Here is a 107,400-nt window from a genome sequence, read left to right as displayed (position 1 = left end):
GCGCCGCGCCCCCGCCCGGGGGCCCCCCCCCCCCGGGGGGGGGCCCCCGCCCGGGGGCGGGGGGGGGGGCGCCCCCCGGCGGGGCGGCGGGCCCCGCGCCCCGGCCGCCGCCGTCTCTACTGCTGAGTAACCCCCGTGTTCCGGGCCGGGCCGCCTTCTGGCACCATGACCTCCACACATGCTGCGATGATCATGCGCCGCCCGCGGCAGGCCCTCCCGGAGAACGCGATGCACCCCTTCCTCGACCATCCAGGCCCACTCGCCTTCGCACACCGCGGCGGTGCCCTCGGCGCGCCGGAGAACTCGCTCGCCGCCTTCGAGCAGGCCGTCGCGCTCGGCTACCGCTACCTGGAGACGGACGTGCACGCCACCGCCGACGGCGTGCTGCTCGCCTTCCACGACCACCGGCTCGACCGGGTCACCGACCGTGGCGGTGCCATCGCCGAACTGCCCTGGAGCACCGTCCGCGAAGCGCGGATCGGCGGCACCGAGCCGATCCCGCTCCTGGAGGAGCTGCTGGCGGCCTTCCCCGAGGCGCGCTTCAACATCGACGTCAAGGCAGCGCCCGCCGTCCGGCCGCTGGTCGAGGCGATCCGCCGGACCGACTCCTGGGACCGCGTCTGCGTCGGCGGCTTCTCCGACACCCGCCTCGCCGCCGTCCGCGCCGCCGCGGGCCCGCGGCTGGCCACCTCGCTCGGGCCGCGCGAGGTGCTGCGCCTGCGGCTGCGTTCGCTCGCCGGTCCGCTCGTCCCCGGCCGCCGCCCGCCCGGGCCGGGCATCTGCGCCCAGGTGCCCGAGCGGCACCGGGGCGTCCGGGTGGTAGACCGCTCCTTCGTCCGCACCGCGCACCGGCTCGGCCTGCAGGTCCACGTCTGGACCGTGGACGACCCGGTACGGATCGGGGCTCTCCTTGACATGGGTGTGGATGGCATCATGGCGGACCGCATCGACGTCCTGCACGACGTGCTTGCCGAGCGCGGCCGCTGGACCGGCAGCGACCGTGGAACGACCACCGGAGAAGACTGATCATGATCACCGCTACCGACCCGGCCGACCAGTCGACCGCCGCCGATGCCGACGCCCGCGCGATGAGCCGGATGCGGTTCGGCTGGTACGTCAACGACTGGGCCAACGCCGCGTTCTCGGCCACCGTCCTCACGGTCTTCATCGGCCCGTACCTGACCACGGTGGCCAAGAACGCCGCGGACGCCCACGGCGACGTCCACCCGCTGGGGCTGTCCATCCGGGCCGGCTCGTACTTCCCGTACACCGTCTCGTTCTCGGTGCTGGTCTCGGTCGCCGTCATGCTGCTGACCGGTACCGTCGCCGACCGGACCGGGCGGCACAAGGAGCTGATGTGCGGCTTCGCCTACGTCGGCGCGCTGGCCACGATGGGGATGTTCTTCCTCGACGGCGACCGGTACCTGCTCGGCGGTGCGCTGCTGGTGGTCGCCAACATCGCCTACGCGGTGTCGGTGGCGCTGTCGTACGCCTTCCTGCCGGGGCTCGCGACCGCCGACGAGCGTGACACGGTCTCGTCCAAGGGGTGGGCGGTCGGCTACGCGGGCGGCGGGCTGCTGCTGATCGCCAACCTGGCGCTGTTCGAGGGGCACGACGCTCTCGGCGTCTCCTCCGGCACGGCGGTCCGGATCTGCCTCGCCTCGGCGGGGCTCTGGTGGGCGCTGTTCACCCTGGTGCCGCTGTTCCGGCTGCCGTCCCGTGCCGGGGCGACCCCGGTCGCCGCCCGCCGGCCCGCCGAGCCGGGCAAGCCCGCCGCCGGCAGCCTGCGCGAACTCGCCCGCACCCTGCGCGGTATGCGCCAGTATCCGCTGACCCTGCTCTTCCTGGCGGCCTTCCTCTGCTACAACGACGGCATCCAGACCGTCGTCTCCCAGGCCTCGCTGTTCGGCAGCGAGGAACTCGGCATGGGCCAGACGGCGCTGGTCGCCGCCGTCCTGCTGGTGCAGATCGTGGCGATCGGCGGCGCGCTGCTGCTCGGGCGCATCGCCCGCCGCTACGGCGCCAAGCGGACCGTCCTCGGCTCCCTGGTCGCCTGGGTGGCCACCCTCGCGCTCGGCTACCTGATGCCCGCCCACAAGCCGGTCTGGTTCTTCGGCCTGGCCGCCATGATCGGCCTGGTCCTGGGCGGCAGCCAGGCGCTCTCCCGCTCGCTCTTCTCGCACCTCATCCCGGCCGGCCGGGAGGCGGAGTACTTCAGCGTCTACAAGATCAGCGACCGGGGCACCAGCTGGATGGGCCCGCTGGTCTTCGGGCTCGCCTACCAGACCACCGGCAGCTACCGGTTGGCGATCATCTCGCTGCTGGTCTTCTTCGTCATCGGCTTCGCGGTCCTGGCCAAGGTCCCGGTCCGCCGCGCCATCGAGGCCGTCGGCAACCCCGTGCCCGAGCGCCTCTGACGCGCGCCCACGCCGACTGGCATTTCAGTCAGGGTGGGTCGCGCTCGGGCTCGGACCGCCGGGTAGGGTGTGGGCCTATGGCCGGCCGCAAAACATCAATCCTGGAAGCAGCCGCGCGGGTGATCGCCCGCCGCGGGGTCCGTGGTCTGCGGGTGGAGGAGCTCGCGGCCGAGGCCGGTGTTTCCACCGCGCTGATCTACTACCACTTCAAGGACCGGACCGGGATCCTGCGCCAGACGCTGGAGTTCATCAGCGACCGGGCCGAGCGGTACACCACCGAGCGTGCGGCCGGCGGCGAGGAGCTCGGCCCGCGTGCGGAGCTGGAGCAGACGCTGCTGCTGGAGCTCCAGGACACGCCCGAGGTGCGGGAGAACAGCACCGCCTGGGGTGAGCTGCGCGCCAGCGCGGTGTTCGAGTCGGAGCTGCGGGAGGACCTGGCCCGGGCGACCCTGATCTGGGTGCAGGAGATCGCCGACCTGCTCGGCCGGGTGGTACCGATGGCCTCGGCCACGGCTCTCGCCGCTGCGGCCGAGCGTCTGACCGCCCTGCTGGAGGGTCTCAGCATGCGCTGGCTCTGCGGCGGCATCCCGCTGGACCACGCGAGGACCCTGCTGGTCGAGGGCGTCGACGCCGAGCTGAAGCGCCTGCAGCGGTAGCGGCAAGCCGTCCTGACCTGCGGCGCACCGCGCCGAACCGAAGCGCCTGCGGCGATTTCCGAGCCGCAGGCGCTGCTTTGTGCCGTCTGCCGGTCCTGCCTTGTCCTGCCGATGGCAGCTCGCCTTCCATTTCTTGACTGATTTTTCAGTCAGTGCGAGAGTGAGCGCTGTGCCCGGGCGGCGAGCCGGCGGTGCCGGTGCCCATACTTGATCAGGAGACTCCCATGAGCGATCACAGCAGCCGCATGGTCGGTGACGGCATCCTCGGGGGTGCCGCGGCTTCCCGGCGCGGGCTGCTCGGCGCCGCGGAGCTCGGCGCGGTCGGGCCGGCGGTCGGTGCGCAGCTGTCCGGCGCGCGGCCGGCGGCCGCCGACGGCGGGTCGGCGCCGCGTCCCCGGGTGCCGATGGACGACGTCCCGCACGCCCGGACGTGGATGTCCTGGCCCTCCCGCAAGTCGGTCTGGGGGCGGCAGCTGCGCGGCGTCCAGGAGGACATCGCGCTGATCGCCCGCACCATCGCCCGCTACGAGCCGGTCGTGCTGTGCGCCCCGGACGACCACTCGGTGGCCGAGGCCCGCTCCCACTGCGGCGCGGACGTCACCGTGATCGGCTCGATCCCGACGGATGACCTGTGGATGCGCGACATCGCCCCGGTCTTCCGGCACGACGGCCGCGGCGGACTCGACGCGGTCGGTCTGAACTTCAACGGCTGGGGCAAGAAGCAGGTCCACGCCGACGACGCCTACGTGGCGGAGGGCGTCGCCCGGCTGAACGGCCAGCGGTTCGTCCGCGCCGACTTCGTCGGTGAGGGCGGCGCGATCGAGACGGACGGCGACGGCACGGTGATGGCGACCGAGAGCAGCCTGGTCAACAAGAACCGCAACCGGCGGATGAGCCGCGACGAGATCGAGGTGGCCGTCCTGGACGCCTACGGCGCGGACAGGATGATCTGGGTGCCCGGCATCAAGGGCAGGGACATCACCGACGACCACATCGACGTCACCTCGCGCTTCGTCCGCCCCGGCGTGGTGCTGGTCCAACTGCCGCCTAACGACCGCACCGACGAGTGGGCCCGGGACGCGCGCGAGCAGTTCGCGATCCTCAGCGGGGAGACCGACGCCCGTGGGCGGCGCCTGGAGGTCATCCGGGTCGAGGGGCCGGACACCGTCCGCTCCCGCAAGTCCGACTTCGTCGACTCCTACCTCAACTTCCATGTCGTCAACGGCGCTGTCATCACCGCCCAGTTCGGCGACGCGCACAAGGACGCGGCGGCCAGGGCGGCACTGGCGGCGGCCTTCCCCGGGCGCGAGGTCGTCCAACTCGACGTCGACCGGCTGATGGCGGGCGGCGGCGGCATCCACTGCTCGACGATGCACGAGCCGCTCGCCTAGCACGGCCCCGACTGGGCCCCGCCCATCGCCAACTGGCGTGACCCGTCGCGCTGTTCACCTCGCACGGCCAGGCGCAGTGCTCAACCCGCGCGTGCTGTCGTGCTGTTCACCTCGCACGATCCGTTCCTGGGCGCAGCCGCCTGCCGTCGCGCCGCGCCCCGGACCCCGCTTCACTGGAGAGTCCCGCATGTCCATTTCCGGCTTTTCCCGTCGTGCGGCGCTGCGTTCCCTCGCCGGCGCCGCTCTGCTCGGCCTCGGCGCCACCGCCTGCACCGGCACCGGCACCGACGACCCGGCCGATCCCGCAGACCCCGCCGCCTCCGGGTCGGCCGCCCCGTCCGGCGGCGCCTCCCAGAGCGCCGGGCGCAGGCTGGGCGCGGAGTGGGAGAAGCACGAGCGGACCTTCATGGCCTGGCCCGCCTCCGAGGACGTCTGGGGCGGCCAACTGGGTGCCGTCCGCAAGGACATCGCCGCCGTGGCGCGGGCGATCGGCGGGCGCGAGCCGGTGGTGCTGCTGGTGCGCCCCGGGCAGGAGGACTCCGCGAGGAACGCCTGCGGCTCGGCTGTCGAGATCCTCTCCACCCCGGTGGACGACCTGTGGGCCCGCGACACCGTGCCGGTCTTCGTCGAGCAGGGCGGCAAGGTCAAGGGCGTCGACTTCAACTTCAGCGGCTGGGGCGGAAAGCAGCAGCACGCCAGCGACGCCGGCATCGCCCGCGCGGTGCTGGCCGAGTACGGCTTGGAGCGGATCACCACCCCGATCGTCGCCGAGGGCGGCTCGTTCGAGAGCGACGGCCAGGGCACCCTGCTGATCACCGAGAGCTCGGTGGTCAACGGCAACCGCAACCCGGGCAGGAGCCGGGACCAGGTCGAGGCGGAGCTGAAGCAGGCCCTGGGCGTCACCAAGGTGATCTGGCTGGCCGGCGTGCGCGGCAAGGACATCACCGACGCGCACGTGGACTGCCTGGCCCGGTTCGCCGCCCCCGGCGTCGTCTTCCTGGACCGGGCCTTCCCCGGCACGCCGCCCGACGTCTGGTCCCGCTCGGCCGACCAGGCCCGCGCCGTGCTCGCGGACGCCACCGACGCGGCCGGAAAGAAGCCGAAGGTCGTCGAGATCACCCAGCCCGATCCGGACCGGATCACCGGCCGTGGCGACGCGTTCGTCTCCTCGTACCTGAACTTCTACGTGGGCAACAAGGGCGTCTACCTGCCGCTGTTCGGCGACCCGGAGGCCGACGGGCAGGCCCAGCAGACCATGAAGGACCACTTTCCGGGCCGGGAGATCGTCCCGATCCAGATCGACACCATCGCCTCCGGTGGCGGCGGCATCCACTGCTCCACCCACGACCAGCCCGCCGCCTGACCCTCATCACGAGGAGGTTCATCCACGGGCAACTGACCCCCACCGAGCGCGACCGGCTGCTGATCTTCACGGCGGCCGAACTGGCCCGCCCGGCGCGCACGCGGCCTGCGGCTCAACGTGCCCGAGGCCCCGTGCGGGGGATCGCGGTCAGCGGCCGGTGGTGACGACCATGCGGAAGCGGGCCCGGCCACCGGCCATCTTGGCGACCGCGGCGGCGGTCTCCTCCAACGGGACCTCCTCGATCCAGGCGCGCACGCCGGACTGGGCGGCGAAGCGCAGGGTGTCCTGGATGTCGACGGCGGTGCCGGAGGAGTGGGCGTAGACCCTGCGGTCGCCGTTCAGCAACTGCAGCGGGCTGACCGTGAGCCGGTCGGGTGAGACACCGACGATGACGAGCTCGCCGCGTCGGGCCAGGCCGTCGATGGTGGCGGACATGGCATCGGAGTTGGTGATGGTGGCCAGGACCACCCTGGCTCCGCCGAGGGCTTGGAGGGCCTGGGCGACGTCGCCGGCGGTGCTGTCGATGTAGTGGTCGGCGCCGAGCTTGTGCGCGAGCGGCTCCTTCTCCTGCCCGCGCGCGATCGCGACGGTGCGAAAGCCCATGGCGTGGGCGAACTGGACACCCAGGTGGCCGAGCCCGCCGAGCCCGAGGATGGCGACCGTGTCGCCGGGGCGGGCGGCGGTGTGGCGCAGGGCGTTGAAGACGGTGATCCCGGCGCAAGCCAGCGGGGCGGCCTCGGCGGCGGTCAGCTCGTCCGGCACGGCGGCCAGCGCGACGGCGGGGACGATGACGGAGTCGGCGTAGCCGCCGGGGTAGGCGGCGCCGGGGATCTGCATCTGGGGGCAGTGGATGGCGTCGCCCGTGCGGCAGGCGTCGCACCGCCCGCAACTGCCGCCGTACCAGCCGACGGCGACCCGGTCGCCGACCTGCCAGCCCGCCACGCCGTCGCCGAGCGCGTCGATGCGGCCGGCGATCTCGTGCCCTGGGGTGACCGGGAAGGTGGTGCCGGGCAGCAGGCCGGCTGCGATCAGCAGGTCGGAGTGGCAGACGCCGCACGCCTCGACGGCGATGCGGACCGCTCCGGGCCCTGGCTCGCGAGCCGGGACCTCGACCAGTTCGGGCGGGGCGTCCGGGGCGGCGACCTGGACGGCGCGCAGCATGCCGCCGGGGGACGTGGGGGTGGTGGCAGTCATGGAGAGCCCTTCGCTCTGGGGCCGACGCGGAGCCGGGCCCGCATGCGGTGACCAATCCAGCTTGGTACGTCCGCCGCCGGTTGGCCACACCGTGCCGGCCCGACGGTGAACGCGGCAGGTCCTGCCGTGTGAGACCCTACGGGCGGGAGTCGCAGGGGTGTCGCACGCTGGGGGCGATAGGGGTCATGGGGGCGAAGTGGGATTCGCACGCTGAGCGCCTCCTCCGAGAGCCAGTGAGCCTGCCAGAACCAGAACCTTCCACAGTGCCCACGCACGCGCTGTTCAGCTGACGGCGAAGACCCGTCTGCCGACGGCGAAGACCGGCCCGACCGGGCTCGACAATCCCTACGGTCCAGTCTCATGACGACTGTTACCACGCGCACGATCGAATACCCGGCTGACGGCCTGACGATGATCGGGCACCTCGCGCTCCCCGCCGGTGTCGACCGCCGGCCCGCGGTCCTGATCGGACCCGAGGGGCCGGGCCTGAACGACTTCCAGCGCGGCCGGGCCGACGCCCTCGCTGAACTCGGGTACGTGGCGCTGGCCTTCGACCTCCACGGCGGGCGCTGGTTCACCGACCCGCAGGAGATGCTGGCGCGCGTGATGCCGCTGCTCGCCGACCCCGACCGGATGCGGGGCATCGGCCATGCGGCACTCGATGTGCTGCGTGCCGAACCGCGGACCGACCCCGACCGGATCGCCGCCATCGGCTACGGCACCGGGGGCGTGATCGCGCTCGAACTCGGGCGCGACGGCGTCGACCTGCGGGCGATCGGGACGGTCAACGCCCTGACCACGGGCCGCCCGGGCGAGGCTGCGCGCATTCGCTGCCCCGTGTGGGCCGGGGTCGGATCGGAGGACCCGATCATGCCCGCCGGGCAACGGGACGCCTTCGCCGCCGAGATGCAGGCCGCAGGCGTCGACTGGCGCCTGATGGTCTACGGCGGAGCCCTGCACGCCTTCCACCACCCGCCGGTCGACCAGGCCGTGGTCCCGGGCGTCGGCTACCACCCGCTGCACGCGCAGCGGGCCTGGCGCGACATCGTCGACCTGCTCGCCGAGTGCCTGCCCGTAACGACTGCCAAATCCGTTGCCAGACCACGGAATTAGGGACTGAAGCGCTGATGGGGCGCGGTGCGGGCGCGGCAGCGCCGGTCTGTCGCCGGCGCCCCCGGCGGGGTCGAAAATCTTGGTGAGGCGAGGGAACTCGTGCGGCGCTGCGGCCGACTACCTGGGCGGGCTCGCAGTGGCGGTCCCAGCGAATTCGGATCACCAGGAGAGTTCCATGCGTTCTCGCGTGTTGTGGGGCGCGGCCGCCGCGGTCGCCCTGCTCGCCACGGGCTGCGGCAGCAGCGCCAAGTCGGGCGACGCGGCGCCGACCGCCGGGGCGAACGCGCCCGCCGCGGCGGCCTATCCCGTCAAGGTGACGGACTGCGCGGGAGCGGAGACCGCGTTCGGCTCCGCCCCGAAGAAGATCGTCACGAGCAACGCCTCCAGCCTGGAGATGCTGCTGTGGCTCGGCGCGGGGGACCGGGTGATCGGCACCGGGTTCCCGCCCGGCGCGGGCGCCATGCCGGCCCAGTTCGCCGACCAGGCCGCCAAGGTGCCGGTCCTGGGGCAGATGGTGATCCCCAAGGAGAAGCTGCTCGGCTCCGGCGCCGACCTGTACGTCGACACCTTCGCCTCGGTGGGGTCGATGGGCGGCAGCATGGGGACGGCGCCCACCGAGCAGGAGTTCGCCGCCGCCGGGATCAAGCACGTCTACCTGCACTCCACGGCCTGCGCCGCCATGATGAAGGGACCGCAGCAGGACCTCTCCCAAGTCGAGGCCGACATCAGGAGCCTGGGCGCGATCACCGGCACCTCGGCCAAGGCGGACCAGCTGGTGGCGGGGATGGAGGAGAAGGTCGGCGCGGTGCGCAAGGCCCTCGCGGGCGTCGCGCCGGGCCAGGAGCCGTCGTACTTCTTCTTCGACTACGACGCCGGGACGAAGCAGCCGATCGCCGAGTGCGGCAAGCAGGTCGCCAACGCGGTGATCACCCTGGCCGGCGCCCGGAACGTCTTCGGCGACTGCGACGGGGACTTCAAGGCGGTCTCCTGGGAGGATGTGGTGGCCAGGAACCCCGACTGGATCCAACTCGGCGTGCGCAACCAGGGCAGCGACGCGGCGAACCAGAAGGCATTCGACGCGGCTGCCCAGTTCCTGAGGACCTTCCCGGCCACCAAGGGCCTCAAGGCCGTCCAGGAAGGCCACTTCGTGCGGATCGGCTCGGAGGTGACCACCATCGCCGGCGTCCGCGACGCCGACACCGTCCAGCAGATCGCCCACATCATCCACCCCGACCTGGTGAAGTCGTGACCCGGGAGGCTGCTGTCGCCCGCCGGTCCGTGCGCACGCTACGGGCCGGCCTGGTCGCCACCGTGCTGGCCGTCGCCCTGATCGCCGCGCTCACCGTCGCCGTGTCAGTGGGCGCGGTCGACATCCCGGTCGGCGAGGTGTGGACGGTGGTCGGCCACCGGCTGGCCGGCGACGCGCCGCAGCCGGGCACCCGCGACCTGATCGTCTGGCAACTACGCGCCCCGCGAGCCCTGTTGGCGGCCGTCGTCGGTGCCGGGCTCGGCCTGGTCGGCACCGCCGTCCAAGCCCTGGTACGCAACCCGCTCGCCGACCCCTACCTGCTCGGCATCTCCTCCGGTGCCTCGCTGGGCGCGGTTGCGATGATCGTGCTCGGCGCGGGGGTGGGCTCGGCCATCGGGTTCGGCGTCTCGGCGGCGGCCTTCGCCGGGGCGCTCGCGTCCTTCGCCCTGGTCTGGGCGCTCGCCCGGCGCGGCGGGGGCTTCGCGCCGATGCGCCTGGTGCTGGCGGGAGTCGGCATCGGGCAGTTCCTCTCCGGTTTGTGCAGCTTCCTGGTGCTCCAGGTCGGCGACGACCAGCAGACCCGTGGCGTGCTGTTCTGGCTGATGGGCAGCCTCGGCGGCGCCACCTGGAGCCAACTCCCCATCCCCGCCGCAACCGTGGCACTGGGGCTGCTCGTGCTCCAGGCCCGCGCCCGCCCCCTCAACGCGCTGCTGATGGGCGACGAGACGGCCGCCGGCCTCGGGGTGGACGTCACCCGGCTGCGGCGTGAACTGTTCGCGGTGACCAGCCTGCTCACCGGCGTGCTGGTGGCCGTCTCGGGGGCGATCGGCTTCGTCGGCCTGCTGGTGCCGCACGTCTGCCGCCTGCTGGTCGGCGGCGACCACCGCCGACTGCTGCCGCTCTCGGCGCTGGCCGGGGCCGTGCTGCTGGTTGCGGTGGACACCGTCGCCCGCACCGCGCTGTCCACCCAGGAGGTGCCGATCGGCGTGGTGACCGCACTGATCGGGGCACCCGTCCTGCTCTACCTGCTGGATCGACGCCTGGAGCACCGTTGAGAATCTCCGTCGAGGACCTGACCGTCACCCTGTCCGGGCGCGATGTGCTCTCCGGCGTCCAACTGCTGGCCGCCGACGGCGAGATCGCCGGACTGGTCGGCCCCAACGGCAGCGGCAAGTCCACCCTGCTGCGCACCGTCTACCGGCACCTGAGGCCGTCGGCGGGCCGGGTGCTGCTGGCCGACCGGGACGTGCGGTCGATGACGCCGGTCGAGGCGGCCCGGCACATCGCCGCGCTGCCCCAGGAACGCGGCGGTGACTTCGAGTTCACCGTCCGCGAGATCGTCGCGATGGGACGCGCGCCCTACCAGCGGGCCTTCGCGGGGGAGGGCGCCGCCGATCGCGAGGTCGTGGCCGAGGCGCTGGAGCAGGTGGGGCTCGGTGGGCAGGAGCGGCGCAGTTTCGCCGCGCTCTCCGGCGGTGAGCGCCAACGCGTGCTACTGGCAAGGGCGTTCGCCCAGCAGCCGGACGTCATGGTGCTGGACGAGCCGACCAACCATCTCGACGTGCGCCACCAGGTCGAGCTGCTCGCCCTGTTGCGGGCCCAGCGCCGCACGACGCTGATCTCGCTGCACGACCTGAACGCCGCGGCCTCGCTCTGCGACCGGCTGCACGTCCTGCACGAGGGCGCGGTGGTGGCCTCGGGCCCGCCGCGCGAGGTGCTCACCCCCGCACTGCTGGCGCAGGTGTTCGGAGTGCGGGCGGCGGTGGTGGAACACCCGCTCACCGGTGACCCGCTGATCGCCTTCGACCATCGCGCGGCCGTCGCGGAGGGCGTGCGGGCGTAGCTCGCTGAGCCGACCCGAGCCCGGTACCCGCCAGCAGGCGGGCACCGGGCTCCCGGCTGCTTACGCGGTCTTGAAGTGGCTGGGCCGGCCGTCCCGCAGGACGAGGTGGCCGAGCCGCTCGGCGTCGCTGCGGCGCATCAACTCCCAGCTGCTGTCGGCTCGGTGGACGACCACGGAGTGCCATGGCGTGGTCCAGGCGTCCTCGGCGTCGAGCAGGCGGATGCCGAACTTGGCGGCGCCGGGCCGCTGGGGGTGGATGGACAGCCGCACGGAGCGGGGGTGGTGTTCGGCGATGAGGTCGCCCCAGGCACGGCTGCGCTGGATGACGCCGTAGGCCCGCTGTCTGCAGTCGCGTTGCAGGGCCGATCTGCTGCCCTCGAACCCGACGGTGTCCTCGGTGAGGAACCGGGTGATGCCCCGGTAGAGGGCCGAGGTGGCGTCGTCGGACTTCACCTCGGCGCGCAACTCCTCGACGGCGGGCGCGAATCGTGCGTGGACGCGGGCGCGCTTCGCATCGTGCGGGAGGTCGCCGAGGACATCGCGCAGGTCGAACACCGAGAGGTGGTAGAGGCGTTCGCGCCGGATCATGGCGGCCAACTCGTCGGAGTAGGCGTCGATGTGGTGGTCGGGGACGTGGATCAGGTCGCCGAAGATGTGCCCGTCGGAGCAGATCACCATCCTCGCGCCGGGCGGGTACACCTCCCGGACGGCTGTGCAGAGGTCGTTGAGGAAGGTGAGGGAGAGGCGTTCGCCCTCGTCGGGGAGGTGGCCGAGGACCTTGGCGGGGCTGGGGGACTTGCAGGGGAAGCCGGGCAGGGCGAAGACGATCGGATCGCCGGTGGCGACGAAGTCGGCGAGCTGGCGCAGCTGTTCGGGGAACGCCTCGACGGGCGCCGACCCGTCGCGGTCGGCGGCGCGGCGGTGCGGCAGGAGCAGCTTCAGGATGGCGGCGCAGGTGCGGGCGATGGACGGCGCGGGTGGTGTTCTGGTGCCGACGGGCGGCATGCGGTCCTCCACGAGGGCATGACGGGATGGCGCCCCGGCGGTGTGGCGGTGCCGGGGCGTGGGGACGGAAGGGGGTCAGCGGCTCGGTTGCGCGGGAGGGTCAGCTGCGCTTGTCGTAGGTGACGGGCAGCTGGTTGACGCCGCGGGCCAGGACGGCCGGGATCCAGACGAGCTCGCTCAGGTCGCCGGCGGGCCGAAGGCCGGGCAGGCGGGTGAGCAATGTGCCGATGGCGACCTGGAGTTCGGCGCGTGCCAGGGCCGCGCCGGGGCAGAAGTGGATGCCGTGGCCGAAGGCGAGGTGGGAGTTCGGGGTGCGCTCCAGGTCGAGGGTGTCGGCGTCGGGGAACTGTCCGGGGTCGCGGTTGGCCGCGCACAGCGAGACGATCACGGAGTCGCCGGCCGGCACGCGGGTGCCGTGCAGGTCGCTGTCCGCGGCGAAGAAGCGCCAGGTGGTGAGTTCGAACGCGCTGTCGTAGCGCAGGAGTTCCTCGATCGCGCGGGGCATCAGCGCGGGTTCGTCGCGCAGCCGGGCGAGCTGGTCGGGGTGGCGGAGCAGGGTGATCAGCATGGTGGTGATCTGGTTGGTGACCGGTTCCTGGCCGGCGACCAGCAGCTGGAAGATCATGGAGTCCAGCTCCTCCTTGCTCAACTCACCACGCTCCTGGGCGACGACGAGGCGGCTGAGCAGGTCGTCCTCCCCATGCGCGCGTTTGTGGGCGACGACGTCGGCGATGTAGGTCTGCAAGCCGCGCAGTCGGGCCTCGTACCGGGGGCGGCCGGGGTCCTGCGGGCCGACGGGCTGCACGACCTTGCCCCAGTCCCGGTCGAAACGCACCGCCAGCTCGGGCGGCAGGCCGATGACCTCGGCGAGGACCTGGAACGGGAAGTGCGCGGCGAAGCCCTGGACGAGATCGGTGCCGCCCTCGTCCGGGAGCGCGTCGACCAGGGCGTCCGCCAGTTGCTGGAACCGTGGGCGCAACTCCTCGATGCGGCGCGGCGCGAAGGCGTCCAGGACCAGGCGGCGCATGTCGGTGTGCTTGGGCGGATCCTGGTGCAGTAGGTGGACTTGGAGCTGGGAGTGCTGAGGCTCGGGCATGATCGAGGCCAGGCTGCGCCAGTAGTCGTTGCCCAGGGCGTGGTTCTTGCCTAGGCGTGGATCGTTCAGCGTGTGATGGGCGGCGTCGTAGCCGGTGACCAGCCAGGCGGCGATGCCGCTGGGGAAGCGGACCCGGTGGACGGGACCGGCCTCGCGCAGTTCGCGGTAGAGGCCGTAGGGGTCACTCTTGTACGCCTGGCCATAGAGGGGAACGGGCTCGACGCGGGTGGCACCGGTGACGGGGCAGCGGGGTTCGGCGGTCGGGTCCTGCTCGGGCTGGTGCATGACGGTCTTCCTTCGGGGAGTTCAGGGGGTGATGGCCGGCCGGTGGTGGTCGAGCCACAGGACGCCGCCGGCGTCGGGGCCGCGGCGGGCCAGGGTGGCGGTCATCGCCTCGATGACCGGCGCCTGGGAGCGGCATTATGGCGAAACGACGCCCAGCCGGTGGCTCCGCACAAGGGAGTTGGCTTCCTTCGGGTGGTGTGTGGTCAGTTGGCCCGGGCGGGGGCGGCGGTCCGGCGGCGGCCGTGGCGGGCGAGCAGCAGCGCGGCCAGGGAGGCGGCGGCTGCGGCGAGTCCGAGCCCGGCCCGTGCACCGCTGGTGTCGGATCCGCCCAGGCCCCAGGCGGCGGTGGCCAGCGCGGGCCCGAGCGCGAAGCCGAGGCTGCGGGCGAGCTGGACGGCTGATCCGGCGGTAGCGATCCGGTCCGGTGGGACGGCGGTCATCACCAGCGACTGGACCGGCCCGCCGTACAGGCCCATGCCGACCCCGGCCAGCGCGAGCCGCCACGCGATGTCGGGCAGCGACCAGTCGGCGTCCAGCGGGACGAGCAGCAGGAGGCCGAGGGCGGTCAGCCCGGCCCCGGCGGCAGCGAGCGGGCGCGCGCCGAACCGGTCCGCGAGCCGCCCGCCGAGCGGCCCGGCCAGGCCCATGCCGAGCGGGAAGCAGAGCGTGGTCAGCCCGGTGGCGGTGGCGCTCACCGCGTCGTCCAACTGGAGGTGCAGGGTCAGCGCATAGCGCATCGCGGCGAAGCCCGCGGCCAGCGCGAGGACGGCGCCGTGAACCCCGTGCGTCCCGGACTCGCGCAGCACCGAAGCGACGGGCCGCCCACCGGGTCTTCTCAGCCACAGCGCGATCAGCGGCCCGGCAGCCACGGCGAGCAGGAGCCAGCCGGGAGAGCCGGGGGAGAGGGTCAGGGCCAGCAGGACGGCGGCGACGGCGCCGCCGACGAGGGCGGCGTCGCCGAGCGAGGCCCGGTCGGGCCGGCGCAGTCGGCCGCCGCGCGGTGCGCTGCGGTGGGCGATCAGCAGGGCAGCCAGGCAGACCGGGAGTTTGACGAGGAAGATGGCCCGCCAGCCGAGGTGGTCCAGGAGCAGCCCGCCCAGCGCGGGGCCGGTGACCGCGCCCAGCGGCCCGAGGGTGGCGGGCACGCTCATCGCCCGCCCGCGCAGCTGCGGCCGTACCGAGCGGGCGGCCAGCACCGGCATCAGCACGAACAGCATGGCCCCGAACGCGCCTTGGGCGAGCCGGGCGGCGATCAGCCAGGCCGCCCACGGCGCGGCGGCGGCCGCCGCGCTGCACAGGCCGAAGCCACTGACCGCCAGCAGTAGGGCGGACCGGGCCCCGACCTGGTCGAGCCACCGCCCGGCGGGCAACAGCAGGGCCACGACCGGGAGTTGGTAGCCGAGCGTGGCCCACTGCGCCGTCTCGGCTGAGATGCCGAAGCTGCGGGAGAGGTCGGGCAGCGCGAGGTTGACGATGTTCATATCGAGCATCGCCATGAAGGACAGCATCCCGGCGACCGCGACCAGACGCCAGTTGTCCTCGGGGGCAGCCCGGTCGGCCCCGGGGGTCGGTGTCATGACGCCGACCCCCGAAGCCGTCGCGTGCGGTGCCGGGAGTCCGGGCCGTGTTGCGGCATGGTCCGCCCCTTCGTCGTGACGGACGCCGTCGGGCGACGGTGTCCGTCACAGCAGTCGGCCGCGGGCCGCCGGAAGTTCCGAACGGATGACTGATTTTCCGCACGGGTCTTCCGCACGGACTTTCCGCACGGGTCTTCCGCACGGACTTCCGCACGGGTCTTCCGCACGGAGTTCGAACGGGCCGGGTTCAGCCGCCGAGCCGGGACCGGCCCTGCCCGCGCCGGACCGGCTGCCAGGTGCGCAGCCGCAGGCTGTTGGCCACCACCAGCACCGAGCTCGCCGACATGGCGAGCGCGGCGAGCATCGGGTTGAGCAGCCCGGCCGCCGCCAGCGGGATCAGCACGGCGTTGTAGCCGAATGCCCACACCAGGTTCGCGCGGATGGTGGCCAGGGTGCGCCGGGCCAGCCGGACCGCGACCACCAGCGACTCGATGTCGCCGCGCACCAGGGTCAGCCCGGCCGCGCCGATCGCGGCGTCCGTCCCCGAGCCCAGCGCGATGCCGAGGTCGGCCGAGGCGAGCGCGACCGCGTCGTTCACCCCGTCCCCCACCACCGCCACGCTCCGCCCGGCCGCGCGCAGTTGCGCGACCAGTTCGGCCTTGCGCTCGGGCGAGGCGCCCGCGTGAACCTCGCTGATGCCCAGCTCCTCGGCCACCGCCCGGGCCGCGCCCAGCTGGTCGCCGGTGGCCAGCACGGTCTCCAGACCCATCCCGCGCAGCCGGTGCACCACGCGGTAGCTGCCGGGCCGCAGAGTGTCCCCGACCACCAGGACCGCAGCCGCCCGCTCGTCCAGCTCGGCCACCACCGCCGTCTGCCCGGCCGTCTCGGCACGTGCCAGCGCGGCACGCAGCTCAGGTGGCAGGTCGATGCCGCCGGGCCGCACCACCCGGACCCGCACGCCCTCGACCGTCCCCTCGACCCCGAGCCCCGGCACGGCCCGGAACCCGGTCACCGCAGGCAACGACGCACCTGCGGCGGCGGTCAGCGCCCGCCCGATCGGATGCTCGGAGCGCTGCTCGACCGCGCCGGCCAGCCGCAGCACCTCGCCGACCTCGAACCCGTCGGCCGCCACACTCGCCACCAGCGTCATCCGACCGGCCGTCAGGGTGCCCGTCTTGTCCAGCACCACGGTGTCGATCCTGCGCAGGCTCTCCAGCACCTCCGGCCCGCGCACCAGCACGCCGAGCTCCGCACCCCGCCCGGTGGCGGCGAGCAGCGCGGTAGGCGTCGCCAGACCGAGCGCACAGGGGCAGGCCACCACCAGCACCGCGACCGCGGCCGTCAGCGCCTGCGCCGAGCCGGCCCCGCGCCCCAGCCAGAACCCGAGCACGCAGACCGCCAGGCCCAGCACGACGGGCACGAACACCCCGGCCACCGTGTCGGCCAGCCGCTGCGCCCGGGCCTTGCCGGCCTGGGCCTCGGTCACCAGGGCGGTGATCCGGGCGAGTTGGGTGTCGGCACCGACCTCGGTGGCCCGCACCAGCAGGGTGCCGCCGACGTTGAGCGTCCCGCCCGTGACCCGCTCGCCCGGGCCGACCTCCACCGGCACGCTCTCGCCGGTCAGCAGGCTCACGTCGAGCGCGGAGCCGCCATCGACCACCACCCCGTCGGTGGCGACCGTCTCGCCCGGCCGGACCACGAACTCCCGTCCCGGCAGCAGCTGTTCGATCGGGACCAGCCGCTCGACACCGTCCTCGCGCAGGCAGACCTCCTTCGCCCCGAGTTCGGCCAGCGCCCGCAACGCCGAGCCGGTGCGCACCCGCACCCTGCCCTCCAGGAACCTGCCGCACATCACGAACAGCGGCACCCCGACCGCCGCCTCCAGGTAGATGTGCGCGCCGCCCCCGGTGTCGGCGGTCAGTGAGAACGGCATCCGCATGCCGGGAGCACCTGCGCCGCCGAACAGCAGCGCGTAGGCGGACCAGCCGAAGGACGCGAGGACGCCGAGACTGACCAGGGTGTCCATGGTCGCCGTGGCGTGCCGCAGGCTGCGCCAGGCACGCTGGTGGAAGGTGGCCGAGCCGAGCGTCACCACGTAGCCCGCCAGCGCGAAGCACCCCCACTGCCAGCCGCGAAACTGCAGCACGGGCACCATCGACACCGCGATCACCGGTACGGCGAACAGCGCGAGCAGGAGCAGCAGCAGCGGGTCCAGGTCACCGTCCGCCTCCTCGGGGACTGCGGGCGCCGACGCCCGATCGGCGACCGGCTCAGCGGTGAAGCCCGCGCCCTCCACCGCCGCCACCAGCTCGGCGACGGGGACGTCCGCCGGGTGCAGCACCCGGGCCCGGCCGGTGGCCAGGTTGACCCCGGCCCGCACGCCGCCCAGGCGGGCCAGGTTCTTCTCCACCCGCGCGACACACGCCGCGCAGGTCATGCCGCCCACGGCCAGATCGGTCGTCAGGAGGCGGTCCGTGTCGTCCGTGTCGTCCGTGCCGAGGGGCCCTGCGGCGGGAAGGCTCATCGCGCGACCCCCTCGCCGACGGGCAGCCGCAGCCCGTCCATGTGCATGCCGGGAACGTCAGTGGTCGCCGGACCCCGGCCGGGGCCGGAGCCGGAGCCGGCCGGAGCCACCAGCCGCCCGGCCGCATACGAGGCGCCGAACAGCAGGACGAGCAGCAGGACGAAGCCGAGCAGGACCCGGCCGGGTCGCGCCGCGGCACGTCCACCCGGCACGGTTGTGGTCATCGAAGTCAATGCGATCTCCAGGTCACGGCCGCCGGCGCCGCTTGAGGAGGCACCGGAGGACAGCTTTCAGAACAGTGCGGACAGCTTTCAGAACAGTGGGGAAGACGGCCCGTCAGGCCGCCAGGGTCGGCCGGCTCCCCGGCCGGCCGGGGGCCTCGCGGACGGCGGCCCGCCGGGGGCACCAGCCGTCCTCGGACTCCGCCGAGCGCAGCAGCGCGACGAGCTGGTCCCGGGCCCGGGCGACCCGTGAGCGCACCGTGCCGACCGGGCACCCGGAGACCGCGGCGGCCTCCGCGTAGCTGAGCCCGACCACCTGGGTCAGGACGAAGGCATCCCGTTGCCGGGTCGGAACGAACGTCAGCAGGTCGGCCAGCACCACCTGCTCCTCGAACACCACCGCCGAGCACGGCTGGAGCTCCACGGCCTCCTCCCAGTCGGCCAGGGACGAGCAGCGCGGACGGGCGGCCGCACTGCGGTAGCGGTCCACGACCGTGCGCCGGGCTATCGACAGCAGCCAGGTGCGCGCCGAGGAGCGACCGGCGAACGCGGGCAGGCCGCGCAGCGCCCGCAGGAAGGTCTCCTGGGTCAGGTCGTCCGCGGAGTCGACGTCCGTGAGGTGCGCGACGAACCGCCACACATCGCGGTGGGTGGCCCGGACGAACCTCTCGACGTCCTCCGGACGGCCCTGACCGGCGGTCAGCGCCAGGGAGGTCAGCCGTTCGTCATCCACGGCGCACCTCCGGCGTGCGGGCTCCGGCAGCCGCGGACGGCGCTACCGACCCGTTCGCCCGGTGGGGGAGCATGGGCCCATGACATGTGCCGATTGCCGCGCCGCGATGTCCGCGCACCTCGACGGCGAACTCGCGCCCGGGCATGACGCGGGCCCGGCGTACTCCGCTCACCTGGTGCGGTGCGTCGACTGTGCCGACTGGCTGGCTGGCGCCCGTCGGCTGCGGGAACTGATGCCGGCTGCCACGGGGCCGTCTCCGCAGCAGACGCAGCGGCTCGTCGCCGCCGTGCTGGAGGCGGCGAGTCGTCAGGTGCGGGTGGGGAACGACGGTCGTTCTGTTGGGCATGAAGGGTCCTGAGAGCAGGAACGATGACGGCACCGCACCAGCGGAACCGTCGAGCGGTAGCGGCCCACCGCACCACCGGGCCGCCGCGCCTGGACGAGGCCAGCGCGCAGCGCGACGTGGCCCCCTGAGCTCAGGGCACGTCGTAGTCGAACAGCGGTGCCGACCTGGGCGGGGCACCGTGTTTCACGGGTGGTGTGGCGGCCAGGCCCGGCGTCTCGCTCAGCCGCTGTGGCCGCGAGCGCGGGGATGACCGGCCCGCGGGCACACCGCGCAGCGCCGTCTCACCGCACCGAGGGGCGCGGCCGACGCACGGGCGTGAGGTGTGGCGGGCGTTTCAGAAAGCCAGGGCGATATTGCGGGGCGGCCCGCGCCGCACCAGGGCGTGGGAGAGCACCGCCAGGCGGGGCAGCCGGGTGTGACGGGACCTCGGGCGGGCCGGAGCCGGCGGTTCCCACCCGCGCGGGGTGAGGGCGAGCAGCGCGAGCACCGGCAGGAACACCGCGGCCAGCGTGCGCAGCACCTCGAACAGGCCGGCGATCGCCGCCTCGCCCCGCCAGAGCAGCAGCGCGCAGGCGAGGGCGGCCAGGAGGTGGGCGGCCAGCATGCCGGCGGACAGGCCGTCAACCAGCGGCGCCGAGCCCATCCCGGCCATGCCGTGCACGGCGCCCGTACCCGGCATGCCGGTCATGCCGTTCATACTGGTCATGCCGGCCATGTCGCTCATCGGAGCGAGGGATCCCGAGCCCGTGGCCGACAGCGCGTCAGGATCCAGGCCGGCCGTCCTGGCCAGTTCGTCCGGGCTCATCCCGGCCGGGTTCACGCCACGGGGCGTGCAGAGCAACAGCTGCGCCCAGCCGGGAGCGGTACGGACCGCCTGGACCGGGCCGGTGCCCACGGACGCGGTGGCCTCGAACAGCACGTGCAGCGCGGCCTGGACGGCCACCATCCACCCGCTGACCATCGCCAGTCCGCGCCGACGCCCGGCCAGCAGCCAGGTACCGCCTGCCGTCCCGGCGAATGCTCCGACCAGCACCGGCACCGGGAGCCCGGCCGCGGACATGCTGACATGCGCGGTGGCGGCCAACGCCACGCACAGGGCGGCGAAGACCACGACGCGGAGCACGCGAAGCTGGGGGGTCGTCACAGTGCCCACCATCCTCGCACCCGCTTACGCCCGCTGTCCGACCGCCTCCCGGATTCGCCCCCAGTCGCCTGGGCGGCCAGGTGTCTGGGGCCCGGCCGGCGAACTGCCTAGCGCACCACGCGGTAGCGGAGGTAGACGACTTTCGAGCTGAAGGTGCAGGTCTCGACGAGCTCGAGATCCACCCGGCGCTCACGCCGGGGATAGAACGGAATGCCACCGCCAACCAGCACCGGGTAGACCATGGCCCGGTACTCGTCGATCAGATCCGACGCAGCCGCCTCGGCGGCGAGAGTCGCGCCGCCGATCGCGATGTCGCCCTCCCCCGGCTCGGCTCGCAACCGCTCGATCTCCTCCGCCAGGCCGCCGGAGGCCAGGCGGGCGTGGCCCTGCACCGCTGGCAGCGTGGTCGAGAACACCACCTTCGGGAGCGGCTTCCAGAGCGAGGTCCACTCGCGCATCGAGTCGTCGAGCGATGGATCCTGGTCGGCGGTTTCCCAGTACAGCATCGTCTCGTACAGCCGTCGTCCCAACAGGTGGACGCCGACCTCTCGAATCTCGTCGATCCAGAAGCGAAAGACCTCCTCGTCGGGCGCCGTCCAGTCGAAGTCGCCGCCCGGCCCGACGATGTAGCCGTCAAGTGAGACGTTCATCGAATAGGTCACGCTGCGCATCAGACGTCCTCCTCGGTAGCGGGTTCCACGGTACGACCGCCGGACGCCGCAGACTCATCTCGGCTCGCGGGTCATCCGCATTGACGACAGGACCCAGCCGCCCCGCCGTACAGGGGAAAGTGCAAGGGCGTGCGGCTCGCCTGGGCGTCGGCCCTCCTGGCATCTGATAGGCAATGTTCCGTTTGGTGTGCTCCTGCTCCCAGAGACGGCGACCGAATGGCCTCTCTGCGTTCGAAAGAAACCCCGCGCCACGACGGCGCCTGAAACGACGGTCGAGGGACACCATGGGTTGGACACTCACGCGTCGGGCGACAGCGTCAGCGGCTCTCGCCGGAGCGATCGCCATCGTCTCGACGGTGCTGCCGCCGGCCCTTGCCGGAACGCGGACCGGGGTTGCGCAGGCGTTCGCGACCACGGCGGGGAACCGGCCGAGTTCGCCGACGCCGCCTCCCCCTCACCTCCCCCGGGACTTTCGCGGGAAGGGCGAGTGGGTCGTCCGGGACCTGGGCATCACGGTCCCGTTCACCTGGGAGGGGAGAAACGGCGACAGCCAGATGATCGCGGGCGGCCCGCAGTACCCGATCTGGTTCACGAACCTGATCTACCACGGCACGCTCTACACGCTGACCTACAAATGGCCCGGCCTGACCGAACATCCGTGCTCGAAGATCCCGGGCTTCGACCTCGACCAGTTGAACCAGGCGTTCCAAGACGCACGGTTCGTCGGGCGGGAGATCCTCCAGCGGAGCCCGAACCGGCACGTGAACCACTGGAGGGTCGGCGTCGTCCTGCCGAAGCAGCCTCCGGGGAAGTTCCTGCGCTTCCCCATCGCACTGGGCGACATCTACGTCGATCAGGACGATCGGAGTACGTTCTGGCAGGTGCTGCAATTCGGCGTCCAGAACCTCTACGACCCTGAGTTGGACGAGTGGCTGGTGATGGACACGTTCGAGCAGAAGCCCGGTACGGTCACGCTTCCCGAACGCTGTTCCTGACTGTCCCCACCCCGGGGCGGTCCCGCCCCGCATTGTCCCCGAACGCCAGTGCCGGGCTGCGGCGTTGGCGGTCCCGGACATGGCCCGTGGCCACCCGCCCCGCCCAGACTTGACGCGACCCGGACCGAACGAGGGGAGCGCACCATGCCCGCACGCTGGATGGGAGCACGTCTGCTGAACGGCTCGGTCGCGCTGGCGACACTGGCCGGCGCCCTGGTGGCGACCGCCACCGCGCACGCCGACACGGCCGGCCTGCGCAGTGTGGTGCTGGTCGGCAACAGCCAGTCCGGCACCGTCTCCTTCCTGGACGCCCAGACCTTCGCCGTGCTCGGCACCTTCGACGTGATCCCGGACCTGCAGCAGCGGCTCGCCGAGATGGACCTGATCCAGCAGGCCGGCTACGCGGCCGTCAAGCAACAGGAGGGCGGCGACCGGTTCGTGGACGACGTCGCGCTGTCCCCTGACGGCCGCACCCTGTACGTGTCGCGCGGCAACCTGGACGACACCGCCGCCTTCGACCTGACGTCCCATCAGGAGCTGTGGCACACCCGGTTGGCCGGCTTCCACGCCGACCACGCCGCGCTGTCGCCGGACGGCACCCGCTGGGTGGTGTCCGCCACCACCGCCAACGAGGCCCAGGTGCTCGACACCGCCACCGGCGCGGTGGTCGGCAGCTTCCCGACCGGCACGTATCCGCACCAGAACGACTTCACGCCGGACGGCAAGTACATCTACAACTCCAGCATCGGCGTGATCATGTTCCCGCAGGCCCTGGAGTGGATGAAGGGCAGCTTCCAACTGACCAAGGTGGACGCCCGGACCCTGAACGTGGTGCAGACCTGGTCGTTCCCGCACGGGATCCGGCCCAACGTGCTGGCCGCCGACGGCACCACCTTCTACGCCCAGCAGTCCTACTTCAACGGCTTCATCAAGTACGACCTGAACAGCTCGAAGATCACCGCCACCGTGCCGATGCCGTTCAGCCCCGCCGGCCACGCCCTGAGCCCCGACGACTACCCGAAGAACTCCGCGCACCACGGCCTGGCGCTCTCCGGCGACCAGAGCCGGCTGTGCGACGTGGGCACCATCGACGACTACACCGCGCTGGTCGACACCGGCAATCTCGCCACGGTGGGCCGGGTCGACTACCCGGTCGGCAGTCTGCCGTACTGGGCGGTGAGCGCCGGGCCGGCCGACCGCTACTGCTTCGTCTCGCTCAGCCAGGCCGACCAGGTCTCGGTGGTGGACTACGCGAGTGGGCAGGAGCTGGCCCGGGTACCGGTGGGAGTGTTCCCGCAGCGCGAGCGGGCCGCGCAGCTGGCCGGGGACGCGCTGACCGCGCTGTCCCGGTAGGGCCGGCGGTAAAGCCAAAAGGGCGACGGGGCGGGGGGTGACGGGGCGATTGGGTGACGGGACCGGCCGGTCGGCGCTGCGACGGGTGGTCGAGGGGATGCGGGCCGATCCCGAGGTGCTGGCGGAGGTCGTCGCCGCCGCCCGGACCGCCTCGGACCCGGTGGCCGCGCTGCCCGAGCAAGAGGTCCGGCGCCACATCGCCGCGCTCCTCGGGGTGGTGTCCGCCGCGTTCGTCGACGGCTCCGGACTGTCCCGGGAGCACGCCGAGTCGGCCGCCCGGCTGGCCACCGACCGGGCGGTGCAGGGGGTTTCGCTGGACGCGCTGCTCGACGGCTTCCTGGCCGGGCGGACCGCCGCACTGCGGATCATCGCCGCCCGGCTGGCCGGGACCGACATACCGTCAACTGTGCTGTTCGAGGCGCTGATCGAACTCGACGCCTACGTCGGCGAGTTGCAGAACCAGCTGGTCACCGCCTACCGGGAGGCGGCGACCAACCTGGCCGGCAGCCGTTCCGCACGGCTGCTGGCCCTGCGCGCCGTGCTGGTGCACGGCGCGGTCGAGCAACTGGCGGCGGCCGGGCTCGCCGCGGACGGCGTGTACCACTGCGCGGTCGCCGAGTCGGGCGATCCGGTGCAGGTGCGCCGGGCCGCCGCCGAACTGACCCCGCGCGGCGGCGTGTCGGGGCTGGTGGAGGGTCACCTGTGCGTGGTGGCACCGCGCGGCTGGCGGGCGGGCGACCTGGCCGCGGACGCGCTGCTGGTGACCGCTCCCGCCGTCCCCGCCGGCCGGCTGCCCGTCGCCTACCGGCTCTGCCGGGCCGCGTTGGACGCCGGGCGGCGGCGCGGACGCACCGGCCGGGCCGGGCTCACCGAGCTGGCCGTCGCCGTCGCCGTGGACGCCGTGCCCGGCATGGGTGAGCTGCTGGGCGTCGAGCTGCTGGCCGCGCTGGACCCGGGGAACGCCACCCACCGCCTGCTCGCCGAGACCGCCGCGGTCCACCTCGACCACGGTGGCCGGCTCGCGTCGACCGCCCGGGCCCTCCACGTGCACCCGAACACCGTCAAGCACCGCCTGCGACGCTTCGCCGGGGCCACTGGCTGCGATCCCGCCGGCTTCGGGGCCGGCCCCGGCCGGTTCGCGGACGCCGTCCGCTGGCGCTGGGCGCTGGAACACTGGCTCGGCTGACGCACCACCACCGGACGCACCGGCAGCAGTCGTCGATTGTCCCGTAGCGTGAAGAGTGCTATCTAGGCGCTGCCTGAGTGGACATCGGGCCCCCGGCCCGCAACTGGCCCCGACTGTAAGGGGGTCCGAGTGATCGGTGAGACTGGCCTGGCAACCGGCCATCTCACCACTCGGGGGACCCCATGCCTGACCCGCTCGACGGGCTCGACGACATCGACTGGGCCGCACTGAGCCACGCCTACGGTGATGCCGACGACGTCCCCGAACTGCTGCGCGGCCTCAGGTCGCCGGATCCGGCCGAGCGTGAGGGCGCGCTGGACGCGCTCTACGGCGGCGTGCACCACCAGGGCGACCTGTACGACTCGACGCTCGCCTGCCTGCCGTTCCTGTGCGCACTCGCCGCCGACCCGGCCGTCGAGGACCGGGACGCCCTGCTCGGGCTGCTGGACAGCATCGGTGAGAGCGCCGACCAGTCCAGGGACTGCGCAGGCGATGACATACCCGACCCGCAGGCAGTGGTCGACCAGGCCAAGGACGAGGACGAGTGGTACGAGGAGGTCAGCTGGGCGTACGGGCTGCTGGCGCATGCGGCGCTTCGCGACTTGCTGCCGACGGTGGTGCCACTGCTCGCCGATCCCGATCCGGGCGTACGTGCCGCAGCCGCCGGGCTGCTGGCGCGTCGTCACTCCCGACCCGACGCCGTACTGGAGCTGTTGATCGAGCAGGCGGCCCGGGAGGACGACGGCGCGGCCCGGCACGCCCACGCCGGCGCGCTCGGCACCCTCGTCGGGCGGCTGCAGGACGATCCACCACTGCGGCTGCGAGCCATCCGCGCCCTCGCCCAACTCGCTGAGCCGGGCGGGGATCCGGGCACCGAACTCATCGCCCTCGCCGCCCTCGCCCGACACGCGCCGGACCAGCTGCCCGAGGGCACCGCCGAACAGGCCGCGGCTGCCCTGGACCGCTCCCGCGAGCAGCCCCCCGCGCCCGCCCCCGACCCCCGGCCGGACACCGACACCCTGCTGTCGCACCTGCGCAAGCTGCGCGCCACGACCTTCGCCGAGGACGCCGACGAGCGGGTGGCCGATGCTCTGGGCGCACTCCACCAGGCACTCGGCGACCGGGTGACGATCCGTCACCAGCTGGTCCTGCACACGCTGCGCCACGGTGACCCGCAGAGCCCGCTGGAGGCGGTGGACCGGGCGGGCGACCTGCACAGCGGCTGGCGGGTACCGGACGCGGCGGCCGCCGAGACGGCCGAGCAGCTGGGCCTGCTGCTGCGCGATCCCGACGAGGAACTCGCCACCGCCGCGGCCCGGGAACTGCGGCTCGGCCGACTGCCGCTCTCTCCCGAACTGCTGGACACCGCTGCGGCCATCGCCGAGGACGGGCGGTTCCACACCGGCTGGGGCTGGGAGCGCAACCTGGCCGGCCAGTGCATCCAGCTGCTGGCCGCCGCCGGTGACGAACGCGGCGTCAGCACCCTGGCACCGCTGCTGCCCGGGCGCATCGCCCCCGAGGACCTGCCGGACTGGTGCGAGCAGTTGCGCCCGCACGTCAATGGCGACCTGTTCGGGGTGCTGTACGTCCGGATGCGGCAGATCGTCAAGAGCTGCGACCAGGAGGTCGAGGACGGAAAGCTCAACCACACCGCGCTGCGTGAACTCGGCCGCCTGCTGGCCGCCATGGCAGCCACCCGGCGACCCGAGGCACCCAAGATCATCGGCCCGATGCTGACCGCCGCGCTCACCCTCACCCAGGACACCACCCGTGCGTTGCACGACGGCCCGTGCACGGCCCTGTCCCGCTCGGACGGTCTCGGCCCCGACGCCGAGGACGCCCTGCCGGTGCTGCGCGAACTGCTCGGCGACCCCGAGCGGAAGACCAGGGTGGCCGCCGCCCGCGCGCTGTGGCACGCCGGGCAGGACCCGGCCGAGTTCCTGCCCGCCCTCGGTGAGGTGATCGCGGATACCGAGAACTGGTACGCCAGGGTCCGCGCCCTCGAACTGGCCGCCGTGATGGGCCCGGCCGCGGCCCCGCTCGCCGAGCAGATCCGCGAGGACCTCTCCGCCGAACAGGACAGCACGGACCACGACCCGACCCTCACCCGCCTGCTCCTCGCAGCCCGGGCGACCGCACCGGACGCAGAGCCCCACGACGAGCTGATGCGCGCCCTCTGGACCCGCAGCCGCGACATCCGACCGCTCATCGCCGCAGCCCTGGTGCGCGAGCGGGCCACCCGCGGCGTCCCGGCCGGGTTCCCCGAGCTGCTCCGCGCGGAACTCGCGGACCCCCGTCGCGTCGACAACAACAGCAACTACTACGGCCGGATGCGCTACAACACCGCCACCGACGACGCCTTCCGGGCCGACTGCCGGGCCTTGCTCGCCGAGCAGCCGGCCTGACACCAGGAGCAGACCCGGCGGTGAACCCGCCAGGTCACCCGGCTTCGCAGCAACTCGTGAGCGCAGGGTGCTGCGGCCTAGTGCCGCCGGTCGCCCTTGGGCGTGGCCCGCCCGAGGGGTTCGCGGCGGGGCCTGGGTGCCGGCCGCTCCAGGCCGCGGGTGCTTGCTGCCGCCGCATAGCCGAGCAGCCCGAGGCCCAGCGCCGTGGGCAGGCCCCACAGCAGGCCGGCCCGCTCCAGCGAGCCCGAGTCCGCCAGCACCGGCCGCAGCGGCGAGTCACCGCCCGGCATGTAGTACGCGCTGACCGGGGCGCCGGCGGGTGCCGGGCAGGAGCCGGTGGTGCGCAGCGGCTCGGTGTCGCCGCCCGGCAGGTCCAGGTAGCATTGGCGGTAGTGGGTGCCGTGGCTGCCGATCTCGCCGTTTTCGAAGGCGATGCGCACGGTCCCGTGGGTGCCGAGCGCCATCACCGCCACCGTCCCCGTGGACGCGGTCGCGTAACACAGCACGAGGGTGCCGAGGATGTAGGCCACCTTCACCGCGCGCGGCGCGGTGCGCCGGCCGTAGACCAGCCGGCGCACCGGCAGGAGCCAGCCGATGATCAGCCCGACTCCGCCGAGCACCATGCCGATGCCCAGGTCCACGAAGCCCAGCAGCGCCTGGGCGACGACCAGCAGCAGCACCAGCGCCCAGCCCAGCACCGCCCGCCGCGGGGTGCGCGGGCGCAGCGGTCTGCGCTCCCGCTCCTCCAGTGGCTTGCCGTCGCCGAGCGCCGAGCGGGTCAACCCGTTGTCCGGGTCCAGGTGGTCGAGGCCGCGTTGCTCCAACTGTGCGCGCAGCACCGAGCCGGGCCGATGGCTCGCGATCCGCCACGCCTCGCCCACCCGCGCCACGTCCACGATGCCGGGCTGTTCGCCCGGGTAGGAGTCGGTGAAGCACAGCAGCACACTGCGTATCTGGGAGACGCCGTACTTGCTGCGGCTCAGCTGGTAGAGCCGATCGAGGTCGAACCCGATCTCGGCGAGCTCCCTGCGCTGCTCCTCCGTCAACCGCGGAAGCCCAGGTGAGTGCCAGTCCTGTGGAGCGTTCATGGTGTCCCCCGTTCGCCTGTCGGGCGGACCCTACCGCACGGCGCTCACACGGCCGCGCGTGAGACAGGCGCAGGTGGATCCGCCTCGGGCATGGGCGGAACCGCCTGGTCGGGGGGGGGTATGTCGGCTGGGCGTGCCGGCGGGCCTACCGCCTGATCGCACACGACGACTGAGCGCGCTGGACTATGACGCCTCGTCCGCCCTTGCCTGCCGCGCGCGGTCCGCCTGCTCGCCGCCGCCATCGGCGATCGCGCTGAGCAACTCGTCGGCCTCGGTGATCCGTCCGAGCTCGCGCAGCGCGAACGCCCGGTGCAGCCGGGCCCGGTCGTCATCCGGCGCAGCCTCCAGCGCCCGGTCGAGCTGGGTGAGCGCCGCCGCGGCCCGGCCGGCGGACAGGTGCAGCACCGCCAGGTCCACCCGCGACGTCGCGTCGTCGGGCGCCAGCCGCACCAGTTCGCCGAACTCGACGACGGCCTCATCGGTGCGACCCAGGGACAGCAGCGCCAATGCCAAGTGCCGGCGCGGACCCGGGGCGTCCGGGTCCAGCCGCTTCGCGTTGGCCAACGCCTCACCAGCCGACGCCACATCGCCGCGCAGCAGCAGCACCGCGCCGAGCTGCGCCCACGCCGCGCCGAACTGCGGGTCCAGCCTCAGCGCCTGGTGCAGCAGGCCGGCGGCCTCGCCCAGCCGGCCGGTCGCGGCGACCGCGGTGGCGAGGGCGGTGCGCAGCCGGGGGCCGTCCTCGATCGCCAGTGCCTGCCGCCAGGCCGCCTCCGCCTCGGGGATCCGGCCCTGGAGGAGCAGCAGTTGGCCGAGGTTGTCGAAGGCGGTCGGGTCGTGCGGGGCCAGCTCGGTGGCTCGGGAGAGTTCGGCGATGGCGCTCTCCAGATCGCCGAGCGCGGCACGGACGTTGCCCAGGTTCAGCCGGGCCGTGGCCCCATCCTCGATCGCGAGCGAGCGCTCGTAGAGCTCCCTGGCCTCGTCGAAGCGCCCGGACTGGGCAGCGGCGAAGCCGAGGTTGTTCAGCGCGGTGGCGTTGTCCGGGCTGGCCGCCAGCACGGCGCGGTAGCCGGCCTCCGCGCCTTCGAGGTCGCCCCGGAGGTGGTGCAGCACGGCGAGGTCGAGGTCGGGCGGGGTCGAGGGCATGGCTGACGGTGTGTCGGTCGGCGCGGTCATGAGGAGGTCCCTCCCAGTCAGACGATGTTGTGGACCAGGTCACTGAGGATTTTTGTGGGGTCGATGTTCGGGAGCTGGAACTTGACGTCCGAGGGGGAGAAGCTGAACGGCTTGCCCTCCTCGTAGTGGATGGGCGCGGTGACGCCGATCTGCAGGCCCGAGCCGTATTGGACCGAGGCCAACTGCCAGTGCTTTTCATAGAGGTTGACCGTGTCGAACCACAGGTCTGCGGTCACCTTGACGTAGCCGTTGATGCCGAAGGTGAAGGTGGGCGAGGCGGTCAGCGATGCTTGGGCATCGATGACCAGGCCCTTCTTGGGGGTCCAGTTCACCGTGACCCCGGCCTGCACCACGCTCTGGAGCCCGAGTTGTCCGGTGATCTGCAGTCCGGCCTCCGCGCTGACCACCGGGATGCCGGCGCCGATCCCGCCGTTCACGTACAGCCGCAGCCCGGCGTGGGCGGGGATGTCGAGGTGGGCGGTGCCGGTGATCTGGGTCTGGTCCTCGTGCTCGGGGTTGTACTGCACCTTGAGGCCCAGCCCGTTCAGCTGGCCCGGTCCGACGCCGGCCGAGGCGTCCAGGCCGCCCGAGACGTCGGCGAAGATGCCGATGCTCTGGCCGAGGACGGAGACGCCGACGATCGGGATCTTGATGCCGACGTTGAGGATGTTCTTCTGGACTTCGATGGCGTTGAACAGGTTGATGGAGTCGGGCAGTTTGATCTCGCCCATCAGCTGGACGCTGCCGTCCGTTTGGATCTGCACCCCGGCGGTGCCCTGCAGCCACGGCGTGATCTTGGCGGTCAACGTGCCGCTGCCGTAGGGGCGCAGTGACCCGCTCGCCTGCGGTGCGCCGCCGCCCTTGGGGGATCCGGCCTTGGGTGGGCCGGCGTCGGGTCGGCCGTCGGAGCCCAGGGGTTGGTTGGTGAGGCCGACGGTGAGGGAGCCGGAGAGCATGCCTCGGGCGTAGGCGACGGTGCCTTCGATGGTGTAGATGCCGTCATGGTAGGAGGCGTTGAGGGTGGTGTTGATGCCGGGGATCTTGGGTTTGACGGTGCCGTGGGCGGTGACGGACCAGTGGTTGGCGGGGGGTTGCTTGGTGACGGTCGCGTCGAGGCTGCCGCTTTCGATGAAGGCGTTGGGGGCGAAGGCGAGGGAGCCGCCGATGGTGAGGCCGGTCTGGTCGGCGTAGGTGACGGCGAGGGAGCCGTTCTGCAGGCCGGGGATGGCCAGGTCGGCCTTGCCGTCGAGGGCGAACTTGTTGTTGGTGTAACTGGCCTTGACGAGTGCGCTTTTGACGCCGGGGATCTTGTTGGCGGGGATGCCGAGCCGGCCGCCGAGTCCCCATTGGTAGTTGCCGCCGTTCTGGCTGTAGCTGAAGTCGAGGCCGGCGGGGTCGAACAGCGTCTTGTCGAAGTCCAGCTGGCCGTTCAGCGCGAACCCGCTGCCGGTGGACACTTCAGCGCTGATCTTGCCCGTTGCCAGCTGGGCGAGTTGGAAGTCGAGGTCGCCCTTCGCGCCGATGCTGTTCGGGCCGGTGAACAGGAGCAGGCTGGACTTGGTGATCGTGAACGGCGGGGGCGCCGGGATGTCCTTGGGCGCGATCCGCTTCTCGAGGCGAAGCTCGTCGCCGTAGAGGACCACGTCGATGTCCAGCTTGGACAACAGGGGAATGGTGGGCAGGAGTTTGCCGGACGCAACGATCCCGACGTCGTCCACGATGGTGGCGGAGTCGAACGTCAACGGACTGAAGCCGAGTGCCTTCAGCTTTCTGCCGACGCCCTGCCGTACACCCTCCTGCGTGATCTCGCCGCCGAACTCGATGCCGATCCGCGGTGCGATGTCGAAGTCGAGCTCCGCCTCCTCGATGAACCTCTTCTCGGTTTTACTGAAGCCGTGGCCGAAGATCTTTCCACCCTTGGTCGGCTCCCATTTGATCTTGTTCAGTAGGAACTTCGTCTTGTAGAAGAATTTGGAGTAGAAGGGGTCGCCCTGTGTGAAGGTCTTCTCGTTGCCGGCGCCCCAGGGCACCTTCCGGACGCCCTTTCCGGGCAGGTAGATCACGAGCTCCGTGGGCGAGCCCTTCAGCCCGGCACTGGCGAGCTCGGCGGCTGTCATCGGGACCAAGGCCTTCAGCTGTTCGCCCTTGTCGGCGATCTGATCGGCGCTCCAGTTCACGTTGGGCTTCCCGCCGACTTTCATACCGCCGGTGACGGCGGCGACCTTCACGACGTACTTGTCGCGGGCCGTTCCTACGTCGGTGGTGAGAACCGAGTGCCCCCTGGCCTGCTCCGCGGCCAGCACTGCTTCGACCCCTTTGTCGATCACTTTCTTGATCTTCGAGCCGGAGCTGCGGTTGGCCGATGACTCCAGCAGCCAAATGTTGTCCTTCGGGTCCTCGTCATGGCCACCGAGCTGATATTCCAGCTTGTGGTCGATGTCAAAGGTGAAGTATGCTCCGGCGCTGCTCCAGCGCGGCACTTCCGAATCTTCTGCGAGCCGGGTCTCGTCGCCGAACACGTAGAGGCCGGGTGTCTTGGGAAGCTTGAAGTAGTAGACCTTCTTGCCGTCGACGGTCCACAACGGCTTCAGCGGCGGTACCAGCCATTTCTTGACCTGGTCCGCGACTCCCGAGTGGACGGTGGCCGCCCACACAGAGTCCTGTTTGGTCTTGCGCTTGCTCTCCGTGCCGTCAGCTTGTGTTTCGGCATTCTGAGTGGTGGTCAGCGAACCCTTGTCCACGATCCGCTGCTGCGTCCAGGCGAGCTTGATGTCCGGCACCGGGATACTGGAGATGGTCAGCGTCGGCTTCTCGGAAGCGCTCGCCGCAGGGGTGATTTCCCCCGGCGGCTGCAGTGTCGTGTTCTGCTGGGCAGCCGGTGCACCGTTAGCCTGCCGGTGCACCACCCCGCCCTGGTGGTGCAGCACGTGCGTCACCTCGTGCGCCATCAGCGACAGGTCGGTCGGGGACGCGTCGCTGGCGAGGAAGATGTGGTTGCCCCGGGTCACCGCCCTTGCGTGGAGGGCGCGGACGGCTTGGTCGGCGGCGGCGTCCTGGTGGACCACGACGTGGCTCAGGTCGGTCCTGAGGCGCGACTCCAGGATGCCGCGGGTGGGTTGGGGGATCGGTTGGCCGGGGCCGGGGTGGTCGAGGATGGTGGCGGGGTTGGGGCCGGCGGGGCCCGGGTGCTGGGTGGCCGCTACCTGGGTCGCGGGGTTCTGCGCCACGGCTCCGTGCTGCGGGGCGTCCGGGTGCGGCTGGGCCGGGGCGGTATGCGGGGCGATGGCGCGGTGGGCGAGTTCGGGGTCACCGGCGATCTTGGGCGGGTCGCCCGGGGCACCGCCGGAGGGGGCGGTCTTCGCGGCGGCGCCGTGCTCGTGGGCCGGGTCGGCGCCGCTGGTGACGTGTTTGGCGACCGCCTCGGCTTCCTTCTCGTGGGCGTCGTCGGGGTGGCTGACCTTCACACCGGCTGGGGTGTGCGGGTCCTTGTCGGGTTCGCGGGCGGCTCGCATCAGGCGATTGGCCTGCTGGTTGCCGACGGACTGCTGCAGGGCGGCGGATTGGCCCGCTGGGGTGGCCTGGTGCGGTGTCTGCTCGCCGCCCGCCGGCGGCTTCTGCTCGGTGGCCTTGGCCGGGCCCGCATGCTGGTCCTTGGGTGCGGGCTGGGTGGTCGGCATCGGCGGCTTATCGGTCTTCTTTACGCGCGGCTGCTCCGGCGCCTTCTCGTCACCCATGGTCCCCTCCATTGCCGAGCCCGTTGCCGAGCAATTCGTGTTCCACCCACTCGTAGGAGGGCCGGTCGATGCCCAAGTTCAGCCGCGCCGGGGCTCTGTCCTCGATCGCGGGTGAGAGCTCCTAGAGCTCCACGGCCTCGTCGAAGCCGAGGTTGGTCGGCGCGGTCATCAGGGGCCCTCCCGGTCAGGCGATCTTGTGGACCAGGTCAGTGAGGATGCTGGTGGGGTCGATGTTCGGGAGCTGGAACTTCACGTCCGAGGGGGAGAAGCTGAACGGCTTGCCCTCCTCGTAGTGGATGGGCGCGCTGACGCCGACCTGGAGGCCCGAGCCGTATTGGACCGAGGCCAACTGCCAGTGCTTTTCATAGAGGTTGACCGTGTCGAACAGCAGGTCCGCGGTCACCTTGACGTAGCCGTTGATGTCGAAGGTGAAGGTGGGCGAGGCGGTCAGCGATGCTTGGGCATCGATCACCAGGCCCTTCTTCGAGGTCCAGTTCACCGTGACCCCCGCCTGCACCGCGCCCTGGATCCCGAGTTGCCCGCCGATCTGCAGACCTGCCTCCGCGCTGACCACCGGGATACCGGCACCGAGGCCGCCGTTCACGTAGAGACGGAGGCCGGCGTGGGCGGGGATGTTGAGTTGGGCGGTGCCGGTGATCTGGGTCTGGTCCTCGTGCTCGGGGTTGTACTGCACCTTGAGGCCCAGCCCCTTGAGTTGGCCCGGTCCGACGCCGGCCGAGGCGGTCAGGCCGGCCGAGACGTCGGCGAAGATGCCGATGCTCTGGCCGAGGACGGAGACGCCGACGATCGGGATCTTCACGCCGACGTTGAAGATGTTCTTCTGGACCTCCATGGCGTTGAAGAGGTTGATCGAGTCGGGCAGTTTGATCTCGCCCATCAGCTGGACGCTGCCGTCCTTCTGAATCTGCACCCCGGCAGTGCCCTGCAGCCACGGTGTCAGTCTGGCGGTCAATGTGCCGCTGCCGTAGGGGCGGAGTGGTCCGCTCGCCTGCGGTGCGCCGGCTCCCTTGGGCGCGCCGGGTTTCGGCGGGCCGGCGTCGGGTCGGCCGTCGGAGCCCAGGGGTTGGTTGGTGAGGCCGACGGTGAGGGAGCCGGAGAGCATGCCTCGGGCATAGGCGACGGTGCCCTCGATGGTGTAGATGCCGTCCTGGTAGGAGGCGTTGAGGGTGGTGTTGACGCCCGGGATCTTCGGCTTGACGGTGCCGTGGGCGGCGACCGACCAGTGGTTGACGGGGGGTTGCTTGGTGACGGTCGCGTCGAGGCTGCCGCTTTCGATGAACGCGTTGGGAGCGAAGGCGAGGGTGCCGCCGATCGAGAGGCCGGTCTGGTCGGCGTAGGTGATGGCGAGGGAACTGCTCTGGAGGCCGGGGATGGCGAGGTCGGCGTGGCCGTCGAGGGCGAACTTGTTGTTGGTGTAACTGGCGTTGACGAGTGCGTTCTTGATGCCGGGGATCTTGTTCGCCGGGATGCCGAGGGTGCCGTTGATGCCCCAGGAGTAGTCGGAGCCGGCCTTGCGGTAGGAGAAGCCGAGGGTGGCGGGCTGGAACAGGGTTTTGTCGAAGTCGAGTTGGCCGTCGAGGGTGAAGGCGCGTTTGGCGTCGACGGAGGCTGAGATGCTTCCCCTGGCGACGGTGCCGAGGGCGAGCGACAGGGTGCCCCCGACCTGGAAACCGTTGGTTCCGGCGCTGACGGTGATGCCGCCACTGGTGACCTTGAAGGGGGCCGGTATGGGGAGGTTGCTCGCGCCGAACGATTTCTCGAACTGGAGCGCGCCGTGGCTGTACTCGACGTCGATGGGGGTGTTGCGGAGCAGCGGAATCGAAGGGTGCAGCACGCCGTGGGCGTAGAAACCCTCGTAGGGGATGAGGTCGGCTTCATCGATGGATATCGGGCTCAGGCCGCGGAACTCGAAGAACCCCACCTTCTGGGCCAGGTGTTGCCCGTTCAGCATCGCGACCTGAGTGTCCGTGGGCTGCTTGCGGAATTTCTTGAGGGTGATTTCGACGTTCCTGGTCTGCTGCTCCACCAGGCTTGTGGTGATAAGGTGGCCAGTCAGCTTGCCGTCCTGGCTGTTTTTCGGGTCGTATTCAATTTTCGTGACGTGAAAGTCGTCATAGATGCCGTGGAAGGCATCGGCGATGGAGGCGATGTTGCGAGCTGACGATTCCGTCTGGTTTTTGCCCCAATCCACGCTGACTACCGCGCCGCCCTTCTGCGACCCCGCGATGATCGTCAGCTTCGACTTATTGGCCGTCAGGCCGAGATCCTTGAGCTCGGTGTCCGAGACCGTGTGCAGCATGTTGGCGGCCTCGGCATTCATGATTTGCGCGCTGGTCCAGTGGATTTTGGGATTTCCTCGGAACTCGAACCCGTGGACCAACTCGCCGATTTTGAGCTGCCACCTGGCGTCGGCGCGCAGGGCGGCTCGGTCGGCTGGGATCCCGGTCTCGGGCGGGGTGATCTGGCTCTCGCGCTCGTAGTACTCCTTCGCGCTGAGGAGCAGGCCGTCCACCCTCTTGGTGATCTGCTGGTCGAGCAGCGATCCGCTGCTCTGGTTGGCCACGCTTTCCCAGAGCCAGAAGTTCGTGATATCGTCTTTGCCGCCGACCTGCAATTCCAGAAGATGGTCGATGTCAAACCTGTTGAAATTGCCAGTATTGTCCCAGTAAGGCACCTCCGCCGCCGCCACGAGCTCGCCCCTGGTACCGACGATCGCTCCTTTGATCACCTTCGTGTTCCCGTTGCCGGCACCGGCACCGGCACTGGCCCCGGCCCCGTCCGTCCCGGTGCCGGCACCGGCCCCGTCCTTCCCGTAGCGCAGCGCGACGAGCGACCCGGGGGTTTTCGGTTTGCCGGGATCGGAGATGTTCTCCGATTTATCGACAAGTGAGTCGATCTTCTGGGCGATCGCTGTGGACTTCTGGATCTCGGTCCGCCACTTTTTCTCCTGGACGGATTTCTTCTCCTTCCGGTTTTCCTTGGGGACAATCTTGGTGCTGGCGGCGAACGCGGTCTGGACGTCGACGCCGGCTGGCGGCTTGAAGTCCAGTTTTTCGTCGGGATAGGCGACTTGCGACAGCTCGACAGTATTCACCCCGGATGCGTCGTTCGCGGGGACGAAGGTGATGGTTCCGCGCTTGGGGTCCTTGTACTTGTTCTTGTTTCCCTTCGGCTTCGCGTTCGCCGGGGGCGTTGGTGCTGCCGCCGGTGCACTGTTGGCCTGCCGGTGCACCACTCCGCCCTGGTGGTGCAGCACGTGCGTCACCTCGTGCGCCATCAGTGACAGGTCGTTCGGGGACGCGTCGCTGGCCAGGAAGATGTGGTCGCCCCGGGTCACCGCCCTTGCGTGGAGGGCGCGGACGGCTTGGTCGGCGGCGGCGTCATGGTGGACGACGACGTGGCTCAGGTCGGCCTTGAGTCGGGCCTCCAGGATGCCGCGGGTCGGCTGGGGGATCGGCTGGCCGGGGCCCGGGTGGTCGAGGATCGAGGCGGGGTTGGGGTGGGCGGGGCCCGGGTGTTGGGTGGTCGCCGCGTGGGGTGCTGGGTGTTGGGCGGCCGGCGCCTGGGGCGCTGCGTGCTGTGGGGCAGCGGTGTGCGGTTGGGCGGGGCTTGGGTGCTGGGTGGTCGCCCCATGGGTTGCCGGGTGTTGGGTGGCTGGCGCTTGGGGCGCTGCGTGCTGTGGGGCAGCGGTGTGCGGTTGGGCGGGGCTTGGGTGCTGGGTGGTCGCCCCATGGGTTGCCGGGTGTTGGGTGGCCGGCGCCTGGGGTGCCGTGTGCTGCGGGGCGGCCGGGTGTTGGGTGGCTGGCGTCTGGGGTGCCGTGTGCTGCGGGGCGGCCGGGTGTTGGGTGGCTGGCGTCTGGGGTGCCGTGTGCTGTGGGGCGGCCGGGTGTGGGGCAGCGGTGTGCGGTTGGGCGGGCGCCGGCGCCGGGGCCGGGTGCGGGGTCGTCGCCACCTGGGTCGCCGGGTGCTGTGCAGCCGCCGTCGGCGTTGCCGGGTGCGGGGCGACCGCGCGGTGGGCCATCTCCGGGTCGCCGACCACCTTCGGCGGGTCGCCCGGGGCGCCGCCGGAGGGGGCGGTCTTCGCGGTCGCACCGTGTTCGTGGCCCGAGTCGCCGCCGCTGGTGATGTGCTTGGCGACCGCCTCGGCCTCCTTCTCGTGGGCGTCGTCGGGGTGGCTGACCTTCACGCCGGCCATGGCGTGCGGGTTCTTCTCCGGTTCCCGGGCCGCCCGCATCAGGCGGTTGGCCTGCTGGTTGCCGACGGACTTCTGGAGGACGGCAGCTTGGCCCGCCGGGGTGTGCTCGGCGGCCTGCGCCGGGCCCGCGTGCTGGTCCTTCGGCGCGGGCTGCTGGACCGGCATCGGTGGCTTGTCGGTCTTCTTGGCACCCGACTGCTCGGGCGCCTTGCCGTCACTCATAGTCCCCTCCGTTGCCGAGCAGTTCGCGTTCCACCCACTCGTAGTAGGGCCGCCCGAACTCGCCCGGGGTCACCGGGAGTCCGAGCTTCTGGTACTCCCGGCCCGCCGACACGACCAGGTCGCGGACGCTGACGGCATCCGTGGTCGGGTCCGCCCGCAACGCGCGGAACGCCGCGTCCAGCACGATGTTCTTGATGCTGCCGCCGGACACCGGGAACCGGGCTGCCAGCACGGCCAGTTGGTCGTCGTCGGGGAACCGCAGGCCCGCCGGGAACATGCCGCGCCAGATGCGCAGCCGGGCGGCGGCGTCCGGCGCCGGGAAGTCGACGATGGCGTGCAGCCGGCGTAGGAACGCGGTGTCGATGTTCTGCCGCAGGTTGGAGGCCAGCACCACGACGCCGCGGAACTCCTCGACCCGCTGGAGCAGGAACGCCATCTCCACGTTGGCCCAGCGGTCCCGGGCCTCCTTGACCTCGCCGCGCTTGGCGAACAGCGCGTCGGCCTCGTCGAAGAAGAGCATGGCGTTGGACTGCTCGGCGTCGGCGAACACCCGGTCCAGGTTCTTCTCGGTCTCGCCGACGTACTTGCTCGCCACCGCCGACAGGTCCACCTTGTACAGGTCGGCGCCCTGCTCACGGGCCAGGAGTTCGGCCGCCATGGTCTTTCCGGTGCCGGAGCCGCCGGTGAACATCGCCACCACGCCGCGGCCGAGGCTGAGCCGCCGGTCGAAGCCCAGCTCGGTGTAGACCCGGCCGCGCAGGCCGATCCGGGCCCGCAGCTCCTCCAGTTGACGGCGGCTCGGGTCGGGGAGGACCAGGTCGTCGAAACCGGTGTCGGTGTGCGCGTCGACGCGCCGGGCGAAGGCGACCAGTCGACGGCCGGACTGGCGGCGGCAGCCCTCGAACAGGTCGTCCGCCTGCAGCAGCGGCCGCGCCGGGGTGCGCAGCCGGGCCACACCACACGCGGAGGCGACCGCGTCGGTGATCTGGCCGGCGGTGAGCTGGAAGGTGTTGGCCAGCGCCTGGGCCAGCTGGTCGCGGCGAGGCCGGGGGAGCTCGAACGCGGTGTCCGGCGGCAGGAGTTCCAGCCACAAGGCGCGGCGCTGGGTGAAGTCGGGCACCGGCAGCTCGACCCGGACGAAGCGGCCGGTGGCGACCGCGCCGGCCGGCTCCCACGACTCGGTGCTGGTGGCCAGCGTCGGGCCGGCGAAGCGGTCGGCGGCAGCGGTGAGGACGGCCCACCGGTCGTCGTGCTCCGCGACCTCGACGCCCTCCGGATCGGTGCCGAGCAGGCGGTCGGCACCGAGCCAGCACAGGGCCGCGCCGCGCAGCGTCGCCTCCCGGTAGCAGAGCTCGACGATGGTCGGCCACGGCTCGCTCGCGACAGTCGGGATGGTGGCGTGCAGCAGGGGCAGGGCCGCGTCGCCGCAGAGCGCGGTGGCGGTGCTGCGCCGGCCGGTGCCGTACGGGCCGTGCAGGAACAGCAGGGTGCCCTCGGGTCGGGTGCGCAGCCAACTCGCGAGCTCCCGCAGCTCGTTGCGGCGGTAGGCGTCCAGGACCAGGTCGTCCAGCGAGGCGGCCGGGTCGGCGACGGTGAGCACCCCGGACAGGCGCTCGTCGACGCGGTCGTCACCGAGGAGGTGGCCCGCGATCCGGGGGTCGATGCGCAGCGCGCCGGACGGCCCGAGCGCCAGCAGACGGTGCTGCAGCAGCGGTGCGGACGCGGCGAACAAGGCCAGTCCGTGCTCGGCGCCTTGCAGTTCGGGGTCGACGATGCGCAGCGCCAGGTCGGCGGTCGGCGCGGACGCTGTCGCGTCGTCGAGGAGGTAGCCGAACAGCCGGCGGTAGCGCGGCTGGAGGTAGCCGAGCAGGCAGAGCAGCAGCACGTCCTGTTCTCGGCGGTCGAGGCCGAAACTCCGTGCCAGCATGGGGAATCGGAGCGGGACGGTGCTCTGGGCGGTGCGCTTGTCCAGCTCGGCCAGCGCGGTCGCCGCCGCGTCGAGGTGGGCGCGGGCCGCCGCCGGGAGGGGGTCGACGAGGGCGAACGGCTCGGCGAGGTAGCGGTCGATCTCGCCCTCGGCGACGCTGGGCAGCCCCCACTGGGTGGCCGGTTTGTCGGCTCCCAGCTGGTGGCGGAAGACCTCGACGCGCGCGCGGACCAGCAGGTCGGCGCGGTGCAGTTCGGCGGCCAACTGCGCTGCGCTGTCGACGTAGCCCGCGCTGTCCAAGTAGTCCGTCATGACGCCCCCATCCGGTACCGAACCGTCCGCCCGCCCAGCCACGGCACCGCCTCCAGCGGCCGGTCGTAGCCGGCCATCGACACCACGACGTCGAGCGGCCCGGGTGCCAGCTCCACCACCAGCTCCTCGGCCGTCCAGTGCAGCCGCCCCCGGCGCCGCACGAAGTGCGCCAGCAGGTAGCCGCCGCTCGACTCGCTGAACTGGCCCAGCCAGCGCGACCAGGCGCGCAGCACCGCGCCCGCCAGCAGCCCGATCACCGCGTCGGCCTTCGGCCGGCCGAGCTTGCCGCCCGGCAGGTCGGTGTCGGCCAACTCGGTGAGCTCGGCCGGGTCGGGCAGCCGCTGGGCACCCGCCTGGACCAGCAACTCGCCACGCAGCGCCGCCAGATGATGCACCTGCCGCCAGCCGCGTCGCACCTGGGCAGGGCGGCCGGCGAAGGCCCGCACCGCGGGCTCGGCGGAGTCGGCACCGGTCAACCGGCAGGCCACGGCGAGCAGGATCTCGGGGAGGAAGTCGGCCAGGCCGGCGCGCGCCAGCACGGCGGGCACCCGCAGCTCGGTGACGGCGCGCAGCAGGAGCAGCAGACCGGCAAATGGACTGTCCTCGACGTCCGCGTCGGTGCGTCCGGCGAGTTGGTCGGCGAGTGGACCGGCGAGCTGCGCGAGCACCGGATCCGCCTCGCCCGCCGCCCAACGGTCCTGCACCTCGGCGAGGACCGCGACGACGAACCCGTCGTCGGCCCACTCCGGGCGTTCCGCGACCAGCGCGGCCCGTAGCAGCAGTGCGGCGCGCGGCCCGGGGCCGGCCACCCGCACCGCCGCACGCAGCTCGGGGCTCGCGGCCAGCACATCGGCCAGCGCCTGCCGGACCGCCGCCTCCCGTCGCCCCGCAGGCTTCGGCGAGGCGGCGGTCAGGCCGGGGAGCAGCAGGTCGACCTCCAGCCAGTCGAACCGGTCGGCGAGCTCGGCGGGCGGGGGAGCGGTCGGCGTCCGCAGGTCGCCCCGGGCCGAGAGCCGCCGCAGCACGTCCACCACGACCAGCGTCAGCGCGGTGGGGCTGCGCCAGTCCGGGACGGCGCGCGAGCGGTAGACGCGGGCCACGTCCAGCGCGGCGAGCGGGACGCCGGTCCACAGCCCCCAGGCGTCGGCGATCGCCACGGCAGTGGTCAGCAGCGGCCAGAGCCCTGACACATCGTCAGCGGGTGCCGGTGGCCGGGTGGTGTCGGCAGCCAGCTCCCTGATCGCCGCGTCGGGCAGCGTGGCGAGGAGCGCGGGCAGCATCGCCTGCCGGTGCAGGGCGGCCAGCACCGGGACCGGCGGCTGGGTCGCGAGCAGGGCGCGCGCCGCACTGCCGGTCGGCTCGGCGTGCCAGGCGGCGAACGGATGGAAGTACCAGTGCTGGGCGGCCGTGCCGCCGAGGTGCTCGACGAGGTAGGCGGCCAGGTACTCGGCCTGGTCCGCGAAGCGGATCACGTTGCCGTCAGCCGACGCGTCCGCCGCGACGGCGGTCACGATCGCGCGGGCCAGCGCCTCGGCCCAGCGGCGGGCGGCGGTCGGGGCGTCGGCGCGCAGCGCGAACTCGGCGTGCACCTGGCGGATGACGTAGACGGCGGGGTCGTCGCCGTACACCGAGTCCAGCAAGGTGCTGAGGATGCCGGGGAGTTCGAGGCGGGCGAGCTGGTCGAGGTGCGCGGCAGCGGCGGCCGGCTCGACGCCCCGCGCGAGGTAGTCGCAGGTCAGCGACCTGATGCTGCCGTCCACCGGTCAGCCCTCCCCGGTCAGGTGCTGCGCCAGGGTGCCGGCCGTGGCGCCGTACCCCTGCTTCAGCTGCGCCGCGACCTGCTGGAGCAGCTCCGGATCCGCGGCCAGTGCCGTCGCCACCACCGACGCCGACGCGGTCGTCCCCTGCGGCCGGTACAGCCGCGCCGCGACCCCGGCCGCGCCGCCGATGCCGCTGAGCAGTGCCCCGGTGGCCAGCGACTGCACGGCGGCGCTCGGCGCCAGCGCCGCGGTCGCGGGGGCGCTGAGGTTGCCCTGCACCGTCAGATTGCCGTGCACGGTCACGGTGTTGTCGCCGCGGACCGTCAGACAGGGCGTGAAGGTGGCCTTGTCCGCCGACCACGTGCCGATCACCAGCGCGTTCGCCGCCCCGGACGGCAGCTCGACGCGCAGCTCCCGCTGGGTGCCGCTCTGCGCACCGTAGACCTGCCACGGCTGCGCGGCGTCCACCGGAGCCGCTGCCTCCGTTGTCGGCGGCGTCGGCTGCGCGGCCTGGACCGGGAACTCCAAGGCCCCCTGCTCGATGCGCAGTTCGCCGTTGACCGCCAGGTTGCCGTGGACCGTCGCCGTGCCGGTCGCGGCGATGTCGAACAGCGGGTCGGGGTGCGAGTCGGCGCGGACCGCGAAACGGGTCGGGTCGGTGTCCGCCGCCGCACCGAGGTCGATCCGGGCGTCGCCGCGCGGGTGCGCCACCGAGGCGGCGACCAGGCCGGCGTAGCGGCGGCCGGAGCGGTCGATCGCGAGGCCGGACCCGGTGGTGCGGCGGACCCGGCCGAGCAGCACCGGCCACGGCATGGTCTCCTCCGGCGCGGTCCGCTCCGGGCCGAACTCGAGGTCGCCGGGCGGCACTTGCGGCGGGTGGTTGGCGTCCACGGCGTCATCGGCCGCGGTGATCAGCAGCCGGGGCAGCTCCAGCCAGCGGTAGTAGGCGGTCGCCTCGCTGCCGCAGGCCCCGTAGCCGGTCGGCGCGGTGTCGGAGCCGGCCCGGTCGTAGATCAGCCAGATGTCGTAGGCGATCTCGCCGGTCAGCGGCGCGGGCGGCAGCGGCGGCACGGTCATCCGCTCGATGACCACGACCTCCCGGCCGTAGCCGTCGACGGCGAGGCCCGGCTGCACGGCGAGCGGGCCGCCGTCCGCGGTGAGGTCCAGGCCGTGCAGGATGCCCCAGCTGTGGCCGGCCACGTTGTGCCGGCGCCGCATCGCGACGTGGTAAGCCTGCTCGTCGGTGAAGTCCTGCGGGCGCAGGAACTGCCGGTCGAAGTACCGCACCCGGACGATCCGGTCCGCGTCCACGGTCTACCTCCAGTGAAACCGTCCAGTCCGGGGACTGGCGCTGGGATTGGGGACCGGCGGCACGCTCCGCCAGTCGAAACTGGTGACGCCGAGCGTGACCTTGCCGCCGGGCAGCAGGCCGAGCGCGACGACTTCGACGTGCACGGTCACGCTGTCGGCCGTGGGCAGCTGCACACTGCCGGGGATCTCGAACTCGGCGTCCGGCTGCAGCAGTTGCGACGACCCCAACCGCTCGCTCGTCTGCACGCCGTTGACCGTGACGACCGCCGCCACCGTCAGGTCGGTCACCGCCTGGCTGGTGATGCTGGTGACCTTGACGTCGTAGGCGAGGGTCTGCGGCGGCACCACCGGCGCCGCCGCGGCCTTGCGCGCGGACTTCTGCTGCGGCGGTGGGTTCGGGTCCTGGACGACGGCCGCGACGGTCAGCGCCGAGTCGTCGAACAGGTCGCCGCTGAACTGCCGGTCGATCGCCAGACTGCTCTGCCCGACCGCGCCGGTCCAGGTGCTCATCAGCGTCGCGGCCAGCCGCGGGTCTCCGGGATCGACGGCCAGCGGCCCGAACACCAGGGTGCCCTCGACGTCGAGGGAGCCGACGGTGGTGTCGCCACCCGCGTGGACGACCAGCGGAAGGGCGCCGTCCGGGGCGGTGCCCACCGCGAACCGGTACCAGTCCGGCACGTCGGTGGGCCCCGGCGCGCCCATCTCCACGCGCAGCTCCTGCCCGGTCTGCACGCCGTCGGCCAGGATCGCCGCGCGGTACCAGCGCCACGGCCACGCCGTCTTGGGCGCGGGCACCGCCGGGTCGAACCGCAGCGGCCCGCCCGGAGCGAGCCGCGCGCCGTGCGCGACGACCGAGCCGTTGACGGCGCTCCCGGTCGTCGGTGACACGGCCAGGCGCGGCACCGGGCGGCCGGCCGGGTCGGGGAGCGTGACGGTCAGCGCCGGGTCGTGGTCCAGCTGCACGGTCCCGCCCGTGGGAGCGGCCACGGTCGCGCCCTCGGCCGTGCCCCACGCGATCGGACTGGACGCGGGCACGTACGGCGGCCCGGTGAACGCGACCAGCCGCCCGAGGTAGACCGTCCCGGCCGGCCCGGCCACGTCGTCGTCGGGCCGGACCGCCAAGACGTGGACGTCGGCACCCTCGACCACCCGGTCGCCTGCCACGACGTCCTCGCGGTAGCCCAGGAACAGGTCCAGGGCCGCCGCGCCGACCGGCAGGTCCGACCAGGCCAGCAGCACGGGTGCCGGCAGCACCACGGCCCGGCCCAGGCCGTCCACGGCCAGCCCGGCCGCGATCTGGCAGCCGGTGCGCCGGTCGGTCAGGCCGAGACCGTGGGCCACCCCGGCGCCGTGCGCCGTGGTGTCGTGGCGGCGGCGGGTGGCGATCCGGTACTCCTGCTCGGTGTCCAGATCGGCCACGCCGAGCTGCTGGTTCTCCCGGTAGTGTGGGCGGGTCAGGTCGGGCCGGGTCATGACGACCCCGGCGCCGGCGGCTGGGACGGCTCCGGCGGGACCGGCGCGGGCGGTGCCGCGGGGGCCGGATCCGCGACCGGCACCTGCGCCCTGGCCATCTCCGGCAGCTGCGCCTGCGCCGAAGTCGGTGCCTGTGCCTGCGGTTGCGCCGGCGCTTGTGCCTGTGTCTGCGCGGGTGCCGTCGTCGCTTCCGTCACGGGAACCTGGGCTTGAGCCATCGTCGGCACCTGGGCCTGCGCCATCGTCGACAGCTGCGGTTGCGCCAGTGCGGGTGCCTGGGTCGCAGCCGCCGAAGTCGACGGCGCCGGCTTGGCGTTGACCGCCTGGAACCCGACGATCCGCCGCCCGGTGAGGTGCGTCTGCGGCTGCGACGGCACGAAGTACGCCAGGTTCACCGGGACGTCGACCCCGACCACCGGCGGCCTGCCGATCACCGCGATCAGGTCGTCCACGGTGGACGGCTGCCACTGCGCGACCTCACCGGCCGGCACCCCGAGGTCCCGCAGCACCAACTCGGCCTCCTCGAGCCGGTGCCAGACCACCTGACCCAGGTTCAGCAGCCCGAACGGCGCCGGCCACCGGACCGGTCCGAAGTCCCTGCGGTACGGCGACACCGGGTCGATCGCCTTGACCACCCAGTGCCTGACCTGCTGGGCGTCGTCCTCGGCGGCCAGCCAGACCCGGGCCAGCGGCACCGCCTCCCCGGGACACCCCGGAGGGGAGGACCCGTCCAGCAGGGAGAGGATCCGGTCCTGGGCGATCCAGAACAGCAGCTCCGTGAACTGCCCGGCGTCCACCGTGCCCGAGCCGCCCACCTGGTCCGCGACGAACGGGAAGTGCCGCAGCGGCCGTTCACGCAGCCGCGCGCTCAGCCAGGACTTCAGGCCCGCGCTGTCCGCATTGCCCGGCAGCCCCGCCGCCTGCGCCTGGTGCAGGACGGCGACGGCGTCCGCGTAGGCGTGCTGCCACTGGCGCCAGTCCGGTCGGTCCGGCTCGGTGCCGTCGACCACGGGCACGCAGCGCAGCGCGAAGGACTCCACGATCCGGCTGTTCTCGCACTCGCCTGCCTGCGAGCAGCCTGCCGTCCCGAGCGCCGCCACCGGGTCCTCGCCGACCTCGCGGTAGGCGATGCCGATGTCAAGGACGCATTCGGTCGGCGGCGGACCGGACGGTGTCCCGCACGGCGAGGTCGGGTCCGGGCAGTACGCCGCGAGGTCGAGGGTGGTCGCCCTGCCGACCACGACGTCCTCCCCGCAGGAGCTGACCGCGTAGCCGGGCTGGACGACCACGGTCGCCGCCGACGCCCCCGGCGTCGGGTCGAGGCCGACGTCCAGGCCGGTCACCACGCCCCAGCCGTCCCGGTACCGGCCGAGCCGCCGCCGGTCCAGCACCCACGAGGCCAGCCCCGACAGGTCCTGGTCGGTGAGCAGTTGGCCGCAGAAGAAGCGCGGGCGCACCAGGGCCTCCAGCCGGCACCGGCGCCCGTCACACGGCTGCGGGCAGCCACACCTGTGGCCGGCCACACTGAGCACGGCGGTCATCGTTCGGTCCTCCGGTCGTCGTCATCGTCGTCGTCGCGCACCTCGAACCAGCTCTCGAACAGCCCGCCCTGCACGCCGTCCCCGGACGGCAGCCGGCCGCGCAGGTGGTTGCCGTCCACCGGCACCCCGCGGCAGTCCGGGATGAAGTCGCAGCGCAGCGACACGAAGACGGTGGTGTCGCGCAGTGCGCGCCGGCCGTGCCCCGCGATGTAGCTCGGGTCGATGGTGAACACCGCGACGCAGCCGTCGTCCTCCAGTCGGGCCGGCAGCTCCTCCGGGTAGGGCAGGAACGCCAGGGCCTCCGAGGGGCCGGTCGCGTACTGCACGACGAAGGTGTACGGGTTCACGCCGTGCCCGGCGCGGTGGCTGTGCCGCAGCGGCCGGTCGAAGTGGACCCGCAGCTCGCCGTGCTGGTGCTCGCGCAGGTGGCGCAGGGTCACCGCGCCGCCGTGCGGCCAGTTCACGTGGGTGATGTGGGTGAGGTCGGCCGGGGACGGCGGCTGCACCCGGCGGCCGTCCAGGTCGAGCTCGAAGCCGCCCTCCGGCAGCGGGATGATCCGGGCCAGCGGGACCAGGTTGCCGCACGGGCACTCCGGCTCCGGGCAGCGCCCGCCGCAGCCGCGGTGCCGGCGGTCGTCATCCGCACAGTCGTTGTCGTCGCCATCGCAGTCGTCGCCGTCGCCGTCCTCGCACGGGTCGTCCGGCCAGCACCCCGGTGTGACGTCCGCGACCACCAGCTGCACGCCGTCCCGGAACCGGTTGTACTCGCGGTGGTGCGGGTCGCCGGTGCCCTCCGCGTAGAGCGTCGGTACCGGCTCCACCTGCTCCTCGGTGAACTTCGCGCACAGCAGGTACGGCTCCGACCGCTCCGGCAGCTCGAACGCGGTGTCGCAGCGCAGGATCAGCTCCCGGCCGTGGCAGTCCAGCGCGAAGCCGGCGGTCACCACCACCCAGGTCCGGGCGCACTCGGGGCGCGGGTGCCGGTGCACGTCCAGCCCGCACACGATGCCCCAGCCGTGCAGCAGCCGGTTGTGCAGCCGGTGGTGGTCCAGCAGGTAGTCGGTGTCGGCGGCGAAGTCGCGGGCCGCCATGAACTTGCCGGTGAAGTAGCGGTTGCGTTCGGCCTCCACCTCGCCGGTGTGTCCGCTGTGGTCGTGGCTGTCATCGTCGTGACATCCGCACCGTCGTGCTGACATGCGTCCTCTCCTCACCTGATCCCGGTTCCGGTGTCGATGCGGGTCGTCGCTTCGACCCGTACCGGTTGCTGTGGTCGTGCGGATGCCAGCACCGTGTCCCAGCCGAGCCGGTGCCGCGGTGCACGGCTGGGTGGTGCGGCGGCGTCGTGGGCGCAGGCCAGCCGCGCCTGGGGCACCGCGCCGATCACGGTGTCCAGGCCGACGGCGGACTGCACGGCCACCCGCAGCCTGGGCTCGACGAGGTCCAGGTCGTACCGGCTGGTGGCCGGGCGTTCGGCGGCCAGCAGCCGGTGCACGGCCCGCTCGTCCTCCGCGGTCCGCACCCACGCCGACGGCAGGTACACGCGGAAGCTGTTGGCGGTCTGCGTGAACAGGTCGTGCGCCGGGTCCCCGGTCGACACCAGGCGGGCCCGCCCGACCTCGGCGTAGGCGCCGAGCCGCAGCCGGGCCACCACGTCCGGGCTCCAGAGCGGCAGCGGCGTCGGATCCGTGGACCCCAGCTGCAGTCGGCCCCTGGTCCGGAAGCCCTCGACCAGCGCCGGCAGGCCGATTTCGCCCGCCGGGACACCGGACTCGATGGCCAGCAGCGCGGCCAGCAGCTCGGTGATCGCCGCCGGGGTGCCGCGCCGGCGCAGCACCGCCAGGCCGGCCAGCAGCCAGGCGCGCTGCTGCTCGGCGGTCCAGCGCTGGTCCAGCGGGACGCCGACCCAGCCGGCCAGGTAGCCGAGCGGCGCGCCGGCCGGTACCGCCTTCGGGTCGACGTACGCCGGCAGGTCGGCGATGCGCGCCGCCACCTCGTCCCATTCGGCCTGGAACACGCCGAGGAACCGCTCCAGGAAGTCCTTGCCGTCGGCGTCCATGCCGAAGACCGCCGGCAGGAACTCCAGGTACGACGAGCGCGGGTAGTGCGCGCGCACCGCGCGGACCAGCGGTGTGGCCCGGCCCGGCCCGGTCAGCCGCAGCCGGACGGCGAGGTAGCGGCCCGGGGCGCTGCGGACGGGCCAGTCGACGTCGGCGGACAGCGGCGCGGCGGCGGGGGCGTGCGCCTGGCCGGTCTGGGTGCCGGCGGCCGTCCAGTCACCGAGGTCGGGCGTGTCGGAGGTGGTGGTCTCCACCGCGACCGAGGTGCCCGGCGGCAGCGCGGCCAGGTCGAGCCGGACCCGGTCCCAGACGCAGCGGTAGATCCGGCTGTCGAGGACGGCGCTGACCCACTCACCGTCGCGCCCGTACGGCTTGGGGCCGCGGGTGGGCCGGGGCGGCGGCACCGGCTGCCCGGCGCGGTCGAACGCCGGGCCGTGCGGCGCGCTCGACGCGGGTTCCGCGACATCGCCCTCGCGGTCCGGGTCGGCGTGCCGGTCGCAGTCTCCGGTCAGCCCGGCCGGCAGCACGAACACGCCGGCCAGCAGCCGGATCGGCGGCGCGGTGAACAGCGGGCGCAGCGGGCCGGGGTCGGTGAAGACGGGGCCGGGGCGGCCGGCGGCGTCGTACCGGGTGAGCGCGCCGGGACCGGAGAGGTAGACCGTGCCGCCGTTGTCCACGGCCAGCCCGGTGGCCCGGCCGGCCTGCTCGGCCGCGGTGAAGAGCACTCGCGGCTCGTCCTCGTGCGGCAGGTGCCGCCAGACCGTGCCGGTGGCCGCGTCGAGCAGCTGGGTGGCACCGCCGCCGGTCCGGACGTCGGCGAGGTCCCAGTCCCCGGTCCAGACGTGCCGCAGGCTCAGCTCCGGCAGGCCGTAGACCAGCACCCGCCGGTGGAGCCGGTCGGCCAGGTACAGCTGCCGCCCGGTGATCGCGATGTTCACGACCCGGCCGAGCTCGGTCACGTCGCCGCGCGGTGGCGGTATGGCGCCGAGCACCGGCTCGAACCGCTGCGTCGCCGGGTCGAAGCGCCGGACCAGGGTGCCGCCGGGGTCGAGCAGGTAGCAGATCCCGTCCTCGGAGACCGCGAATCCGGTCGGCAGCACCAAGCCGCCCAGGCTGCCGTCCTCGGCCGCCAGCCCCAGCGGGCCGTCCGGGATCGTGGCCAGCCGCAGGTCCGGGCCGGCCACGACACCGTCGGCGCTCGCCGTCCGCCAGCCGGTGCGGGCGTCGAGCAGCCAGTGGGTGGGTCCTTGCGGTCGCACGCTACACCTCCTCGCGGGCGGTGCTGCCGGAGTCCGGCGTCACGTCCAACTGGTGGGTGCCGGAGCGGGTCAGACCGCCCGGCGGCAGGTCGATCGCCACCCGCGGGTCGTCGTGGACCCGGCCGTCGACGGTGATCTCCAGCGCGGTGACCGCGAGCACCCCGGGCACCGCCAGCAGCACCGCGTAGAGGCTGGTCGGCTGGAACTGGTCGGCGAAGTGCGCGGACCGGGTGCCGTCGGCGGCCCGGTGCAGCGGCGCCAGGAAGTCGCGCAGGGCCTGGTCGGCGAGCGCCGCGACCCCGTCGGCCGCCGCGTACGGGTCGATGGTCAGCGCCGCGTGCACCGAGACCGGCACGAACACCGGGCCGCTGACGTACAGTTCGGTGGCGATCAGCCGGTACTGGTCCAGGTAGCGGCAGACCGCGGCGATCAGCTCGCCGCTGGGCGCCGGCGGGTCGTCGTCGGTGTCCGCGACGACCACCACGGTGACCGCGCCGGCGACGTCCACCCCGGGGTGGTCCGGGTGCGCCAGCGGCAGGGCGATCGCGTCGGCCACCCCGCCGACCTGCCGGGCCAGCGACGCGTAGTCGGCCGCCGTGACCGCGCGGCCCTGGCGGCGCAGCAGCGCGGGCGCGTTCCGCTTGAGCTCGTCCAGCGGCTCCAGGTCGGTACCGCCGGCGGCCGCCCGGGAGTTGGTCACCGAGTCGACGCCGGGCAGCGCGGACAGCAGGGTGTCGATCCCCCCGGCCGGCACGTTGCCGGCCGCGCCGCCGCCGGAGCGGTAGGCGACGGCGACGATCTCGGCGTCGACCGCCGGGATCAGGCCCCGCACCCCGTTGCCGAAGGTCACGATCCCGGTGGCCGGGTCCAGCGTGTAGTGGCGGTCGTTCGGGCCCGACGCCAGGAAGTCCGAGACCTGCGTCCAGGTGGTGCGCGTCAGGTTCGCCGGGTCGCCGGTGTCCTCGCGCACCTCCAGGGTGACGCTGCGGTCCTGGACCGGCGGCTGGGCCAGCGGGAAGGTCTGGTCCGGGTGCGCCTCGCTGACCCCGAGCAGCTCGTCGCGCACCGTCGCCAGGTTGCGGGCGGTCGTGGTGTTCGCCGTGACGGCCTCGATGACGGGTTCCTGGCCCGCCGCGTAGCGGCCCGCCACGACCCGGACCCGCAGCCAGTACCTCGGGTCGTCGACGTCGGCGGCGCGCGCCGGCAGGATCAAGGCCGGCCCGGCGACGGTGACGTAGCCCTGCGCGGTGAACGCGGCGCTGCCGTCGCCGAGTACGTTGAGCCGGCTCCACTGGGTGGCGTCCGGCCGCGGTAGGTACTCCCAGACCAGGGTGACCGGCGGCAGCGGGGGTCGCACCGCCTGCCCGGCCCGCTGCGGCGCCCCGGCCGCCGCGGCCGCCGACAGCGTCACCAACAGCCGCATCTCCTGCGGGAACTGGCCCGGCTCGGTGGCCGCGTTCGGGGTGAACCCCAGGTACAGCGCGTTGTTGGGCTGCGGGATCCAGCCCAGCGGCCGGAACGGTGCACCCGGTGTCACCGTGGTGAAGACCTGGCCGTCGTCGACCACCAGGTCGGTCAGCTGGTAAGGGAGCAGCGCCAGCGCCTGGTCGGTCTCGAACACCAGCGGCAGCCCGGTCGGCCCGGTCGCCGACAGCTGCGACCGCGCCGGCACCACCACCCCGGTGGTCCGCGCCGTCGGGGTGAAGGTCACCTCGGCCACGGCCGGCGCGGCCGGGTCCTGCTGCAGACCGATCAGGTCCAGGAACTTGACGTAGGTCAGATCCGGCACCTGGTTCAGCTGGTACAGCGTGATCTCGGTGAGCCAGGCGAACAGTTCGACCAGCGTCACGCCCGGATCGCTGGGGTTGAAGTCGGTCCAGTCCGGTGTGAAGCGCAGGATCCGGCGCTGCGCCTCGGCCACCAGCTGGTCGTAGGTGCGGCTGTCCAGGTTGGGAACGTTCAGCGCCATCTCAGACCCCTGTGCCCTCGGAGAGGAAGAACGGGTAGACCAGGTTGTGCGCGGTGTTGGTCGCGCGGATGCGGTAGGCGATCCGGATCAGCAGCACGTTGGCCGCGTCGGGAGGGGCCTCGACCGTCACGTCCAGCACGTCGATCCGTGGCTCCCAGGTGACCAGCGCGTCGCGCACCCGCTGCGTGACCACGCCGTGCAGGGCGGTGGTGTTCGCCTGGAACACCAGGTCGTGGATGCCGCAGCCGAAGTCCGGCCGCATCCGGCGCTCGCCGGGCGCGGTGGCCAGGATCAGCCAGATGCTCTGCCGCACCTTCTCCGCGCCGGAGGTCGTGGGCAGCGCCTTGGTGAGGTCCGGCCGGACGGGGAACGCCAACCCGGTGCCGAGGAACGCGGGTTCGGCCATCGTCAGCCCCCGATCCGCACGACACGGGAGGCGCCCGCCGGCGCCACCACGACCGTGCCGACCGGCGCCGGCGCCGGGTCGTTGCAGGTGATCGCGGTGTCGCCGGCCCGGGCCGCCGGCCTCTTGTTGATCCGGACCGTTGAACTGCCGGTGCTGACCGAGCCCTTGTTGGTCGGCGGGTTGACGAACGTGCCGCCCTGCGGGACGTGCGGCGGGGTGTTCGTCGCCGTGCTGCCGACCGTCGCGGCCGGCTGCCCGTTGATCCGCACGTTCGGCGACAGCCCGCCGTCGATGACGCCGCTGAACGGATTCGGCAGCGCGACCGGTGGCCCGGACGGCGGCTGGATCAGGTGCGAGTCGACCGCCGTCACCCGGTCGCCCTGCTTCGCTGCGGGCTGGCCCATCACATCCCCCTAGTTGATGTCCACGCTGGAGCCGGTGATGGTCACGCCCTGGTCGCCGATGAGCGTCAGGGTGTCGGTGGCGTGCACCTGCACGGTCTTGCCGGTCAATTGGATGTTTCCGTCCGGCGCGTTGACCTCGACACTGCCGTGGGTGGCGGTGACGGTGACCTTCTGATTGGCGCTGTCCAGCACCACCGAGCGCTGGCCGTCCTTGTCGATCAGCTCGACCTTCTCGGCGCCCGGGGTGTCGTCGAAGCGGATGATGTGGCCGCTGCGCGAGGTGAGGGAGCGCCAGTTGTTCTGCGTCGGGTTCCCGTCGTCCGGCGGCGGCGGGCTCTGCTTGCTCCACGAGCCGCCGAGCACGTACGGCGCGCGCATGTCGCCCTGGAGGAACCCGACGACGACCTCGTCGCCGACCTCGGGCCGGAACATTGAGCCGCGGTTGGAGCCGGCCATCAGGGTGGCCTGCCCGGCCCAGTCGCTGACGACGCCGCCCAGCTCCGGGAACGCCACCTGGACCCGGCCCAGCCGGTCCGGGTCGTCCAGGGAGTGCACGACCCCGACCAGCAGGCCGTTGCGGGTCGATGTGCTGCTCATCGGATCGCCTTCCTCAGCCGTCCCGCCGGCAGGTGAACTGCGTGACGTAGCCGGAGTCGTCCAGGGTGTGGGTGGTGCCGGTCACGAAGTAGCGGCCGTTGAAGCGCGCGCCCAGGCCGTCGATGCTCATCCGGCGGCCGGCCCGCAGGTCCGGCAGGCCGACCGTCGAACCGGTGCCCGTGACCATCTCGTGCGCGATGTCCCGCAGCCGGTCGGCCGCGACCCGCTTGGCCTCGGCCTCGTCCGCGACCACCACGCTGGTGATGTCCTCGCGCTGGTTGAACGACGACTCGACGTCGGCGTCCTGCTGGCTCGGCGGCCGCTGCGCCGTCACCGTGATCATCTTTCCGGCGCTGCGGTTCCAGGCCCGCACGGTCACCTGGCCGACCTGGTTGGCGGTGGTCAGCGTGGGCTGGAACTGCACCAGCGACTTGCCCCAGGTCAGCTGGTAGGTGACCGGCTTCAGGTTCTCCGAGGGCTCGAAGTGCAGGGTGCTCTTGCCGGTGCGCTGGTCCTCCTCGACCCAGAGGTCGTAGCCGATCCGCCGGGCCCGCTCCATCAGGAACACGATGTCGTACTGGTTGTCCTGGACGAGGTACGGATACGGGCGCTCGTTGTCGGGCTGGGTGTGGACCGGCACCCCGAGCCGGGCGGCCACCTGGCGGGCGATCTGGCTGTCCGTCTTGTTCAGGTAGGCGAACGTCTCCTGCTTCTTGCGGAACCGGTGCAGCACGTTCAGCGCGCTGACGGTGAGCGTCGGCGCGCCGTCCGACGGGAAGTTCGGCTGGAGCGAGGTGATCTCCCCGGTGATCAGGCGCCGCAGCGGGTCCTTGCCCCGGTAGCCCATCCACAGCTCCAACTGCTTGCCGGGCAGGAACGTGGACCCGTCGCTGTACTTGAAGGCCCGGGTCCTGGCGTCCCAGTTGTTGACGGTCAGTTGGAAGCTGTCGATCGTCGTGATGTCGTCGGTGTAGCTGACGCTGATCACGTCGTGCAGCACCTCGTCCGGCAGCCGGCTGCCCTGGCCCGGCGGGGTGACCTCGAACGCCGGCACGTAGAAGTCCTGGCCGGGGTAGATCGGCTTCGCCGCCGGGTCGTTGCCCGGGTCGGTGGTCGGCAGGGGGGTGCTCACCGCGCACCTCCGCCCGGGGCCAGCGGCGGGATCTCCAGCGCGGTGCCGGGGCGCGGCCGGCGCGGATCGGCGATCCGGTTGCGGTCGGCCAGCACCCGCCAGGCCCCCGGATCGCCGTACTCGGCGGCGGCGATGTCGGAGAGCGTGTCGCCGCGCCGCACCACGTACACCTTGGTGCGGTCCGGGGACTCCAGCTTCAGCTCCCTGAGCTGCTCCTCCAGCGTCTTGTACTCGCGCAGCGTCAGCGACACCGTGGCGCGCAGCGGCACCCCGGTCGGGCTGAACAGGGTGAACTTCTGCTGCACCTGCTCGGCGATCGCCTTGAAGGACAGCGAGGTGCCCCAGGTGACCAGGAACCGCGGCGGGGCGTGTGTCGCCGGCTGGATCTTCACCAGCTGGTACACCTGCCTGGTCAGGGTCGTGACGTCGACGGCGTCCTCGTCCATCCCGCTGTCGGTGGTGTCGAAGAGCAGGTCCAGGGTGAGGCGCTCGTCCTGGCCCCGGACGAACTGGAGCACCGGCGAGTCGACGCCGGGGATCCCGATCTCGGCGATCTGCGCCGCCTTGGTCAGGGTGTACTCGGTCGGGTTGAACTCGACGTCGAAGTGGTCCAGCAGGCCCTTGCCGCTGTCCACCGCATCCTTGTCGAGGATCTCGATCCGCAGCTTCGTCAGCGCCATCGGGTCACCCCTCGATCGGGCTCGGCGGGACCACCGAGCGGCGCAGGCGGGTGGCCTCGGCATGCGCCTCGGCCTGCTGCTCGGCGCGCGCCAGCCGGGCCGCGACCAGCTCCACCAGCCGCGTCAACTGCTCCTCGGTGAACGGCAGTTCACCGGAGGTCACATGCACCTTGCTGGTGAGGTCGTCGATGTGGATCGGCACGGTGCGGCTCACCCCATCCTCTTCAGGCCCTCGTGGACCAGTTCGAGCGTCTCGATGGCGACCTGGTTCTGGGTCGCGTTCAGCGACGGGCCGACCCACTTGACCGGGTAGACCCGGTGCAGGCCCCACTGCGCCACCGGGGTGTCGCCCGCCTGGTCGTAGACCAGCACCACCACGTCCCAGCGGGTCACCCGGCCGCTCACCACGTCGTCGTGCCAGTCCCACAGGATCCGGTCGGCGAGGCCGCGCTTGAGCGAGAGGTTGGTCTGCTTGGTGCGCACCGGGAGCTTGTGCACCACGTCGTTCACCCCGCCCTCGGGGTAGTCGAAGACCTCGGTCTCCAACTGCAGGCCGCCGACCTCGCTGAAGCCGCCGATCGGCTGCCCGTTGCGCAGCACCGTGAAGCGGAACCCGGGGAACGGGTCGGTCCGTCGGGCCAGTTCAGGCATGGCCGCCTCCTGACTCGTCGCGCGTGTCGACCACCGACACCCCGGTCGGGGTGCGGACCACCCGGATCACCACGAACTCGGCCGGCGGCGGCGGATTCAGGGTGATCAGGCAGGTGAGCTTGCCGACCGCCACATCGGACGGCGGGTTCACCGAGGCGTCGCAGACCACGGTGTAGGCGTCGTCCGCGGTGGCGCCGTTGAGCATGCCGCGCCGCCAGACCTGGTCCAGGAAACCCCGCACCAGGCTGGTGATCTGCGCCCACAGCACCGTGCCGTTCGGCTCGAACACCGTCCACGCCGTATCGGCGGCGATCTGTGCCTCCAACGCGGACACCAGCCGCCGCACGTTCAGGAAGCGCCACTCGGGCAGGCTGACCGTCAAGGTCCGGTCGCCGAGGACGCGGACCCCGCGCTGCACCCGGATCGCGTTGACGTTGCCGTCGTTGAGGTCGCCGTGCGCCAGGTCGTCGACCGCGAACACGGTGTCCACCGGGAGCTCGATCACCTCGCCGGCCGGCGGCTTGTGCACGCCCACGGTGGTGTCGACGCGGGCGCAGACCCCGGCGAGGTGACCGCTCGGCGGGACGGCGGTGACGTCGGCGTCACTGCCGTCCAGCGGGTCGGTGACCAGCAGCCACGGGTAGTAGAGCGCGCCGAAGTCCGAGTCGAAGCGGGCGCGCCAGGCCAGCGCGTCCGCCGGGCTGGTCAGCGGGTCCTGCGGAGAGTCGAGCAGCGCCACCCGGTTGTGGTGGCGCTCGCAGTGCGCGACGATCGCCTGCTGGAGATCGGCGATCTGCTGCGCCGTGAACTGCGGCCGAGCGGTCGGCACCGGCCGCGGCGGAGGCGGCGGCGGGGCCGGGGTGTCCGCCCCGGCGCACAGGTCGCCGCACTGCGGCGGGGGCGGCGGCGCCTGACGGAGCACCGGGACCGGCCGGGCCCACAGGTCCGGCGCGACCACCATGGCGACCTCGTCGATCACGTCCAGCGTGGCCAGGCCCCAGGCGTGGTCATGGCCCTCGAAGTGCTCGGGGAGCAGGCTGTCCACGCCGTCGGCACCACCGGACGGCGTCAGCCATCCGGCCGCGGCCGGCATGCCCGACCAGTCGGAGACCGTCACCAGCCGGGACCCGGTGGCGGGGTCGTTGAGCAGCGTCAGCGGGTCCCGGCCCGGGGTGCCGAGGTTGCGCCAGACCTCGGTGGCGGGTCCGTAGGACAGGGACAGCGTGAACGCCCCGGCCCCCGCCTCCTGCACCCGGTACCGCACTTGCTCGCCCCAGCTGCCGGGGCTGCCGGCGGCCAGGGTGAGCGCCGGCTTCCCCGCGGCGTCGAGCAGCTGCGCCGTCGCGGCCCTGGCCTGGTCCGGATCGGCGACCCGGACCACCCAGCACGTCGTCCCGCCGTTGGCGTAGAAACCCTCGACCGCGTACGCGAGGTACGCGGTGGGCAGGTGGTCGCCGAACACGCCCCGGAACTGGTCCCAGCCGTCCACCCGCACCGGGCGGTGCAGCGGGCCGCGTTGGGCGACACCGATGAAGCCGGCGATGTCGGTCCGCAGCGGAGTGCGCGCCTGCGAGGCGGCGTCCAGCCACTCCAGCCGCACCCCGGGGGTGCGGTAGGAGCTCAGCGAGGATGTGCGCGGCAGCGCACCTGAACCGGTCACGAGGTCGGCTTCTCCAGTTCGAGGCCTTCGACGGCCAGCACCAGCTCCTCGACGGCGACCTCGTTGGTCTTCGCGTTGAAGGCCGGCGCCGAGTACTTCTTCGGCCAGGCGTTGGTGAACTTCCAGCGCAGCGCGTCCCGGCCGGCCTCGTCGCGGAGCACCAGGTGCCCGCCGCGGCGCACCACCGAGCCGTCCATCGCGGTCTTGCGCCACAGCCACAGGTCCTGGCTGGTGGTGAAACCGCGCTTGAGGGTGATGTCACCGAACTTCTTCAGCCCGGGGATCTTGATGACGGTGATGTCCATCGTGCCCTCGCGGTACTCGATGACGTCCTGCTCGGAGTTCGCCCCCGTGCACTCCGAGAAGCCGTGCACCCCGGTCAGCCCGTCGATGTCCAGGGTGAAGTTGAAGGCGGCGTACGGGTCCAGCCGCGCACCGGTGTTGGCCATTCGTCAATCCCCTTACTGGGTCGCTTCGGAGGTGAACTGCGAGAACCGCAGGATCACGAACTCGGCGGGCCGCACCGCCGCCAGGCCGATCAGGCAGACCAGCCGGCCGTTGAGGATGTCGTCGGTGGACATCGTGGTGCGGTCGCAGCGCACGAAGAACGCCTCCTCCTTCGTGGTGCCCATCAGCGCGCCGCTGCGCCAGACGTTCTCCAGGAACGTGTCGAGGGTGCGCCGCACCTTGGCCCAGGTCGGCTCGGCGTTCGGCTCGAACACGAGCCACTGCAGGCCGCGGTCCACGGACTTCTCGACGAAGATGAACAGCCGGCGGACGTTCACGTACGTCCACTCCGGGTCGCTGGACGTGGTCCGCGCGCCCCACAGCCGGATCCCGTTGCCTGCGGGCCGGAAGTCGCGGAAGCAGTTGACGCCGGCCGGGTTCAGCTCGTCCTGCATGCCCTTGGTGACCGGGTACTCCAGCGGGCCCTCGGTCGGGCTGATGTCCGCGTTGAGGATGCCGGCCACCTGGTAGTTGGCGGGGGCCTTGTGCACGCCGCGGGTGATGTCGTTGTTGGCGTAGATGCCGGCGACGAAGCCGCTCGGCGGCACCAGCGCCGTGGTCCGGCTCACCGGGTCGATGACCCGCAGGTGCGGGAAGTAGATCGCCGAGTAGTCGGAGCGGCGGGTCACGTAGGTGTTCGGGTTGTTGGCGATGTTCCCCGCGCCCGGCGGGATGTCGAGCACCGCGACCCGGTCGCGCAGCTGCTCGCACTGGTCGACGACCGCGTTCATCAGGTCGTTCTGGTCGGCCGCCGCCAGCGTCGCGTTCACCGCGTCCGGTACGGCCAGGATGGCGATGTCGTCGATGACGGCCAGCGCGGCCAGGCCGGTGAGCTGGTTCGGCGGCTGGCTCGGGTCGCCCTTGAAGGCGGCCGAGGTCAGCGTCGCGGAGCCGTCGTCGCCGCCGGCCAGGGGAGTGGCGGCCACCGCTGCCGGCGCGGCCGGGGCGACCCCGGCCGGGAAGGCCAGCTGTACCAGCTGCGAGCCGGCGTTCACCACGGAGGCGGCGTAGCGGGAGTCCTTCGGGTCGGCGCTGAGCTGGTCGAAGTCCTCGGTCTGCGTCTGGTACGTGACGGTCAGTCGGAACCGGTTGGCGTCCCGGACCGACACCGCCACCTGGACGTGCACGTCGTTGCCCCAGGCCCCGGGGCCCAGCGCGGTGATGGTCGGCGCGCCGTCGGCGGTCAGCGTCAGGCTCGCGGTCTTCGCGTCCGACCGGACCACCCGGGCCACGAACACCCGCTGGCCGCCGTTGGCGAAGAAGCCCTGGACCGACCAGGGCAGCGCGGACACCGACGGCTCGATCAGGCCGCCGTACCAGCGCGCGTACTCGGGCCACGAGGTGATCAGCATCGGCTGGGTCGGACCCCGCTGGGTGAGCCCGACGAACCCCGCTGTGCTCGTGCTCACCCCCTGGATGGGCACGACGTCGCCGCGGACCTCCTCGACATAGGTGCCGGGGCTGAGGTACTCAGGCATCGGTACTCCTCTGGGCTGTGATCGCGGGTTCTGCTCGTGTCGGTGTCGTATTCGGCGTCGGTGTCGTATTCGGTGTCGGTGTCGGTGTCGGCGTCGGACCAGGGCGGGGGAGCCGCAGGTCGGGGACGGCCGTGGTGGTCCTCGGGACCACCTGCACGCCCGGGACGGACAGCGAACGCCCGTCCGGCACGGTCGCCTTGACGGTCACGGTCGTCGCGGCCTGCGTCGGCGCGAAGTAGTAGGCCCACACGCCGTCGCTCCGCACGCCGGCCCGTCCGGGCTGCCCCGTGATCTCGACCACTGCCGCCGTGGGGTCGACGCCGGGGGCGACGATCCGGCCGCGCAGCGCGGTCTGCGGCAGCGCCGCCTCGCCGCCGGGTGTGACGGCGACGCCGGTCACGACCGCCGGCCCGGCCCCGGGCGCGGTGATGGTGACGTCGACGGCACCGGCGGCCGGCACCCCGTCGGCGAACACCAGCACCCACTGGCCGTCGGCGTCGGTGCGGTACGGCGTCGCGCCGGGCGCGGACACGTTCGCGTCGGCGACGCCCGAGCCGTCCGGGGCCAGCACCTCGCCGCGCAGCAGCGCCAGCGCCGCCGACGTCGGGCCGCCGACCTCGATCGACGGTGCGGTGGCCGCGACCGGGAACGGATAGCTGTAGCCGGCCGCCAGCACCATCTCGTACGGCTCCGGCTGGCCGACCGTCGCCGGCAGGGACACGCCGTCGAAGTCGGCGACCTGATAGCGGTCGGAACGAACCCGCAACAGGTACGGCCCGGCCCCGAACGGCTCGACGTGCCGACTGCCGTCCGGCTGCTGCACCACCCCGAAGCTGACCGCGTAGCCGCTGTCGCTCGTGGCCAGCACCAGCTCCGGCGGGTCCGTGAACGTCCGCTCAGCCCCGGGGGTGCGGTCGGCGACCAGGAACAGCCGCACCCGCCCGAGCGGCCGGGGGCGCGCGCCGTCCAGCCCACGCTGCGCCGCGAAGCCGTCGACGATGTCGAAGACCCGGGTCGCGGTCAGGCTGCGGTGATCGTATGTGGTCATGACGCTGACGCCGACTCAGCCGTTGGCGCATCCACCAGCGGCGCGAGGCCGGTGGTGATGTCCAGGATCGGGGCGCTCTCGTCCAGCTGGGTGCTGTCGATCCGGATCGAGCGCACGAGATAGCACACTGACAGCCGGTACGGCTCCTGCAACGCCTCCCAGATCCGGGTGACCTCCTCCAGCGGCAGGCGGCACAGGATGAGCCGGATCTCGTCCACCACGTCGTTCAGCGGGTCGCGAACGTAGATGCTGGCATTGTCGTGCAGGACCTGCATCGTTTTGCCGAGCAGCAGCTGGTCGTTCTCGCCGGAGCTGGTGAACGGCGTGATCAGGTAGAGCAGGTCCAGGGCCAGTGGCGAGCCGCGCCGGATCCGGCGGTCCGGCTCGGTCTGCGGCGGCAGGTTCTTCAGGAACTCGTTCTCCGTGATCCGGTACAGCCACAGGGACAACCGGTGCGACGGGTCCTGCGCCGTTTCGGTCGGGTTGCTGAAAACGATGCCCGCTTCGCCGCCGACCAGCGGCCCCACGGTGAGGTCCGCGTCGTAGGCGACGGCGAGGATGCGCCGGACCGCGCGGCTCACCGTGTTGATCGCGAGGTAGCCGCTCACCGGTCGGCCTCCGACTCGATGGCCCCGGACGGTATCGCCGCCGACCGGATCGCCGCCGCCAGAGTGCTCGGCCCGAGCGCGCCCAGCTCGGCGCGGTGCGGGCGCAGCCGCCACAGCGTCCCGTAGTCGCCGTCCCCGTGGATGGTGATCACCAGGTTGGGGTGCTCCGCGCCGAAGAACTCAGGATGCTCGGCCAGCAGTGAGTCGTCGTCCAGGCGCCACACCACGACGTCGGGCCGCAGCAGGCGCAGCCGGCGTTGGAACTCGCCGGTCGGCGCGATCGGCAGGTCGTCGATGAGTTCCACGTCGGGCAGCGCGGACAACAGCTCACAGAGCACTCCGCTCAACACCCCCGTGCCGGCTGACAACGCGACGCGCAACCGCTGTGGCATCCGCCCTCCTCAGGTCGACTGAAAGCAGCTCGTCCTGCCTTCAAGTCAGCCAGGGAGGGCCGGGGCGGAACAATGAACAATCGGATCTGATCGCGACTCAGGAGATCCGGTTCCCGATCTGGGCCCGGTGATCCGTCACGGGCCGGGGATCCGGATCCTCTGAACCTCCGAAACCCGTCTATGGCATGGCGGTCTACGGTGCCTGAGAGCAAGCCGCCGGCCGCCGGTCCGGGGGATCCGGTCCGGCGGCCGGTTGGCCCTCGCCGTCACGCCCAGGAGTGGGTGAACGCCGCCACCTCGCTGCGCCGCCGCACGTTCAGCTTCTCCAGGATGTTGTGCACATGGTTCTTCACCGTGCACAGTTCGATGCCCAGCCGCCGCGCGATCTCCTGGTTCGCCAGCCCGAGTGCGATCAGGTCGACGATCTGCCGCTCCCGCTCCGTCAGCCGGGCCGGCGGCCGCTCCGGCGCGGCCCGGTCCGACAGCAGGGCGACCTGCCGGAACAGGCTGGCCGCGATGTGCGGCGCACACACCGCCTCGCCTTTGGCGACGTGCCGCAGCGTCGTCACGAGATCGTGCACCGACCCCTCGCGCGGCACGTACCCCACGACCCCCGCCTTCGCGCAGGCCAGCACGTGTCCCTCGGTCTCCGGCACCGCCAGCGCCACCACTCTCGTCGGCGGCGTGCCGTGCGCCAACACCCGCACCGTCTCCAGACTGTCCGCGAGCGACATGTCGAGCAGCACGATGTGGGGCCGGAACACCCCGACCCGGGCCACCCCATCGCGCCCGTCCTCCGCGGTGTCGACCTCCGCCACGTCCGGCAGCCGGCCCAGGATTTCGGCCAGCCCCTCCCGGTACAGCCGGATCCCCGCGATCACGAAGATGCGCAGCGGCGAGGCTGCCGCGGGCATATTCATGGCCTGTGCGCGCATATGCGTCCCCCTATGCGTCCCCCTGCGCATCCCCCAGGATTGCGCAATCCTGAACCACTGTCGGATATTACTGCAGATCATGATGAGTGACAGGGAATTTGCATAAAAAGGGTTCAGTAAAGACTTCTGTGGCGGATGGGGTGATCTTCTGGTCCTATTTTTCTGGCTGCCGGAAATATTCTCCGATGGTCGGGCAGGGCGCACCGGTTAGCGGCGGACGTCGGGGAAGAGCTCCTCGTCCGGGGCGCATGCCGTCCTGTCATGCTTCCAGCCGGAGGCGCCGGCCATCCCCCTCCGGACCTGGTGGGGCTCCGGGTGGGCCTCGGAAGCTTCGTAGGGATTTGTGAAGATCACACCATCGTTGCACGGAAGATCTGCGCACAAATCACAAGGTGGAACTTCGGTGCGACCTGTTCGCGTTCCAGATCCACGGCAAGGATCTCGAAGCGCCGGCGGCGATGGAGCGGGTGGCGGCGAGGCGGCGCAGGTCCTGGTGGTGGGACGGATGCCGGTCTCGAATGCTGACTTTTGCTGACCCCGGATGGTCGGTCAAGCCCACGGTTTGGGTGGAACCGAAGGTCGCGGGGTATGTCCCACCTGCGTTTCCGCAGGTGGGACACCATGCAACCCGGACTACTGCACGACATTGATGAGGACGGCCATCAGCGTCGAGGACGCCGAGGCGGGCCAGGAGGCCGGCGTGCTGGTGGGCGAGGGTGCTGTTGCGGAGCTGGACATCGGCCCGGAAGCGCAGGACCCGGCGGGCCGGCTACTGGTCGGTGATGTCGAGGACCTGGGTGTCGTAGTCGGGATCGGCGAGCGCGATCCGCCCGCCGGGCCGGATCACCCTCAGCATCTCGGCGAGGACCTGCTCCGGCTCGGTGACGTGTTGCAGGACGATCGAGAGGTGCGTCGCACAGCCGCAGGCTGGTGGAGGATTCCGGGTCGCGGTGGTCGGCGTACCCCAGCATCCGCGGCTCCTCTGCCCCCAGGATCCTGACGGCGTCGGCCAGTTCGGCCGCGCGGTGGGTACCGGGGGCCCAGGTGGCGGTCACCACCGCGGTGCGCGCTCCCGACGCGGCGTGCTGGGCGAGGACGCCGCCGGCGACGAGTGACTCGTCGTCCGGGTGTCCGAACACGGCGAGCAGGCTGGGAAGTTGTGGCATGGCTACCTCCTTGGGCAACTGGGTGTGTCGGTTGCTGGTGGGCCGGGCGCGCTGATGCGGACGGGTCACAGGACGGGAGGGCGTCCGGCTGCGGTGAGGCGCAGCACGGTGCGCCAGCTCATCGGCCGCCGGTCCTGGTCGTGGCGGCCGGCCCAGCCTTCGCGAAAGCCCTGCCAGGACTCGCGGGCGCCGCCGCCGCGGACGGCCCGCACCGTGGTGGCGGCGGTCCACACCAGCAGGTACGGGGGGATCAGCGGCGCGGGGAGGTTGCGGTAGGCCACCCACACGCGGTTGCGGGCGGAGAGCCGATGGAACAGGGCGTGCCGGGACGGGCTACTGAGAGGGTGGTGCATCCGGATCCCGGCCGCGTACCAGCCGGTGTACCCCCGGTCCCACATCCGCCAGCTGAGGTCGAACCCCTCGTGATAGAGGAACAGGCGCTCGTTCCAGCCGCCGACCTGCTCGAAGACGGCGCGGCGGACGAGGACCACGCCCTCGGTCATGGACGTGATCGTGCCGGGGCGCCCGGGGTCGCCGACGCGCAGCCGGGGCACCCAGCGCCGCGGGGTGGTGGTGTCGTCCGGGCCGGTCAGGCGCGGTTGCACGTAGGCGGCTTCGGGGTGCTTCTCCGCCTCGGCGACGAGCCGGGCGAGGATGTCCGGATGGGGGAAGGAGGCGTCGTTGTCCAGGAAGAACAGGTAGTCGGCCGGCGGGCCGAGCTCGGCGAGGGCGCGGGCTCCCTCGTTGCGGCCGCCGGGGATGCCGAGGTTCGCGGCCAGGACGACGGTGCGCGCGCCCGGTGGGACGACGTCCGGTGTGCAGCCGTTGCCGACGACGCAGATCCGCACGTCGACGCCGCGCTGGGCGAGGAGCGTGGCCTGCGAGGCATGCTCCTCCTCCGGGCGGTCGTTCATGGTCAGCAGGACGACGTCGACGATCGGGTGCGGCACCTGGTTCTCCTTGCCTGCGGGGTTCGTGCCGGTGAGCGGCGGCGTGGGGCGCTGGTCGCCGGTCATCCGGTGGTCCGCGCGACGGGCTCGGCGGTTGTCGGGGACAGGGGAGCGTCGGATCCGGGCCATCGGTACACCAACCGGTTGAGCCGCTTGTCCAGGACGTGGCCGGCCGGGAGGTCGCCGTCCGGGGTCGTGGCGGGGTGGACGGTCAGTTGGGGGTAGCCGTGGCCGCGCACGTGCTGATCCCAGAGATGGACGGCGCCGGCCAGCTGCTCGGCCAGGGCCAGGCCGCGCTCGCCGAAGGCATGGACGACGAACTCTGCCCGGCGCTCGGCCGGGGTCTCGCCGTCCCGCACCCAGACGTAGGTGAGGTAGGCCAGGCAGCCGTCGCCGAGCAGGGCGGCCGCGTTGTCGCTGCGGGCGAAGGCGGCGATCCCGGTGTCCTTGTCCCGGTCGCCGGCGAGGCGACAGAAGCCGGGCACCGTGGTGGCCAGGTAGAGCTGCAGCGTCTCGAACGACTCCCCACCGGCAACGGTCACGCCGGTGCGCACCTCGTGCCGCGGGCCGCGCAGCGCCTCCTCGAGCCCTGCGGTGTCGCCGACCGGGCCGTCCTCGAAGCGCAGCCGCAGCTCACCGCCGGCCAGGTCGACGACCGGGGTGGTGTGGCCGTTCTGGCCGAGGTCGCGGACGAACCCGCAGTACGTCCAGCCCGTCGCGTGCAGCACGTCACCGCGGCGCTCGAAGGCGATCGCCCGGGTGTAGCCGTGAACCTCCATTGGGACTACGAGCGTTGCCCCTTCGGTGAGTTGCTGCCGCCAGGCGGGGGCGATGTCCCAGACGTTGTGGGTGATCACGCATCCGTCGAACCCGCCGCGGGGCACGTGCCGCGCGGGTGCGCCGAGCGCTCCGTCGCCCTGCAGGGCCAGGACGCGACCGCTGCCGGCCTCCGCGGGGAACCGCCGGGTGCGGTGCACGACGTACGGGTCGATGTCGACGGTGACCACCCGCCCGCCCTCGCCGACGACGTGCGCGATCAACTCCGCGTTGTAGCCGCCGGATCCGACCTCCAGCACGCCCGCGCCGGGCTCCAGCCGGAGCTTCTCGATCATGTCGGCCTGCAGCCACGCCGCGGACACCGAGCTGGTCGCCCGCCCGCTCTCGTCCCAGCGGGTGACGACGACCTGCTCGTCGTCGTAGGCGGTCGCGAGGTCCTTCTCCGGCGCGAACCGGTGGCGGGGCACCGTGCACAGTGCACTCTGGACGGGAGCGGACGGCGCCCAGCCGGCCGCGATGACGGCGTCGGCCATCTGCCGGCGCAGCCGGACCGCCTCGCCGGGCTCCCCGGGCACGGGCGGCTGGTCGGTAGCGGTCGGGTAGGCGTGGATCGCCGGCAGGCCGGGGATGACGCCGGGCCAGATCGCGTTCAGGGCCTGCGCGGCCGGGGCGAACACATCGCCGAGGCAGGCCAGGGCGTGGAGATCGTGCCACTCCCACCGGTCGAAGAGCCGCTTCTCCGGGTTCGCCAGGGTCCCGGTCCAGGCGCTGATGCGGATGACAGCGGTCAGCCGGGGAACGCCGTGGCTGTCATCGGTGAGCATGGTCACCGCGGAGGCGTCGGCGGTGCCGGCGGTCAGGCCGGTCTCCTCGGCAAGTTCCCGAACCGCCGTCTCCTCGAAGCTCTCCGAGCCGCTGGTCTTTCCGGCGGGCAGTTCCCACATGTTCTGGCGGGAGCGGCCCAGCAGGACCCGGCCGGCATCGTCGGTGACGACCACCACGGCTCCGGTGAGGGCGTGCCCGGTGGGCGGGCCCTTCTCGATGGCCTTGGTGTCGGTGTGGCACGGGCCGCGCAGGACGAGGACCGCCAGGTCGTCCGCCGCCAACCGCTGTGCCTTCTCCCACCCCGCGGTGAGCAGGCTGATCTCGTCCTCGTCGAGGGCGATGGCCCGCCTGGTGGCCGGGGTGTGCTCGACCGTGGGTGTGATCACCACGAGCCCGCCGCCGGGCCGCAGCCGTTCTCCGAGGGCGTGCAGGACCCGAGTGCGGTCGCCTAGAAAGGGGTACATCAGGCGCAAGGCGATGAGGTCGTAGCCGTCCTCGCTCAGCTGTGCCGGGTCGTCGCGCTCGATGTCCAGCCGCAGCCACCGCACCCCTTCCACGTGGCCGCGCTCGACCCGGGCCCGCTCCACCGCACTGGCGGCGAAGTCCACGGCATCCACCGCGTAGCCGAGGCCCACGAGATGGGCGGCCAACTCCCCAGTGCCGCAGCCGACATCGAGCGCCCGCCCACCGCCCTCCGGCGCGCGGGCGTGCTCTGCGAGGAGCGCCCGCTCGCTGTCACCCAGAGGACGAAACTTCCGGCCGTCAGCGTAGTGCTGCTCCCAGTCCTCAAGGACGTACGCCACGTGCTGCTCCTGTGGTCGGTTGGTGGTGCGAGTGGGTCACTGGCGATTGGCGGCGCGCAGCTGAGCCAGGGGGACTCGGAGGCACCCGCTGGCGGTGCGGTGGTAGCGGGCCGGGGTCACCAGCCCACCCGGATCAGGTCGAGGACTTCGGAGGTGGGGCGCACGTCGGCGAAGGACCGGTAGAGGGTGCGCAAGGCGGCGTTGTGGACCTCGTCGCTGCCGGCGGCCGTGCCGTCGGCCACGACAACCACCCGCAGGCCCAGGGTGGAAGCGTCGCGTGCCGACCCGGCCACGCACACGTCGGTCACGACCCCGCACACCACCACGGTGTCGATGCCGCGCTCGGCCAGTAGGCCGGGCAGCGGGCAGAAGCCGGGGAAGAAGGCGCTGGAGACGGCCTTTTCCACCAGCAGGTCGCGGCCTTCGTCCACGGTGAACTGCGGCCACAGGCGCCCGGCGAGCGGGCCACTGCCGCCGGAGGTCCGGTACAGCTCCGCGACGCGGGGGCCGTAGAACTCCTCGCGGGCTGTTCTCGGCCCACCAGGTCCCGGCAGGACCCAGGCCACAAGGCCCCCGGCCTCCCGCAGAGCGCTCGCCAGGTCCTGGATCTGGGGGATCACCCCGCGCGCGTACGGCCCGTCGAAGAACGGCACCATGTCGATCACCACCAGTGCGGTGCGGACCGGGTCGAGCCGGGTGTAGGCGTGCCGGCGGCCCCGGCGCGCTTCCTGGCGGGCGTACTCGCGCTCCGGGATCGACCAGGCGTGCAGCAGGGCGGGGGCGTCGCCCGGTGGCGGGGTGCTCATGCGCGCCCCGGAGTGTGGAGGGTGTTGGCGGCCATCAGGACCGACACGGCGGCCCCGGAGAGCAGGAGCTTGCCGTCCATCGCGGCGGCGACGGCCTCCTGGAGCGGCCACCACTCCACGGTCATGCCGGTCTCGGTGCTGGTCAGTTCCTGCTCACCGACCGTCAGGTTCCGGGCGATGAACATGTGCAGGCGTGCGGTGCACTTGGTCATCAGGGCGATCTCGCCGAGCTTGCTCCAGTTGGCGGCGGTGATGCCGGCCTCCTCCTTGAGCTCGCGGCGGGCCGCGTCCAGTGGTTCCTCGCCCGGGTCGAGGCTGCCACCGGGCGAAGCGAGCGGGTTCGCCGATTTCTGGGCGGGGAGTCGCAGGAACTCACGCGTCAGTGGTCCGGCGACGGCTTTAAGTATGCCGGGTTCGCGGTCGACCGGGACTGGAAAGCGACGGTTACAAGAGGAGTCACCTGGCGCTGACTTGGGAGTCACATTCGGCTTCACCAAAGCGCGGTGCCGGGTGCGCCCCACGGGCTGCCGGGGTCGGGCTGGCGAAGCAGGCTGAATCGTCGGCACGGCTAGGGTTGCGGACATGGCTGTCATGGATGGCCGCAACGATTCCAAGGGTTGGCTCGTCATGTGGCTTGAGCCACTGGGTGAGGATCGATGGCTCAGGCCGGACGAGACGTTCCGGGTTCGATCCGACTACAACGGCGATGAGCTGGCCTTCTCCATAACCTTCTGGGTGGATGACAACGACCGGTCGGCGGGGATCGAGAACGTCGCCGTTCGGATCGAGAACGGTGACTGCTACGCGGAAGTCGTCGACAGGGCGGGCAACCTCATCGAGTGCGGCCACCAGAGGCCTGCGGAAGTCGACAGGCGACGGCAGGCCGCGCTCGAAGGGGCGCAAAAGCGCGCGGCAGCGCGGAAAGCGGTGGGAGAGACGGTCTGATGAATGGGCCGTCGCAGACACCGATCAGGGCCAGGTCCTCCTCCGCGACGCGGACGCTGGTCGCCTTCAGCAACTTCCGCTCTGCTGCCCCTGCGGAACGGATACGCCGAGAGCCATCCGCTGGGTTGTCACCGGCGACGGGTTCCAGACCGGACCGTCTTCGAGTACATCGTGCTCGCGCTGGTCCACGGCTCCGGCTACGCATGGATCGCTGGCGCCGGATGCTCCGACCGGACCATCCGGCGCCGCGTCAAGCAGTGGGCTGAACTGGGGATATCCGAGAAGGTCCACGCCCTTGCACTCGAGGCCTACGACCGCATGATCGGCCTCGGGCTGAGCGAGATCTCGGTGGACGGCTGCATCACCAAGGCCCCGTCCGGTGGGGACAAGGCCGGGCGCTCCCGGGTGGACCGGGGCAGGCAGGGGCTGAAACGCTCCGTCGCGTCCGATGCCTGTGGTGTCCCGCTCGGGATCGTCTCCGACGGGGCCGACCGGCACGATTCACCCCTGCTCGGCCCCACTCTGGACGCGGCACAGGCACAGGTCGGCGCGATGCCGGAGACCCTCAATGTCAACCTCGACCGCGGCTACGACAGCGCCAAGTCCCGTCTGCTGATAGCCGGGTTGGGCTTCACTGCCGAGATCGCACGCAAGGGCGTGCCCGCCCCGATCCAAGCCGGATAACGCTGGGTGGTAGAGCGCACCCACTCGTGGATGAACGGCTACGGAAAGCTCCGTCGCTGTACCGAGAGGAGCGGCGAGGTCGTGGACTTCTACCTCTACCTCGCCGCCACTCTCGTCACGCTCCGCATGCTCATCCGACGCTCGACGAGCCGCTACCGCTGGGACGGCCGCCCCACCACCCGACGCCTCAAGTGATCCATTTGCCGGTCGGTCTTAGTCCCAGTCCTGCAGCTGCTGGAGCAGGTCGGCGTCGCCCTCCATCCGCAGCGAGCCGGCCGGGATGCGCATGTACATGAGCAGGGCCATCTCGCTCGCCGTGCCGTAGATGGCGGCGGTGGGCTTGCTCTCGGCGGCCTCCGCCGCGGTGAGGCGGGTGAAGCGGGAACCGGCGGCGTCCACCGTCTGGCGCCAGGAGCCAGCCTCGGCTGCGTGGTAGTCCATGGTGGCGGGCTCGCCCGGCCACGGGACCGTGACGGTGCAGACGGTGGCGAGGAACTCCTCGATGGCGTCGACCGCCTCGGTCGTCGGCAGCTCCTGCGGGGCACCGGAGGCCAGTTGGGCGTCGTAGGTGTGGATCAGCGACTCCGGGACGCGGCGGCGGGCCACGGCGGCCACCGTGTGCGGCGAGGCCAGCGGCTCCCACCAGGCCCAGCAGCCCCGGTCCGGGCCGGCCTCGCGCAGAGCAGTAAGCAGCTGCTCCGTCGAGTCGGCCAGCCAGGTTATGAGGGCCTCGCGCTCCCTGGGCGCCGCCCGCCCGTCCTTGCTCGGCCGCTCGTCGCCCGGCGCGGTGTTCAGCACGATGTAGGCCCAGAAGCGGTCCCCCTCACTGAGGTGGTTCGCCAGGTCGTACAGCGTCCAGCCCGGGCAGGACGGGACGTCGGCATCGAGGCTGGGGGCCGCGGCGACGGCGGCGCGGAACGCGGCGGACCGCTCGTCAATCATCTGCAGCAGGGTGGGGAAGTAGAGATCCTCAGTCACGCAGACCTTGTATCACCCGGATCGGGACTATCGCACTCGATTAAGAGAGGGACATTGTCTCCATATGCTTCTTCCGGTGGCCCTGCAGCTCATGTGGGCGGCGCAGCGGTTATGACGGTTCGCCAGGAGGCTCGCGGCTGATGCCGGCGGCCGTGAGGATCTGCCGCGCCGAGCCGGTGCTGTCGGCGTGCGACCAGGTGTCGACGGGCTGCAATAGACGAAGGCACGGGGCCGGCCTGCACCCGCATTCGGATGAGGTGCGGAATGTGGCGCCCGCCGTGCCGAGCGCGTGGCGGCGCGGCTTGTGCCTTGCCCCCGGCAGGGGGCGCCATGCGTAACACTGTGTGCTGCCTCAAATACAAGTTGGGGCGACGGCGGTGCGCATGAGGGCGGCGCGCTCCCGGTCAGGCGCCTTGGGCAGTGCAGCAGGATGAACACGGGTAGGCAGGCTTGGCCGTCACAGATGGCATGGCGACAAGGCCCCCGGCACAACCGGATCCGCACCCCCGGGCGGACAGCTCGCCGACGTCCCGGCGCCCGCGCCCCTCGGCCGTCAGCCCGCCGCCATGCGCATATCGCACAGCCAACGGTCTACAGCCCACCGTGACTGCCGATCGGCGAGATCACCAAATCCGTAACCCTGAAGAGCCGACATCAGTACTGCTGGGGAGCTACTCAGCCGGCCCCGCAGCAGGTGCCCGGCAGAACGCGCTCGTCGAACAGTTGCGAGATCTCGACTACGGCCAATCCGCCCTCGCATGCGGACTCTCCACGGCCTGCCGTCCCTCCCAGACTTCCACTTCGAGCTTCTTCGGGGAACTGTCACGAAGTGACTTCGCGAAGTAGCCGCACAGGGTGTCGGCGACGTCCTGGGCGCTGTCATCGCTGTGGAAGGGGTAGGGCATGGGGAGGCCGTCCTGGCCGGTCCTACGGCCGTGCTGGTCGGTCACGTACAGGAGCCAGGTGTATTCCGGCATCTGTACCTCCTTCGAAGCCCCTTTCTCGACCGTAGCCCGAGCGGCATCCCGCCGCGCCTGGAGCTCCTGGTGATTCTCCCGGGAACCGACGCGGCCACCGCCGAGCAGGTGATGCCAGCAGCCGCCGACCCCACCACCGCGGGCACCGGCACCGACCTCCTGACAGCCGCGGGCGTGCCGACCGCAGAACTGTGGGCCGACGGGCGGCGAGCCGCGCGCCGTCCTCCTGGGCGCGGCTGGTCCAGCTACTCGCGTGACCACGCGGTTTCGGCCTGGGGCTCGCCGAGCGAGTGCCGACCCTCCCAGACCCGGACCCTGATCGCCAGGGGGTCAGGAGCGGGTCTGGAGAGCGTGCGGACGAACCCTTCCCGCAGGTGGTTTGCCGCCTGCCGGGGCGGCCCGTCGTACCCCAGAGGGTTCGGCATGGTCGCCGCCGAAGCCCTCGCCGCCGCAACCCCCGTCTCCGTCTTCGACATCCCCTGCCTGCGCACCCTGGTCACCGACCGCGTCGGCGTACGCGCCCCCGCAGGCGACATCACCGCCTACGCCGAAGCCCTGACCCACCTCGCCAACGCTCGCCGATTGCGAGGAGGTCCTCGCGGCAACATAGCCGCAACCCAGCCGGTACTGGACACAGGGCCCGGCCTTCGGGGCGGTAGCCAGCGCCTCACCGGGTAGGCGCACGACGGGCCGACACTGGCCCCCCGGGCAAGGGAGTCGTGTCATGAATCCCGTCGAACGCGCGCTGCGCTCACTCGACCGCGCCCAGCAGCACCGCACCCCGTCTGCGGTGGTCGTCGGGGTGGTCAAGAAGTACGGCGACGACCGCGGTGGCCTGCTCGCGGCCCTGATCACGTACTACGGCTTCGTCGCGCTCATCCCGTTGCTGCTCCTGCTGTCCACGGTGCTCGGCTTCGTCCTGCACGCCCATCCCGGCGCCCAGAGGGCCGTTGTCGGTTCCGCGCTCGCGGACTTCCCGATCATCGGCGACCAGCTGCGCCAGAACGTCCACTCCGTCCAGGGCAGCGGCCTAGCGCTCGCCATCGGCCTCCTCGGCCTGCTGTACGGCGCGCTCGGCATTGCCCAGGTCCTGCAGCACGCCATGGCCGAGGTCTGGAACGTCCCCGGCGTACGCCGCCCCGGCTACTGGCCGCGCCTGGCCCGCAGCCTGCTGCTGTTCGCCACCCTCGCCACCGGCCTTCTCCTGGCCACCGCCGCCGCCACCCTCATTGGCACCGCACTCGCGGGCTCGGCGGCCCGAATCGGCGCGCTGGTGCTGTCCGCCCTGATCAACACCGCACTGTGCCTGGCCTGCTTCCGCAACCTCACTCCCGCGGAGGTTCCCACTCGCGCGCTGATGCCAGGCTGTGCCATCGCCGGGCCCCTGTTCACCGTTCTCCAAGCTTTCGGCGCCCTCCTGGTCACTCATCAGCTGCGCCACGCCACCGCGGTGTACGGATTCTTCGCCACCGTCATCGGCCTGCTCTCGTGGTTGTATCTCGCCGCGCAGGTCACCCTGTACGCGGCGGAGACGAATGTGGTGCTGCACCGGCGGCTGTGGCCGCGCAGCCTGGTGCAGCCACCGCTCACCGGGCCGGACGAGGAGGTGCTGGGGGCTGTTGCCCGCCAGGAGGAGCGCCGTCCCGAGCAGCACGTCGATGTTGCCTTCACCGATGAGATCGCGCAGCCGGAGGACGACCCGCGGCCGCCCGGAACCCGTGATGGGGATTCGTCGGGTGGTTAGCGGCGTCGGAGCCGTGGCTGAGAGTGCGTCAAGGGCCCGCACCGGCAGGTCCAGGCTGCGGCGTACGACTTCGCCGGGATCGCCGCCATCGCCGGGGCGCCGGCGAGATCTCAGGTCCCCACCAGCGGTTAGCCGCGTCGGGAGCCGCATCACTCCGCCCGGACGGACCAGCGCCGAACCAGGACGAGCAGGACGATGAAGGTTGCCGACTACCTGTTGCAGCGCCTGCGGGACTGGGAGGTCGAGTACGTCTTCGCCTACCCCGGGGACGGGATCGACGGTCTGCTCGCCGCTTGGGGCCGCGCCGAGGACGAGCCACGGTTCATCCAGGCCCGGCACGAGGAGATGGCCGCCTTCGAGGCCATCGGCTACGCCAAGTTCTGTGGCCGCACCGGTGTGTGCGCCGTCACCTCCGGACCGGGCGCGATCCGCCCGCTCAACGGCCTGTACGACGCCGAGCTCGACCACGTGCCGGTGGTGGAGATCGTCGGGCAGACCGACCGCAGTGTCATGGGCGGCTCCTACCAGCAGGAAGTCGACCTGCTCTCCGTACAGGGACGTCGCGTCCGACTCCTGTGAGATGGTCACCGTCCCCGAACAGCTCCCGAACGTCCTGGACCGGGCGATGCGCGTCGCCGCCGCCCGGCGGACCGCGACGGCGCTGATCATCCCCGCCGACGTGCAGGAAACTCGACTACGAGGCGCCCGCCCACGCCTTCAAGCAGGTCCCATCCAGCCTCGGCGTCGGCCACTACGCCCCCGTCTCCGTGGAGGAGGACCTCGCGCGGACGGCGGAGATCCTCAACGCGGGCGAGACGGTCGCCATACTCGGCGCGACTGCTGGGTTTTGAGGCGGCGACACGGGTGAGACGCGTCGCGGGACACGATCTCGTGACCGAGGAGGGAGTACCTGATGACCAGCACCTCGCGACTGCCCGGCGCCTTCGACCATTACTGGAACTGGCAGCTGCGGGCGGCCTGCCGCAGCGTCGACACCAGCCTGTTCTTCCACCCCTTCGGGGAACGCGGCGAGGCCCACGACAATCGGGAGCAGGCCGCCAAGCAGGTCTGCGCGCGCTGCCCGGTGCGCGACGCCTGCCTCTCCCACGCCCTGCGGGTGCGGGAACCGTACGGCGTCTGGGGCGGCCTCACCGAGGACGAGCGCGCCGAGCTCCTGCGCCCCGTACTGGCCCACCACGCCGGCGTCTGACGGGTTGCCGGGCTCCGACGGCGCACTGCAGGACGTCTTGCACCACCGACCGACTGGAGGGGGACAGAACGAACTGGGACACTCCAGGCCGCGATGCGCCGGCCCCGCGTTCGCGACGACGGCGTCAACGCTCTTTGACGCGGCGCACGGAACTTGAGAAGTTCCTGCGCTCTATGCGCAGCAGCGCAAATCCAGCTACGACCGGCTCGATGGTGAGTGAATGGATCGTCGTTCCGGCAGAGTGGTGGGTCTGCCAGGAGAGGAGCAAGGCGCGTGTCTGGTTGGGCGGGTGCCCTCGCCGGCCTTGCGCGGGTGAGAGCTGGCACTGGCCGGGTCGTAGCCAATGGTGCCGTTGCTGTCGTGCAGGAGCGCGCTCGCGGTGCCGCCGGGCTTGAGCGTCACGGTGGCGACATTGCCGGGTGCGCGGTCGGTGGCGTTGCCGGACTGCACTCCTTCTGCGTGACGTACGAGATACCCGGGGTAGCCGGTAAGCGTGCAGGCGGTGGTTGACGGGTTGGTGAACACCAGCATCGACCAGTACTGGCCGGCGGCGACACCTGGGTTCTACTGCTGGACCGCGAGTTGGCCGGTGGTGCAGGTGCTCGTCGCCCACCCGGACGGTGGTGCCGATCCGACGGGTAACGGCGGTCCGGAGTGGCATGGCGCACTGCTTGGGACACCTCAAACTGGACCTCCGCCGGGCGGCACTATCAGTTTGCCCATGCGCCCGCACTGCGCGAATGATCCCTGTGTTTCAAGGCCCGTGGCCGAAGCCGAACGACTCCGGGGCACTGCGGGCACCGATAGATCTGGAAGTCCGGTCGTGAACGTGGATCCAGTGCCGGTGCTGCCAGGGCTGAGTGTGTCCCGCCAGGGCGTTCGAAAATCCCCGGGCCGTCAGCAGCACGATCGTCGCCTGGCTCAAGTCGTTGCGCCGGCTCCGGCCGTCTCAGTCCTCGGCAAGCAGCGCGGCTCGCAAGCCGGTCAGCGTCCGGTTGAGCAGCCGGGAGACCTGCATTTGCGAGATGCCGATCCGTCGGCCGATCTGAGCCTGCGTCAGTTCGGCGCCGAACCGCAGCGAGAGGATCGTGTGCTCGCGCTCCGGCAGTGCGGCGATCAGCGGTTTGAGGGCCTCCAGGCAGAGCACCGTCTCGAACGCCCGCTCCTCCCGGGCGACTCGGTCGGCCAGGACGTCGCCGCCCTCGCCGGGGCCGCTGTCGGGGGCTGTTGCGTCGAGGGAACTGGCGCTCTGCGCCTGGGAAGCGGTGAGGCCCTCCATCACCTCGGCCTCGGTCAGGTCGAGGTGCGCGGCCATTTCGGCGGGGCTCGGCTCCCGGTTCAGCAGCTGTTCCAATGCGTCTGAGGCCTTCGCCAGGGTCAGTCGCAGCTCCTGCAGGCGCCGGGGGACGTGCACCATCCAGCCGGTGTCGCGGAGGAAGCGCTTGATCTCGCCGCTGATGGTGGGCAGTGCGAAGGTCGAGAACTCGACGTCGTAGGACGGGTCGAACCGGTCGATGGCCTTGATCAGGCCGATGGTGCCGACCTGGACGATGTCGTCCATCGGCTCCTTGCGGTGGGCGAACCGGCTCGCGGCGAACTTCACCAGCGCCATGTTGAGCTCGATCAGCGTGCCGCGCACGTAGGAGTACTCTGCGGTGCCCTCCTCGGCGGCGCGCAGCCGCGCGAAGAGCACCCTGGACAGTTTCCGCGCGTCGGCGGGGACGGTGTCCGCGGGTTCGCCCAGCTCGATGCCCAGACCCGCGGCGATACGGGCGAGATCGGCCGAGCCGGTCAGCTCACCAGCGGCAGGAGCAGGCGCCGGCGCGGTGGGTCGGGCGCCGTTGACGCCGGCAGCTGTCGAGGGGCGGGACACGACGGTCGGCATGCTCTCTCCTCTGCTAGTGGTCACTCGCTGGAGGCAACGGACTTCAGGTGCCCGGCCTGGGCCGGATCAGCCCTGGAGGTGCCGAATGAACACCCCATATTCACTCTGTATCCATGGTCGGCATGATTCGGTCTCATATGTCCCGGTTAGGTGCCCGGTGGGCGGGCCGGCCCTTATGGTCGTACCACCAGAACCGGCTGACGAAGGAGTGCGATGCGCGACAGCGTCCCCGACCCGAGCAGGACCTCCCGGGTTCCCGGCGGTGGGCCGGACACCGTGCGGTTGACCGTCGACTTGCGCACCGACAGCGGCATCGTGGTCGTTACGGTGGTGGGTGAACTGGACTACGACAGTGTGGCGGTGCTGCGTGTGCAACTGCAGGAGGCGCTTGCCCGCAGGGCCTGCCGGGTCGTGCTGAACTGCCACGGCCTGTGGTTCTGCGACTCGACGGGCCTCAATCTGTTGCTCAACATTCGCACCGAGGCGCAGGCGGCCGGGGTGGCCCTGGTCCTGGCCGGGCTGCAGCCGGTGGTGGCCAGGGTCTTCGAGATCACCGGAGCCGCCTCGGTCTTCGACATCCGCACCGATGTCCGTGCGGCCGTGGCCGGATGACGAGGTGTGCTTCCCGACCGGGCCGACGCCGCGTGGCGGTCCGCCAGGCGGCTGGGCGCAGCGACCTGTTCACCACATGTGTCACGGTGTTTGTTCCGGCTCCGTGGGCACACGTGAAGCAACGGTCGGCTGCCGCCGGACCACCGGTTGTCAGAGCGAGGATCGATGAGCGCCAGTGAACACCGGACCGCGAGCCGGTCCGTGCCGCCCGGGGTATCCACTGCGCGGCAGACCCGTCGGCTTGCCCTGAGCGGAATCACGGGCACCGTCGGCCGCTGCCGAGACCATGCTCGGGCCGCGCTCGAGGACTGGGGCTGGGTGCCCACCGCGGATCCGGACCGGCGGGCTCGTGCCGACGACATCCTGCTCGTCGTCTCCGAACTCGTCACCAACGCCTGTCAGCACGCTGGCGGCGCGGACCAGTTGGTCCTCTCGGTGAACTCGCGTCTGCTGCGCATCGAGGTGCTGGACAGCGCCGCCGTGCCGCCGCGCCTCCGGGAGCCGCACACGCCTGGACGGCCGGGCGGTCACGGGCTGTTCACCGTCGCCCTGCTCGCGAGCCGTTGGGGCCACCTGCCGCGCAACGACGGTCTGGGCAAGGTGGTCTGGGCGGAGATCGACCTGCCGTAGTGCGGCAGCCGCCGCGAACGGCCGGGCTGGGGAGGCCGGCCCGGCGATGGGCGGCATCCTGGCGGTCCGTCAGTCCGGTCGGTGGGTGACCCCGATCCTGGGCAGCGCCTCGGGAGCGTGCTCGCGCAGGTAGGCGAGCAGCCGTTCACGGATCCAGCAGCGCAGTTCGAAGGCGTCGCTGGCGTTGCGGGCGGTCATCAAGGCGCGGACCACGATGGTGCTGGGTGTGGTGTCCACGAGTTGGAGCGCGCTGCCGGTCCCGTCCCACCAGGGGCTCTCCTTGAGCAACCGCTCGAACTCCGACCGCAGTTGGTTCATCGGCGTTCGGTGATCCAGGTGGAGCAGCGCGGTCCCGGTGATCGCCGGGTCGCGGCGGGACCAGTTCTCGAACGGCTTGCCGACGAAGTACGACACCGGCATCACGATCCGCCGCTGGTCCCACGTAGTGATCACCACGTAGGTCAGCGTGATCTCCTCGACGGTTCCCCAGTCGCCCGAGACCACCACCTCGTCACCGAGCCGGACCATGTCGCCGAAGGCCAGCTGGATGCCGGCGAAGACGTTGGCCAGGGTGCTCTGCGCCGCGACGCCGACGACCAGGCCGACGATGCCCGCCGATGCCAGCAGGCTGGCGCCGACCGCACGGACCGCGGGGAAGGTCAGCAGCGCGGCCGCCAGGGCGAGCACGGCGATGGCCGCGCCGGCCAGCCTGCCCAGCATCCCGGTCTGGGTCCGCACCCGGCGAATCCGGGCCGGGTCGCGCCCCTCGTTCGCATACCGGGTCAACGAGGTGTCGATCAGTAGCGCCACCAGTCGCGCGGCCAACCAGGCGCCGGTGGCCAGGGCGGCGAGCAGCAGTGCGTGCCGCACCGGTCCCCGCGCCTCGGTCGGCAGGCCCGCACCGGGCTCGACGGCGAGTAGAAGCAGCGACCCGAGCGTCAGCAACGTCGGTATCCGACAGGTGCGCAGCAGCCCGCGCAGCTGCGGACCGGGCAGCGGGACGTCCGCCCGACGGGACAGCAGCAGCACCAGGCGGTCCGCCGTCAGGACGGCCAGCGCCACCACCGCTGCCAGTGCGAACGGCCTGATCAGGCTCCACACGGGTGTCTCAACTCCTTATCGTGTGATGGCCGGCCGAAGCCCGGCAGGCTGGGCGGCCCGATTCGACCGCCCGTGCCGCACTCACATGTCCGGCGCTGCGGCCCGCAAAACCGGGTGCGTGCCGCTACCAGACCACAGCGCTGTGCAATCGGTCGCCCAGGGCCTCCGCGCGGTCCTCCGCGCCTGGGGGCACCGCGGCGTAGCCGCGGGCCGGGAAGTCGTGCAACGGTGCGGTCGCCACGCGCAGCTCGGCGACCGCACCGTCCTGCCCCGCAGCAGGATTCGCGCGTGAGCGAGGCCCGGCTCCGGGACGATCCGCACATCACCATTCCATGGCGGGGCGTCAATTCCACTACTGAGCAGCTCTCGCGCGAAGACCCAGCGCGCCGGTGCCGTTGGGCAGCGCGAACTCCACGCCAACCGCGATGGGATCACGCACATCGTGGATCCAGGTCGTCGCCACCGGCAGCGCGACACCGCCCTCCGCGATCAGTTCCAGTTCCAGACTCGCAGTCACCGATCCGTTCATCGAGCGTGCCTTCCCAGCTGTCGACGGATCCCTCGTCTTCCCCGGCCCCGGTCTTCCATGCATCGGCCGTGCCGTGGGTGTGTCGGACGCCGAGCCGGGGGTAGCCGCGACCCGCTGGGACACGGAGTTTCGCTCGTGGGAGGCCTGATGAACGGCATGGAACGGGCGCTGCGCGGTCCTCCGCGCACGACAGCGCCCGACGGCTACCCCGGTCTGGTCGCGGGGGTGGTGCGCAAGTACGGCGACGACCAAGGTGGGCCGTCGGCCCCCCTGATCACCTATGGTGCTGGTGTGCTGGGGAACTGAGCGTCGGCGAGGTGGCCGCCGCTGATGCTCCTAGCGACTGTCAAGCGGCGGTGAGCCAGTCGCGGTAGGCGGTGCGGGAGCGGCGGCGCGGCGGTTCCGCGTTCGATAGTGGAGATGCCGCCCAGCCGGTGCTCAGTCGTCAAATCAATTCGCTTGAAGAGAAGTTCGAGCTCATCGCCTCCGGCCGCGGCATTGCGCTCATCCCGCTGAGCGTCGCGCGCTCCTACTCCCGCCCCGACCTCGCCAACATCCCAGTCACACACGCCCCGGAGATCGAGACCTGCCTGGCCGTTGCCGCGGACCGGCGCGAGAAGCCACTCGCGCGACTTCCTGGAGATCGCCACCGCGACTGCGGCACGCCTGAGCGGTCAGTGCGCGAGGCCGCGGCCAGCGGCGGCGGCGACCAGCTGCTCGCGGGCCACCGGCCCGAACACCACGACCAACATGCCACCGCTGGGGCCGGGATGGCGCACCAGGCTGCGAGTGGCTCCGCCCGGTGGCGTAGCCCGCGTTGATTGACGCCGTGCGCCCGCGCCAAGCCGCTCGCCGCTGAAGAGTGAAGGCGGGCGGGCAACGGTGCGGCCCGCCACAGCGGGCATCGGCTCAGTGGCTCAACCGGTGCCTGGACGGCAGGTGCCACCGGTGACCGGCGGCTGGTTCTGCTTCGGTGGCCACCGGATCGGCTGCCGACTCGGGAGCGGTGCCGACGACCCGGGGGTTGTCCACTGCGGCAGCCCGCCGGCGTCGGCGTGCGCCGGCCGAGAGCAGGAGCAGAAGCCCGAGGCCGAAGAGCAGGGTCAGCGCGACCCCGGTGAGGAAGGCGCCCAGGGTGTTCATCGTGGCAATGTCATGACCCAGTACGGACACCGTGTAGTGCGGGCCGCCGGCGAGATTGTCGGCGATCAGCAGGCCGGTGAAGGCACCGGCCCCGGCCATCAGCAGAAGCCCAAGAAGCAACATGGGATCCTCCCTCAGAGGTGCGGATGATGGACCCGGCGCCTACGCCGTCGGCAGTCCGGCAGCACTTGTCGGCCCGCGCTCCGGCTGCCGTGCTGCCGGGGCTGGCGGCCCAGTCGCGATCTGCTGGTGCTCTCCGGGTGGTTGGTTCTCCGGTCGCGTTGACGCGTAGGTAAGGCGCCGGAGCCGGGCCCGGCACCGGAGCACCAGGGCGCGGGCCGCGCGGAGGCGGGCAGGTCCTCTCAGCATGACTCCCTTCGCCCTGTGAGTCAGAGCGCCCTGCGTGTGCCCCAGCGGATCGGGTTGAAACCGCTCGGTACCGGTTGGGACCGCGCTGGCGGATGACCCCACACAGGCGGCGATCAGCCGACCTGCTCCTCATGAGAGGCGGGAGAGCCGGCGCGCGACGACGCGCGAGCGCAGGACGGGCAGTTCCTCGAGCGCGACCTCGGCGCTGTGCTGGTGGAGGGCGTAGAGGACGCCGTAGGCGAATAGATGCCCGGGTACGTCGGTCGGGGGTGATGAGGCGAGGGCCACCAGGGTTCGGCATCCCACGACGGCGTCCTGGTGGATACCCAGGCCCTGCTGAAGTCTCTTCATGCGCTTGGCGAAGCGCTTGGCCGGCTTGCCGGCTAGCGGGCGCGCGCTTTCCGCGGCGTAGCGGGCTCGCTTGGCGGCCTTGCGGGCGCTGTGCAGGGCCGCGTCCTGGTCTGGGCCCGGTGGGTGCCCGAGGGCGGTATCGAGTCGCCGAACGGTCCGGGTCTGCTCATGTCGAAGCGTCTTGGACAGTTGTTTGCGCGCGTTCCGGTCTGCTCGGGCGGACAGCGGAGGGTCGTCGATGAAGAGCTCCAGGTCGTCCAGCAGTGCGTAGTAGCGAGGGCCGTCGAGTTCGGTGACCGCCTGCTGCCACGCCCGCCGGTACTCGCGCGCTGACCAGGCTGTGAGTTGTCCGCGCAGTGCGCCGTGCTGCGCCTGGGGTGGGACCTTGTCCAGCCGGGCGATGAGCAGGTCGCCCAGCACCTCGTGGTCGCGTGCCGCACCGAGCAGGTGCCCGAGCCAGCGTAGTTCCCCGGCCAGGTGCTCGCTCCGGTGGCGGTCGAAGAGCCTGCGGTAGGCCTTGAGCGTGCTGCGCAGTCGGCGGGTGGTCACGCGCATGCGGTGCACGGCGTCGGGCCGGTCGTCGCGGACCGCCGGATCGAGCGCCAGGAGGGTTTCGAACAGTTGGCGGAGGCGGCGCACCACAAGCTCGCCGATGCCGTCCCCGGGGGTAGTGGGATCCGTGGGAACGTCCGGCGGCGCGGTACGGAGCAGGGCATGCGCGAGTTTGGAGGGGTACGCGGAACGGACGATCCCGTTCTCCGCGAGTGCCTGCTCCACGTCGTCGAGAAGGCTTCGGTCGCCCTCGTGCAGCTCGACCTCGAACTCGGTCCACTCGGTGCCCTCGGTTGCGGTTCCGGCGCCGTGCTGATGCGGATCCGGCTGTGGATGAGCCGCCGGGTCGAGGTGGTGGGCGATGACCCGGTCCTGGGTGAGTTCGGCGAGTGTGCGTCCGCTGCGGTCCAGCAGAAGCCGGCGGTCGCGGTGGGTGCGCAGGTGGGCTACCGGTGCCAGGGTGCGGCCTCGTACCAGAGCGCGCACCCTGGCGGTCAGCTCGGGTGGAATCCGGTTCGGCGGTCCCGCCTCAGGCGGTAGTCGGACCTCCTGGCGGGTGTCGGTGGCTTGCGGTCGCTTGAGGTGCCACCCGGCGTCCGCTCCGCCCAGGCGCCGACGCAGGGTCACGCCATGGGTGAGCAGCCGCAGGTCCAGGGTGTCGTAGTAGACCGCATCAAGGGTCTGCGAGTCCGCGTTCCGGATGTCCGCGACACCGGGGACGCCGTCCAGCCGCGGGGGAGACCCCGGGGCGGCGGCCACATCGCCCGGCGCTGATTCGAACTTTCGTTCCGCTTCGATGTGCGAGGTGCTCATGTTCGGCGCTTGCCCGCAGTTCGCCGTTCCACGCGCGCAGGTCGATCGACCGAGCGGTCTCAGGAGGTCGGGCGGTCGCCGCTCTCGGAGGTGGTGCGATCAGGTGGCCCGGGGTCTTGCGCGGGGCGGGCGGTGGGCGCCGCCGGTGTCTCCTGGGCGCGCAGCCTGCGGCGCAGCTGCAGGATCCGGCCCGTGCCGGGGATGGCGATCAGGAGGATGCCGAAGACCGCGGCCAATAGCAGTGCGACCCCGAGCGGGATGCTTCCGTGTGCGCCGAAGAACGCCACGTCCACGGAGTCGCCGTTCTCGAGGACGAAGATCAACAACATCAGCAGCACCAGCGCGAACAGGGTCGCGCCGACCCACGCTGCGCCGGTGCGGGTGCGTCGGGGGTTGTCGCGTCCCCGGCCTCCGGCAGTCGGTCGGGGGAGTCCAGTTCGCATCGTGCTCCCTCTCCGGAGGGTGCCCGCCGGTGCGCGACGATGGGCACCCTCCTTGGGACGGTTCAGTGCTTGAAGGCGTCCTTGACCTTCTCTCCCGCCTGCTTGGCGTCGCCGCTGACCTGGTCGGCCTTCCCCTCGGCGGTCAGGCGCTCATTGCCGACCGCCTTGCCCGCCGCCTCCTTCGCCTTGCCCTTCGCCTTCTCGGCGACGTTCTTGACCTTGTCCTCGCCGCTCATGGCTGTTTCTCCTCGGTGACAGGTGGATGATGCCGGCGCCCGCACCGGCCGGCTCCGGCCGGCTGGACGTGCGGTGCGCGTTCCCCGAACGGGGACGTCCATGCAAAGGCCGGCGCTACCCGGTGAGGAGGATCTCCGCCCAGACCGTCTTCCCGGCAGGACGCGGATCGCTGCCCCAGCGGTGACACAGCCGATCGAGCACGATCAGCCCGTACCCGCCGGGTCGGTCGGCGCCCGGGGTCCGGGGGGTCGGTGCAGCGGGATCCGTGTCGCTGACCTCGATGCGCAGCGCCGACTTGTAGTGGTGCAGGCGCAGTGCCCGGACGCCCCCGGTGTGTTGTGCGGCGTTAGCGACCAGCTCGCAGACCACGAGGACGACGTCGCTTCCGGCGGGTTCGCCGAACTCCCAGCCGGCGAGAACGTCTCGGGTGAAGTCACGAGCGGCGGTGACCGCATGCTGCGCGGTGGAAAGGTCGAGACGGTGTGCGTCGCCCAACCCGCGGCGGGCGCCGTCGGTTCCGGTTCTCGTGATGCTGTTCACCTCGTCACCTCCGCCTGGTCCCGTGGTTCTGGCCTAGCGCGGCGAGGCTGCTTCGGTTCGCGTCTGCCCTCGACGCGCGGTTCCACACCTGGATCTGCCACGCGGGGGCTCGCGCCTGTGGGAACGGCATGCCGGCACGTCCGAGTTCTCTCACGGCTCGGACGTGTCTGTCGTTGGTGCTGCTGCCGCTCGGTTCGGCGCAGGGCCAGGCGGGGCAGGACGAGTCACGAGGCGACGAGGGAGCCGTGGCGGTCACGAATCCCGCTCGGCGGGGTTTTCAGGCGGCTGGTCCGGCTCATGGTCGGTGGTAGCGGGTTCCCCGTCGAGCAGTTGGAGCAGGGCGGCTACGGTGCGGCCGGCTTCGGCGGGGTGTCGCAACTGGGTGTGAGGCGTGACCTGATAGCGATTGCGCCGCCCTTCTCGCGAGTGTGTGAGGTAGCCCTCCGCCTCCAGGTCGGCGACGATCGTCTGCACGGCGCGCTCGGTCAACCGGCACGCCGCGGCCACGTCCCGCAATCGGATCCCGGGATCCTTGGCGATCAGCGAGAGCACCCTGGCGTGGTTGGTCAGAAACGTCCACGGCCGATGGCTGCCGGTATTCGTGTCCACCTGTCCATCGTACGATCAGCATTTCGCGTTCTCCCATATGTGCACAAATTTTCGTGTATTCCTTGACATGCTTCGCTGGCGGACAGACGATCGGTCGTAGAACCCTTCCTCTTGCGGGAGGAGAACGGCCATGTCCCGCCACCAGGCGCGCCAGCAGTCGGTTTCACGGGTTTCGCCTACCGCCGCGGGCGCGCCGCCGCTGGGGCCACCGTCGGCGGCTGTCCGGTTCACCGTGGAGCTCACCGGAAAGCCCGATGGATCGGCCCTGGTAGCAGTGGCCGGCGAGATCGACCATGACGGCGCCGACGCGTTCCGGCACGCGATGGCGACCGTCTTGAACGATCACCCCGTTCGGCTCGAAGTGGACCTCGCGGGCCTCTCGTTCTGCGACTGCGCGGGTCTGAACGTCCTCCTCTGGGCGTGCGGGCGCGGCGCAGCCACCGGATGCGCCGTACGGGTGAGTTCTGTGAGCCCCCAGGTGTCGCGGCTCATCGACCTCACCGGCACCCGGGAAGTGCTCGGCGCTGCCATCAACGGCGCGGCGAGTCGCCATGCGTGACCGCTCGATCGTGGACGGCTCAGTCGCCGGGGTGCCTCGCGCGACGGCCGGCCGCACCACTCGCGCGGCGAACCCTTGCGCTGGGCGAGCGCGTGGGCAGGTTCGAAAAGGCGATGGGGGTACCAGGAAGGAACGCTCAATGGCCATGCCGACAACGGTGGCGCCGGAGATCGAGCCGAGTACCGGCGCCGATTCAGGGTTCTCCGCCCGCCGGCACGGGTTGCCGGAGATCACCGATCCACTGGCCGTCAGCACCGGGGAGGCGAGGGAGCTTTCGCGCGTCCTCCTGCTCCGCCTGCGGAAGACGGAGCAGGGCACCGAGTTGCACTCCTACGTGCGTGCGACGCTGATCGAACTCAACGTCTCCCTGGTCAAGTTCGCGGCCCGGCGCTTCCGCAGCAGCCACGAGTCGATGGACGACATCATCCAGACCGGCACCGTGGGTCTCATCAAGGCCATCGACCGCTTCGACCCGGACCGTGGAGTGGAGTTCACCACGTTCGCCCTCCCGACGATCGTCGGCGAGATCCGCCGGTTCTTCCGCGACTCGACCTGGGCGGTGCACGTCCCCAGACGTCTTCAGGAAGCCCGGCTCGCTGTCGTCAGGGGCTCGGACGAACTGGAGCAGGACCTCGGTCGGGCGCCCAGTACGGAGGAACTCGCCGAACACGTCGCGCTGCCCCAGGACGAGGTGGTTGAAGCGCTCGAAGCCGCCACCGCGCGCACCGCGACCTCGTTGGACGCACCGTCGGACGACCGGGACGCGAGCAGCGCCTGGGAGATCCGCCTGGGCTGCTGCGACCGGGCGCTCGCCGTGGTGGAGTACGTGCAGTCCCTGAAACCGCTGATAGCCGCACTGCCCGAGCGTGAGCGCACGATACTGGCCCTGCGGTTCACCCAGGACCTCACCCAAGCCGAGATCGGGCAGCGCCTCGGGATCTCCCAGATGCACGTTTCCCGGCTGCTCGCCCACAGCTTCCAAGTCCTGCGCGCGGGCTTGGCCGATGGTCAGGACACTGGAAGCGAGCCCGCGCACGGAGGGTGACGCGGAGGCGAGAGAAGCGCCACCCGTCACCCGGCCGCTCAGACCTGGGCGGTGAAAGCAGCAAGCATCGAAAGGCATTCAGGCTGATCCGGCGGGTCGGGATTCGTAGAAGGTGCCGTCGCGGAGCATGGCGAACAGGAGTCGACCCGGCGTCTGGCCAGGCAGAGGAGAGCCTGGGTATGGCACTTTCCCTGGCTGATCTTCGGGTGGAACCGAAGGTTGCGTGGTATGTCCCACCCGCGTTTCCGCAGGTGGGACACGGTGCAACGGGGACTACTTCACGACGTTGATGAAGCTCATCATGCCGTTGTCCTCATGGGCGGCGATGTGGCAGTGGAACATCCACGCGCCCGTGTAGTCCGAGAACGGGATCCGGATCACCACCTTGCCGGGCACCCCGTTCACCGCGTGCGGGACCACGACGATGTCCTGATCGTGGATGTACCGCTTGGGGTCGCCATTGACCGCCATCACCTGGAAGGCGGTGGTGTGCAGGTGGAACGGGTGGTCCTCGCCGGCGGTGTTGGTGATGGTCCATTCCTCGACGGTGCCCAGCTTGGCCGGGGTGGCGAAGACCGAGGCGTCCGACGAGAACTGCTTGCCGTTGATGTAGAACTGGGTGCCGTCGGAGTTCTCGGAGAGCTGCACGGCGCGCTTCTGGGCGATCGGCGCGGTCGACAGGTCGTCCGGCGCGGTCGGCATCGAGCCCGCGAACGCGGGGAGCCGCTTGACCGGGGTGCCGGCGACCTTGAGGGTGGCCAGCGCCGTGTCCGGATACTGGTCGCCCTGCGGGCCGTTGCTGTAGGCGGTGGTGCGCAGGGTCGCGCTGCCCGGCGTGCCGTTCGCGGTGACCAGCACGTCGTACCGCTTGCCCGGCGGCAGCAGCAGGGTGTTCGGCGTGGTGGTCAGGGCGACCGGGGTGCCGTCCTCGCCGATCACGGTGAAGCTGTAGCCGTCGAGTTGGAGCTGGTAGAAGATGTCGGCGCCGGCGTTGACCAGCCGCCAGAGCTGGGTCTCGTTCGGCTTCATGCTCAGCACCGGTCGCAGCTGGCCGTTGACCAGGCGCACGGTGGGGTTGTTGGAGTTGATCGAGTTGCCGCCGGTGTTCTGCGGGATGTGCCCGGCCGCACCGATCTGAGCGTCCTTCAGCACCACGGTGTGCGTGGTGATGTTGCGCAGGCTCGCAGGCAGCAGGGTGCGGTCGTCCCCGACGATCAGCGCACCGGACAGGCCGGCGAAGATCTGGTCCTCGACGTCACCCGTCATCGAGCCGGTCATGCCCGACATGTCGTAGGAGCCGGGCGAGCTGCAGGTGGTCCCCATGGCGTGGCTGTGGTACCAGAAGGTGCCGAGCGGGTGGTTGGCCGGAATGGCCAGCTGGTAGGTGGTGGTGGCCCCCGGAGCCACGCACAGGAACGGGTCGTCGGACTGGCCCGTGGGTGACACGTGCAGGCCGTGGAAGTGCAGGTTGGTGGCGACCGGCAGGTGGTTGACCAGCTTGATGGTGACGGTCGAGCCGGGCCGCGCCCGGATGGTGGGGGCGGTGAACGTGCCCGAGTAGGAGTCGCCGTAGACCTTCTTGCCGCCCACCTGGAACGAGGCCTGGGACGCGCCCAGTGTGATCGTCACGTTCTGCTGGTTGCCCGTGTCGGCGTCGGCCGGGTCGTGGAAGGGCAGCCCCGGGTGCATGCCCTTTTCCTGCTGGGCCGTGGACGGTGGCTGGGTGTCTTTGGGCGAGTCGGCCATCGCCTCGGTGCCGACTGCCGCCGAGAGAAGCAGCGCCACGGCGGTCATGGCGTGGATGGTGCGTCTGGTCCGCCGTATGTGCAGACGGTGGTCGTCACGCACCATGATGTCCCTGGACATCTGGTCTCCGAAAGAGTGAGGGTGCTTGGGGTTGAGTGGTGCGGCTCAACCCTTCCGGATCCCTCGGATATCGGACAAGCGTTTGCCTCAAATATGACCGCCCTTTTCCAGCTCGGTATCTTGACAAGCCGGGCGCGCGGGCACAGCGAAGCAGCCTTCGGTGACGGGTCGTCACCGAAGGCGCGTCGGCTCGCTGTCAGCTCAGAGCAGTCCGGCGTCCTGCAGGAGCTGCAGCGCCTCCTTGCCGTCACCGAGGTCGGCGACGTTGGCCATGGTGCCGATCGAGTCGAGCGGCGGGAGGTTCTCCTTGCTCTTGACGCCCGCCACCAACGGGTACTCGTAGCTCTGCGAGTTGGCGATCAGGGTCTGCGCGGGGGTGCTGGCCAGGTAGGCGAGGAACGCCTGGGCGGCCGGCTGGTGCTTGCTGCTGGCGAGCACGCCTGCACCGGAGACGTCGACCAGCGCACCGGCGTCGCCCTTGGCGAAGTAGTGCAGCGCGCTCTTGGTGCCGGCCGGGGTCTTCTCGTCGCGCAGCCGGTACCAGTAGTAGTGGTCGACCACGCCGCCCTGCACCTCACCGCTGTTGATCGCGGCGGACAGGTCCTCGTTGCTGTCGTAGACCTTGGCGTTGGCCTTCAGGCCCTGCAGCCACTTCTTGGCGGCGTCCGCACCCTGGGACTTCAGGACCCGGCTGACGATCGGGGCGAAGTCGGTCTCGCTCGGCGCGATGCCGAGACGGCCCTTCCACTCCGGCTTGGCCAGGTCGAGCACGGAGGTGGGCGGGGCGCTGTCCGCCGCGGTGCCGGTGGCGGCGTCGAACGCGGCGGTGCGGGCGGAGACACCGACCCAGTCGCCCTTGGGCGAGCTGTCCGCGGCCGGCACGGCCTTGAGGGTGTCGTCGGCCACCTTGGTGAGCAGGCCCTTCTCCTCAAGGATCGTCAGGGCCGGCGGGTTCTCGGCGTAGAAGACGTCGGCCGGGGAGGCGGAGCCCTCCTGCAGGATCTGGTTGGCCAGCTCGGCTTCGTCACCCGAGCGCAGGTTCACCTTCACGCCGGTGCGCTTCTGGAAGTCGTCCGCCAGCGCCTTGGTGGTCTGCTCGTGCTGGCCGCTGTACACCGTGATCGACTGGCCCACCAGCGCCTGACCGCTGGCCGGCGCCGCGGCCGCGGCCGGCGAGGCGTCCGAGGCGGCGCCGCCGCCCGATCCGCATGCCGTCAGGGCCAGGCAGGAGACGGACAGGATGGCGATCGCGGCGGTGGCACGCGCGGTTGTGGGCACGGTGAGCTCTCTCCGGTTCGGGACCTGACGTGAGGACTCTAGAGGAGGTAAGCCTTGCCTAACAAGCGGGTGGGTGAATTGCGTGGATCTGTTGACGCTCGCCGGTCGCCTCGCCGGTCGCCTCGCCGGTCGCCTCGCCGGTCGCCTCGCCGGTCGCCTCGCTGGTCACCCCGCCCACGCGTGTCGCGGCCGCCTCAGCGACTGCCCCGGCGGTGCGCGCCGGCCGTGACCCCGGTCCGCTCGCGCAGCAGCAGCCGCAGCGACCCGGCGTTCTCGTAGCCGACCCGCCGGGCGATCACCTCGATCGGCTGGTCGGTGGTCCGCAGCAGGTGCACCGCCTGCTCGACCCGCAGCTCCTGGACGAACCGCACCGGTGAACTGCCCAGCACCGCACGAGTGGTGCGCTGCAGGGTGCGCTCGCTGACACCCAGCGCCCGGGCGGCTGCCTTGACATCCAGCGGCTCGGCCAGCCGCTCGCGGGCCCAGCGCTCGAAGGCAGCGACCGTGGGGTCGCTCTGGGCCAGGGTGCTCGGCAGGGTGTGCGCGGTCTGTGAGGGGCGCTCGTCGATCACCAGGTGACGGGCCACCAGATCGCTCAGCGCCGGGCTGGCCCGCCGCACCAGGGTGAGCGCCAGGTCGACGTGCCCGAAGGCGGCGCCCGCCGTGGTCACCCCGTCGGCATGGGTCACCATGGCGTCCCGGTCGAGCCGGACCCGCGGATAGCGGCGGCCGAAGTACGGCGCCAGCCACCAGGTGGTGGTGGCGCACAGCCCGTCCAGCACCCCGGCCTCGGCGAGCAGGAAGCTGCCGGCGCAGGCGGTGGCGATCGGGGTGCGGCGCTCCCGGGCGCGGCGCAGCAACTCCCGGGCCGGGGCCAGGTCGGGGCCCGCCACCAGCTCGATCAGCTGGTCCGGGTCGAACCGCGGCACGGCGGGCACCAGCAGCAGGTCGCAGTCGGCGACGCGCTCGACCGGCGCGACGCTGACGGTGAGTCCGGCCCCGGTGCGCACGGTCGGGGTGAAGCCGACCGTCTCGACCTCCCAGGCGGGCGGCGGCTGCGGCAGCCTGCCGCGCAGCCCGTTGGCGCAGTGCAGGATGTCCAGCACCGCCGTCAGGCCGGAGTCGAACACGCCGTCAAGGACCAGCACACTAACCCGCATGTCGGAAACGATATCGGATGTGTCGTTCCCGCCACTGCGGTGGGTGCCCGAGGAGGCCGTAGCTTTCTGGTCAGCGGCCGGGCGACGCCCGGCGGATGATGCAGATGACGGAGATTGGAGCACCCATGTCGAAGCTCGGATTCCTGGTCCGGTTGGAGGCCAAGCCCGAAGGCGCCGAGGCAGTCGGCCAGTTGCTGCGGGACGCGGTGGAACTGGCCCGCGCCGAGGAGGGCACCGTCAGCTGGTACTCCTTCCAGGAGAGCCCGACCGTCTTCGGCGTCTTCGACACCTTCGACGACGAGGACGGCCGCGAGGCCCACCTCAACGGGCGGATCGCCGACGCCCTTCGGGGGATCGCCCCCACGCTGCTGGCGGCGACTCCCGAGATCAAGCGCACCACCATCCTCGCCATCAAGTAGCGCGCGGGATCGGATACGCTCGGCCTCTTGATCGGCCATCACACAGGGATCAGCTATCTGGGGGCAGGGGGGTCGTCATGGAGACGGATCTGGTCGAGGTGACGTCGGCGGACGAACTGAGGGAGCTGCTGGGGGAGATCACGCCGGCGGCAGCCGACAAGGTGCGGCACGGCCTGCACGAGTACGACAAGGCGTGGCTGGCCGCGTCGCCGTTCTGCCTGGTTTCCACCTCGGCGGCCGACGGCAGTTGCGACACCTCGCCGAAGGGCGATCCGGCCGGCTTCACCCTGGTCCTGGACGACACCACGATCGCCATCCCCGAGCGGCCCGGCAACCGGCGCGCCGACGGGTTCCACAACATCCTCAGCAATCCGCGGGTCGGCCTGCTCTTCATGATCCCAGGCCGCCCCGACACCCTGCGGATCAACGGCCGGGCCCGGATCCTGCGGGATGCGCCGTTCTTCGACCGGATGGTGGTCAAGGGCCACCGTCCCAAAGTGGCGCTGCTGGTGGAGATCGAGGAGGTCTTCTACCACTGCCCCAAGGCCCTGCTGCGCGGCGGCCTGTGGAAGGCGGAGAGCTGGCACCCGGAGGCCGCGCCGTCCCGTGCGCAGATCGCCAAACTCCTGGAGCAACGCCCGGAGGCACTGCGGGAGTTGGAGGAGTACTACGGCGCCCGGTACGGCGAGCAGCTGTACAGCGGTTCCTGACGGACCGTCAGGATCTGTCAGGCGTCAAGAACCGCCGCCACCGCCTCGATCTCCACCAACTGGTCGCTGTAGCCGAGCACCGTGACGCCCATCAGGGTGCTCGGCACATCGTGGTCGCCGAAGGCGTCCCGCACCACCGCCCAGGCGGTCACCAGGTCCTGCTGCCGGCTGGAGGCCACCAGCACCCGGGTGCTGATCACATCCTCCATCGTCGCCCCGGCATCGCCCAGCGCGGTCCGCAGGTTGGCCACGGCCTGCGCGGCCTGGCCGGCGTAGTCGCCGACCGCCACGGTCGCCCCGGTCGCGTCCAGCGGGCAGGCGCCGGCGAGGAAGATCAGTCGCGCCTCGGCCGGCGCGGTGGCCGCGTAGGCGTACTCGGCGACGTCGGACAGCGAGGCGGAACGGATCAGGGAGACGGCGCGCGGCACGGACGGTCCTTCCGAGGAGCGGAGCGGCTGGCCCCGAAGGGCCCAGCGGGTCGCCGTCATCCTGCCAGCCGGCGTGGGCGCGGGCACCTGGTTTTCGCGCGGACCGGGCGCTCAGGGAACGGCAAGTCCCAGGTGCTGCTGGAGTGCTGAGGTGCCGTCAGCGGTGAGCCGCACGGCCCGGGAGGTTCCGATGCGCTGCAGCCAGCCGGTGTCGAGTGCGTGGCGGCAGAGCGCGGCACCCACCGAGCCGGCCAGGTGCGGGCGGCGCTCCGTCCAGTCGATGCACGGGCGCACGGCGGGGCGGCGGGAGCGGGCGGGCCCGGCGGGGGAGGGGACGCCGAGCTCGGCCAGCCAGGCCTCGCCGGTCGGCGTCAGCGCCAGGCCGCGAGTCCAGTCGAGCAGACCGCGTTCCGTCATCGCGTCCATGATCGCCACGCCCAGGGTGCCGGCCAGATGGTCGTAGCAGGTGCGGGCCCGGGCCAGCGCGCGCCGGCGGGAGTCGCCGGACAGCGTGCCGGGCGCCGGCGACGCGGGAGCCGCCGGATCGGCCCGCTCGGCGAGCAGCTCGACCAGCTCCGCCGCCGCCGGATCGGCCAGTTGCAGATACCGGTGCCTGCCCTGTCGGGCCTCGGCCAGCAGGCCGCCGTCGACCAGCGCGTTCAGCTGCTCGGTCGCGGTGGAACGGGCGACGCCGGCCTGCCGGGCCAACTCACCGGCCGTCCACGCCCGGCCGTCCAGCAGTGCCAGGCAGAACGCCGCCCTGGTCGGCTCGGCCAGCAGCGCCGCGAGCGCGGCCAGCCGCCGTGCGTCGACGGGCTGCGCCGCGGATCGCGGGCTCTGGGTGTGCTCCATGCCGCCCATCATGGCCCAGTGACTGTTCGGCCCGCCCCGAACAACGGCACGCCTACGGTCGCCGCATGACAGTCACGCAGCGGTTGGATGGCGCAGTGCGGCCGAGCCACCAGACGATCACCCCGAGCATCCTGTACTTCGGCACGCCCGTCGTGCTGCTCACCACCGAGAACCCCGACGGCTCGTTCAACCTGGCGCCGATCTCGTCGGCCTGGGCGCTCGGCCAGGTGGTGGTGCTGGGCCTGAGCACGGACGGGCAGACCGGCGCCAATCTGGCGGCTCGACCGGAGCTGGTGATCAGCCTGCCCGAGCCGCACCAGTGGCCGCAGGTGGAGCGGCTCGGCGACCTCACCGGCAGGGCGGAACCGCGCACCCACCCGCGCCGGGTCTTCCAGTACGAGCCCGACAAGTTCGCGGCGGGCGGCTGGCACCCGCAGCCGTCGGTGGCGGTGCGCCCGCCCCGGGTGGCGCAGTGCCCGCTGCAACTCGAAGCCTGCGCGCAGCGGGTCGGCACCGACGCCGCCGGTGACTTCCTGATCGTGGAGGCCCGGGTGCTCAAGGTGCATGCGGACCCCCGCCTGGTGGTGCCCGGAACCCAGCACATCGAACCGGGTGCCTGGAGCCCACTGATCTACAGCTTCAGGCACTACTTCGGCCTCGGCCCGGAACGAGGCTTCGCCGACATCTCCGAGACCCCGCGCGGTCGCGAGTAGCGCGTCACGAGCGCCGCGGCGGCCTACCATCAGGAAAAGGGGGCCGCGGCGGCCGTGAGCGACCGGTGCGGCCCAGGCACCGCACCGCACCGCGAGAGCGCACGCAGCGATGGTTCTGTTCGTCGGCACCTCGGGCTGGCAGTACGACGACTGGCGCGGCGTCCTCTACGAACCGGGGACACCGCGCCGGCAGTGGCTTGCGCGGTACGCCGAGCACTTCAGCACCGTCGAGAACAACGCCGCCTTCTACCGGCTGCCGCCACCCGACACCTTCGCCGACTGGCGCGACCGGACACCGCCAGGCTTCCGGATGGCGGTCAAGGCGAGCCGCTACCTCACCCACATCAAGCGGCTGCACGATCCCGCCGAGCCCGTCCAGCGGCTCTGCGCCGCCGTGGCCGGCCTGGGTGACCGGCTCGGACCGATCCTGCTGCAGCTGCCGCCCACCCTGCGGGCCGACCCCGGGCTGCTGGACGGCTGCCTGGGCTGCTTCCCGCCGCGGCTGCGGGTGGCTGTCGAGCCGCGCCACCAGTCGTGGTGGACCCGGGAGGTCCGCTCCGTGCTGACCAGGCACAATGCGGCACTGTGCTGGGCCGACCGCCGGTCCCGCCCGGTCACTCCGCTGTGGCGCACCGCCGACTGGGGCTATCTGCGCTTCCATGAGGGCCTGGCGCACCCGTTCCCCCGGTACGGTAAGCAAGCGCTCGGTCACTGGGCGGCGCGGGTCACCGAGACCTGGCCGAACACCGCCGACGTCCACGCCTACTTCAACAACGACCTCGGCGGAGCCGCCGTGCTCGACGCCACCGCCTTCGCGGCGATCGCCGCCCGCACGGGCCGCACGGTCGCCCCCGTCCCCATCCTTACGACCCGGTGAGGTACCCGTGATCCGCAACCGAGTGATCGTCTCCGGCCAGGTGCAGGGAGTGTTCTTCCGCGACAGCTGCCGCGTGCTGGCCGAGGAGAACAGCGTGAACGGCTGGATCCGCAACCTGTCCGACGGCACCGTGGAGGCCGTCTTCGAGGGGCCGCCGGCCGGCGTCGCCCAGCTGCTCCGGTGGAGCCACCACGGCCCGGAGGGCGCGGTGGTGGAGCACGTCAGCCAGCACGAGGAGACGCCCGAGGGGTTGACCTCCTTCGAGGTGCGGTGATCCCGTCCGAAGGACGGCCGCGCCGAGCCATGTGGTGCGGGTACGGATGACGTTTGGTGACGCGGTGTCATCCGGGCGGCCGCGCTGAGTTGTCGTTCGGCGGTCATCCGGCTTGCCTGGTGCTAGCTCTGCTGCTGCGTCAGTGGTGGAGCCGGCACCATCCTCCACCCCTTGAGGGAGCAAGCATGCCCGCACCACGTCGTCTGGCGCTCACTGCCTCGGTCGCCCTGCTGGCGGCCCTCGGCAGCGCGGCCCCCGCACTCGCGGCTCCGACCCGCCCGGCCACTGGGACCCACCCGGCCACCGCTGCCGACCCGGCCGCGTTGACCCACCCGGCCGTCCAGCAGCTCACGGCGCTCCTCGGCCTCCCGCCGCTCGTGCAGCACCTCACCGTCCACGGGCACCAGACCAAGCCGCGGATCCCGAGTTCGGCACCCGCCCACCTGGTCGGACCGCACGGTGAGGCGCCGGCCAACCAGAACTACAGCGCCAACTGGGCCGGTTACGTCGCCAACGCCAACAGCGGCACCGGCCCGTACAAGACCGTGAGTGCGAACTGGACCGCGCCGACGGCCACCTGCACCAGCCAGGACACCTACTCGTCCTTCTGGGTCGGCCTGGACGGCGACGGCAGCAACACCGTCGAGCAGACCGGCACCTCGGCGGACTGCTCGGGCGGATCGCCGGTCTACTACGCCTGGTACGAGATGTACCCGGCCTACCCCGTGCAGCTCCCCGACCAGGTGCGGCCCGGCGACCAACTCAGCGCGAGCGTCGTCACCGACGGTTCGGGCAGCTTCACGCTCAAGATCAGCGACTCCACCCAGGGCTGGACCGAGAGCACCAGCCAGCAGCTCGCCGGGGCCCAGCTGGCCTCCGCCGAGGTGATCGCCGAGGCGCCGAGCAGCAACGCCGGGGTGCTGCCGCTGACCGACTTCGGCGCCGTCCAGTTCAGCGGGGCCAGCGTCAACGGCGGCTCGCTGACGGCCGCCAAACCGGAGAAGGTCGACATGGCCGCCAACGGCGTGCTCAAGGCCGCCACCTCGGACCTGTCCGGCGGCGCCGACTTCTCGGTGGCCTGGAAGAACGCCTGAACGTGCTCCACCCGCTGACTGGTTGAGCTGCCGATGCGGCGCCGGGGCACGAACGACCGTGCCCCGGCGCCGCGTTGCGGGCGTTCGGCGAGGATCAGCTGTTGCTCAGCTTCTCGGCCTGGTACATGCCGCACGGCGCCGTCTGGAAGTAGCCGGCGGAGACCCAGTACCCCGACGGGATCGGCGAGTTCGCGCAGGCGGTGATGCCGTTGTAGACGGTGCTGAGGCTCCCGCCCAGGTACTGGCCGCAGCTGTTGACCGTGTAGTTGCCGGTGATCACGTAGTTGGCCGGGATCGGCGAGTTGCCGCAGAACTGCATGCCGTTGTAGGCGGCGGTGAGGTTGGCGGCCTGGTAGATGCCGCAGGCCCCGAGCGTGTAGTTGGACGTGATCACATATCCTGACGGGATCGGCGAGTTGCCGCAGATCTGGATGCCGTTGGAGACGGTCCTGATCACCTCGCTGTAGTACTGGCCGCACGGCCCGCTGGGACTCTCCGAGGTGATCACGTAGTTGCCGGGGATCGCCCCGTTGCCGTTCCCGCAGATGGTGATGCCGCTGTACGGCGTGTTGAGCGTGCCGCCCTGGTAGCTGCCGCAGTTGTTGGTGGTGTAGTCGGCGGTGAGCACATAGCCCGACGGGACCGGCGAGTTGTCGCAGATCTGGATGCCGTTGTACGGGAGCTGGATGGTCTCGGTGAGGTAGCCGCCGGTACAGGTGTTGGTGAGTGTCTCCGAGGTGATCACATAGCCGGTCGGCACCGGTTGGCTGCCGCACACCGTGGCCGCCTGTGCGGTGGCGCCGAACCAGACGAGGCCGCCGGCCACCATGGCCAGTACGGCGACCAGCCGGCCCAGCCAAATTCCTGCGAACTTCATGGGTCCCCACTTCTCTCGTCCCGGTCCGGGCGGACCGAGCATGACCTGCCGTCATGGCCGTGCGGTCACGGCTGTCCGGCTCGGCCACCACACTGGGGCGGCGCGGTGCGGCAGCCAACAGCCGCCGCGGATGGACAAACAATCGTGGAAAATCCGCCGCCGCTGACCCGCCGCACCACCCGGTTGGCCCGGGCCGGTCAGGGGCTGGTGCTCGCCCAACCCTGGTTGGCGTCCACGGTCGCCAGCGGGGCGACGGAGGTGCCGCCGGCGGTGCCGAAGCTGACACAGGTCGGGGTCGCCGTGTCGAGCACGACCAGCGGGTTGCGGGGACCGGTGTCGAGCTTGGCGAAGAGCAGCACGGTGCCGCCGACTGCCTGGGCCGGGTCGCCAGGGTTGACGGTCACCGGGTGCCGCCAGACCCACTCGCCCCAGGTGATGGTGGTCGGCACCTCGTCGGTGCCTCCGGTGGGGCTGGCGAGTTGGGCGTACACCTGCCCGGTGTAGGCCTGGGCGTACTGGTAGACCCAGTGGGTGCGCGCCTGGCAGCCGGAGCCCTGGGCGGGCCACGCCGGCGGTGAGGGGGCGGGGACGATCACGACGGAGGGCATCGGCGTCGGCCGGGGGGTGGCCGCGGCTGCCGCCCCCCGGGTGGAGTGGCCCGGCAGCGCGGCGCCCACCGGGATGCCGACGGCCAGCCCCACCGTCAGGGCCGCCAGCATCCGCAGGCGCGGGGGCGGTGTCGGCAGCCCGCGACGCGGCGCGGCAGGTGGTGGTGGCGGCTCGGCGAGGGGCTGCGAGGGTGCGGGGCCGGCGGGAACCGGGGTGGGGTCCTGGGGTGCCGGGTCCGGGGCGGCCGCCTGCGCGATGGCTGCCTGGGTCGCCTCCCAGCGCTCCCGCCACCGGGCCGTCTCGCTGTGTCCGCAGGCGTGCACGAAGGCCTCGACCGTCGGCCAGGTCGGGAACTCCACGCCGCCGGCCGCCTCGGAGAGCGCGGAGATGGAGCGGTGGGCCCGCCGGCTCATGGTGGCGAAGGTGGGGTTCCCGGCGCTTTCACGGGCGGCCCGCAGTAGTGCGGCGAACTCGGCCACCGGGCCGCCAGACATGTCCAAGTCTCGCTGTCTACGGCCCATTTGTGCCCTTTCCGGTCGGATTTCGTGTGCCGGGGCGTACTCTGGCACATCCGAAGGCCGGGCGGAGCAGCGCTTTTCGGCCGACTGGCGGCCGTAGCGCCGGAACGGGGGAGAAAGTCCGACGGCTTAGGCGAGCAGCTTCTCCTTGGCCTTCTGGTACTCCTCCTCGGTGATGGCACCACTGCTCTTCAGGTCGGCCAGCTTGGCGAGTTGGTCAGCATGGCTCGGGGCGCCGCCACCTGCTCCGGTGCCGGCCGCGTCGCGGATGTAGGCCTGGAAGTCCGCCTCACTCCTCTTGGCCTGCTCGACATCGCGTTCACCCATGCTGTGCCCGCGGGCGATCAGGTACACCAGGACGCCCAGGAACGGCACGATGATCACGAAGAACACCCAGCCCGCCTTGCCCCAGCCCCTCAGGTCGTGGCTGCGGAAGATGTCCGTGATCACCTTGAAGAGCAGGAAGAGCCAGACGATCCAGAGGAAGAACTCCAGCATCGTCCAGAACAGATTGAGCAGCGGGTAGTTGTGCATCGTGGGCGCTCCCTCGCGGGCCGGACGAACGGTGCCGTCAGCGGTGCCGCCATGCGGGCGGGATGGGCGGCTGATCAGGGCAGCCGTATTCGCGAGCGTATGACCCGAAGATGCCTTCTGCCCGATTTGTTGCGCCATGGGGTGCCCTACCGGGGGCAGCGGGGCAGCATCAATGTCAGTGCCTGCTGGTAGCGATGAGTCCATGAGCACCATGAGTCCACTGCAGACCGAGCACGCGTCCCCGGAGGAGCTCGCCGTGCTCCGGGCGGCCTTCGCCGTCGACGACGGCGGCGAGTCGGCCCTGGGCTGGGCGGCGGTGCACGCCTTCGAGGCGGAGCACGGCATCGTGCTGCCCGAGCCGTACCGGACCTTCGTCGCGGAGATCACCGACGGCTCCTACCAGGGGCCGCCGGACTACGGGTTGCTGGGCCTGGCCGAGCTGCCCCGCGACTGGGGTGACGACCGGCCGGAGCGGGTCCTGCGCGAGCCCTTCCCGCTGACCGGGCAGTGGTTGTGGGAGGTCGATCCGCGGCCGGAGGAGGAGCTGGAGCCGGTACTCGACCGGGTCTTCGACCATGGCTCGATCGTGCTGGGCACCGACGGCTGCGGCATGTACTGGCACCTGGTGGTCAGCGGCCCGCACCGGGGGCACGTCTGGTTCATCACTGGCGAAGGGGCGCTCCCGTTCGGCGCCGAGTTCGGATTCACCAGCGCCGAGCCGGGCTTCGCGGGCTGGGTGAAGCACTGGGCCGCCGACCAGGACTGGTTCGACGTCAGCTCGGCCGAGGACTGAGCGGACCGAGTGGACCGAGCGGACGGAGGGGGATGGGAGGGCCGAACGGCGGCCGGTGGAGCGTCAGTTCAGCGGCCGGTCCACCACCGCCAGCAGGTAGGACGCCTCGACGGCGATGTCCGCGCCACCCGACCGGTTCCACTCGGTGAAGACGGCGGCCAGGTCGTGGTGGAGCGCGGTCCAGCCGCTGTCGGCGGTCAGGCGGGCCCGTTCGGCCTGCAGGTGGCCCGCCGTGCGGACCCAGAACTCGGCCGCCGCGACCGGTGACGGGAACTCGAAGCGCACCTGCTCGACGGTGCCCGACACCGCCAGCGGCGCGAACAACTCGCGCAGCACGTCGAGGTCGCCCCAGCGGGTCGGCGGCTGACCACCGGGCGCCGGGGGCGGCAGATAGCGGGACGCCGCGCGGTTGGTGGCAGCCATGAAGCCGTCGGGCGTCCAGGCGGCCGAGACGATCCGTCCACCCGGCGCGCAGCATCGCAGCAGCGCGTCGGCCGCCTGCCGGGCGTCCGGGGCGTACATGGCACCGAAGACGGTGACCACGCGGTCGTAGTTGCCGCGCAGCCCGTCGGTGGCGGCCTGCTGCCAGGTGATCGGCAGCTGCTCGGCGCGGGCCCGCTCGGCCGCCAGCCCCAGCAGCTCGGGGGTCGGGTCGGCGCCGGTGGCCAGCGCACCGCGTCGGGCGGCGGCCAGCGCGGCGTTGCCGGTGCCGCAGCCGACGTCCAGCAGGGTGGTGCCGTCCGCCACCTCGGCCGCGGTGACCACCCGGTCCGCCACGGCGGTGAGGTGCCGCGCCATCGCGGGGTAGTCGCCGGCGGCCCAGGTCGAGGTCGAGGTGACGCTGGGCGGGGGAGTGTCGGTCACGGCGGTGCCCTTCTCGGTTGCTGCGGTCGGCCGGAGCCGAGCTTCCTATGGTCTGATGGTCCGTCGGTGGTACAAGAACTGGACCGGACCGGGGGGTGGGACGCGGATGCGGCACGGGATCGAGTACTGCCCGGTGTCGGTGGGGGCGGAGCTGGTCGGCGACCGGTGGACCCTGCTGGTGCTGCGCGAACTGCTGCTCGGCTCCCGCCGGTTCAACGACATCCACCGCGGGCTGCCCGGCATCAGCCGCACCCTGCTGTCGGCACGGCTGCGGCGGATGCGCGCGCACGGGCTGGTGGAGCGCGAGCTCGACGGCGGCGGGCGGCCCGAGTACCGGCTGAGCCGGGCGGGGGCGGAGCTGGAGCCGGTGGTCTGGCAGCTCGGCGAGTGGGCCCGGCGCTGGGCCTTCGGCGACCCGGAGGCCGAACAGCTCGACGGTGGTTGGCTGTTGTGGCGGCTGGGGCAGTTCGTCAAGGTCGCCGCGCTGCCCGTGCGGCGGGTGGTGGTGGAGTTCGCCTTCCACGACCCGGACGAGCTGGGCTGGTTGGTGCTGGCGCCGGGCGAGGTGAGCGCCTGCCGACGGCACCCGGGCTATGAGGTCGACGTCTGGGTGACGGCCGACCAGGCCGAGTTCCACCGCGTCGTCGCCGGCACCGGCACCCTGGCCGCCGCGCGGCGCTCGGGCCTGCTGGAGCTCGCCGGCGAACCGGGTCTGGTGGCCGCCTTCCCGGACTGGTTCGCCTGGCGGGACGGCGGTTGAGCTGACCGCCCGCGGCACGGCTCCGCAGTTCGGCGGCCTGGCCGACGGCCGCCGGCGCAACGCGGAGGGACATCAACTCCTAGGCGAGCGCGCCTACTTGGCGGTCCGGGTGACGAGTGTCACGCCTAGGTTCAAGCCAACCTTGTCTGGATCCTTCACTTCTCGTCCTCGCGCTCTTCATTCTGACGATGTGTCAGGTACGGTGAGTTAGTGAAATATCACATTGCAACGGCGTCGGAGTCTCCGATGTCGTGCGCCGCTCGGTGCCCACTGCTCCGGCGGTCCGCAACTCCCCAATCCCGAAAGGACGATCCCATGTCCCGATCCCTGCTGCTCGCCGTCGGCGCGGCGAGTCTCGCGCTGCTCGGCGCGGCGCCCGCGCAGGCGGCCACCGCGCACCCGGCCACCGTCTCCCCGGCGGCGGCCGGGCAGCCGGTGTGCGCCACCGGCATGCAGTCCGGGCTGGCCACCACGGTGTGCGCCACGGTCTCCGGCGACAGCGTCTCCGTCACCGGTCAGATCGCGCTGGCCGGTCCGCCGAGCGACCCCGCCGGGGCCGGCCCGACCGGCCCCGGCCCCACCGGCCCCGGCCCCAGCGGTCCGGGCTCCGGCGGCTTGCCGGTCCAGCAGCTGGACACCCGGCTGGCCGCCGACGTGGCCGGCGGCGCGAACCTGGACGCCCTCCCGCAGAGCGTGCCCTTCACCGCCTCCACCGTGGTGCTCGGCCCGCTCGACACCACCGCGCCGTGCGGCTCGACGGTGCACGCGAGCCTCGCCGTCTCTTCCTACCCGTGGGCCGCCGCGCCGGTCACCGTGGACGTCTCGGTCGCCTGCTGACCCGCACCTGACGCGGCGTCGCCAGCCGCCGAAGGGCCCCGCCGCACCCGGTGGAAGCGGGTGCGGCGGGGCCCGACACGACGGTACTCCGGCTGGTCGTCATGCGCACCACCAGTGCCCGGCCGTACCACTTCCGGCGGGCCCGGTTCCAATTGGCTCCGTCCAGCTGATGGTTCATAAGATGCGCGCCGTGATGATCACCCGACGACGATTGCCGGGCCGTCCAGCCGCGTTGCTGACAGCCCTGCTGACCATGGCCTTCGCCACCCTGGGCGTGCTGCCCGCGCAGGCCGACAGCCCGAGCCCCAGCCCCACGGAGCAGACCGCGGGCGGCGACGACGCCCCCAAGGTGGACCTGATCCTGGACGTCAGCGGATCCATGGGAATCGCCGACATCGACGGCCGCAGCCGGATATCGGTCGCCCAGCAGTCCATCGACGACGTCATCGACGCCCTGCCGCCGGAGGCCGAGTTCGGCATCCGCACCCTGGGCGCCACCTACCCGGTCAGCGACAAGACGGACGGCTGCACCGACACCAAGGTGCTCTACCCGGTCGGCCACACCGACAAGGTGGAGGCCAAGACCGCCGTCGCCACCCTGCGCCCCACCGGCTGGACCCCGATCGGCCTGGCGCTGCGCGGCGCGGCCCAGGACCTGGGCACCGGCACGGCCACCCGCCGCGTGGTGCTCGTCACCGACGGCGAGGACGACTGCGCCCCGCCGGACCCGTGCGACGTGGCCCGCGAACTCGCCGCCCAGGGCACCCATCTGGTGGTCGACACGCTCGGCCTGGCCCATGACGACAAGGTCCGCCAGCAGCTGCTCTGCATCGCCAACGCCACCGGCGGCACCTACACCGACGTGCACAGCCAGCAGCAGCTGACCGAGCGGCTGAAGCAGTCGGTCCAGCACTCCGACAACAGCTACCGCGCCACCCCGGCGAACGTCACCGGCACCGACCAGTGCGCCACCGCCCCGCTGCTCTCGCCCGGCGTCTACGCCGACCGCGAGAAGTTCTCCGAGCACCGGGTCTACCGGGTGCCGGTGAAGAGCGGCCAGGAGCTGCGCGCCTCGGTGAGCGTCACCCCCGACCGCGCCGTGGCCCGCGACTACGGCGTGCTGCTGCAGGCCACCGACGGCAGCGGCCAGGAACTGGTGCGCGGCACGGACGCGGGCAGCGGGCGCACCGATGTCGCCGCCACGGGCCTGCGCTGGTCCGCGACCCGGAGCGCCTCGCCGACCGCCTCGGCGACCGGCACCACCGGCGTCGCCAGTGGTGACCAGGTGGTCTGCCTGGTGGTCAGCAACTCCTTCGCCGGCCAGCCGGGCGTGCAGACCGACCCCGGACTGCCGCTGGAGCTGACCGTGGACGTCAAGGCGGCCTCGCCCGCCCCCGACGGCCCGGCGCTCGGGCTCGGCCGCGGTTGGATCATGCTGCTGGTGCTGACCGGCGCCGGACTGGTCTGCGGGCTGCTCTGGGGCTGGATCGCACGCTGGCGGATCCGGATCTGGCAGGAGAACTGACGATGCGTAGGACTCGTACTCTGCTGGCCGGCCTGCTGGCCGCCGGCGCCGCCCTGACCGGCGTCGTCACCGCGGCCCCGGCGGCCGTCGCCGACACGCCGGCGCCCACGGCCTCCGCGTCGGCCTCCGGCTCGGCCGCCCCGGTCACCACCTCCGGCACCTCGTTCCTGACCGCGACCACCCTGGCGTCCGGCCAGGACGCCGTCGTGACCGGCTCCACCGGCGACTACCTGTACTGGGCGTTCGGCGCCTCGGCCGGGCAGACCGACACCGTCACGGTGAACGTCACGCTGCCGCAGGCCTCCGACCGGCACGGCCCGCAGACCTGGACGGTGGACCTCTTCGACGGCCTGCGCCGCCGCCAGGCCTGCACCGCCGGCCCGCAGACCGGCACCGCCGACCAGAACACCGGCTCCCTGTCGCTGAGTTGCACGCTGCGGCAGATCCGCTCCTGGGCCGAGCCGTGGTCCGGCGACCCGCTCCCGGGCAGCTACTACGTGCGGCTCTCGGTCACCGACGTGCCGCAGAACGACCTCGGGCTGGCCACCCAGGTGCGGGTGCACGTCAGCGGCAAGGGCGGCGTGGACGACGCCCAGCCGGAGGGCGGCAGCCTCAAGGCGCCGCTGGTGCCGCCGGTCAACCCCGGTGCCACCGGCGCCCCGACGGCCGCCGCCACCCCGAGCGCGTCGGCCGCCCCGTCGCCGGGCGGTGCCACCATCGCGGCGCCGGCCGCCGTCAAGTCCCACTGGTACACCGACCTGTTCTCCGGTTGGAACGACCGCTGGTTCTGGACCCTCGGCGGCGCCGCGCTGGCCTCGCTGGCCGGCGTCGGCGGCTACACCCTGACCCGCCACCCGCGCGGTCACCGGCGCACCGTGGAACGGACGGTCACCCGGGTGTATGAGAGCGAACGGGCCTGACGGACCGCCACGGATGGGCTCGGCGCCGTACGGTGCCGGGCCCATCGTCGTTCCGCTGCTCAAAGGGCGTACTGGGCCAGGCCGTGCCCCAGCGACCAGTCGATCGACTGGTTCTCGGTGAGGGTGACGAAGACATTGCGCGGCTCGGTCCCCGCGTACTCCTGGGTGAGCTCGGCGATCCGGCGGTAGAGGGCCTGCTTCTGGGCGGGGGTGCGGCCGGCGCGCAGGGTGATGGCGATGTAGACGACGCCCTCGTCACGGTGGACACCCAGGTAGTCGCCGACCCGCAGGGTGCCGCTGCTGCCGTCGTGGCTGGTCAGCACCTGGAAGTGGTCGTCGGCCGGGATGCCGATGGCTTCGATCAGTGCTTGGTGCACCGCGCGGCCCAGCGCGTCGAGACGTGCGGCGTCGGCGTGCAGGGCATCGATTCGAACGAACGGCATGGCAAGGCCCCCAGGGGTCAGTCGGCTTCCTCCTCAGCAGTGTACATACCAGTAGGTACAGGAGGTTTCGGGGTGGTCGGCGTCCGGTCGACCGACAGGCCGAGGCAGCTCCAGCTCAGCTGGCGGGGGCCGCTGGGCGGCGGGGCGGGGTGGTAAGTCCCGTCGGAGACCGAGAGGTTGACGATCAGATAGGCCTGCCAGGCCGGCCCGACCCCGGTGCCGTCCCGGAAGACCGTGGTGCCGTTGACCGACCAGTCGACGGAGCCCGCGCCCAGCGTGACCGTCAGGTCGAGCTGGGCGCCCGGTGCGACGCCGGCCGAACTGCCGTCCCAGTAGTGGTAGGCGTCGTGGACGTGGTTGGAGAGCTCCAGGAGTCCCGGGTGGTCGGGGTGGTACTCGAAGACGTCGACCTCGTTGCCGCCGTCCCGCCAGGTCCAGATCGCCGGCCAGGCCCCGAGGCCGGTGGGCAGGACGACGCGGGTGCTGAGCACGTCGCCGGTCTGCACCTGGAACCCGTCCGGACTGCCCTCGGTGGTCAGCAGGTTGCAGCTCCACAGGCCGCCGAAGAACCGGCGGGTCGCGGTGAACCGGCCGCCGGGGCAGTAGGAGCGGTTGAGCAGGTCGAGTTTGTGGTCGCCGAGGTTGGTGGGCCCCATGTTCGGATAGGCGCTGGTCCGACCCGCCGTCCACTGCTCCGGCGAACCGAAGTCCGCCTCGAAGACCACTGCCATGGGTCGCGCCACCCTCTCCGGAAAACCGTTGCACGGTGTGGTTTCCCGGGCGCGGTGCGTGAAAACCGTTCGCCGTGCCGACTGCGTGAGAAGTCGGCGAACGATCCGTCAGGCGCGGTCCTGGAGGGTGTGCGCCCGCAGCGCCGCCAGTAGCGGCAGGATGTCCTCCCCGGTGTCGCTCTGACTGACCGCCACGATCGCCGACATCACGGTGCGGCCGATGTGGCCGGCCGCCGCCGGACTGCTGTCGGCGGTGTCGCCCCACACCTCCAGGGCGTCGCCGAGCACCTCGCTCAGCCGGTAGATCGCGTTGTCCCGCATCCGCTCGGTCAGCTCCGGCATCTCCTCGGGCGCGGCGGTGCCACCGCTGAAGGCGATGGTCAGCAGCGCGCGCAGGGTGCGGTGGCCGTAGTCGGCGAGCAGGACGGGCAGCGGCTGCTCGTACTCCTCGGCGGCGCCGAGCGCCTCCAGGGCCTGGTCGTCATGGCGCCAGGAGGCCTCCAGGGCCGCCAGGGCGCGCAGGGTCTCGTCCCGGGTCAGTTCCATTCCGTCGTCCGTCATGCCTCGCTCCCCATCTCACTGTCCGTCATGCTTCGCAACGGTACGCACTTGTCGGGTCGATGGGGGTGGAAAGTCGGCCGGGTCACCGTTGAGCGTGACGTCTACGGCCGGGTTGGGGGCAATGCTGTCGAATCGGGCCTATCCTTGGGCCGACTCGTGCTGATGGACGGTCAGCTCCGATGGCCGGGCAGGTGTACGAGTTGGGGTGTGTTTCACCAGACGTTCACTCAAGTTTACGAATACTTGGGTTCAACGCGGGTAGATCGCGCGCCAGCATCATGTGTCATGACGATTTGGGGAACCAGCCGGCTCCGCCGGAACGGCACCGGGGTGCGCCCGCGGTCGGTCGCGGCGGGCCTGGCCGCCGCGCTGGCGGCGGCCGCACTGGTCGGCAGCACCGCCGGCCCGGCAGCGGCGAACTCGCACGACTTCCACACACCGAAGATCAAGCACGTGTGGACCATCATGCTGGAGAACAAGTCCTACGAGGCTTCGTTCACCGGTCTCAACCAGAACAGCTACCTGTGGAAGACGCTGCCGCAGTACGGCGAGCTGCTCCGCCAGTACTACGGCACCGGCCACTACAGCCTGGACAACTACATCAGCGCGGTCAGCGGCCAGGCGCCCGCCCCCGCCACCCAGAACGACTGCCCGCAGTACACCAACGTCGCCCCGGGCACCCCCGCGGCCGACGGCCAGGTGCACGCCAACTCGGGCTGCGTCTACCCCGACTCGGTGGGCACGCTCTTCAACCAGCTGGATGCCAAGCACCTCAGCTGGAAGGCCTACATGCAGGACATGGGCAACACCGACGGCCGTGAGGACCCGTACCACTGCGGCATCCCGGGCGACCCGTCCGGCGCCGGCGTGGCGGACCCGGGCGGCGCCACCGCCCAGGACCAGTACGTGCCCAAGCACAACCCGGCCGCCTGGTTCCACTCGATCATCGACCACCCCAACGACTGCGCCAACGTCGTCCCGCTGAACGGCCGCGCCGCGCAGCCGGGCCACGACGCGATCAGCAGCCTGGCCGACGACCTGAAGAGCGAGAAGACCACCCCGGCCTTCTCCTGGATCACGCCCGACAACTGCTCGGACGCGCACGACTCCACCTGCAAGGGCGACAACCTCTCCGGGGACCCGAACAACCACCAGGGCGGCCTGTACGCCTCGGACCTGTTCCTGCAGAAGGTGATCCCCGAGATCATGGCCTCGCCGGCCTTCCAGGACGGCGGCCTGATCGACATCACCTTCGACGAGGCCTTCCCGCCCTACAAGCTGTACGGCAACTCCACCGCCGACTACCAGGGCAACTCCGACCCGAGCCTCAACACCCCGACCGACACCGCCCAGTCGGTCGTGGCCTGCTGCAACGAGCTGCCCGGCCCCAACGTCACCCAGCCCGGTGACCAGGCCTTCGGTCAGGACACCACCCCCGGTGGCGGCATCACCGGTTCGCTGCTGATCTCGCGCTACATCAAGCCGGGCACCATCAGCGACCAGCCGTACAACCACTACTCGTGGCTGCGCAGCATGGAGGACCTGTTCAAGATCGAGCACGGCGGCACCGACGGCCACGGCCACCTCGGCTACGCCGGCATGCCGGGCCTGCGCCCGTTCGGCCCGGACGTCTACAACAACCCGAGCGGCAAGGCCATGCAGCCCGCCGCGATGGGCAGCAACGGCGTCTACTCGGCCACCGCGACGGCGGCGAACAAGCAGTCGGCCGACGTCCAGCCCGACTTCACCGGGCCGAACGCGGCGACCGACAGCCTGAAGCCGGGAGCCGGCAAGTGAGTCTGAGCACCACCAGCCGGAGCCGCGCCCACCACGGGCGCGGCTTCGGCCGCGGCCGGGCGGCCGCTCTGCTGCTGGTCCTGGCCGGACTGACGGCGTCCTGCGGCGGCCAGAACACGCCGCAGAACCTCGGCGCGGTGCCGATCCCGAGCACCCCCGCCTCGGCGGCGCCGGTCACCGCCGGCCCCGGGCACGCCCAACTGGTCGCCATCGGCGACCCCGTCCACCTCGACCTGGGCAGCCAGCAGGGCCAGATCACCGCCACCGGGCCCGACTTGGCGGTCACCGGCCCCGCGGCGGGCGGCAAGCCGCCGGAGCAGTCCAAGGGCACCGTCACCGTGGTGCTCAAGGTCGCCGACGGCAGCCGCTCGCTGGACCCCGCCGACCTGAGCGCCACCGACGAACTCGGCAAGCCGATCGCCCTCGCCGCCGACGCCGCCGCTGTCACCGCCACCCCCGGGCACGACGCCACCCTGCACCTGTCCGGCACCTTCGCCGCCGGGCACGCCACGCTCAGCTGGAACGCCGCCGGCAAGCCGCTCGCCACCTGGGACTTCGAGGTCGAGCTGGACTGAGCAGGTCGCGACAGCTGGCGGTGCGTCAGGTGTTCGTGTGCGGCCGGTAGGGTGGAGTCGCCACGATGGCGATGCGACCTTCCGGGAGGGGAAATCATGGCGGTCCTGCTGATAGGGCTGGGCTTCTTCATGGCGGTGCTGCTGCTGGCGGCACTGCGCCCGGCCCTGCGGCCGGAAGCGGGGCCGGCCGGGCTGCTGCAGGCCGTCGGTGGCGTGCTGCTGGTGGCCGCCGTGGGCGTCTGGGTCTACCTGCGGCTCGGCGACCTCGCCCCGCTCGGCGACGTCGGCCGGCCCACCGAGCTCTACCAGGCCGGGCTCGGCTCGGGCCTGGGCCTCGCCGTGGTGGTCGCGGCCTGGTGGCGCCGCGAGCAGCAGGGCGAACCGGGGGAGTAACAGGGCGAACCGGGGGTGTAGCAGCGGCACTTGCGGGATGCTCCTATGGATGTCAAGCGGCTTCAGTGAGGTCGCTTTGAGTGGTTTGGTGGCTGGTGTCGGAGCGCATCGATCGCTGCAGGACGCGGTAGACCTCGCGGGCGATGTGGCGTTTCAGGCAGCGCATGATGTCCTTCTTGGCGAGGCCTTCGGTCGTGCGCCGTTCGACGTAGGCGCGGGTGCGTTCGTCCCAGCGCATGCGGGACACGACGATCGTGTGCAGGGCGTGGTTGGCGGCGCGGTCGCCGCCGCGGTTGAGCCGGTAGCGGTCCCGTCGCCCGGACGAGGCGGGTATGGGCGCGACGCCGCACAGGTGCGCGAACGCGGCCTCGGAGTGCAGCCGGTCGGGGTTGTCTCCGG

101 protein-coding genes and 3 pseudogenes are annotated in these 107,400 nt (G+C 71.8%); 39 read left to right on the top strand and 65 right to left on the bottom strand.

What is annotated here, in order from left to right; translation table 11 throughout:
- The first annotated feature begins 192 nt into the window (after nucleotides 1-192).
- From P3T35_RS27845 to P3T35_RS27825, 5 genes are all read left to right on the top strand, one after another.
- The gene (locus P3T35_RS27845; RefSeq protein WP_101384800.1) at nucleotides 193-1,026 is read left to right on the top strand and encodes a glycerophosphodiester phosphodiesterase; all 834 of its coding nucleotides are present in this window, start codon (nucleotides 193-195) and stop codon (nucleotides 1,024-1,026) included.
- A 62-nt stretch (nucleotides 1,027-1,088) separates the two neighbouring features.
- A complete protein-coding gene (locus tag P3T35_RS27840) occupies nucleotides 1,089-2,417 on the top strand; it encodes an MFS transporter (protein ID WP_280708207.1) in 1,329 nt (442 codons plus the stop codon).
- A gap of 77 nt (nucleotides 2,418-2,494) precedes the next feature.
- The gene (locus P3T35_RS27835) at nucleotides 2,495-3,073 is read left to right on the top strand and encodes a TetR/AcrR family transcriptional regulator (RefSeq protein WP_101378787.1); all 579 of its coding nucleotides are present in this window, start codon (nucleotides 2,495-2,497) and stop codon (nucleotides 3,071-3,073) included.
- 224 nt (nucleotides 3,074-3,297) lie between these two features.
- Nucleotides 3,298-4,464, top strand: coding sequence for an agmatine deiminase family protein (locus tag P3T35_RS27830; RefSeq protein WP_101378786.1), 1,167 nt, complete (start codon nucleotides 3,298-3,300; stop codon nucleotides 4,462-4,464).
- Between the two features lie 187 nt (nucleotides 4,465-4,651).
- Nucleotides 4,652-5,827, top strand: a complete 1,176-nt coding sequence (locus tag P3T35_RS27825) for an agmatine deiminase family protein (protein WP_101378785.1) — start codon at nucleotides 4,652-4,654, stop codon at nucleotides 5,825-5,827.
- Nucleotides 5,828-5,974: 147 nt separating this feature from the next.
- Here the strand turns inward: P3T35_RS27825 and P3T35_RS27820 are convergent, their stop codons facing one another.
- Nucleotides 5,975-7,021 (bottom strand): alcohol dehydrogenase catalytic domain-containing protein, encoded by a 1,047-nt coding sequence (locus P3T35_RS27820; RefSeq protein ID WP_280708200.1) that lies wholly within the window; start codon nucleotides 7,019-7,021, stop codon nucleotides 5,975-5,977.
- Nucleotides 7,022-7,381: 360 nt separating this feature from the next.
- Here P3T35_RS27820 and P3T35_RS27815 point away from each other — a divergent pair, with 360 nt between their 5' ends.
- The 4 genes from P3T35_RS27815 (at nucleotide 7,382) to P3T35_RS27800 (ending at nucleotide 11,226) form a co-directional block, all read left to right on the top strand.
- On the top strand, nucleotides 7,382-8,134 hold the full coding sequence (locus P3T35_RS27815) for a dienelactone hydrolase family protein (protein WP_101378783.1): 753 nt from the start codon (nucleotides 7,382-7,384) through the stop codon (nucleotides 8,132-8,134).
- A gap of 175 nt (nucleotides 8,135-8,309) precedes the next feature.
- On the top strand, nucleotides 8,310-9,383 hold the full coding sequence (locus tag P3T35_RS27810) for an ABC transporter substrate-binding protein (RefSeq protein ID WP_101378782.1): 1,074 nt from the start codon (nucleotides 8,310-8,312) through the stop codon (nucleotides 9,381-9,383).
- On the top strand, nucleotides 9,380-10,438 hold the full coding sequence (locus P3T35_RS27805; protein WP_101378781.1) for an iron ABC transporter permease: 1,059 nt from the start codon (nucleotides 9,380-9,382) through the stop codon (nucleotides 10,436-10,438). The genes P3T35_RS27810 and P3T35_RS27805 overlap by 4 nt, the downstream gene beginning before the upstream one ends.
- A complete protein-coding gene (locus P3T35_RS27800) occupies nucleotides 10,435-11,226 on the top strand; it encodes an ABC transporter ATP-binding protein (protein WP_101378780.1) in 792 nt (263 codons plus the stop codon). The genes P3T35_RS27805 and P3T35_RS27800 overlap by 4 nt, the downstream gene beginning before the upstream one ends.
- 60 nt (nucleotides 11,227-11,286) lie before the next feature.
- Here P3T35_RS27800 and P3T35_RS27795 read toward each other — a convergent pair whose 3' ends face one another.
- The 8 genes from P3T35_RS27795 to P3T35_RS27760 form a co-directional block, all read right to left on the bottom strand.
- Nucleotides 11,287-12,231, bottom strand: a complete 945-nt coding sequence (locus tag P3T35_RS27795) for an isocyanide synthase family protein (RefSeq protein ID WP_101378779.1) — start codon at nucleotides 12,229-12,231, stop codon at nucleotides 11,287-11,289.
- Between the two features lie 100 nt (nucleotides 12,232-12,331).
- The gene (locus tag P3T35_RS27790) at nucleotides 12,332-13,612 is read right to left on the bottom strand and encodes a cytochrome P450 (RefSeq protein WP_101378778.1); all 1,281 of its coding nucleotides are present in this window, start codon (nucleotides 13,610-13,612) and stop codon (nucleotides 12,332-12,334) included.
- A gap of 203 nt (nucleotides 13,613-13,815) precedes the next feature.
- Complete coding sequence (locus P3T35_RS27785; RefSeq protein WP_101378777.1) at nucleotides 13,816-15,189, bottom strand: MFS transporter; 1,374 nt, start codon at nucleotides 15,187-15,189, stop codon at nucleotides 13,816-13,818.
- A gap of 247 nt (nucleotides 15,190-15,436) precedes the next feature.
- On the bottom strand, nucleotides 15,437-17,713 hold the full coding sequence (locus P3T35_RS27780; protein WP_101378776.1) for a heavy metal translocating P-type ATPase: 2,277 nt from the start codon (nucleotides 17,711-17,713) through the stop codon (nucleotides 15,437-15,439).
- Nucleotides 17,710-17,937 (bottom strand): hypothetical protein, encoded by a 228-nt coding sequence (locus tag P3T35_RS27775; RefSeq protein ID WP_101378775.1) that lies wholly within the window; start codon nucleotides 17,935-17,937, stop codon nucleotides 17,710-17,712. The genes P3T35_RS27780 and P3T35_RS27775 overlap by 4 nt, the downstream gene beginning before the upstream one ends.
- Before the next feature lie 112 nt (nucleotides 17,938-18,049).
- The gene (locus P3T35_RS27770) at nucleotides 18,050-18,667 is read right to left on the bottom strand and encodes a sigma-70 family RNA polymerase sigma factor (protein ID WP_280708194.1); all 618 of its coding nucleotides are present in this window, start codon (nucleotides 18,665-18,667) and stop codon (nucleotides 18,050-18,052) included.
- A gap of 680 nt (nucleotides 18,668-19,347) precedes the next feature.
- Nucleotides 19,348-20,157 (bottom strand): PE-PGRS family protein, encoded by an 810-nt coding sequence (locus tag P3T35_RS27765; RefSeq protein ID WP_143676718.1) that lies wholly within the window; start codon nucleotides 20,155-20,157, stop codon nucleotides 19,348-19,350.
- Between the two features lie 107 nt (nucleotides 20,158-20,264).
- Complete coding sequence (locus P3T35_RS27760) at nucleotides 20,265-20,828, bottom strand: dihydrofolate reductase family protein (protein WP_101378772.1); 564 nt, start codon at nucleotides 20,826-20,828, stop codon at nucleotides 20,265-20,267.
- Nucleotides 20,829-21,184: 356 nt separating this feature from the next.
- On the opposite strand from P3T35_RS27760, the gene P3T35_RS27755 reads away from it, so the two are divergent.
- From P3T35_RS27755 to P3T35_RS27740, 4 genes are all read left to right on the top strand, one after another.
- The gene (locus tag P3T35_RS27755; protein WP_143676717.1) at nucleotides 21,185-21,823 is read left to right on the top strand and encodes a hypothetical protein; all 639 of its coding nucleotides are present in this window, start codon (nucleotides 21,185-21,187) and stop codon (nucleotides 21,821-21,823) included.
- Nucleotides 21,824-21,967: 144 nt separating this feature from the next.
- Nucleotides 21,968-23,176: a YncE family protein gene (locus P3T35_RS27750; RefSeq protein ID WP_101378770.1), complete on the top strand. Its 1,209-nt coding sequence runs from the start codon at nucleotides 21,968-21,970 to the stop codon at nucleotides 23,174-23,176.
- 49 nt (nucleotides 23,177-23,225) lie between these two features.
- On the top strand, nucleotides 23,226-24,362 hold the full coding sequence (locus P3T35_RS27745; RefSeq protein WP_101378769.1) for a helix-turn-helix domain-containing protein: 1,137 nt from the start codon (nucleotides 23,226-23,228) through the stop codon (nucleotides 24,360-24,362).
- A 182-nt stretch (nucleotides 24,363-24,544) separates the two neighbouring features.
- Complete coding sequence (locus tag P3T35_RS27740) at nucleotides 24,545-26,767, top strand: hypothetical protein (RefSeq protein ID WP_101378768.1); 2,223 nt, start codon at nucleotides 24,545-24,547, stop codon at nucleotides 26,765-26,767.
- A gap of 77 nt (nucleotides 26,768-26,844) precedes the next feature.
- Here P3T35_RS27740 and P3T35_RS27735 read toward each other — a convergent pair whose 3' ends face one another.
- The 32 genes and pseudogenes from P3T35_RS27735 to P3T35_RS27580 all read right to left on the bottom strand — a co-directional run bounded on the left by P3T35_RS27735 (nucleotide 26,845) and on the right by P3T35_RS27580 (nucleotide 67,119).
- Nucleotides 26,845-27,813, bottom strand: coding sequence for a hypothetical protein (locus tag P3T35_RS27735; protein ID WP_101378767.1), 969 nt, complete (start codon nucleotides 27,811-27,813; stop codon nucleotides 26,845-26,847).
- 225 nt (nucleotides 27,814-28,038) lie between these two features.
- Nucleotides 28,039-29,031 carry a tetratricopeptide repeat protein gene (locus tag P3T35_RS27730; RefSeq protein ID WP_101378766.1) on the bottom strand — a complete coding sequence of 331 codons (993 nt, stop codon included), beginning with the start codon at nucleotides 29,029-29,031 and terminating at the stop codon, nucleotides 28,039-28,041.
- A gap of 17 nt (nucleotides 29,032-29,048) precedes the next feature.
- Nucleotides 29,049-32,765, bottom strand: a complete 3,717-nt coding sequence (locus P3T35_RS27725) for a DUF4157 domain-containing protein (RefSeq protein WP_101378765.1) — start codon at nucleotides 32,763-32,765, stop codon at nucleotides 29,049-29,051.
- Nucleotides 32,766-32,949: 184 nt separating this feature from the next.
- A complete protein-coding gene (locus P3T35_RS27720) occupies nucleotides 32,950-36,981 on the bottom strand; it encodes a DUF4157 domain-containing protein (protein ID WP_143676715.1) in 4,032 nt (1,343 codons plus the stop codon).
- A gap of 214 nt (nucleotides 36,982-37,195) precedes the next feature.
- A complete protein-coding gene (locus P3T35_RS27715) occupies nucleotides 37,196-39,442 on the bottom strand; it encodes an AAA family ATPase (RefSeq protein WP_101378763.1) in 2,247 nt (748 codons plus the stop codon).
- Nucleotides 39,439-41,202 carry a hypothetical protein gene (locus tag P3T35_RS27710; protein WP_101378762.1) on the bottom strand — a complete coding sequence of 588 codons (1,764 nt, stop codon included), beginning with the start codon at nucleotides 41,200-41,202 and terminating at the stop codon, nucleotides 39,439-39,441. Before P3T35_RS27710 ends, P3T35_RS27715 begins: the two co-directional genes overlap by 4 nt.
- Nucleotides 41,203-41,205: 3 nt before the next feature.
- Complete coding sequence (locus tag P3T35_RS27705; RefSeq protein WP_101378761.1) at nucleotides 41,206-42,513, bottom strand: hypothetical protein; 1,308 nt, start codon at nucleotides 42,511-42,513, stop codon at nucleotides 41,206-41,208.
- Between the two features lie 3 nt (nucleotides 42,514-42,516).
- Nucleotides 42,517-43,986, bottom strand: a complete 1,470-nt coding sequence (locus P3T35_RS27700) for a hypothetical protein (RefSeq protein ID WP_101378760.1) — start codon at nucleotides 43,984-43,986, stop codon at nucleotides 42,517-42,519.
- A complete protein-coding gene (locus tag P3T35_RS27695; protein WP_280708183.1) occupies nucleotides 43,983-45,443 on the bottom strand; it encodes a hypothetical protein in 1,461 nt (486 codons plus the stop codon). The genes P3T35_RS27700 and P3T35_RS27695 overlap by 4 nt, the downstream gene beginning before the upstream one ends.
- 80 nt (nucleotides 45,444-45,523) lie before the next feature.
- Entirely contained in the window at nucleotides 45,524-46,723 is a 1,200-nt protein-coding gene (locus tag P3T35_RS27690) for a hypothetical protein (RefSeq protein ID WP_143676714.1), read from the bottom strand.
- A gap of 11 nt (nucleotides 46,724-46,734) precedes the next feature.
- Nucleotides 46,735-48,843 (bottom strand): phage tail protein, encoded by a 2,109-nt coding sequence (locus tag P3T35_RS27685; protein ID WP_101378757.1) that lies wholly within the window; start codon nucleotides 48,841-48,843, stop codon nucleotides 46,735-46,737.
- A 1-nt stretch (nucleotide 48,844) separates the two neighbouring features.
- Nucleotides 48,845-50,812: a putative baseplate assembly protein gene (locus P3T35_RS27680; protein WP_101378756.1), complete on the bottom strand. Its 1,968-nt coding sequence runs from the start codon at nucleotides 50,810-50,812 to the stop codon at nucleotides 48,845-48,847.
- A 1-nt stretch (nucleotide 50,813) separates the two neighbouring features.
- The gene (locus P3T35_RS27675) at nucleotides 50,814-51,218 is read right to left on the bottom strand and encodes a GPW/gp25 family protein (RefSeq protein ID WP_101378755.1); all 405 of its coding nucleotides are present in this window, start codon (nucleotides 51,216-51,218) and stop codon (nucleotides 50,814-50,816) included.
- A gap of 2 nt (nucleotides 51,219-51,220) precedes the next feature.
- Nucleotides 51,221-51,622 (bottom strand): PAAR domain-containing protein, encoded by a 402-nt coding sequence (locus P3T35_RS27670; protein ID WP_101378754.1) that lies wholly within the window; start codon nucleotides 51,620-51,622, stop codon nucleotides 51,221-51,223.
- A gap of 9 nt (nucleotides 51,623-51,631) precedes the next feature.
- The gene (locus tag P3T35_RS27665; protein ID WP_101378753.1) at nucleotides 51,632-52,219 is read right to left on the bottom strand and encodes a phage baseplate assembly protein V; all 588 of its coding nucleotides are present in this window, start codon (nucleotides 52,217-52,219) and stop codon (nucleotides 51,632-51,634) included.
- Nucleotides 52,220-52,232: 13 nt separating this feature from the next.
- A complete protein-coding gene (locus P3T35_RS27660; protein WP_180356301.1) occupies nucleotides 52,233-53,351 on the bottom strand; it encodes a contractile injection system protein, VgrG/Pvc8 family in 1,119 nt (372 codons plus the stop codon).
- Nucleotides 53,348-54,031, bottom strand: a complete 684-nt coding sequence (locus P3T35_RS27655; protein ID WP_180356300.1) for a LysM peptidoglycan-binding domain-containing protein — start codon at nucleotides 54,029-54,031, stop codon at nucleotides 53,348-53,350. Before P3T35_RS27655 ends, P3T35_RS27660 begins: the two co-directional genes overlap by 4 nt.
- Before the next feature lie 4 nt (nucleotides 54,032-54,035).
- The gene (locus tag P3T35_RS27650; RefSeq protein WP_101378751.1) at nucleotides 54,036-54,245 is read right to left on the bottom strand and encodes a hypothetical protein; all 210 of its coding nucleotides are present in this window, start codon (nucleotides 54,243-54,245) and stop codon (nucleotides 54,036-54,038) included.
- Entirely contained in the window at nucleotides 54,242-54,682 is a 441-nt protein-coding gene (locus P3T35_RS27645) for a phage tail protein (protein WP_101378750.1), read from the bottom strand. Before P3T35_RS27645 ends, P3T35_RS27650 begins: the two co-directional genes overlap by 4 nt.
- Nucleotides 54,675-56,342, bottom strand: a complete 1,668-nt coding sequence (locus P3T35_RS27640; RefSeq protein WP_180356299.1) for a phage tail sheath C-terminal domain-containing protein — start codon at nucleotides 56,340-56,342, stop codon at nucleotides 54,675-54,677. The genes P3T35_RS27645 and P3T35_RS27640 overlap by 8 nt, the downstream gene beginning before the upstream one ends.
- Nucleotides 56,339-56,791, bottom strand: coding sequence for a phage tail protein (locus P3T35_RS27635; RefSeq protein ID WP_101378748.1), 453 nt, complete (start codon nucleotides 56,789-56,791; stop codon nucleotides 56,339-56,341). Before P3T35_RS27635 ends, P3T35_RS27640 begins: the two co-directional genes overlap by 4 nt.
- Nucleotides 56,792-56,803: 12 nt before the next feature.
- The gene (locus P3T35_RS27630) at nucleotides 56,804-58,327 is read right to left on the bottom strand and encodes a phage tail sheath subtilisin-like domain-containing protein (RefSeq protein WP_101378747.1); all 1,524 of its coding nucleotides are present in this window, start codon (nucleotides 58,325-58,327) and stop codon (nucleotides 56,804-56,806) included.
- Nucleotides 58,320-59,375, bottom strand: coding sequence for a carboxypeptidase-like regulatory domain-containing protein (locus P3T35_RS27625; protein ID WP_143676713.1), 1,056 nt, complete (start codon nucleotides 59,373-59,375; stop codon nucleotides 58,320-58,322). The genes P3T35_RS27630 and P3T35_RS27625 overlap by 8 nt, the downstream gene beginning before the upstream one ends.
- The gene (locus P3T35_RS27620) at nucleotides 59,372-59,983 is read right to left on the bottom strand and encodes a DUF4255 domain-containing protein (protein WP_180356298.1); all 612 of its coding nucleotides are present in this window, start codon (nucleotides 59,981-59,983) and stop codon (nucleotides 59,372-59,374) included. Before P3T35_RS27620 ends, P3T35_RS27625 begins: the two co-directional genes overlap by 4 nt.
- Nucleotides 59,980-60,375: a hypothetical protein gene (locus tag P3T35_RS27615; RefSeq protein WP_143676712.1), complete on the bottom strand. Its 396-nt coding sequence runs from the start codon at nucleotides 60,373-60,375 to the stop codon at nucleotides 59,980-59,982. Before P3T35_RS27615 ends, P3T35_RS27620 begins: the two co-directional genes overlap by 4 nt.
- A 266-nt stretch (nucleotides 60,376-60,641) precedes the next feature.
- Nucleotides 60,642-61,289 carry a response regulator transcription factor gene (locus P3T35_RS27610; RefSeq protein WP_180356297.1) on the bottom strand — a complete coding sequence of 216 codons (648 nt, stop codon included), beginning with the start codon at nucleotides 61,287-61,289 and terminating at the stop codon, nucleotides 60,642-60,644.
- Nucleotides 61,290-62,079: 790 nt separating this feature from the next.
- Nucleotides 62,080-62,205 (bottom strand): methyltransferase domain-containing protein, encoded by a 126-nt coding sequence (locus P3T35_RS27605; RefSeq protein ID WP_280708206.1) that lies wholly within the window; start codon nucleotides 62,203-62,205, stop codon nucleotides 62,080-62,082.
- Between the two features lie 4 nt (nucleotides 62,206-62,209).
- Nucleotides 62,210-62,476: pseudogene (locus P3T35_RS27600) on the bottom strand (PIG-L family deacetylase); the annotation flags it as partial.
- Nucleotides 62,477-62,541: 65 nt separating this feature from the next.
- Entirely contained in the window at nucleotides 62,542-63,492 is a 951-nt protein-coding gene (locus P3T35_RS27595; RefSeq protein WP_101378742.1) for a glycosyltransferase family 2 protein, read from the bottom strand.
- The gene (gene fxlM / locus P3T35_RS27590) at nucleotides 63,489-65,831 is read right to left on the bottom strand and encodes a methyltransferase, FxLD system (protein WP_101378741.1); all 2,343 of its coding nucleotides are present in this window, start codon (nucleotides 65,829-65,831) and stop codon (nucleotides 63,489-63,491) included. Before fxlM ends, P3T35_RS27595 begins: the two co-directional genes overlap by 4 nt.
- 116 nt (nucleotides 65,832-65,947) lie before the next feature.
- The gene (locus P3T35_RS27585; protein WP_101378740.1) at nucleotides 65,948-66,637 is read right to left on the bottom strand and encodes an isochorismatase family protein; all 690 of its coding nucleotides are present in this window, start codon (nucleotides 66,635-66,637) and stop codon (nucleotides 65,948-65,950) included.
- Nucleotides 66,634-67,119 carry an NUDIX hydrolase gene (locus P3T35_RS27580; protein ID WP_180356296.1) on the bottom strand — a complete coding sequence of 162 codons (486 nt, stop codon included), beginning with the start codon at nucleotides 67,117-67,119 and terminating at the stop codon, nucleotides 66,634-66,636. Before P3T35_RS27580 ends, P3T35_RS27585 begins: the two co-directional genes overlap by 4 nt.
- A 100-nt stretch (nucleotides 67,120-67,219) precedes the next feature.
- On the opposite strand from P3T35_RS27580, the gene P3T35_RS27575 reads away from it, so the two are divergent.
- Both P3T35_RS27575 and P3T35_RS27570 read left to right on the top strand, forming a co-directional pair.
- Nucleotides 67,220-67,582: a hypothetical protein gene (locus P3T35_RS27575; RefSeq protein ID WP_180356295.1), complete on the top strand. Its 363-nt coding sequence runs from the start codon at nucleotides 67,220-67,222 to the stop codon at nucleotides 67,580-67,582.
- Nucleotides 67,583-67,663: 81 nt separating this feature from the next.
- Nucleotides 67,664-68,461: pseudogene (locus tag P3T35_RS27570) on the top strand (IS5 family transposase).
- Nucleotides 68,462-68,479: 18 nt separating this feature from the next.
- Here the strand turns inward: P3T35_RS27570 and P3T35_RS27565 are convergent.
- On the bottom strand, nucleotides 68,480-69,244 hold the full coding sequence (locus P3T35_RS27565) for a maleylpyruvate isomerase family mycothiol-dependent enzyme (protein WP_101378737.1): 765 nt from the start codon (nucleotides 69,242-69,244) through the stop codon (nucleotides 68,480-68,482).
- Nucleotides 69,245-69,981: 737 nt separating this feature from the next.
- Nucleotides 69,982-70,221, bottom strand: coding sequence for a hypothetical protein (locus tag P3T35_RS27560; RefSeq protein WP_101378736.1), 240 nt, complete (start codon nucleotides 70,219-70,221; stop codon nucleotides 69,982-69,984).
- A 69-nt stretch (nucleotides 70,222-70,290) separates the two neighbouring features.
- Here P3T35_RS27560 and P3T35_RS27555 point away from each other — a divergent pair, with 69 nt between their 5' ends.
- The 4 genes and pseudogenes from P3T35_RS27555 (at nucleotide 70,291) to P3T35_RS27540 (ending at nucleotide 73,175) form a co-directional block, all read left to right on the top strand.
- Nucleotides 70,291-70,899 carry a glycosyltransferase gene (locus tag P3T35_RS27555; protein WP_143676711.1) on the top strand — a complete coding sequence of 203 codons (609 nt, stop codon included), beginning with the start codon at nucleotides 70,291-70,293 and terminating at the stop codon, nucleotides 70,897-70,899.
- Nucleotides 70,900-70,945: 46 nt separating this feature from the next.
- Nucleotides 70,946-71,965, top strand: a complete 1,020-nt coding sequence (locus P3T35_RS27550; RefSeq protein ID WP_101378734.1) for a YihY/virulence factor BrkB family protein — start codon at nucleotides 70,946-70,948, stop codon at nucleotides 71,963-71,965.
- A gap of 195 nt (nucleotides 71,966-72,160) precedes the next feature.
- Nucleotides 72,161-72,795: pseudogene (locus P3T35_RS27545) on the top strand (thiamine pyrophosphate-binding protein); the annotation flags it as partial.
- A gap of 83 nt (nucleotides 72,796-72,878) precedes the next feature.
- Nucleotides 72,879-73,175, top strand: a complete 297-nt coding sequence (locus P3T35_RS27540; protein ID WP_101378733.1) for a WhiB family transcriptional regulator — start codon at nucleotides 72,879-72,881, stop codon at nucleotides 73,173-73,175.
- Between the two features lie 949 nt (nucleotides 73,176-74,124).
- On the opposite strand, the gene P3T35_RS27535 is transcribed toward P3T35_RS27540, so the two are convergent.
- Nucleotides 74,125-75,060 (bottom strand): SigB/SigF/SigG family RNA polymerase sigma factor, encoded by a 936-nt coding sequence (locus tag P3T35_RS27535; protein ID WP_101378731.1) that lies wholly within the window; start codon nucleotides 75,058-75,060, stop codon nucleotides 74,125-74,127.
- Between the two features lie 213 nt (nucleotides 75,061-75,273).
- On the opposite strand from P3T35_RS27535, the gene P3T35_RS27530 reads away from it, so the two are divergent.
- Nucleotides 75,274-75,672, top strand: coding sequence for an STAS domain-containing protein (locus P3T35_RS27530; protein WP_101378730.1), 399 nt, complete (start codon nucleotides 75,274-75,276; stop codon nucleotides 75,670-75,672).
- A 318-nt stretch (nucleotides 75,673-75,990) separates the two neighbouring features.
- Nucleotides 75,991-76,302 (top strand): ATP-binding protein, encoded by a 312-nt coding sequence (locus P3T35_RS27525; protein ID WP_101378729.1) that lies wholly within the window; start codon nucleotides 75,991-75,993, stop codon nucleotides 76,300-76,302.
- Nucleotides 76,303-76,371: 69 nt separating this feature from the next.
- Here P3T35_RS27525 and P3T35_RS27520 read toward each other — a convergent pair whose 3' ends face one another.
- Together P3T35_RS27520 and P3T35_RS27515 are read right to left on the bottom strand one after the other, a co-directional pair.
- Complete coding sequence (locus P3T35_RS27520; RefSeq protein ID WP_101378728.1) at nucleotides 76,372-77,403, bottom strand: mechanosensitive ion channel domain-containing protein; 1,032 nt, start codon at nucleotides 77,401-77,403, stop codon at nucleotides 76,372-76,374.
- 352 nt (nucleotides 77,404-77,755) lie between these two features.
- Nucleotides 77,756-77,920, bottom strand: a complete 165-nt coding sequence (locus P3T35_RS27515) for a hypothetical protein (protein ID WP_280708163.1) — start codon at nucleotides 77,918-77,920, stop codon at nucleotides 77,756-77,758.
- 159 nt (nucleotides 77,921-78,079) lie between these two features.
- Between P3T35_RS27515 and P3T35_RS27510 the strand changes: the two genes are divergently transcribed.
- Together P3T35_RS27510 and P3T35_RS27505 are read left to right on the top strand one after the other, a co-directional pair.
- Nucleotides 78,080-78,238 carry a hypothetical protein gene (locus P3T35_RS27510; RefSeq protein ID WP_180356294.1) on the top strand — a complete coding sequence of 53 codons (159 nt, stop codon included), beginning with the start codon at nucleotides 78,080-78,082 and terminating at the stop codon, nucleotides 78,236-78,238.
- Between the two features lie 128 nt (nucleotides 78,239-78,366).
- Entirely contained in the window at nucleotides 78,367-78,753 is a 387-nt protein-coding gene (locus tag P3T35_RS27505; RefSeq protein WP_280708157.1) for a hypothetical protein, read from the top strand.
- An 88-nt stretch (nucleotides 78,754-78,841) separates the two neighbouring features.
- On the opposite strand, the gene P3T35_RS27500 is transcribed toward P3T35_RS27505, so the two are convergent.
- From P3T35_RS27500 to P3T35_RS27475, 6 genes are all read right to left on the bottom strand, one after another.
- Entirely contained in the window at nucleotides 78,842-79,198 is a 357-nt protein-coding gene (locus P3T35_RS27500) for a hypothetical protein (RefSeq protein ID WP_101378727.1), read from the bottom strand.
- Nucleotides 79,199-79,573: 375 nt separating this feature from the next.
- On the bottom strand, nucleotides 79,574-81,160 hold the full coding sequence (locus P3T35_RS27495; RefSeq protein ID WP_101378726.1) for a CYTH and CHAD domain-containing protein: 1,587 nt from the start codon (nucleotides 81,158-81,160) through the stop codon (nucleotides 79,574-79,576).
- Nucleotides 81,161-81,219: 59 nt separating this feature from the next.
- Entirely contained in the window at nucleotides 81,220-81,603 is a 384-nt protein-coding gene (locus P3T35_RS27490) for a lipopolysaccharide assembly protein LapA domain-containing protein (protein ID WP_101378725.1), read from the bottom strand.
- 62 nt (nucleotides 81,604-81,665) lie between these two features.
- On the bottom strand, nucleotides 81,666-81,839 hold the full coding sequence (locus tag P3T35_RS27485) for a CsbD family protein (protein WP_101378724.1): 174 nt from the start codon (nucleotides 81,837-81,839) through the stop codon (nucleotides 81,666-81,668).
- 115 nt (nucleotides 81,840-81,954) lie between these two features.
- On the bottom strand, nucleotides 81,955-82,380 hold the full coding sequence (locus P3T35_RS27480; protein ID WP_101378723.1) for an ATP-binding protein: 426 nt from the start codon (nucleotides 82,378-82,380) through the stop codon (nucleotides 81,955-81,957).
- Between the two features lie 252 nt (nucleotides 82,381-82,632).
- On the bottom strand, nucleotides 82,633-82,989 hold the full coding sequence (locus tag P3T35_RS27475) for a winged helix-turn-helix domain-containing protein (RefSeq protein WP_101378722.1): 357 nt from the start codon (nucleotides 82,987-82,989) through the stop codon (nucleotides 82,633-82,635).
- 130 nt (nucleotides 82,990-83,119) lie between these two features.
- Here P3T35_RS27475 and P3T35_RS27470 point away from each other — a divergent pair, with 130 nt between their 5' ends.
- Together P3T35_RS27470 and P3T35_RS27465 are read left to right on the top strand one after the other, a co-directional pair.
- A complete protein-coding gene (locus P3T35_RS27470; RefSeq protein WP_101378721.1) occupies nucleotides 83,120-83,548 on the top strand; it encodes an STAS domain-containing protein in 429 nt (142 codons plus the stop codon).
- Nucleotides 83,549-83,687: 139 nt separating this feature from the next.
- Nucleotides 83,688-84,593, top strand: coding sequence for a SigB/SigF/SigG family RNA polymerase sigma factor (locus tag P3T35_RS27465; RefSeq protein WP_101378720.1), 906 nt, complete (start codon nucleotides 83,688-83,690; stop codon nucleotides 84,591-84,593).
- 273 nt (nucleotides 84,594-84,866) lie between these two features.
- Here P3T35_RS27465 and P3T35_RS27460 read toward each other — a convergent pair whose 3' ends face one another.
- The 3 genes from P3T35_RS27460 to P3T35_RS27450 form a co-directional block, all read right to left on the bottom strand.
- Nucleotides 84,867-86,459, bottom strand: coding sequence for a multicopper oxidase family protein (locus P3T35_RS27460; RefSeq protein WP_280708151.1), 1,593 nt, complete (start codon nucleotides 86,457-86,459; stop codon nucleotides 84,867-84,869).
- A 201-nt stretch (nucleotides 86,460-86,660) separates the two neighbouring features.
- Nucleotides 86,661-87,737 (bottom strand): iron ABC transporter substrate-binding protein, encoded by a 1,077-nt coding sequence (locus P3T35_RS27455; RefSeq protein WP_101378719.1) that lies wholly within the window; start codon nucleotides 87,735-87,737, stop codon nucleotides 86,661-86,663.
- 194 nt (nucleotides 87,738-87,931) lie between these two features.
- On the bottom strand, nucleotides 87,932-88,897 hold the full coding sequence (locus P3T35_RS27450) for a helix-turn-helix domain-containing protein (protein WP_101378718.1): 966 nt from the start codon (nucleotides 88,895-88,897) through the stop codon (nucleotides 87,932-87,934).
- 125 nt (nucleotides 88,898-89,022) lie between these two features.
- Here P3T35_RS27450 and P3T35_RS27445 point away from each other — a divergent pair, with 125 nt between their 5' ends.
- Nucleotides 89,023-89,316: an antibiotic biosynthesis monooxygenase gene (locus P3T35_RS27445; RefSeq protein ID WP_101378717.1), complete on the top strand. Its 294-nt coding sequence runs from the start codon at nucleotides 89,023-89,025 to the stop codon at nucleotides 89,314-89,316.
- 77 nt (nucleotides 89,317-89,393) lie between these two features.
- Nucleotides 89,394-90,026, top strand: a complete 633-nt coding sequence (locus P3T35_RS27440) for a pyridoxamine 5'-phosphate oxidase family protein (protein ID WP_101378716.1) — start codon at nucleotides 89,394-89,396, stop codon at nucleotides 90,024-90,026.
- Nucleotides 90,027-90,043: 17 nt separating this feature from the next.
- Here the strand turns inward: P3T35_RS27440 and P3T35_RS27435 are convergent, their stop codons facing one another.
- The gene (locus P3T35_RS27435; protein ID WP_101378715.1) at nucleotides 90,044-90,454 is read right to left on the bottom strand and encodes a RidA family protein; all 411 of its coding nucleotides are present in this window, start codon (nucleotides 90,452-90,454) and stop codon (nucleotides 90,044-90,046) included.
- Between the two features lie 111 nt (nucleotides 90,455-90,565).
- On the bottom strand, nucleotides 90,566-91,306 hold the full coding sequence (locus P3T35_RS27430; RefSeq protein ID WP_101378714.1) for a winged helix-turn-helix domain-containing protein: 741 nt from the start codon (nucleotides 91,304-91,306) through the stop codon (nucleotides 90,566-90,568).
- Nucleotides 91,307-91,371: 65 nt separating this feature from the next.
- Here P3T35_RS27430 and P3T35_RS27425 point away from each other — a divergent pair, with 65 nt between their 5' ends.
- The 4 genes from P3T35_RS27425 (at nucleotide 91,372) to P3T35_RS27410 (ending at nucleotide 94,264) form a co-directional block, all read left to right on the top strand.
- Complete coding sequence (locus tag P3T35_RS27425; RefSeq protein ID WP_101378713.1) at nucleotides 91,372-92,019, top strand: flavin reductase family protein; 648 nt, start codon at nucleotides 91,372-91,374, stop codon at nucleotides 92,017-92,019.
- Nucleotides 92,020-92,128: 109 nt separating this feature from the next.
- Nucleotides 92,129-92,896, top strand: a complete 768-nt coding sequence (locus tag P3T35_RS27420) for a DUF72 domain-containing protein (RefSeq protein WP_101378712.1) — start codon at nucleotides 92,129-92,131, stop codon at nucleotides 92,894-92,896.
- Between the two features lie 7 nt (nucleotides 92,897-92,903).
- Entirely contained in the window at nucleotides 92,904-93,170 is a 267-nt protein-coding gene (locus tag P3T35_RS27415; protein WP_180356293.1) for an acylphosphatase, read from the top strand.
- Between the two features lie 185 nt (nucleotides 93,171-93,355).
- Nucleotides 93,356-94,264 (top strand): G1 family glutamic endopeptidase, encoded by a 909-nt coding sequence (locus P3T35_RS27410; protein WP_101378711.1) that lies wholly within the window; start codon nucleotides 93,356-93,358, stop codon nucleotides 94,262-94,264.
- Between the two features lie 94 nt (nucleotides 94,265-94,358).
- On the opposite strand, the gene P3T35_RS27405 is transcribed toward P3T35_RS27410, so the two are convergent.
- The 3 genes from P3T35_RS27405 to P3T35_RS27395 form a co-directional block, all read right to left on the bottom strand.
- The gene (locus tag P3T35_RS27405) at nucleotides 94,359-95,141 is read right to left on the bottom strand and encodes a hypothetical protein (RefSeq protein WP_101378710.1); all 783 of its coding nucleotides are present in this window, start codon (nucleotides 95,139-95,141) and stop codon (nucleotides 94,359-94,361) included.
- A gap of 197 nt (nucleotides 95,142-95,338) precedes the next feature.
- The gene (locus tag P3T35_RS27400) at nucleotides 95,339-96,244 is read right to left on the bottom strand and encodes a helix-turn-helix transcriptional regulator (RefSeq protein ID WP_101378709.1); all 906 of its coding nucleotides are present in this window, start codon (nucleotides 96,242-96,244) and stop codon (nucleotides 95,339-95,341) included.
- A gap of 153 nt (nucleotides 96,245-96,397) precedes the next feature.
- Entirely contained in the window at nucleotides 96,398-96,802 is a 405-nt protein-coding gene (locus tag P3T35_RS27395; RefSeq protein WP_101378708.1) for an SHOCT domain-containing protein, read from the bottom strand.
- A 211-nt stretch (nucleotides 96,803-97,013) separates the two neighbouring features.
- On the opposite strand from P3T35_RS27395, the gene P3T35_RS27390 reads away from it, so the two are divergent.
- Entirely contained in the window at nucleotides 97,014-97,595 is a 582-nt protein-coding gene (locus P3T35_RS27390) for an SMI1/KNR4 family protein (protein ID WP_180356844.1), read from the top strand.
- Nucleotides 97,596-97,658: 63 nt separating this feature from the next.
- Here P3T35_RS27390 and P3T35_RS27385 read toward each other — a convergent pair whose 3' ends face one another.
- On the bottom strand, nucleotides 97,659-98,459 hold the full coding sequence (locus P3T35_RS27385) for a class I SAM-dependent methyltransferase (RefSeq protein ID WP_101378707.1): 801 nt from the start codon (nucleotides 98,457-98,459) through the stop codon (nucleotides 97,659-97,661).
- 106 nt (nucleotides 98,460-98,565) lie between these two features.
- On the opposite strand from P3T35_RS27385, the gene P3T35_RS27380 reads away from it, so the two are divergent.
- The 4 genes from P3T35_RS27380 (at nucleotide 98,566) to P3T35_RS27365 (ending at nucleotide 102,501) form a co-directional block, all read left to right on the top strand.
- Complete coding sequence (locus P3T35_RS27380) at nucleotides 98,566-99,219, top strand: helix-turn-helix domain-containing protein (RefSeq protein WP_180356292.1); 654 nt, start codon at nucleotides 98,566-98,568, stop codon at nucleotides 99,217-99,219.
- Between the two features lie 315 nt (nucleotides 99,220-99,534).
- Nucleotides 99,535-100,056: a hypothetical protein gene (locus P3T35_RS27375; protein ID WP_180356291.1), complete on the top strand. Its 522-nt coding sequence runs from the start codon at nucleotides 99,535-99,537 to the stop codon at nucleotides 100,054-100,056.
- 181 nt (nucleotides 100,057-100,237) lie between these two features.
- Nucleotides 100,238-101,581 carry a VWA domain-containing protein gene (locus P3T35_RS27370; protein ID WP_280708143.1) on the top strand — a complete coding sequence of 448 codons (1,344 nt, stop codon included), beginning with the start codon at nucleotides 100,238-100,240 and terminating at the stop codon, nucleotides 101,579-101,581.
- A 2-nt stretch (nucleotides 101,582-101,583) separates the two neighbouring features.
- Nucleotides 101,584-102,501 carry a peptidase gene (locus P3T35_RS27365; RefSeq protein ID WP_101378703.1) on the top strand — a complete coding sequence of 306 codons (918 nt, stop codon included), beginning with the start codon at nucleotides 101,584-101,586 and terminating at the stop codon, nucleotides 102,499-102,501.
- Nucleotides 102,502-102,560: 59 nt separating this feature from the next.
- On the opposite strand, the gene P3T35_RS27360 is transcribed toward P3T35_RS27365, so the two are convergent.
- The 3 genes from P3T35_RS27360 to P3T35_RS27350 all read right to left on the bottom strand — a co-directional run bounded on the left by P3T35_RS27360 (nucleotide 102,561) and on the right by P3T35_RS27350 (nucleotide 104,236).
- The gene (locus tag P3T35_RS27360) at nucleotides 102,561-102,944 is read right to left on the bottom strand and encodes a tautomerase family protein (protein ID WP_101378702.1); all 384 of its coding nucleotides are present in this window, start codon (nucleotides 102,942-102,944) and stop codon (nucleotides 102,561-102,563) included.
- Nucleotides 102,945-102,961: 17 nt separating this feature from the next.
- Complete coding sequence (locus P3T35_RS27355; RefSeq protein ID WP_180356290.1) at nucleotides 102,962-103,675, bottom strand: beta-glucanase; 714 nt, start codon at nucleotides 103,673-103,675, stop codon at nucleotides 102,962-102,964.
- Nucleotides 103,676-103,783: 108 nt separating this feature from the next.
- A complete protein-coding gene (locus P3T35_RS27350; protein ID WP_101378701.1) occupies nucleotides 103,784-104,236 on the bottom strand; it encodes a hypothetical protein in 453 nt (150 codons plus the stop codon).
- Between the two features lie 285 nt (nucleotides 104,237-104,521).
- Here P3T35_RS27350 and P3T35_RS27345 point away from each other — a divergent pair, with 285 nt between their 5' ends.
- The 3 genes from P3T35_RS27345 to P3T35_RS27335 all read left to right on the top strand — a co-directional run bounded on the left by P3T35_RS27345 (nucleotide 104,522) and on the right by P3T35_RS27335 (nucleotide 107,001).
- Entirely contained in the window at nucleotides 104,522-106,033 is a 1,512-nt protein-coding gene (locus P3T35_RS27345; RefSeq protein WP_180356289.1) for an alkaline phosphatase family protein, read from the top strand.
- Nucleotides 106,030-106,608 (top strand): hypothetical protein, encoded by a 579-nt coding sequence (locus tag P3T35_RS27340; protein WP_101378700.1) that lies wholly within the window; start codon nucleotides 106,030-106,032, stop codon nucleotides 106,606-106,608. Before P3T35_RS27345 ends, P3T35_RS27340 begins: the two co-directional genes overlap by 4 nt.
- Before the next feature lie 96 nt (nucleotides 106,609-106,704).
- A complete protein-coding gene (locus tag P3T35_RS27335; RefSeq protein WP_101378699.1) occupies nucleotides 106,705-107,001 on the top strand; it encodes a hypothetical protein in 297 nt (98 codons plus the stop codon).
- A gap of 52 nt (nucleotides 107,002-107,053) precedes the next feature.
- Here the strand turns inward: P3T35_RS27335 and P3T35_RS27330 are convergent.
- Nucleotides 107,054-107,400, bottom strand: a 347-nt coding sequence (locus P3T35_RS27330; protein ID WP_280708138.1) for a transposase, incomplete at its 5' end; no start/stop codon positions are given.

The organism is Kitasatospora sp. GP30 (genome assembly GCF_029892145.1).
GTDB lineage: Bacteria > Actinomycetota > Actinomycetes > Streptomycetales > Streptomycetaceae > Kitasatospora > Kitasatospora acidiphila.
Note: the sequence above shows the minus strand (reverse complement) of the source record. Positions and strands in the feature narration are given on the sequence as shown.

Excerpts from the sequence above, each read along its gene's own strand:
- P3T35_RS27670 (WP_101378754.1), bottom strand. The coding sequence starts at position 51,622 with ATGGGCCAGCCCGCAGCGAAGCAGGGCGACCGGGTGACGGCGGTCGAC.
- P3T35_RS27490 (WP_101378725.1), bottom strand. The coding sequence starts at position 81,603 with ATGCGAACTGGACTCCCCCGACCGACTGCCGGAGGCCGGGGACGCGAC.
- P3T35_RS27585 (WP_101378740.1), bottom strand. The coding sequence starts at position 66,637 with ATGAGCACCCCGCCACCGGGCGACGCCCCCGCCCTGCTGCACGCCTGG.
- P3T35_RS27610 (WP_180356297.1), bottom strand. The coding sequence starts at position 61,289 with ATGCCCGCGGCAGCCTCGCCGCTGCGCATCTTCGTGATCGCGGGGATC.
- P3T35_RS27355 (WP_180356290.1), bottom strand. The coding sequence starts at position 103,675 with ATGGCAGTGGTCTTCGAGGCGGACTTCGGTTCGCCGGAGCAGTGGACG.
- P3T35_RS27450 (WP_101378718.1), bottom strand. The coding sequence starts at position 88,897 with ATGCGGGTTAGTGTGCTGGTCCTTGACGGCGTGTTCGACTCCGGCCTG.
- P3T35_RS27360 (WP_101378702.1), bottom strand. The coding sequence starts at position 102,944 with ATGCCGTTCGTTCGAATCGATGCCCTGCACGCCGACGCCGCACGTCTC.
- P3T35_RS27795 (WP_101378779.1), bottom strand. The coding sequence starts at position 12,231 with ATGCCGCCCGTCGGCACCAGAACACCACCCGCGCCGTCCATCGCCCGC.
- P3T35_RS27365 (WP_101378703.1), top strand. The coding sequence starts at position 101,584 with ATGCGTAGGACTCGTACTCTGCTGGCCGGCCTGCTGGCCGCCGGCGCC.
- P3T35_RS27625 (WP_143676713.1), bottom strand. The coding sequence starts at position 59,375 with ATGACCACATACGATCACCGCAGCCTGACCGCGACCCGGGTCTTCGAC.
- P3T35_RS27615 (WP_143676712.1), bottom strand. The coding sequence starts at position 60,375 with ATGCCACAGCGGTTGCGCGTCGCGTTGTCAGCCGGCACGGGGGTGTTG.
- P3T35_RS27530 (WP_101378730.1), top strand. The coding sequence starts at position 75,274 with ATGCGCGACAGCGTCCCCGACCCGAGCAGGACCTCCCGGGTTCCCGGC.
- P3T35_RS27510 (WP_180356294.1), top strand. The coding sequence starts at position 78,080 with ATGAACGGCATGGAACGGGCGCTGCGCGGTCCTCCGCGCACGACAGCG.
- P3T35_RS27460 (WP_280708151.1), bottom strand. The coding sequence starts at position 86,459 with ATGTCCAGGGACATCATGGTGCGTGACGACCACCGTCTGCACATACGG.
- P3T35_RS27595 (WP_101378742.1), bottom strand. The coding sequence starts at position 63,492 with ATGACCGGCGACCAGCGCCCCACGCCGCCGCTCACCGGCACGAACCCC.
- P3T35_RS27400 (WP_101378709.1), bottom strand. The coding sequence starts at position 96,244 with ATGTCTGGCGGCCCGGTGGCCGAGTTCGCCGCACTACTGCGGGCCGCC.
- P3T35_RS27500 (WP_101378727.1), bottom strand. The coding sequence starts at position 79,198 with ATGTTGCTTCTTGGGCTTCTGCTGATGGCCGGGGCCGGTGCCTTCACC.
- P3T35_RS27575 (WP_180356295.1), top strand. The coding sequence starts at position 67,220 with ATGGCTGTCATGGATGGCCGCAACGATTCCAAGGGTTGGCTCGTCATG.
- P3T35_RS27470 (WP_101378721.1), top strand. The coding sequence starts at position 83,120 with ATGTCCCGCCACCAGGCGCGCCAGCAGTCGGTTTCACGGGTTTCGCCT.
- P3T35_RS27410 (WP_101378711.1), top strand. The coding sequence starts at position 93,356 with ATGCCCGCACCACGTCGTCTGGCGCTCACTGCCTCGGTCGCCCTGCTG.
- P3T35_RS27380 (WP_180356292.1), top strand. The coding sequence starts at position 98,566 with ATGCGGCACGGGATCGAGTACTGCCCGGTGTCGGTGGGGGCGGAGCTG.
- P3T35_RS27810 (WP_101378782.1), top strand. The coding sequence starts at position 8,310 with ATGCGTTCTCGCGTGTTGTGGGGCGCGGCCGCCGCGGTCGCCCTGCTC.
- P3T35_RS27425 (WP_101378713.1), top strand. The coding sequence starts at position 91,372 with ATGACAGTCACGCAGCGGTTGGATGGCGCAGTGCGGCCGAGCCACCAG.
- P3T35_RS27830 (WP_101378786.1), top strand. The coding sequence starts at position 3,298 with ATGAGCGATCACAGCAGCCGCATGGTCGGTGACGGCATCCTCGGGGGT.
- P3T35_RS27375 (WP_180356291.1), top strand. The coding sequence starts at position 99,535 with ATGTCCCGATCCCTGCTGCTCGCCGTCGGCGCGGCGAGTCTCGCGCTG.
- P3T35_RS27645 (WP_101378750.1), bottom strand. The coding sequence starts at position 54,682 with ATGCCTGAACTGGCCCGACGGACCGACCCGTTCCCCGGGTTCCGCTTC.
- P3T35_RS27390 (WP_180356844.1), top strand. The coding sequence starts at position 97,014 with ATGAGTCCACTGCAGACCGAGCACGCGTCCCCGGAGGAGCTCGCCGTG.
- P3T35_RS27465 (WP_101378720.1), top strand. The coding sequence starts at position 83,688 with ATGGCCATGCCGACAACGGTGGCGCCGGAGATCGAGCCGAGTACCGGC.
- P3T35_RS27730 (WP_101378766.1), bottom strand. The coding sequence starts at position 29,031 with ATGACCGCGCCGACCGACACACCGTCAGCCATGCCCTCGACCCCGCCC.
- P3T35_RS27345 (WP_180356289.1), top strand. The coding sequence starts at position 104,522 with ATGACGATTTGGGGAACCAGCCGGCTCCGCCGGAACGGCACCGGGGTG.
- P3T35_RS27835 (WP_101378787.1), top strand. The coding sequence starts at position 2,495 with ATGGCCGGCCGCAAAACATCAATCCTGGAAGCAGCCGCGCGGGTGATC.
- P3T35_RS27495 (WP_101378726.1), bottom strand. The coding sequence starts at position 81,160 with ATGAGCACCTCGCACATCGAAGCGGAACGAAAGTTCGAATCAGCGCCG.
- P3T35_RS27540 (WP_101378733.1), top strand. The coding sequence starts at position 72,879 with ATGACCAGCACCTCGCGACTGCCCGGCGCCTTCGACCATTACTGGAAC.
- P3T35_RS27350 (WP_101378701.1), bottom strand. The coding sequence starts at position 104,236 with ATGACGGACGACGGAATGGAACTGACCCGGGACGAGACCCTGCGCGCC.
- P3T35_RS27725 (WP_101378765.1), bottom strand. The coding sequence starts at position 32,765 with ATGGGTGACGAGAAGGCGCCGGAGCAGCCGCGCGTAAAGAAGACCGAT.
- P3T35_RS27445 (WP_101378717.1), top strand. The coding sequence starts at position 89,023 with ATGTCGAAGCTCGGATTCCTGGTCCGGTTGGAGGCCAAGCCCGAAGGC.
- P3T35_RS27840 (WP_280708207.1), top strand. The coding sequence starts at position 1,089 with ATGAGCCGGATGCGGTTCGGCTGGTACGTCAACGACTGGGCCAACGCC.
- P3T35_RS27845 (WP_101384800.1), top strand. The coding sequence starts at position 193 with ATGCGCCGCCCGCGGCAGGCCCTCCCGGAGAACGCGATGCACCCCTTC.
- P3T35_RS27550 (WP_101378734.1), top strand. The coding sequence starts at position 70,946 with ATGAATCCCGTCGAACGCGCGCTGCGCTCACTCGACCGCGCCCAGCAG.
- P3T35_RS27655 (WP_180356300.1), bottom strand. The coding sequence starts at position 54,031 with ATGGCGCTGACGAAGCTGCGGATCGAGATCCTCGACAAGGATGCGGTG.
- P3T35_RS27700 (WP_101378760.1), bottom strand. The coding sequence starts at position 43,986 with ATGACCCGGCCCGACCTGACCCGCCCACACTACCGGGAGAACCAGCAG.
- P3T35_RS27760 (WP_101378772.1), bottom strand. The coding sequence starts at position 20,828 with ATGCGCAGCGTGACCTATTCGATGAACGTCTCACTTGACGGCTACATC.
- P3T35_RS27825 (WP_101378785.1), top strand. The coding sequence starts at position 4,652 with ATGTCCATTTCCGGCTTTTCCCGTCGTGCGGCGCTGCGTTCCCTCGCC.
- P3T35_RS27535 (WP_101378731.1), bottom strand. The coding sequence starts at position 75,060 with ATGCCGACCGTCGTGTCCCGCCCCTCGACAGCTGCCGGCGTCAACGGC.
- P3T35_RS27665 (WP_101378753.1), bottom strand. The coding sequence starts at position 52,219 with ATGAGCAGCACATCGACCCGCAACGGCCTGCTGGTCGGGGTCGTGCAC.
- P3T35_RS27420 (WP_101378712.1), top strand. The coding sequence starts at position 92,129 with ATGGTTCTGTTCGTCGGCACCTCGGGCTGGCAGTACGACGACTGGCGC.
- P3T35_RS27630 (WP_101378747.1), bottom strand. The coding sequence starts at position 58,327 with ATGCCTGAGTACCTCAGCCCCGGCACCTATGTCGAGGAGGTCCGCGGC.
- P3T35_RS27750 (WP_101378770.1), top strand. The coding sequence starts at position 21,968 with ATGCCCGCACGCTGGATGGGAGCACGTCTGCTGAACGGCTCGGTCGCG.
- P3T35_RS27335 (WP_101378699.1), top strand. The coding sequence starts at position 106,705 with ATGGCGGTCCTGCTGATAGGGCTGGGCTTCTTCATGGCGGTGCTGCTG.
- P3T35_RS27715 (WP_101378763.1), bottom strand. The coding sequence starts at position 39,442 with ATGACGGACTACTTGGACAGCGCGGGCTACGTCGACAGCGCAGCGCAG.
- P3T35_RS27430 (WP_101378714.1), bottom strand. The coding sequence starts at position 91,306 with ATGGAGCACACCCAGAGCCCGCGATCCGCGGCGCAGCCCGTCGACGCA.
- P3T35_RS27720 (WP_143676715.1), bottom strand. The coding sequence starts at position 36,981 with ATGGCCGGCGTGAAGGTCAGCCACCCCGACGACGCCCACGAGAAGGAG.
- P3T35_RS27780 (WP_101378776.1), bottom strand. The coding sequence starts at position 17,713 with ATGAGCCTTCCCGCCGCAGGGCCCCTCGGCACGGACGACACGGACGAC.
- P3T35_RS27405 (WP_101378710.1), bottom strand. The coding sequence starts at position 95,141 with ATGAAGTTCGCAGGAATTTGGCTGGGCCGGCTGGTCGCCGTACTGGCC.
- P3T35_RS27785 (WP_101378777.1), bottom strand. The coding sequence starts at position 15,189 with ATGACACCGACCCCCGGGGCCGACCGGGCTGCCCCCGAGGACAACTGG.
- P3T35_RS27680 (WP_101378756.1), bottom strand. The coding sequence starts at position 50,812 with ATGGCGCTGAACGTTCCCAACCTGGACAGCCGCACCTACGACCAGCTG.
- P3T35_RS27820 (WP_280708200.1), bottom strand. The coding sequence starts at position 7,021 with ATGACTGCCACCACCCCCACGTCCCCCGGCGGCATGCTGCGCGCCGTC.
- P3T35_RS27790 (WP_101378778.1), bottom strand. The coding sequence starts at position 13,612 with ATGCACCAGCCCGAGCAGGACCCGACCGCCGAACCCCGCTGCCCCGTC.
- P3T35_RS27815 (WP_101378783.1), top strand. The coding sequence starts at position 7,382 with ATGACGACTGTTACCACGCGCACGATCGAATACCCGGCTGACGGCCTG.
- P3T35_RS27370 (WP_280708143.1), top strand. The coding sequence starts at position 100,238 with ATGCGCGCCGTGATGATCACCCGACGACGATTGCCGGGCCGTCCAGCC.
- P3T35_RS27395 (WP_101378708.1), bottom strand. The coding sequence starts at position 96,802 with ATGCACAACTACCCGCTGCTCAATCTGTTCTGGACGATGCTGGAGTTC.
- P3T35_RS27740 (WP_101378768.1), top strand. The coding sequence starts at position 24,545 with ATGCCTGACCCGCTCGACGGGCTCGACGACATCGACTGGGCCGCACTG.
- P3T35_RS27635 (WP_101378748.1), bottom strand. The coding sequence starts at position 56,791 with ATGGCCAACACCGGTGCGCGGCTGGACCCGTACGCCGCCTTCAACTTC.
- P3T35_RS27775 (WP_101378775.1), bottom strand. The coding sequence starts at position 17,937 with ATGACCACAACCGTGCCGGGTGGACGTGCCGCGGCGCGACCCGGCCGG.
- P3T35_RS27675 (WP_101378755.1), bottom strand. The coding sequence starts at position 51,218 with ATGGCCGAACCCGCGTTCCTCGGCACCGGGTTGGCGTTCCCCGTCCGG.
- P3T35_RS27440 (WP_101378716.1), top strand. The coding sequence starts at position 89,394 with ATGGAGACGGATCTGGTCGAGGTGACGTCGGCGGACGAACTGAGGGAG.
- P3T35_RS27690 (WP_143676714.1), bottom strand. The coding sequence starts at position 46,723 with ATGTCAGCACGACGGTGCGGATGTCACGACGATGACAGCCACGACCAC.
- P3T35_RS27485 (WP_101378724.1), bottom strand. The coding sequence starts at position 81,839 with ATGAGCGGCGAGGACAAGGTCAAGAACGTCGCCGAGAAGGCGAAGGGC.
- P3T35_RS27560 (WP_101378736.1), bottom strand. The coding sequence starts at position 70,221 with ATGCCGGAATACACCTGGCTCCTGTACGTGACCGACCAGCACGGCCGT.